General features: G+C 71.9%; 93 protein-coding genes, 3 pseudogenes and 2 riboswitches (2 of these 98 only partly in view). Of the genes and pseudogenes, 55 read left to right on the forward strand and 41 right to left on the reverse strand.

The window, feature by feature from the left end:
• From MILUP08_RS15065 to pdxY, 8 genes are all read left to right on the forward strand, one after another.
• Window positions 1-501 carry the final stretch of a dipeptide ABC transporter ATP-binding protein gene (locus MILUP08_RS15065; RefSeq protein WP_007459084.1) on the forward strand. The gene continues 1,161 nt to the left of window position 1, outside the view, so the window shows 501 of its 1,662 coding nt (coding positions 1,162-1,662); its start codon lies beyond the left edge, outside the window; the stop codon is at window positions 499-501.
• Complete coding sequence (locus MILUP08_RS15070; protein ID WP_007459085.1) at window positions 498-1,706, forward strand: LLM class flavin-dependent oxidoreductase; 1,209 nt, start codon at window positions 498-500, stop codon at window positions 1,704-1,706. The genes MILUP08_RS15065 and MILUP08_RS15070 overlap by 4 nt, the downstream gene beginning before the upstream one ends.
• 14 nt (window positions 1,707-1,720) lie before the next feature.
• Window positions 1,721-3,070: an NtaA/DmoA family FMN-dependent monooxygenase gene (locus tag MILUP08_RS15075; protein ID WP_007459086.1), complete on the forward strand. Its 1,350-nt coding sequence runs from the start codon at window positions 1,721-1,723 to the stop codon at window positions 3,068-3,070.
• A 10-nt stretch (window positions 3,071-3,080) separates the two neighbouring features.
• The gene (locus MILUP08_RS15080) at window positions 3,081-4,148 is read left to right on the forward strand and encodes an LLM class flavin-dependent oxidoreductase (protein ID WP_007459087.1); all 1,068 of its coding nucleotides are present in this window, start codon (window positions 3,081-3,083) and stop codon (window positions 4,146-4,148) included.
• An 18-nt stretch (window positions 4,149-4,166) separates the two neighbouring features.
• Entirely contained in the window at window positions 4,167-5,294 is a 1,128-nt protein-coding gene (locus tag MILUP08_RS15085; protein ID WP_007459088.1) for an LLM class flavin-dependent oxidoreductase, read from the forward strand.
• 142 nt (window positions 5,295-5,436) lie between these two features.
• Window positions 5,437-5,601, forward strand: coding sequence for a hypothetical protein (locus MILUP08_RS35930; RefSeq protein ID WP_167626052.1), 165 nt, complete (start codon window positions 5,437-5,439; stop codon window positions 5,599-5,601).
• Window positions 5,602-5,717: 116 nt separating this feature from the next.
• Window positions 5,718-6,500 (forward strand): S1 family peptidase, encoded by a 783-nt coding sequence (locus tag MILUP08_RS15090; RefSeq protein ID WP_007459089.1) that lies wholly within the window; start codon window positions 5,718-5,720, stop codon window positions 6,498-6,500.
• A gap of 169 nt (window positions 6,501-6,669) precedes the next feature.
• Window positions 6,670-7,521 (forward strand): pyridoxal kinase PdxY, encoded by an 852-nt coding sequence (gene pdxY, locus MILUP08_RS15095; protein ID WP_007459092.1) that lies wholly within the window; start codon window positions 6,670-6,672, stop codon window positions 7,519-7,521.
• Here pdxY and MILUP08_RS15100 read toward each other — a convergent pair.
• Complete coding sequence (locus MILUP08_RS15100; RefSeq protein ID WP_007459094.1) at window positions 7,499-8,455, reverse strand: acetamidase/formamidase family protein; 957 nt, start codon at window positions 8,453-8,455, stop codon at window positions 7,499-7,501. The genes pdxY and MILUP08_RS15100 overlap by 23 nt on opposite strands.
• Window positions 8,456-8,574: 119 nt before the next feature.
• On the reverse strand, window positions 8,575-9,648 hold the full coding sequence (locus MILUP08_RS15105; protein WP_007459096.1) for a hypothetical protein: 1,074 nt from the start codon (window positions 9,646-9,648) through the stop codon (window positions 8,575-8,577).
• Between the two features lie 378 nt (window positions 9,649-10,026).
• Here MILUP08_RS15105 and MILUP08_RS15110 point away from each other — a divergent pair, with 378 nt between their 5' ends.
• Window positions 10,027-10,773, forward strand: coding sequence for a cellulose binding domain-containing protein (locus MILUP08_RS15110; protein ID WP_007459098.1), 747 nt, complete (start codon window positions 10,027-10,029; stop codon window positions 10,771-10,773).
• 28 nt (window positions 10,774-10,801) lie between these two features.
• Here the strand turns inward: MILUP08_RS15110 and MILUP08_RS15115 are convergent, their stop codons facing one another.
• The 8 genes from MILUP08_RS15115 to MILUP08_RS15150 all read right to left on the reverse strand — a co-directional run bounded on the left by MILUP08_RS15115 (window position 10,802) and on the right by MILUP08_RS15150 (window position 19,637).
• Window positions 10,802-11,599, reverse strand: coding sequence for an SAM-dependent methyltransferase (locus MILUP08_RS15115; protein WP_007459100.1), 798 nt, complete (start codon window positions 11,597-11,599; stop codon window positions 10,802-10,804).
• Between the two features lie 113 nt (window positions 11,600-11,712).
• A complete protein-coding gene (locus tag MILUP08_RS15120) occupies window positions 11,713-12,093 on the reverse strand; it encodes a YccF domain-containing protein (RefSeq protein ID WP_007459102.1) in 381 nt (126 codons plus the stop codon).
• Between the two features lie 41 nt (window positions 12,094-12,134).
• Window positions 12,135-12,869 (reverse strand): cellulose binding domain-containing protein, encoded by a 735-nt coding sequence (locus MILUP08_RS15125; RefSeq protein WP_007459103.1) that lies wholly within the window; start codon window positions 12,867-12,869, stop codon window positions 12,135-12,137.
• A 69-nt stretch (window positions 12,870-12,938) separates the two neighbouring features.
• Window positions 12,939-13,319 (reverse strand): DUF742 domain-containing protein, encoded by a 381-nt coding sequence (locus MILUP08_RS15130; protein ID WP_007459105.1) that lies wholly within the window; start codon window positions 13,317-13,319, stop codon window positions 12,939-12,941.
• Window positions 13,297-13,746, reverse strand: coding sequence for a roadblock/LC7 domain-containing protein (locus tag MILUP08_RS15135; protein ID WP_007459107.1), 450 nt, complete (start codon window positions 13,744-13,746; stop codon window positions 13,297-13,299). The genes MILUP08_RS15130 and MILUP08_RS15135 overlap by 23 nt, the downstream gene beginning before the upstream one ends.
• Window positions 13,743-15,758 carry a sensor histidine kinase gene (locus tag MILUP08_RS15140; RefSeq protein WP_007459110.1) on the reverse strand — a complete coding sequence of 672 codons (2,016 nt, stop codon included), beginning with the start codon at window positions 15,756-15,758 and terminating at the stop codon, window positions 13,743-13,745. Before MILUP08_RS15140 ends, MILUP08_RS15135 begins: the two co-directional genes overlap by 4 nt.
• A gap of 34 nt (window positions 15,759-15,792) precedes the next feature.
• Window positions 15,793-18,366, reverse strand: a complete 2,574-nt coding sequence (locus MILUP08_RS15145) for a helix-turn-helix transcriptional regulator (protein ID WP_051065726.1) — start codon at window positions 18,364-18,366, stop codon at window positions 15,793-15,795.
• Window positions 18,367-18,371: 5 nt separating this feature from the next.
• Window positions 18,372-19,637, reverse strand: coding sequence for an Hsp70 family protein (locus tag MILUP08_RS15150; protein ID WP_007459114.1), 1,266 nt, complete (start codon window positions 19,635-19,637; stop codon window positions 18,372-18,374).
• A 298-nt stretch (window positions 19,638-19,935) separates the two neighbouring features.
• On the opposite strand from MILUP08_RS15150, the gene MILUP08_RS36345 reads away from it, so the two are divergent.
• From MILUP08_RS36345 to MILUP08_RS15170, 4 genes are all read left to right on the forward strand, one after another.
• On the forward strand, window positions 19,936-20,826 hold the full coding sequence (locus MILUP08_RS36345; protein WP_007459117.1) for an IniB N-terminal domain-containing protein: 891 nt from the start codon (window positions 19,936-19,938) through the stop codon (window positions 20,824-20,826).
• 115 nt (window positions 20,827-20,941) lie between these two features.
• Window positions 20,942-22,804 (forward strand): dynamin family protein, encoded by a 1,863-nt coding sequence (locus tag MILUP08_RS15160; RefSeq protein WP_007459120.1) that lies wholly within the window; start codon window positions 20,942-20,944, stop codon window positions 22,802-22,804.
• Window positions 22,801-24,261 carry a P-loop NTPase family protein gene (locus tag MILUP08_RS15165; RefSeq protein WP_007459122.1) on the forward strand — a complete coding sequence of 487 codons (1,461 nt, stop codon included), beginning with the start codon at window positions 22,801-22,803 and terminating at the stop codon, window positions 24,259-24,261. Before MILUP08_RS15160 ends, MILUP08_RS15165 begins: the two co-directional genes overlap by 4 nt.
• A 280-nt stretch (window positions 24,262-24,541) precedes the next feature.
• Window positions 24,542-30,139 (forward strand): GH92 family glycosyl hydrolase, encoded by a 5,598-nt coding sequence (locus MILUP08_RS15170; protein WP_237747078.1) that lies wholly within the window; start codon window positions 24,542-24,544, stop codon window positions 30,137-30,139.
• 216 nt (window positions 30,140-30,355) lie between these two features.
• Here MILUP08_RS15170 and MILUP08_RS15175 read toward each other — a convergent pair whose 3' ends face one another.
• The 3 genes from MILUP08_RS15175 to MILUP08_RS15185 are packed head-to-tail and all read right to left on the reverse strand — an operon-like array spanning window position 30,356 to window position 31,922.
• A complete protein-coding gene (locus MILUP08_RS15175; protein WP_007459125.1) occupies window positions 30,356-30,967 on the reverse strand; it encodes a histidine phosphatase family protein in 612 nt (203 codons plus the stop codon).
• Window positions 30,964-31,728, reverse strand: coding sequence for a CbtA family protein (locus tag MILUP08_RS15180; protein WP_007459127.1), 765 nt, complete (start codon window positions 31,726-31,728; stop codon window positions 30,964-30,966). The genes MILUP08_RS15175 and MILUP08_RS15180 overlap by 4 nt, the downstream gene beginning before the upstream one ends.
• Window positions 31,719-31,922 carry a CbtB domain-containing protein gene (locus tag MILUP08_RS15185; protein ID WP_039906051.1) on the reverse strand — a complete coding sequence of 68 codons (204 nt, stop codon included), beginning with the start codon at window positions 31,920-31,922 and terminating at the stop codon, window positions 31,719-31,721. The genes MILUP08_RS15180 and MILUP08_RS15185 overlap by 10 nt, the downstream gene beginning before the upstream one ends.
• Before the next feature lie 35 nt (window positions 31,923-31,957).
• Window positions 31,958-32,098: riboswitch (cobalamin riboswitch) on the reverse strand.
• Window positions 32,099-32,251: 153 nt separating this feature from the next.
• A riboswitch (cobalamin riboswitch) is annotated at window positions 32,252-32,470 on the forward strand.
• Window positions 32,471-32,606: 136 nt separating this feature from the next.
• Here MILUP08_RS15185 and MILUP08_RS15190 point away from each other — a divergent pair.
• Complete coding sequence (locus MILUP08_RS15190; RefSeq protein WP_007459132.1) at window positions 32,607-35,000, forward strand: ribonucleoside-diphosphate reductase subunit alpha; 2,394 nt, start codon at window positions 32,607-32,609, stop codon at window positions 34,998-35,000.
• A gap of 38 nt (window positions 35,001-35,038) precedes the next feature.
• Complete coding sequence (locus tag MILUP08_RS15195; protein WP_051065957.1) at window positions 35,039-36,034, forward strand: ribonucleotide-diphosphate reductase subunit beta; 996 nt, start codon at window positions 35,039-35,041, stop codon at window positions 36,032-36,034.
• Between the two features lie 150 nt (window positions 36,035-36,184).
• On the opposite strand, the gene MILUP08_RS15200 is transcribed toward MILUP08_RS15195, so the two are convergent.
• Window positions 36,185-38,002 (reverse strand): family 43 glycosylhydrolase, encoded by a 1,818-nt coding sequence (locus MILUP08_RS15200; protein WP_007459135.1) that lies wholly within the window; start codon window positions 38,000-38,002, stop codon window positions 36,185-36,187.
• 431 nt (window positions 38,003-38,433) lie between these two features.
• The gene (locus tag MILUP08_RS15205; RefSeq protein WP_237747080.1) at window positions 38,434-39,204 is read right to left on the reverse strand and encodes a FadR/GntR family transcriptional regulator; all 771 of its coding nucleotides are present in this window, start codon (window positions 39,202-39,204) and stop codon (window positions 38,434-38,436) included.
• 150 nt (window positions 39,205-39,354) lie between these two features.
• Here MILUP08_RS15205 and MILUP08_RS15210 point away from each other — a divergent pair, with 150 nt between their 5' ends.
• From MILUP08_RS15210 to MILUP08_RS15250, 9 genes are all read left to right on the forward strand, one after another.
• The gene (locus MILUP08_RS15210; RefSeq protein ID WP_007459143.1) at window positions 39,355-40,623 is read left to right on the forward strand and encodes an ABC transporter substrate-binding protein; all 1,269 of its coding nucleotides are present in this window, start codon (window positions 39,355-39,357) and stop codon (window positions 40,621-40,623) included.
• Window positions 40,624-40,759: 136 nt separating this feature from the next.
• The gene (locus MILUP08_RS15215) at window positions 40,760-41,608 is read left to right on the forward strand and encodes a carbohydrate ABC transporter permease (RefSeq protein ID WP_039906056.1); all 849 of its coding nucleotides are present in this window, start codon (window positions 40,760-40,762) and stop codon (window positions 41,606-41,608) included.
• Complete coding sequence (locus tag MILUP08_RS15220) at window positions 41,608-42,435, forward strand: carbohydrate ABC transporter permease (protein WP_007459147.1); 828 nt, start codon at window positions 41,608-41,610, stop codon at window positions 42,433-42,435. The genes MILUP08_RS15215 and MILUP08_RS15220 overlap by 1 nt, the downstream gene beginning before the upstream one ends.
• A gap of 1 nt (window position 42,436) precedes the next feature.
• Complete coding sequence (locus MILUP08_RS15225) at window positions 42,437-43,672, forward strand: mandelate racemase/muconate lactonizing enzyme family protein (RefSeq protein WP_007459149.1); 1,236 nt, start codon at window positions 42,437-42,439, stop codon at window positions 43,670-43,672.
• Between the two features lie 38 nt (window positions 43,673-43,710).
• Window positions 43,711-46,656: an NEW3 domain-containing protein gene (locus MILUP08_RS15230; protein WP_007459153.1), complete on the forward strand. Its 2,946-nt coding sequence runs from the start codon at window positions 43,711-43,713 to the stop codon at window positions 46,654-46,656.
• Between the two features lie 88 nt (window positions 46,657-46,744).
• Entirely contained in the window at window positions 46,745-47,773 is a 1,029-nt protein-coding gene (locus MILUP08_RS15235; RefSeq protein WP_007459155.1) for a zinc-dependent alcohol dehydrogenase, read from the forward strand.
• A complete protein-coding gene (locus MILUP08_RS15240) occupies window positions 47,770-48,531 on the forward strand; it encodes an SDR family oxidoreductase (RefSeq protein WP_007459157.1) in 762 nt (253 codons plus the stop codon). The genes MILUP08_RS15235 and MILUP08_RS15240 overlap by 4 nt, the downstream gene beginning before the upstream one ends.
• Window positions 48,528-49,406, forward strand: coding sequence for an amidohydrolase family protein (locus MILUP08_RS15245; protein WP_007459159.1), 879 nt, complete (start codon window positions 48,528-48,530; stop codon window positions 49,404-49,406). Before MILUP08_RS15240 ends, MILUP08_RS15245 begins: the two co-directional genes overlap by 4 nt.
• Window positions 49,403-50,377: an aldo/keto reductase gene (locus MILUP08_RS15250; RefSeq protein WP_007459161.1), complete on the forward strand. Its 975-nt coding sequence runs from the start codon at window positions 49,403-49,405 to the stop codon at window positions 50,375-50,377. Before MILUP08_RS15245 ends, MILUP08_RS15250 begins: the two co-directional genes overlap by 4 nt.
• A gap of 86 nt (window positions 50,378-50,463) precedes the next feature.
• Here MILUP08_RS15250 and MILUP08_RS15255 read toward each other — a convergent pair whose 3' ends face one another.
• Window positions 50,464-54,015 carry a ThuA domain-containing protein gene (locus MILUP08_RS15255; protein ID WP_007459163.1) on the reverse strand — a complete coding sequence of 1,184 codons (3,552 nt, stop codon included), beginning with the start codon at window positions 54,013-54,015 and terminating at the stop codon, window positions 50,464-50,466.
• A gap of 523 nt (window positions 54,016-54,538) precedes the next feature.
• Here MILUP08_RS15255 and MILUP08_RS15260 point away from each other — a divergent pair.
• From MILUP08_RS15260 to MILUP08_RS15295, 8 genes and pseudogenes are all read left to right on the forward strand, one after another.
• Window positions 54,539-56,050: a sugar ABC transporter ATP-binding protein gene (locus tag MILUP08_RS15260; protein WP_007459166.1), complete on the forward strand. Its 1,512-nt coding sequence runs from the start codon at window positions 54,539-54,541 to the stop codon at window positions 56,048-56,050.
• A 114-nt stretch (window positions 56,051-56,164) separates the two neighbouring features.
• Window positions 56,165-57,139 carry an ABC transporter permease gene (locus tag MILUP08_RS15265; RefSeq protein WP_007459168.1) on the forward strand — a complete coding sequence of 325 codons (975 nt, stop codon included), beginning with the start codon at window positions 56,165-56,167 and terminating at the stop codon, window positions 57,137-57,139.
• A gap of 2 nt (window positions 57,140-57,141) precedes the next feature.
• Window positions 57,142-58,119 carry an ABC transporter permease gene (locus tag MILUP08_RS15270; protein WP_007459170.1) on the forward strand — a complete coding sequence of 326 codons (978 nt, stop codon included), beginning with the start codon at window positions 57,142-57,144 and terminating at the stop codon, window positions 58,117-58,119.
• A 10-nt stretch (window positions 58,120-58,129) separates the two neighbouring features.
• A complete protein-coding gene (locus tag MILUP08_RS15275; RefSeq protein ID WP_237747081.1) occupies window positions 58,130-59,314 on the forward strand; it encodes a substrate-binding domain-containing protein in 1,185 nt (394 codons plus the stop codon).
• Window positions 59,315-59,321: 7 nt separating this feature from the next.
• Entirely contained in the window at window positions 59,322-60,173 is an 852-nt protein-coding gene (locus MILUP08_RS15280; protein ID WP_007459174.1) for a sugar phosphate isomerase/epimerase family protein, read from the forward strand.
• A gap of 105 nt (window positions 60,174-60,278) precedes the next feature.
• The gene (locus MILUP08_RS15285) at window positions 60,279-62,678 is read left to right on the forward strand and encodes an RICIN domain-containing protein (RefSeq protein WP_007459176.1); all 2,400 of its coding nucleotides are present in this window, start codon (window positions 60,279-60,281) and stop codon (window positions 62,676-62,678) included.
• 167 nt (window positions 62,679-62,845) lie between these two features.
• Window positions 62,846-64,216 (forward strand): annotated as a pseudogene (locus tag MILUP08_RS37310) (RICIN domain-containing protein); the annotation flags it as partial.
• A gap of 295 nt (window positions 64,217-64,511) precedes the next feature.
• Window positions 64,512-66,176: a glycoside hydrolase family 27 protein gene (locus tag MILUP08_RS15295; RefSeq protein WP_039906057.1), complete on the forward strand. Its 1,665-nt coding sequence runs from the start codon at window positions 64,512-64,514 to the stop codon at window positions 66,174-66,176.
• Window positions 66,177-66,290: 114 nt separating this feature from the next.
• Here the strand turns inward: MILUP08_RS15295 and MILUP08_RS15300 are convergent.
• Both MILUP08_RS15300 and MILUP08_RS15305 read right to left on the reverse strand, forming a co-directional pair.
• A pseudogene (locus MILUP08_RS15300) lies at window positions 66,291-67,253 on the reverse strand (family 43 glycosylhydrolase); the annotation flags it as partial.
• 57 nt (window positions 67,254-67,310) lie between these two features.
• Window positions 67,311-68,336: a LacI family DNA-binding transcriptional regulator gene (locus MILUP08_RS15305; protein ID WP_007459185.1), complete on the reverse strand. Its 1,026-nt coding sequence runs from the start codon at window positions 68,334-68,336 to the stop codon at window positions 67,311-67,313.
• Window positions 68,337-68,708: 372 nt separating this feature from the next.
• Here MILUP08_RS15305 and MILUP08_RS15310 point away from each other — a divergent pair, with 372 nt between their 5' ends.
• The 6 genes from MILUP08_RS15310 (at window position 68,709) to MILUP08_RS33825 (ending at window position 74,592) form a co-directional block, all read left to right on the forward strand.
• Entirely contained in the window at window positions 68,709-70,064 is a 1,356-nt protein-coding gene (locus MILUP08_RS15310; protein ID WP_007459187.1) for an ABC transporter substrate-binding protein, read from the forward strand.
• On the forward strand, window positions 70,061-71,011 hold the full coding sequence (locus MILUP08_RS15315) for a carbohydrate ABC transporter permease (RefSeq protein WP_007459189.1): 951 nt from the start codon (window positions 70,061-70,063) through the stop codon (window positions 71,009-71,011). Before MILUP08_RS15310 ends, MILUP08_RS15315 begins: the two co-directional genes overlap by 4 nt.
• On the forward strand, window positions 71,008-71,832 hold the full coding sequence (locus tag MILUP08_RS15320; protein WP_007459191.1) for a carbohydrate ABC transporter permease: 825 nt from the start codon (window positions 71,008-71,010) through the stop codon (window positions 71,830-71,832). Before MILUP08_RS15315 ends, MILUP08_RS15320 begins: the two co-directional genes overlap by 4 nt.
• A 3-nt stretch (window positions 71,833-71,835) precedes the next feature.
• A complete protein-coding gene (locus MILUP08_RS15325; RefSeq protein ID WP_007459192.1) occupies window positions 71,836-72,990 on the forward strand; it encodes a serine hydrolase domain-containing protein in 1,155 nt (384 codons plus the stop codon).
• A 151-nt stretch (window positions 72,991-73,141) separates the two neighbouring features.
• The gene (locus tag MILUP08_RS15330) at window positions 73,142-73,855 is read left to right on the forward strand and encodes a GAF and ANTAR domain-containing protein (protein WP_007459195.1); all 714 of its coding nucleotides are present in this window, start codon (window positions 73,142-73,144) and stop codon (window positions 73,853-73,855) included.
• A 29-nt stretch (window positions 73,856-73,884) separates the two neighbouring features.
• On the forward strand, window positions 73,885-74,592 hold the full coding sequence (locus MILUP08_RS33825; protein ID WP_007459197.1) for a GAF and ANTAR domain-containing protein: 708 nt from the start codon (window positions 73,885-73,887) through the stop codon (window positions 74,590-74,592).
• Window positions 74,593-74,759: 167 nt separating this feature from the next.
• On the opposite strand, the gene MILUP08_RS15340 is transcribed toward MILUP08_RS33825, so the two are convergent.
• Window positions 74,760-76,187, reverse strand: coding sequence for a glycoside hydrolase family 10 protein (locus MILUP08_RS15340; RefSeq protein WP_007459199.1), 1,428 nt, complete (start codon window positions 76,185-76,187; stop codon window positions 74,760-74,762).
• Window positions 76,188-76,935: 748 nt separating this feature from the next.
• Here MILUP08_RS15340 and MILUP08_RS15345 point away from each other — a divergent pair.
• Genes MILUP08_RS15345 through MILUP08_RS15355 form a run of 3 tightly spaced genes read left to right on the forward strand, consistent with a single transcriptional unit; the run spans window position 76,936 to window position 79,845 of the window.
• Window positions 76,936-77,943, forward strand: a complete 1,008-nt coding sequence (locus MILUP08_RS15345) for an ABC transporter permease (protein ID WP_007459201.1) — start codon at window positions 76,936-76,938, stop codon at window positions 77,941-77,943.
• A gap of 40 nt (window positions 77,944-77,983) precedes the next feature.
• Window positions 77,984-79,036, forward strand: a complete 1,053-nt coding sequence (locus tag MILUP08_RS15350; RefSeq protein ID WP_007459203.1) for an ABC transporter substrate-binding protein — start codon at window positions 77,984-77,986, stop codon at window positions 79,034-79,036.
• Entirely contained in the window at window positions 79,036-79,845 is an 810-nt protein-coding gene (locus tag MILUP08_RS15355) for an ATP-binding cassette domain-containing protein (RefSeq protein ID WP_007459205.1), read from the forward strand. The genes MILUP08_RS15350 and MILUP08_RS15355 overlap by 1 nt, the downstream gene beginning before the upstream one ends.
• Window positions 79,846-79,922: 77 nt before the next feature.
• Here the strand turns inward: MILUP08_RS15355 and MILUP08_RS15360 are convergent, their stop codons facing one another.
• The 5 genes from MILUP08_RS15360 to MILUP08_RS15380 form a co-directional block, all read right to left on the reverse strand.
• The gene (locus MILUP08_RS15360; RefSeq protein WP_007459207.1) at window positions 79,923-80,645 is read right to left on the reverse strand and encodes a FadR/GntR family transcriptional regulator; all 723 of its coding nucleotides are present in this window, start codon (window positions 80,643-80,645) and stop codon (window positions 79,923-79,925) included.
• Window positions 80,646-80,653: 8 nt separating this feature from the next.
• A complete protein-coding gene (locus MILUP08_RS15365; protein WP_007459210.1) occupies window positions 80,654-82,048 on the reverse strand; it encodes an enolase C-terminal domain-like protein in 1,395 nt (464 codons plus the stop codon).
• 479 nt (window positions 82,049-82,527) lie between these two features.
• Window positions 82,528-82,935, reverse strand: coding sequence for an arsenate reductase ArsC (locus tag MILUP08_RS15370; protein ID WP_007459214.1), 408 nt, complete (start codon window positions 82,933-82,935; stop codon window positions 82,528-82,530).
• Complete coding sequence (arsB, locus tag MILUP08_RS15375; protein WP_007459216.1) at window positions 82,932-84,032, reverse strand: ACR3 family arsenite efflux transporter; 1,101 nt, start codon at window positions 84,030-84,032, stop codon at window positions 82,932-82,934. The genes MILUP08_RS15370 and arsB overlap by 4 nt, the downstream gene beginning before the upstream one ends.
• A complete protein-coding gene (locus tag MILUP08_RS15380) occupies window positions 84,029-84,412 on the reverse strand; it encodes an ArsR/SmtB family transcription factor (protein WP_007459218.1) in 384 nt (127 codons plus the stop codon). Before MILUP08_RS15380 ends, arsB begins: the two co-directional genes overlap by 4 nt.
• A 98-nt stretch (window positions 84,413-84,510) precedes the next feature.
• Here MILUP08_RS15380 and MILUP08_RS15385 point away from each other — a divergent pair, with 98 nt between their 5' ends.
• Both MILUP08_RS15385 and MILUP08_RS15390 read left to right on the forward strand, forming a co-directional pair.
• Window positions 84,511-85,008, forward strand: coding sequence for a GNAT family N-acetyltransferase (locus MILUP08_RS15385; RefSeq protein ID WP_007459220.1), 498 nt, complete (start codon window positions 84,511-84,513; stop codon window positions 85,006-85,008).
• 14 nt (window positions 85,009-85,022) lie between these two features.
• Window positions 85,023-86,417, forward strand: a complete 1,395-nt coding sequence (locus MILUP08_RS15390; RefSeq protein ID WP_007459222.1) for an FAD-dependent oxidoreductase — start codon at window positions 85,023-85,025, stop codon at window positions 86,415-86,417.
• 44 nt (window positions 86,418-86,461) lie between these two features.
• Here MILUP08_RS15390 and MILUP08_RS15395 read toward each other — a convergent pair whose 3' ends face one another.
• The 5 genes from MILUP08_RS15395 to MILUP08_RS15415 all read right to left on the reverse strand — a co-directional run bounded on the left by MILUP08_RS15395 (window position 86,462) and on the right by MILUP08_RS15415 (window position 91,098).
• Entirely contained in the window at window positions 86,462-86,815 is a 354-nt protein-coding gene (locus MILUP08_RS15395) for a TraR/DksA family transcriptional regulator (RefSeq protein WP_007459224.1), read from the reverse strand.
• A gap of 39 nt (window positions 86,816-86,854) precedes the next feature.
• Window positions 86,855-88,060, reverse strand: a complete 1,206-nt coding sequence (locus MILUP08_RS15400) for a hypothetical protein (protein WP_007459227.1) — start codon at window positions 88,058-88,060, stop codon at window positions 86,855-86,857.
• Window positions 88,057-88,902, reverse strand: coding sequence for a phosphate/phosphite/phosphonate ABC transporter substrate-binding protein (locus MILUP08_RS15405; protein ID WP_007459229.1), 846 nt, complete (start codon window positions 88,900-88,902; stop codon window positions 88,057-88,059). Before MILUP08_RS15405 ends, MILUP08_RS15400 begins: the two co-directional genes overlap by 4 nt.
• On the reverse strand, window positions 88,902-90,071 hold the full coding sequence (locus MILUP08_RS15410) for an acyl-CoA dehydrogenase family protein (RefSeq protein ID WP_007459231.1): 1,170 nt from the start codon (window positions 90,069-90,071) through the stop codon (window positions 88,902-88,904). Before MILUP08_RS15410 ends, MILUP08_RS15405 begins: the two co-directional genes overlap by 1 nt.
• A gap of 79 nt (window positions 90,072-90,150) precedes the next feature.
• Complete coding sequence (locus tag MILUP08_RS15415; RefSeq protein ID WP_007459233.1) at window positions 90,151-91,098, reverse strand: ion transporter; 948 nt, start codon at window positions 91,096-91,098, stop codon at window positions 90,151-90,153.
• Window positions 91,099-91,261: 163 nt separating this feature from the next.
• Here MILUP08_RS15415 and MILUP08_RS15420 point away from each other — a divergent pair, with 163 nt between their 5' ends.
• Window positions 91,262-91,957: a TetR/AcrR family transcriptional regulator gene (locus MILUP08_RS15420; protein WP_007459234.1), complete on the forward strand. Its 696-nt coding sequence runs from the start codon at window positions 91,262-91,264 to the stop codon at window positions 91,955-91,957.
• 96 nt (window positions 91,958-92,053) lie between these two features.
• On the opposite strand, the gene MILUP08_RS15425 is transcribed toward MILUP08_RS15420, so the two are convergent.
• Entirely contained in the window at window positions 92,054-92,911 is an 858-nt protein-coding gene (locus tag MILUP08_RS15425; RefSeq protein WP_007459235.1) for an SDR family oxidoreductase, read from the reverse strand.
• Between the two features lie 96 nt (window positions 92,912-93,007).
• Here MILUP08_RS15425 and MILUP08_RS15430 point away from each other — a divergent pair, with 96 nt between their 5' ends.
• Complete coding sequence (locus MILUP08_RS15430) at window positions 93,008-93,394, forward strand: winged helix-turn-helix transcriptional regulator (RefSeq protein WP_039908094.1); 387 nt, start codon at window positions 93,008-93,010, stop codon at window positions 93,392-93,394.
• Between the two features lie 41 nt (window positions 93,395-93,435).
• Window positions 93,436-94,286, forward strand: a pseudogene (locus MILUP08_RS34605) (IS5 family transposase).
• Window positions 94,287-94,386: 100 nt separating this feature from the next.
• Here the strand turns inward: MILUP08_RS34605 and MILUP08_RS15445 are convergent.
• A complete protein-coding gene (locus tag MILUP08_RS15445; RefSeq protein WP_007459237.1) occupies window positions 94,387-95,349 on the reverse strand; it encodes a helix-turn-helix transcriptional regulator in 963 nt (320 codons plus the stop codon).
• Window positions 95,350-95,835: 486 nt separating this feature from the next.
• Between MILUP08_RS15445 and MILUP08_RS36690 the strand changes: the two genes are divergently transcribed.
• The 3 genes from MILUP08_RS36690 to MILUP08_RS15460 all read left to right on the forward strand — a co-directional run bounded on the left by MILUP08_RS36690 (window position 95,836) and on the right by MILUP08_RS15460 (window position 100,243).
• Window positions 95,836-96,498 carry a hypothetical protein gene (locus MILUP08_RS36690; protein ID WP_007459238.1) on the forward strand — a complete coding sequence of 221 codons (663 nt, stop codon included), beginning with the start codon at window positions 95,836-95,838 and terminating at the stop codon, window positions 96,496-96,498.
• An 84-nt stretch (window positions 96,499-96,582) separates the two neighbouring features.
• Entirely contained in the window at window positions 96,583-98,541 is a 1,959-nt protein-coding gene (locus MILUP08_RS15455; RefSeq protein ID WP_007459239.1) for a Xaa-Pro dipeptidyl-peptidase, read from the forward strand.
• Between the two features lie 193 nt (window positions 98,542-98,734).
• On the forward strand, window positions 98,735-100,243 hold the full coding sequence (locus MILUP08_RS15460) for a CehA/McbA family metallohydrolase domain-containing protein (protein WP_007459240.1): 1,509 nt from the start codon (window positions 98,735-98,737) through the stop codon (window positions 100,241-100,243).
• Between the two features lie 114 nt (window positions 100,244-100,357).
• Here MILUP08_RS15460 and MILUP08_RS15465 read toward each other — a convergent pair whose 3' ends face one another.
• A complete protein-coding gene (locus MILUP08_RS15465; RefSeq protein ID WP_039906060.1) occupies window positions 100,358-100,951 on the reverse strand; it encodes a MarR family winged helix-turn-helix transcriptional regulator in 594 nt (197 codons plus the stop codon).
• Between the two features lie 111 nt (window positions 100,952-101,062).
• Here MILUP08_RS15465 and MILUP08_RS15470 point away from each other — a divergent pair, with 111 nt between their 5' ends.
• Genes MILUP08_RS15470 through MILUP08_RS15480 form a run of 3 tightly spaced genes read left to right on the forward strand, consistent with a single transcriptional unit; the run spans window position 101,063 to window position 104,545 of the window.
• Entirely contained in the window at window positions 101,063-102,655 is a 1,593-nt protein-coding gene (locus MILUP08_RS15470) for an LLM class flavin-dependent oxidoreductase (RefSeq protein WP_007459242.1), read from the forward strand.
• A gap of 40 nt (window positions 102,656-102,695) precedes the next feature.
• Window positions 102,696-103,292 carry an ArsR/SmtB family transcription factor gene (locus MILUP08_RS15475; protein WP_007459244.1) on the forward strand — a complete coding sequence of 199 codons (597 nt, stop codon included), beginning with the start codon at window positions 102,696-102,698 and terminating at the stop codon, window positions 103,290-103,292.
• Window positions 103,289-104,545 carry an MFS transporter gene (locus tag MILUP08_RS15480; RefSeq protein WP_007459246.1) on the forward strand — a complete coding sequence of 419 codons (1,257 nt, stop codon included), beginning with the start codon at window positions 103,289-103,291 and terminating at the stop codon, window positions 104,543-104,545. The genes MILUP08_RS15475 and MILUP08_RS15480 overlap by 4 nt, the downstream gene beginning before the upstream one ends.
• A 51-nt stretch (window positions 104,546-104,596) precedes the next feature.
• Here the strand turns inward: MILUP08_RS15480 and MILUP08_RS15485 are convergent, their stop codons facing one another.
• The 3 genes from MILUP08_RS15485 to MILUP08_RS15495 all read right to left on the reverse strand — a co-directional run bounded on the left by MILUP08_RS15485 (window position 104,597) and on the right by MILUP08_RS15495 (window position 106,236).
• Window positions 104,597-105,292: an alpha/beta fold hydrolase gene (locus MILUP08_RS15485; protein ID WP_007459248.1), complete on the reverse strand. Its 696-nt coding sequence runs from the start codon at window positions 105,290-105,292 to the stop codon at window positions 104,597-104,599.
• A 38-nt stretch (window positions 105,293-105,330) separates the two neighbouring features.
• Window positions 105,331-105,711 (reverse strand): VOC family protein, encoded by a 381-nt coding sequence (locus MILUP08_RS15490; RefSeq protein WP_007459250.1) that lies wholly within the window; start codon window positions 105,709-105,711, stop codon window positions 105,331-105,333.
• Between the two features lie 114 nt (window positions 105,712-105,825).
• On the reverse strand, window positions 105,826-106,236 hold the full coding sequence (locus tag MILUP08_RS15495) for an MmcQ/YjbR family DNA-binding protein (protein WP_007459252.1): 411 nt from the start codon (window positions 106,234-106,236) through the stop codon (window positions 105,826-105,828).
• Window positions 106,237-106,382: 146 nt separating this feature from the next.
• Between MILUP08_RS15495 and MILUP08_RS15500 the strand changes: the two genes are divergently transcribed.
• Window positions 106,383-108,185 (forward strand): acyl-CoA dehydrogenase, encoded by a 1,803-nt coding sequence (locus MILUP08_RS15500; RefSeq protein ID WP_007459254.1) that lies wholly within the window; start codon window positions 106,383-106,385, stop codon window positions 108,183-108,185.
• Window positions 108,186-108,197: 12 nt separating this feature from the next.
• On the opposite strand, the gene MILUP08_RS35935 is transcribed toward MILUP08_RS15500, so the two are convergent.
• Both MILUP08_RS35935 and MILUP08_RS15510 read right to left on the reverse strand, forming a co-directional pair.
• Complete coding sequence (locus tag MILUP08_RS35935; RefSeq protein ID WP_007459256.1) at window positions 108,198-108,374, reverse strand: hypothetical protein; 177 nt, start codon at window positions 108,372-108,374, stop codon at window positions 108,198-108,200.
• Between the two features lie 154 nt (window positions 108,375-108,528).
• A complete protein-coding gene (locus tag MILUP08_RS15510; RefSeq protein ID WP_007459258.1) occupies window positions 108,529-109,239 on the reverse strand; it encodes a polyamine aminopropyltransferase in 711 nt (236 codons plus the stop codon).
• 128 nt (window positions 109,240-109,367) lie between these two features.
• Here MILUP08_RS15510 and eccB point away from each other — a divergent pair, with 128 nt between their 5' ends.
• Window positions 109,368-110,741, forward strand: coding sequence for a type VII secretion protein EccB (eccB, locus tag MILUP08_RS15515; protein WP_007459260.1), 1,374 nt, complete (start codon window positions 109,368-109,370; stop codon window positions 110,739-110,741).
• A 108-nt stretch (window positions 110,742-110,849) separates the two neighbouring features.
• On the opposite strand, the gene MILUP08_RS15520 is transcribed toward eccB, so the two are convergent.
• The 4 genes from MILUP08_RS15520 to MILUP08_RS15535 form a co-directional block, all read right to left on the reverse strand.
• On the reverse strand, window positions 110,850-111,455 hold the full coding sequence (locus tag MILUP08_RS15520) for a class I SAM-dependent methyltransferase (protein WP_007459262.1): 606 nt from the start codon (window positions 111,453-111,455) through the stop codon (window positions 110,850-110,852).
• A 171-nt stretch (window positions 111,456-111,626) separates the two neighbouring features.
• A complete protein-coding gene (locus MILUP08_RS15525) occupies window positions 111,627-112,493 on the reverse strand; it encodes a carbohydrate ABC transporter permease (RefSeq protein WP_007459264.1) in 867 nt (288 codons plus the stop codon).
• A complete protein-coding gene (locus tag MILUP08_RS15530; protein WP_007459267.1) occupies window positions 112,493-113,449 on the reverse strand; it encodes a carbohydrate ABC transporter permease in 957 nt (318 codons plus the stop codon). The genes MILUP08_RS15525 and MILUP08_RS15530 overlap by 1 nt, the downstream gene beginning before the upstream one ends.
• Window positions 113,446-114,840 carry an ABC transporter substrate-binding protein gene (locus MILUP08_RS15535; protein ID WP_007459269.1) on the reverse strand — a complete coding sequence of 465 codons (1,395 nt, stop codon included), beginning with the start codon at window positions 114,838-114,840 and terminating at the stop codon, window positions 113,446-113,448. Before MILUP08_RS15535 ends, MILUP08_RS15530 begins: the two co-directional genes overlap by 4 nt.
• Before the next feature lie 116 nt (window positions 114,841-114,956).
• On the opposite strand from MILUP08_RS15535, the gene MILUP08_RS15540 reads away from it, so the two are divergent.
• Window positions 114,957-115,343: the beginning of a zinc-dependent alcohol dehydrogenase gene (locus MILUP08_RS15540; protein ID WP_007459271.1), read on the forward strand. The gene runs 651 nt beyond the window's last position; 387 of the gene's 1,038 nt are visible here — the first part of the coding sequence; the start codon lies at window positions 114,957-114,959; its stop codon lies beyond the right edge, outside the window.

Raw genomic sequence — 115,343 nt, forward strand, 5'->3', positions numbered from 1 at the left:
TTCGACCCGCGCTACCGCGTGGCCCAGGTCGTCGGGGAGAACCTCGACCCCGACGTCGGTCGCGGCGATCGCCGCGACCAGGTCGTCGACCTGCTGCGTCGCGTCGGCCTCGGACCGGACCTGCTCGACCGGCACCCCCGGCGGCTCTCCGGCGGACAGCGGCAGAGGGTCGCCATCGCCCGCGCGATCGCCCCCCGACCCAGCCTGATCGTCTGCGACGAACCGGTCTCCGCGCTCGACGTCTCCGTCCAGGCCCAGGTCCTCGACCTGCTGGCCGATCTCCGTGCCACCGACGGGACGGCTCTGCTCTTCATCTCCCACGACCTGGGCGTGGTGCACCACCTCAGCGACCGCGTGCTGGTCATGCACGACGGCGCGGTGGTCGAGCAGGGACCGGTCGGCGATGTCTTCACCTACCCCCGACACGACCACACCCGGTCCCTGCTCGACGCGTTGCCCACGCTCGTCACGGCCGGCCGACCGCAGGAGGTACGCCCATGACCGAGAAGACCCTGCACCTGGCCGTGGCACTGGACGGCCTGGGCTGGCACCCGGCCGCCTGGCGGCTCTCGCGCGCCGGAGCATCCGCGCCGCTGACCGCCCGCTACTGGGCGGCGCTCGCCGGTGAGGCCGAGAAGGCCACCCTGGACCTGCTCACCATCGAGGACAGCCTCGACCTCCAGTCGTCGCGGCCCGACGGCCCGGACGGCCGCGCCGACGAGCTGCGGGGGCGTCTCGACGCGGTGCAGATCGCGGCGCAAATCGCTCCGCTGACGCGGCACATCGGGCTGGTCCCGACCACCAGCACCACCCACACCGAACCGTTCCACCTGTCCACGGCCGTGGCCACGCTGGACCACATCAGCGGTGGGCGGGCCGGTTGGCGACCCCGGGTCTCGGCCCGGCGAGCCGAAGCCGGGCACTTCGGTCGCCGCGAGATCCCCGTGCTGGACCCGGCCCGGCTCGACGAACCGGAGACGCTGCGGCTCGTCGGCGACCTCTTCGCCGAGGCCGGCGACGCGGTGGAGGTGGTCCGCCGGCTCTGGGACAGCTGGCAGGACGACGCCGAGATCCGGGACGTGGCGACCGGCCGCTTCGTGGACCGGGACCGGCTGCACTACGTCGACTTCACCGGGCGGTGGTTCTCCGTCAAAGGCCCCTCCATCGTGCCCCGGTCACCGCAGGGCCAGCCGGTGGTCGCCGTGCTGGCCCACTCGTCGGTGCCGTACGCCTTCGCCGCCCGGCACGCCGACGTCGTCTTCGTCACCCCGACCGACCCCGGACACGCCGCGGCCATCGTCGGGGAGATCCGGGCGGTCGAGGAGACCGTCGGCCGCGGCGGGCCGCCGCTGCGCGTCCTCGCCGACCTGGTCGTGCTGCTCGACGAGACGCCGACGCTGGCCCGCCGGCGCAGGGCCCGTCTCGACGACCTGCACGGCGCGCGGTTCACGTCGGACGCGTCCCTCTTCTCCGGTACCCCGGGGCAGTTGGTCGACCTGCTGGTCGAGTGGCACCGGGCCGGAGTGGACGGTTTCCGGCTGCGGCCGGCCGTCCTCCCCGACGATCTGACCGCGATCACCCGGGCGCTGGTGCCGGCGCTGCGCGAACGCGGCCTCTTCCGCGCCGGCTACCCGGGCGGGACGCTGCGGGGCCTGCTCGGCCTGACCCGACCGGCCAGCCGCTACGCCGTCGCCGCGACCGCCTGAGTCTGGAGACCGTCATGCCCAAGCAGATCATCCTGGCCGCGCACTTTCCCGGCGTGAACAACACCACCGTCTGGAGGGATCCGGACTCCGGCAGTCAGATCGACTTCTCCTCCTTCGTCCACCTGGCGCGCACCGCGGAGCGTGGCAGGTTCGACTTCTTCTTCCTCGCCGAAGGGCTGCGGCTGCGCGAGCAGCGGGGCCGCATCCACGACCTGGACGTGGTCGGCCGCCCGGACACGTTGACAGTGCTCGCCGCCCTCGCCGCGGTCACCACCCACCTGGGCCTGGCCGGCACGCTCAACACCACCTTCCGTGAGCCGTACGAGCTGGCCCGCCAGTTGGCCAGCCTCGACCACCTCTCCGGTGGGCGGGCCGCCTGGAACGTCGTCACCACCTCCGACGCGTTCACCGGGGAGAACTTCCGCCGGGGCGGCTACCTCGACCGTTCGCTGCGCTACGAGCGGGCAGCCGAGTTCGTGCGTACCGCCCGGACGCTGTGGGAGTCGTGGCCGGCGGAGGCGATCGTGGGGGACCGGGACGGCGGCCGGTACGTCGCGGACGCCGACCCGGGCGCCTTCGCCCACCACGGCGACCAGTTCGACATCGCCGGGCACTTCACCGTCCCGCGCAGCCCGCAGGTGCACCCGGTGATCCTGCAGGCCGGGGACTCGCCCGACGGGCGCGAGTTCGCGGCGTCCAGCGCCGACGCGATCTTCTCCCGGCACGGCACCCTGGAGGCCGGCCAGGAGTTCTACCGGGACGTGAAGTCCCGGCTGGCCCGGTACGGCCGTCACCCCGACGAGTTGAAGATCATCCCCGGGGTCACATTCGTCCTCGGCGACACCGACGCCGAGGCACAGGAACGCGCCCACCACATCCGCCGCCAGCAGGTCAGTCCGCAGACCGCGATCCTGCTGGTGGAGCAGTTGTGGAACCGGGACCTGTCCGGGTACGACCCCGACGGCCCGCTGCCCGCCGAGGACCCGGACGTCACCGCCGACACGATCAGCAGGGGCCGCGCCGGCATGTACCCCGACCCGGTCGCCACCGCCCGGCAGTGGCGGACCCTGGCCGAGGAGAAGGGCCTCGGGCTCCGCGACCTGGTCATCGAGGTCACCGGCCGGCAGTCGTTCGTGGGCACCGCGCGGCAGGTCGCCGAGCGGATGAACCACTTCGTGCAGTCCGACGCCGCCGACGGGTTCATCCTGGTGCCGCACCTGACCCCGGGTGGTCTGGACGAGTTCGTCGACCGGGTCGTCCCGCTGCTGCAGGAGCGCGGCGTGTTCCGCGCCGAGTACACCGGCACCACCCTGCGCGACCACCTCGGCCTCGGCCCCGCCCGCCTCCGACCCCGCCGAAAGTGATGGTCGCCGCATGAAGTTCCTGCTGATAACCCTCATCACCCACCTGCCCGACCCGGTCACCGGTCGCCGTCGCAGCACCACCGAACGGTTCCGGGAGGTGGTCGACACCGCCGTTCTCGCCGAGGAACTCGGCTTCGACGGGTACGGCGTCGGCGAGCGGCACGAACGCCCCTTCATCTCCTCCTCGCCGCCGGTGGTGCTGAGCCACATCGCGGCCCGCACCACCACGATCCGGCTGTTCACGGCGGTCACCACGCTCAGCCTGCTCGACCCGGTCCGCGCCTACGAGGACTACGCCACCCTCGACCACCTCTCCGACGGCCGGCTCGAACTGATCATCGGCAAGGGCAACGGCGCCGCGCAGGCCCAGCTCTTCCACGTCACCGCAGACGACCAGTGGGACCGCAACCGGGAGGGGTACGAGCTGTTCCGTCGGCTCTGGCGGGAGGAGAAGGTGACCTGGTCCGGGACGTACCGGCCGTCGCTGACCGAGGCCGAGACCTGGCCCCGCCCGCTGCAACGGCCCATCCGGGTCTGGCACGGCAGTGCCACCAGCAGAGAGTCGGTCGACCTCGCCGCCCGCCACGGCGACCCGCTCTTCTCCGCCAACGTCACCAACCCCATCGAGCCCTACGCCGACCTCATCCGCCACTACCGGGAGCGGTGGGTCCACCACGGACACGACCCGGCCGACGCCCTCGTCGGCGCCGGTACGGCCGGGTTCTACGTGGCGCGCACGTCGCAGGAGGCGGTCGAGAGGTACCGGCCGATCTTCGACGCCCGGCTCGCCGCGTTCCGCCGGCTCGGCGTCCCGCCGGTCTTCCACACCCTGTCCGACGCGATCGAGCGCAGCTCGATGCTCGTGGGGAGTCCGCAGCAGATCATCGACAAGGTGCTGCGCTACCACGCGCAGTTCGGCCACGAGGTCATCCACCTCCAGGCCGACCACGACGGGCTGACCGACAAGCAGCACCGGGAGAGCCTGGAGCTGTTCCAGGCCGAGGTGGCGCCGGTGCTGCGCCGGGAGATCCCGAGCCGCCCCTTCCGCGCGCCGGTGACCGCCGTCGCGACGGCCTGACCAGAAACGGGGACCACCATGTCAGCGACCCCTCTGTCCGTTCTCGATCTCTCCCCGGTTCCCGCCGGCGGCACCGTCACCGACGCGCTGCGCAACACCGTCGACCTGGCCGCCCGGGCCGAGCAGTTCGGCTACCACCGCTACTGGCTGGCCGAGCACCACCTCGCCGCAGGCGTGGCCAGCTCGGCGCCGGCCGTGCTCATCGGACAGGTGGCCTCGGCCACCAGCGTGCTCCGCGTCGGCTCCGGCGCGGTCCAGGTCGGCCACCGCACCGCCCTGTCGGTGGTCGAGGAGTTCGGCACCCTCGCCGCCCTGTATCCGGGGAGGATCGACCTCGGCCTGGGCCGGTCCGGACAGCGGCGGGTGGAAGCCGCCCGAGAGGTCGCCGCGTCCGCCCCGCCGCCGCCGGCCGAGGCCCGGGTGGTCGACGGACTGCTGATCCCGCCGCCGTTCTCCTACGCCAGCGTGCTCGCCTCCCCGCGCTTCGCTCTGAGCAGCGCGCTGCTGCACCAGCCGGGCGCGCAACCGCCGGCCTTCGCCGACCAGTTGGCCGACGTCCTGGCCCTGCTGCGCGGCGACTACACCGACGCCGACGGCCTGGACGCGCACGCCGTTCCGGGGGAGGGCACCGACCTGCGGGTGTGGCTGCTGGGCAGCAGCGGCGGGGAGAGCGCCCAACTCGCCGGCGCGCTGGGCCTGCCGTTCGCCGCCAACTACCACGTCAGCCCCTCCTCGGTGCTCGACGCGGTCGCCGCCTACCGGGCCGCGTTCCGGCCCTCGGCCGTGTTGGCGCAGCCGTACGTGGTGGTCTCCGCCGACGTGGTGGTCGCCGAGACCGACGAGGCCGCGCGCCGTCTCGCCGCGCCGTACGGGCCGTGGGTGCGCAGCATCCGCAGTGGCGAGGGCGCCATCCCGTTCCCCAGCCCGGAACAGGCCGCCGCGTTGCCCTGGACCGACGCCGACCGCCGGCTCGTCGCCGACCGGGTCGACACGCAGTTCGTCGGATCGCCCGGCACGGTCACCGAGCGGCTGCGGACCCTGCGGGACGTCACGGCCGCCGACGAGCTGCTGATCACCACGATCACGCACGCGCACGCCGACCGGGTCAGCTCCTACGAGCTGCTCGCCAAGGAGTGGCGGGACTGACCGCGCTTCTCGCCGGCCACGGCTGCCGGTTCCCCTTGTCGTCGGGCGCTGCCATAATGACTGTGGCGCCCGTCGATACGGCCGGGCCCGGGGGAAGCCCTCCGCAGAGCGCGGACGGTGGGGTCGTAACCCGGAGGCCGCGATGGACCTTGTCCCCGACACCAGCGCCCTTTCCAGCGTTGTCGATCTGCTCGGCGCCGCGCTGCAACTGGCCGCCGCGGTGGTCAGCCTTCTTGCCGTCGGCGTCGCCCGCGGCCGTCGTGCGGATCGGCGTGGCCGGCGCGACGACGACGCCTCGGCCCCATAACGCGGGGATACGACCCAGCGGGGATGACCCGCAACATCCACGCTCCTCAATATGCTGACCGCTATCTCGAATCGAGGTGCGCTCACGAGGCGTACCGTCCGGATGCGGAGGAATGCATGGTTCGCTGGCGTACCCTCACCGGCCTGGTGGCCGCCGCGCTGGCCGCGGCCAGCCTCACCCTCGCGGCGCCCGCCGCGGCCGACAGCCCCGTCACTCCGAACGTCGTCGGCGGCACCCGCGCCGCGCAGGGTGAGTTCCCGTTCATGGTGCGGCTCTCGATGGGCTGCGGCGGGGCCCTCTACAGCTCCCGCCTGGTGCTCACCGCGGCGCACTGCGTGGGCTCGACCGGCACCAACACCAGCATCACCGCGACCCTCGGGACGGTCGACCTCCAGTCGTCCAGCCGGATCACCGTCCGGTCCAACTACGTCTACCGCGCTCCCGGCTACAACGGCGCCGGCAAGGACTGGGCGCTGATCCGCCTGGCCACCCCCGTCACCGGGTTGAGCACGTTGAAGATCGCCACCACCACCGCGTACGACAGCGGCACCTTCACCATCGCCGGCTGGGGAGCCGCGCGCGAGGGTGGCGGCCAGCAGCGGTACCTGCTCAAGGCCACCGTGCCGTTCGTCAGCGACTCCACCTGCAACTCCAACTACGGCGGCGACCTCATCCCCGCCGAGGAGATCTGCGCCGGCTACGCCAGCGGCGGCACGGACACCTGCCAGGGCGACTCGGGTGGCCCCATGTTCCGCCGCGACGCCACCAACGCCTGGATCCAGGTCGGCATCGTCAGCTGGGGCAACGGCTGCGCCCGACCCAACTACCCGGGCGTCTACACCCAGGTGAGCTACTTCGCCTCGTCGATCGCCTCGGCCGCGGCCAGCCTCGGCGGCTGACGACCCTCCTGACGTACGACCTCTCGGGCGGCCCGGACCACGACGGTCCGGGCCGCCCGCGCGTGCGCCGGCCCCGGTTCGGCCCTGCTCGGCGGTCGCCGGAGTGGGCCAGCCGACAGATTCGGCGGGCCGCGCGTTCGGTGTCGTCGGAGGCCGCCATGATGGGTCGGTGCAGATCCTGTCCATCCAGTCGTCGGTCGCCTACGGCCACGTCGGCAACTCGGCAGCCGTCTTTCCCCTCCAGCGGCTAGGGCACGAGGTCTGGCCCGTGCTGACGGTCCACTTCTCCAACCACACCGGGTACGGCGCGTGGCGCGGGCCGCTGCTGCCGGCCGCCGACGTGGCCGAGGTGATCGCCGGCATCGCCGACCGGGGAGTCCTCGGTGACGCCGACGCGGTGCTGTCGGGCTACCAGGGTGATCCGGCGATGGGCGCCGTGATCCTGGACGCCGTGGCCCAGGTCAAGGCCGCCAACCCGGCCGCCGTGTACTGCTGCGACCCGGTGATGGGCGACCTCGGTCGGGGCATGTTCGTCCGGCCCGGCATCCCGGAGTACCTGCGCGACACAGTCGTGCCGCGCGCCGACATCATCACGCCGAACCACTTCGAGCTGGACTTCCTCGCCGGCCGCACGACGTCCTCGCTGGCGGAGGTGCTCGACGCCGTCGACGTCGTACGCGCCACCGGGCCGAGGCACGTCCTGGTCACCAGCGTGCTGCACGGCGACGTGCCGGCGGGCTCGCTGGATGTGGTGGCGGTCTCCGACGAGGGCGCCTGGGCGGTGACCACCCCGCTGCTGCCGATCAACCCGAACGGCGGGGGCGACGTCACCGCGGCGCTGTACCTGGCGCACCTGTGGACCTCCGGCTCACCGGCGACCGCGTTGGAGCGCACCATCTCCTCCGTCTTCGCCGTCCTCGAGGCGACTCTCGCGGCGGGCACCCGGGAGATCCAGCTGATCGCGGCGCAGGACGCGATCGCCGAGCCGCCCGCGAGGTTCACCGCCCGTCGGCTGCGCTGACAGCGGCTCCGCGCAGCGCGTCGTCGCGCAGCACCGCGTGGGCGCCGACCGTCTGGTTGACGATCTGGGTCACCCGCACGTCGACGACGACGCTTGCCAGCGCCACCGCGTCCGGTCGGCTGAGACCGTGCAGCCGTTGCAGCAGGGTCAGCATCTCCTCGAGAGCCATGAACGTCGCGTCGTCGAGGGACGCGCCCACGCCAAGCGTCAGCCAGGCGTCGGCGGTGCGGGCCACCGGGCCGGTGACGGGGAAGTCGTCGCGGACGTCGAAGGACAGCGTCACCTCGTCCATCGGGCACTCGATCGCCGTACCGCCGACCTCGCCGTCGCCCTGCGCGGCGTGCCCGTCCCCGACCGAGAACAGCGCCCCGTCGACCGGGATGGGCAGCAGCAGGGTGCTGCCGACGGTCAGCTCCTTGCAGTCCAGGTTGCCGCCGCAGGGGCGGGGCGGGATGGTCGAGTGCTTGCCCGGCTCGGCGGGCGGCATGCCGAGCACCCCCATGAACGGGCGCAGCGCCACCGTGTGGCCGTGCTGATTCCGGCCGGTCAGCGCCACCGGGTCCAGCTCCCAGGCGTGCACCACGCCGTCGGTCTCGACGCCGTAGCGCTTGTTGAACCCGCTCGGCCACCCACCGGCCACAGTCGTTCCCCAGGTGGCCGGGACGATCGCGTCGATGCGTACCGCCAGGGTCTGGCCGGCGCGCGCACCGCGGACCGCGACCGGCCCGGTCAGCGCATGCCCGTGGTCGGGCTGGTACTGCGGTGCCCGGGGCCGGTCCCGGTTCGGTCCGCCGGGGTACGGGCCGGCCGACCACCAGCAGTCCAGCGTGCGGTAGGTGACGGTGTCCCCGGGGTCGATGGTGAGCGCCGGCGCAAGGTCGGGGGAGAAGTGACCGTGCAGGGTCTCGTCGCTCGGTGCGAGGGTGTGTCGCATCTGCGCAGGCTACGTGCCGACGTGGCGTGGCGCGACCCGCGCGCCCGCGCCCGACGACGGCACGCGAGCCGGTGCGCGGCCGGCCCCGACCCGGCCCGGCCGCGCACCTCGGCCGTCGGTCAGTCGACTGTCGGCGCTGCCGTCCTGGCCGCCTCGGCCAGCGCCGCCGCGGCGCCGGCGTACGGGTTGTAGCTGTAGCCGCGCGCCAGCCCGGCCGGGACCGTGAAGTACTCGGCGGACACCTTCGCCGGGTCGCTGGCCAGCTCACCGCGGGCGGGTACGTCGTTGCCGTCGTCCCAGCCCCACGGGGCGTTCGCGGAGTTCGCCGAGCAGCTCCACGTGCCGGAGCCGCAGTCGCCGGAGGTGTCGCCGGCGAACGTGCCCAGGCCGGCGAACAGGTTCGCGTTGGCCCGCTGCGCCCACAGGCCCCCGGCGGCGAAGATGTCGACGAGCTGGTACCGCACGTCGCGGTCGTCGCCGCTGCTCGGCGTCTCGGCGACCGTGGACGGGTAGTAGACCAGACCGTCGCCGTTGATGGCGTACTGCGGATACGCCTTCAGGCCGTGCCCCTGCGCCTCCTGCGCGGTCACCGGATGCGCGAACGAGTCGTGCGGCGAGGTCTGGAACTGCAGGGTGCCGTCGACGCTCTCCCGGCCGCTGGTCCAGGTGCTGCCGGCCGGCGTGTACGAGTAGAAGTCGCTGTGCGCGACGGTGACCGCCCCGCGCAGGACGCCGTACGGGGAGCCGTCGCGCTCGATCGCGAAGAGGACGCCCTCGCCGTCGTTCTCGTGTTCGGTCTCGAAGAACGGGTGGTCGGTCCAGTCGCGCGGGTGGAAGAACAGGTACGTGATGTACCAGTGCGTGCTCGTCTCCACGACGGAGTAGTACGCGTGCGCCGCGAGCGAGGTGCCGGACGCGCCGGCACGGTCCCAGTTGTCGCGCCCGTTCAGGTTGCCGTCGAAGTCCACGGCGGTGAGGTAGTCGGACTGGCCGCCCAGGGCGTGCGCGCCGGTGGCGTCGACGTCCTGGTAGTGGACGGGCGCCCAGCGCAGGGCCAGGTCGGCCCGGCTGACGGCGGCGGTGGCGGGCGCCGGCGCCGCGAGCGGAGCGACGGCAAGCGCCGCCACGGCGGCCGTCGCGGTCAGTGCCCTCGCCACCCGGGTTCGCCGGTTCGTGGTGAATCTGTCGCGCATGGTGTGCTCTCCCGCGTCGAATTGACAGGCCGCGATGGATGATCGTCGGTGCAGGGGCCCGGCACGTGTCCCTGCGGCGACGAGCGGGCAGCCGCTTTTCGACGGGTTCGCGTCCGACGGCCCGGTGCCGCCGTCCCCACCGACTGACGAGCTTGTATTGACGCTTGTCGAATGCGATGCTGTGGTCGGTCGCGCTCGGGAGCCGGCGCGCCATCCTCTCCGGATGCGGGGACGCGCGAGGTGGCCACGCCACCCGCGCCGGGCAGTCCTCGTCAGCGGCCGCATGCCGATCGCCGTCGGGCGGCCGCCGCACTCCGGCCCCGTACGGTCGGTCGCCCATCCTCGACCGCGACGGCGACGGTTTCCCCGGAGGTACCGATGCTCCGCATCTTCCTGGCTGCCACCACCATGGCGCTGGCCGGCTGGGCCGGCACGACAGGCGTCGCCGAGGCCGCGCCGGCACCGGCGCCGGCGGTCACGCCCACACCCACCCTGTCGCCGACCCCGACCCCGACCTGCCCGCCGGCCCTACCGATCGCCGGCTCGGTGACCGCGGTGACCACCACGAGCGTGACGCTGTCGTACTCGATCTTCTTCCGCCCGCCCTGCGGCTACGACCCGCCGATGACCGTCAGCCTCTTCGCCAGCCGGGAGGACGCCCAACAGTGGCAGGCGCCGGTGGCTCAGGTCGTCACCGGGCCCGAGCGCAACGGGACCGTCACCATCGACCAGTTGACGCCGGACACCGAGTACTGGTTCCGGTTCAGCGACGCCGAGGGTCGGCGGGACCCGTACTGGATCGCCGCGGTCCGGACCGCTGCGCTGACGGCGTGTCAGGCGACGGCCACCATCGACTCCCGCTGGGGCACCGGCTTCGTCGCCACGGTGACGGTGCGCAGCACCGGGACCCAGTCGCTGGACCGGTGGAGCGTCTCCTGGCGGTGGGCCGGCGACGAGCGCATCCAGACGGTCTGGCGCGGCGTCGCCGAGACGGCCGGCGCCGACGTCACGGTCCGCAACGCCTCCTACAACGGGACCCTCGCCCCGGGCGGCGCGACGACGTTCGGCCTGCTCGTGACCACCAGCGCGGTGCCCGACGCGCTGACGCTGGCCTGCAACCGCTGACGGGTCACCCGGCCGTGGCCCGCGCCCGTCAGGGTTTGCGGGCCACGGCGCCGTAGGCGTCGATCCCCACCGCGTCGGCGTCGTCCGGGCGCCACAGCGGGATCGGCACGAGGCCGGGCTCCACCATCGTCAGCCCGGTGAAGCAACCGGCGAGATCCTCCGGGCTGCGCAGGATGTACGGCACACCACCGTTCTCGGCCAACCGCTGCGCGCCGGAGACCACCGCCGGGCTGGTGTTGGTGCCGTCCCAGAGCACCAGGTGGCTGCCGGACGCGGTCGCGGCCATCGTCCGCCCCACGATCGAGCGCACCACCTCCAGGTCCGGCTCGTACCCCAGCACGCCCATGAACATCACCGCGATCGGCTTGTCGAAGTCCAGCGTCCGCGCCGCCTCGGCGAGGATCCTCTCCGGGTCGTGGTAGTCGGCCGGCACGTACGTGGTGACGCCCTGCGTGGTCGTGCTGGCCAGCAACGCGCGGGCGTGCACGAGGACCATCGGGTCGTTGTCGACGTAGACGATCCGCGCGTCGGGCGTGATGCCCTGGGCGACCGCGTGGGTGTTCTGCATGGTGGGCAGGCCGGTGCCGATGTCCAGGAACTGCCGGATGCCCGCCTCGGCGGCCAGGTGTCGTACGGCCCGCACCAGAAAGCCCCGGGACTGCTGCGCCATCACCACGATCTCCGGATAGGCCTCGGCCACCGCGTCACCGGCCGCCCGATCGGACTGGAAGTTGTCCTTACCGCCCATCCAGTAGTTCCAGATTCGCGCCGCGTGCGGCACGTCGGGCTGCAGCGTCGCGGTGAGTTCGGGGTCCGGACCGGCCATGCCAGGCTCCTGTCGAGGGGTTCGAGGGCGTGGGTAGCACCCCGGATTGTCCACTATCGACGGCACCGGTCCGGACCGGGTCGCCCACGGCGCACGGGCGACCCGGCGACGCGTCACGGCGCGTCCACGACCTCCCGGCCCAGCGGCCAGAACGCGGCCGGGACGAGCTTGAAGTTGGCGATGCCGAAGGGGATCCCGATGATCGTGACGCAGAGCGCGACGCCCGCGAGGATGTGGGACAGGGCGAGCCACCAGCCCGCCAGCACCACCCACAACACGTTCGCCAACCCGGAACCGACACCCGCGCCCGGCTTGGGCACCAGGGTGCGACCGAAGGGCCACAACGAGTAGACGGCGAGGCGCAGCGAGGCGACGCCGAACGGGATGGTGATGACCAGGACGAAGCAGACCAGGGCGGCGAAGCCGTAGCCGATCGCCAGCACGAGGCCACCACCGAAGACGAGCCACAGGACGTTCAGGACGAAGCGAATCACTCCTTCAGCATGCGCGACGCGCGCCACCGGGAGGCCCGCGCTCAGTCCGGCAGCCCGCCGCAGGCGACCCCGTCGATCGTGCACGCCGTGGGTGTTGCGCCGACCGCCGCGCCGTTGACCCGGAACGTCACACGGACCGAGGCGCTGCCCGGCACCTGCCCGACGCTCCCGTCCGGCACGAACGTCCACACCGCGCCGTCCTGCGTGACCCGCGCGCCCTGGACCGCGCTGATGCGCAGCGACTCGCGCGGCAGCGTGACGGCAAGCGTCCACTGCGCCACCGGAACCTGCCCCGGATTGGTGACCGTCACGGCGGCGCCGTAGCTGAGCAGGGCCTTCTCCTCGACGGCGAAGTCGGCGCCGAGCGCGGCAGGGGTCGGCGACGCCGACGAGGGGGTCGCGGCCGGCGCGCTGGTCGGCGGCGGGACGGGCGGCGGGGCCGCGCTCACCGACGGCGGCGCGGACGTGGTCGGGCTGCTCGCCGCCGGCTTCGCCTGTCCCCGGGGCGTACCGGCCTCGGGGGTGCCCAACTGGTCCACCGACGGAGGTGGGTCGAGGGTCACCGGCGCCAACTGCTCCGGCGTGCGCACCACACCGACGATGGAGACCACCGTCGCCACCACCACCCCGAGCGCCGCGAGCACGGCGATCCAGGTGGCCCGCGACACGTCGGCCCGGCCGGTGACCACCCGCCGTACGGCTGCGGCGGCGGCCACGATCCGGTCCAGCAGAATGATCGCCACAGTACGCCGTGGCTGCGGCGGTGTTGCCGGCACTGCCTCTCCCCTTCACTTCATCCCCGGACGCCCACCCGCGACCGCCCGGCCGCTGTGGCACCCGACCCGTCACAGGGCGCGCAGCCCGACAAGTATCGACTCGAGCAGCTCCTGCGACGGCAGCTCCGACAGCGTCGGTGGTTCGTGCGTCTCGACCAGACCCGCCCCGAGCAGGTCACCGAGGAGGACCCGGACGGTGCCCAGGGGCAGATCCAGCTCGGCGCTGACCTCGGCCACCGACACTGGATGGTGACACAGCTCGACGATCCGCGCCTGTTCGGGGAAGAGCGCCGTGGGCGGTGCGGCCGGCCGCCGCGCGACGACGAGCGAGATGAGGTCGAAGCGGCCCCGCTCCGACGCGGTACGCCCACCGGTCATCGTGTACGGACGGGCCACCGGGCCGGCGTCGTCGTCGTACCACGCCTCGTCAGCTGAGCCGGCGCTGTGCACCAGAGTCCCCGCTCCTCGCCGCGGAGGCGGGGCCCAGGGTGATCGGCAGGTGCCGTTCGGCCTGCCCCACGAAGAGCGCGACCTCGTACGCCATGTCACCCACCTCGATCTCGTCACCGGCGATCCGGACGGTGAGGATCGTCCCGTTCGGGATGGTCGCGACGAACAGGAACGCCCGCGACATCTGCACCACGATCTGCCGGAGGCCGCCCGCGTCGCAGGTCCGGGTGGCGGCCAGCCCCAACGCCAGCAGGCCGGCGACGATGCCGGAGATCTGGTCGGCCAGCTTCGCCTCCACCCGGCGGGATCCGCCGAGCGGGAGCCCGTCCGGTGAGAGCACCACGGCGAACTCCGCTCCGCTCACCCGGTCGACCAGGCGGTCCAGCGCACCGGTCAGGCTGTCCGCGGTGACCACTGCATGCGTCATCGATGTCTCCTCGTTGCTCTCGTGACCGGCAGTTCGACGGTGTCGGTGCTGCCGGGTTCGGGGCCGGCGGCCCGGGACTGGCGGACCCGCATCGGCAGCTCGCCGGTGCCACCGGCGTCGCCCGCCCGGCCCGCGCCCGGCGCGTCGGGCCCACCGCGACCCGGCCGGTACGCGGGCCCGGGGACCGCCCCGGCCGGGCCGCCGGTCACGGTGACCAGCTCGGCGGGCAGGTCCACGATCGCGGTCGTCCCGCCGCGCCGACTCGGCCGCACCGTGACCCGGGCACCACAGCGGGCGGCCAGCAGGGCGACTGTGTGCAACCCCGTGGCGTCGGCGGGCGGCTGGGCAGGCGGGTTCGCGAGCAGGTGGTTGACCTCGATCAGCGCTGTCGCGTCGAGGCCGGGACCGTCGTCGACCACCACGATCGCGCAGCCGTGCGGCCGGTGCTCACCGACGACCCGGACGGTGGTGTCCGTGGACGAGTGGGCAAGGGCGTTCTCGATCAGCTCGGCCAGCAGGTGCACGACGTCCGTGACGGCGGGCCCGGCGAGCGACCACGGCCAGTGCGGCGCGACCAGGACGCGGTGGTATTCCGGCACCTCGGCGACCGCGCCGCGCGTGACGTCGAGCAGGGGGACCGGACGCCGCCAGCGGCGGGCCGGGGTCGCGCCGGCCAGGGTGATGACCTTCTCCACGTTGCGGCGGATCCGGGTGGTGAGGTGGTCGAGCTGGAACAGCTCGTCGGCCTCCTCGGCGCTGCGCTCCCGCCGCTGCATCGCGTCCAGCAGGTCGAGCTGGTCGCGGAGCAGGACCTGGTTGCGCCGGGTGACCCGCAGGAAGAGCTCCCCGGCGCGACTGTCCTCGACCGGCCCGCCGCCGGTCTGGCCGCTGAGGGCCTGGCCGCTCCCGGTCTGGCCGGCGGGCGGCTGGTTGTCGGTGGGTGGGGCCGGCGGCACGAGCGCGGGTGGCTCGGGCCGACGCTCGTCGGTGCCCGAGCGGGCCCGCTCGTCGGTCAGGCGGCGCACGGCGGCGGCCCAGCCGAGCAGCACCGCCAGCACGGCGATCAGCCCGAGCCCCACCACCGCGCCGGTCCGCCCGACGATCACCGCGGCGCCCGGCGTGGCCCGCTCGACGCTCCCGCGGGCGGTGGTCGTCACCAGCTCGTGCAGCGCGCCGAGCGCGGCGTCCGCCGCCGTCCGCCAGTCCGCCGCGCTGATCCCGCGCAGGGCGTCGGCTCGGTCCGCCCGCAGCAGGGTGTCCTCCACGGCGAGCAGGCCCGCGAACCCCGGGCTCGCCGCGAGCCGTTGGTGCGCGCCCCGGCCGCCGGCCGGCAGGCCGGCCGCCGCCTCGGCGCGGGCGTACCGCTGGGTGGTCACCAGCTCGACCAGCCGGCGCCGCTCCCCGTCGCTGATCCGGCCGCTCACGACGGCGGCGGTGACCAGGGTGTCCTCCCGGGCGAGCAGCTCGCGGGCGCGGGCCAGCGCGATCACCGCACGGGTCTCGACAGCCAACCTGCTCTCGTACGCGCCCCACTCCGGTCCGTACACGTCGAAGGCCGCGTCGACGAGCTGGTCGTACCCGTCGGTGGCCCCGGCGCGGTCGAGGTACGCGGAGTCCACCTGGGACCGGACGGCGCCCAGCCCGTTCAACCGCCGGACGAGCGTCTCGGCCCGGTCGCGGACCGCACCGGCGCTGAGCAGGCGCAGATCGCGACCGGCCGGGAACGCCCGGACGTCCGTCGCCGCCCGGTCGGTCACCTCCCGCGCCCCGGCCAGCGCGGTCCGCGCCCGCGCCGACCCGGCCAGCGACTCGGCGGTCACCCGGCGCTCCGTCTGCAGGCTGCGGATCAGCCGGTCGATGGGCTGGCCCAGGGTGTCGGCAAGGGTCCGCACCCGCAGCAGGTCGACCGCGTCCTGACCGGTCAGGTAGGCCGCGTACGACCAGAGCGTGAGCAGCACCACCGCCGCGGCGACGAGCCGGACCCGCAGTCGCCGTTCGTGGGTGCGCGTCACGTCGCCCTCCGCCGCGACCCGTGGTGCGACCGGCTCATCGCGCCGACCGCTGCGGCCAGGGCTGCCCGGCGGCGTCGCTGGCCCGGTCGGCGACGACGGTGCGCAGCAGCGCCAGCAGCTCCGCCCGGTTGGCGCAGTTCAACCGGTTGCGCATGCGGGCCACGTGGTGCTCCACGGTCTTCGCCGAGATGAAGAGCCGATCGCCGATCTCCCGGTAGGTAAGTCCGGCCAGCACCAGCTCGGCCACCTCGTACTCCCGGTCGCTGAGGCCCTGCTGGGTGGGGGCGGCGATGGCGTCGGTCGCCTGGGTGGTGCTCTCGCCGGCGGTCGGTCGCGGCCCACCGGCGGCGGTGGCCGGCCGGCCCTGGAGCACCCGGGCGCACTCCAGCAGGGTGGTCATCGCCCGCCGGTCCGAGGTGCGGATCGCGGCCTGCCCGGCGAGGCGCGCGCCGTCCCAACACAGTCCGGTGTCGTGCAGGCCACGGGCGGCGGCCTCCACCCGCACCGGATCGACAACGCCCCGCAGCACCTCGACCCAGCTCTCGGCGGCCGCGGCGACCACTGCGGCGTAACGGCTGTGGCCCGCGGCGGCCAGCAGGGCGGCGACGTGGTCGTCGGCGGCCGCCGGCTCGCCGCTCAGGATGGCCGCGTGCAACCCGCTCCAGTGCAACGGGACGCTCCACAGCGTCGGGGCGCCGAGACGGTCGAGCAGCGCCCGGCCCTCCCGCAGGTACGGCGCCAACCGGGCCGCGTCGCCCAGCCGCGCGCCCGCGATGGCGAGTTCGCCGAGCGGCAGCAGCGTGAACAGGTCGACGGGATGGCGGACCACCGCCTCCAGGGCCTGGCCCCACCCCCGCTTGAGCGCGGCCAGGTCGCTGGTGCGCCGGCCGATGCCCATCCGCAGCGCGGCGGCGAAGAGCAGGTCACGGGACTCCAGCGGCCGCTCGTCGGCGGTCACCGTGGCGAGGCGTTCGGCCGCCGCGGCCGTCTGGCCCCGGACCATCAGGATCCAGGCCTGCAACAGTCGGTGGCGGCGTGCCATCAGTGGACCGCCGACGCCGGCGTCCTGCGCCCGGTGCAGGACCCGCTCGGCGATGTCCAGCTCGCCGGAGTGCACGGCGGTCAGGGCGGCCAGCGCGGCCGGACTGTCCGGCAGGAGCGCCGCCCGACCGTCCGGCTCCAGCAGGGCGGCGGCCTGCACGAGCGCGGAGAGCGCCGCGCTCGGCGTGCCGGTGACGCTCTCGCGTACGCCCTCGGCCATCAGCCGGGCGGCGCTGGCGTGCAGTGTGGGCGGTTCGCCTGCCGGCTCGTCCACCGGCGCACCGGCGGCCGTCAGGTCGCCGGTGGCGAGTCCGCCGACGGTGGCGAACGCCAGCGAGGAGGCGCTGCCCGACCACCGGTACAGCTCGACGCTGCGCCCGGTGTGGCCGCGGTGGGCCAGTGCGGTAGCGGCCACCACTGCCGCGTCGGCGCGGTCCGTCGGGTCGCTCGCGGCCAGCAGCCGGTCCGCCAGGCGCAGCGCGTCGTCGAGGTTGCCGGCGAGTGCGGCGGCGAGCGCCTGCCGGGCGCTCGTGGGGTGCCCGGCCGCGGTGGCGGCGGCGAACAGGTCGGCCGCGAAGGCCGGCTCGTCGGCCAGCGCCTCCTGCGCCGCCGCGACAAGCGTCGGTGCCGGACAGTCGCCCAGCACACCGACCGCGAGCAGCGAGCGCGCCAGTGGCAGCACCGGGCCGCCCCGGGCGAGCTGCAACTCGGTGAGGCGACGCCACACCGCGCTGCGTTCGGTGGCCGGGCCGAGCGTGGTGACGGCCCGCCGGACGATCGGCGTGAGCCGGCCGTCGGCGCCGATCAGCCCGGCGGCCCGGGTCGTGGCGATCAGCTCGTCGACCGCCTCCGGTTCCTGGTCGAGAAGCGGGCCGAGCATCGTCACCGGCAGCGGTACGCCGGCCGCGACCGCGAGCAGCAGCCGTCGTACGGCGGTGGGCTGGATCTCCAGCTCCGGCGCGAACTCCGAGACGACGGACCGGGGCGGTTCGGTCGGGACGCCGGTCAGGCCCGGGGCCGCGCGTAGGCCACGGGCCAGCCGCTCGACGTCGCGGGGGACGCCACCGGTCTGCGTGTGCACGAAGTCGACCAGGTCGCCTCGGTGGGCCAGCTCCGGCACGGCGGCGAGGTGGGTCGCGGTCTGCTCCCGTCCGAACGGGCCGAGCAGCACGGCCTGCCCCTCGCGGCGCAGCGCGTCGGCCAGCTCGGCGAGGGCCGCCGACCGGGGCCAGGGCCGGTGGGCGACGACCAGCCGGTGCCGACGGGTGGCGACCAGGCTCAGCAGCACGCCGATCCGCTCGTCGTCGAGCAGGTGCGCGTCGTCGACAAGCAGCAGTTCGGCCGCGTCGACGGGCTCGCCCGGCTCCGGGACGCCCGTACGCACGGTGCCCCCGGCCCGCTGCTGGATGTGCGTCAGCTCGGCGAGCAGCGCCGTCTTGCCGTGGCCGGCGGGGCCGACCAGGCCGACGGTGAGCGGGCCGGTCGGATCGTCGACGACCCGGTCCAGCAGGGCCTTGGATGCGCTGCCGAGCACCAGACGGGAGTCGACGACGTGTTTCATGATCATTGTGGTCATCCTTCGCGTCCCCGGCTGAGCGTCAGTGCCAGGCGGGACGCCTTCGGCAGGTCGAGGGGCAGGATCCGGACCGGAGGGCGCGGTGGCGGAGCACCCGGATCGGTGGTCCGGTCCCGGGGTCGGCGCGCCGCCGGGATGCTGGCCCGGCCGGCGCCGCTGACCGGCGCCGGGTCGCGTACCGGCGCCGGGGGCCGGGGGCGGGGCGACACCACCTGGCAGGCCGCGCTCGCCGCCCCGGTGGCGGCGGTCAGCTGCGCGTCCGGCTGCACCTCGACCGGGACCGGAAGCGCGGCGGTGATCAGCTCGGTGACCAGTGGGATGCGGGCCGAACCGCCGGCGAGCAGCACGCCGTCGAGCTGCGTCGGCGCGAGGCCGGCACCGTGCACGGTGCGCAGCAGGAGGTCGACAGTGGCCTGCACGGTCGGGCGGACCATGGCCTCGAACTGCGCGCGGGTCACCGGTATCCGCGCCGGGCCGGTCGGCAGGCTCAACACCACGTCGGCGGCCAGCTCGACGGTCAGTGCCCGCTTGACCCGGTCGCACTCGGCCGGCAGCCCGCGCAGGGCGGCGTGGTGCTCCCGACGGCCGGTGGCGGCCAGCTCCCGGGACAGCACGGTGCGTACGTGGCCGGCCAGCAGTTCGTCGAAGTCGGCGCCCCCGATCGGGTCGAGGCCCTGGGGGGTGCCGAAGCTCTCGTAGGTGCCGCGCGGAGTGCGCCGCACCAGGGCCGCCTCGAAACTGGCGCCGCCCAGCGCGTAGACGGCGGCGGTGGTGCCCGCGAACCCGCCGGCCGCATGACTCTCGGCGACCGTGACAGTGCGGGGCAGCAGCGTGACGGAACGCAGCCCGAGGTCGACGAGAGCCCGGTGCAGCAGTTCCCGCCGGTACGGCCGCCAGCTCGCCGGGTGGCTGAGCACGACCGCCTCGGCGGGGCCGCCCTCCGCGGCGTGCACCTGCTCCACCACCCACGCGGCCAGCTCGGCCGTGAGCGTCTGCGGCGCGCACGGCTCGCCGCCGAGCAGCAGGGGCACGTCGTCGCCGATGCGGCGGACGAAGTCCCTGGTGGTGCGGCTGCCGTCGTCGGTGGCGGGCCCGCCGATGTGCAGGGTGCCGTCCTCGGCCAGGTGCAGCACCGACGGTACGAGGGGCGAGCCGGCGTTCAGCGGGACAGCCTCCGGACGCGTCCAGGTGCGACCGTCGCGCCGTGCGACGGCGGCGGCGGTGTTGGTGCTTCCGATGTCGATCCCCAGGACGTACGGCATCCGTCTCTTCTCTTTTCGCGAGTTGGCCGGCTGGTGGCGATGGCGTCGGCGCTGCCCGGCGACCCGCCCCCGGCGACACCCGCGGGCTCCTACGTTCGTACCAGAGATCGCTCCCTGGTCGGGACCCTAATCTGGCCGGGACGGTTTCCCCCAGTCCCCCTAACGGTGGAGCCGATCAAGGCCCTAACGCAGCGCGATCGGATGCGGGCCGAGCCCCGATGTCCGGGACCGGCCCCCCGCAATAGCGTCACTGTCGACGAACGACGGTCGCCGATGCCAATCCGAGGAGAACCGGCACATGGACTCGCAACAGACCCTCCACGACTTCGTGCTCGACCTGCTGACCAACCCGGACGCGCGGTCGGCCTTCGACCTCGACCCGGAGGGCGCGCTGCACGCCGCGGGCCTCAGCGACATCACCGCCGCCGACGTGCAGGACGTGGTGCCGCTCGTGGTCGACTACGCGCCGGGGCAGGGCCTCACGCCGCTGGTCCCGGCCGTCGGGCAGCTCGGGTTCGACCCCCTGGTGACCGACACCACCGATGTGGTCGGCCAGCTGCAGAGCGTGGCGCAGCAGATCAGCGTCACCAGCTCGCCCGCCGGGGTGGACGTCAAGGCCGGTGTGCTCGGCGCCATCGCCGTCGACCCGACGACGGTCGCCGCCGGCGTGACCGTGCTTCCGGGTGTCGGCCTGGGCGTCGGCCCGAGCGGCCTCGACACCGACCTGACCGGCGTGGCAGACGTGGCGCACACCCTCGACGCGGACGTGGTGCAGCCGGTCGACGGCATCGCCGACCCGGTGCTCGGTGACGTGACCGGCACGGTCGGCGACACGACCGGCCTGCTCGGCGCCACCGACCCGGGTCTGCTCGACGGCGACCTGACCGGCGGTGTCCTCTCCGACGCGCACGGTCAGGTCGACGGCATCGTCGGCTCCCTCGGCGTCCACGACACCCTGGGTGGACTGGGCCTCACCGACGGTGCCGTCGGCGGTGTGGTGCCGCCGGTCGACGTCCCGTCCGTGGTGGGCGGCGTCACGCACCACGTGGACAGTCTCCTCCCCGGTGTCACCGGCACGGTCGGTGACGTGACCGGAGGGGTCACCGACGGTGTGACCGGCGACGTGCACGACGGGGGGCCCGCCTCGTCGGACCACGGGCTGCTGGGCCTCACCGGCGGTCTGCTCTGACGGGGATTCCCGTCGGGAGCGGGGGGCCGGGTCGCCTCGGGCGGCCCGGCCCTTCCCGGGTTCCTTTCCGGCCCCTCTTGATAATTGAGCCGAAATCCGCACACTTGGTGCGGTGATGGCGGGGATCTGGTTGGACGTACTGGACGAGATCGCCCGGACGTGCACCACACACGGTCGCGGCGACCTGCTCCAGACGGTCCGACAGAAGCGTGCCCAACTGCTGGACCCGAAGCTGCGCGTCCTGGTGGTCGGCGAGCCGAACCAGGGCAAGAGCCAGCTCATCAACGCGATCATCAACGCGCCGGCCTGCCCGGTCGGTGACGGTCGTACCACGGTCCTGCCGACCGTGGTGCAGCACGCGGAGGCCGCCGCCGCGGCCGTGGTCCAGGCGCCGCCGGCGTCGGGACGGCCCATGGGCACCGCCGGCACCCCGGCCGCGACGCTCGTCGAGCGGACCCCCCTGGCGCTCGACCAGGTCGCGGCCGGGGTGTCCGGCGCGGTCGGGCGGCAGCCGGGCGGCGGTCCGGCGTACGTCGAGGTCGGCCTGCCCCGCGCGATGCTCGCCGCCGGACTGGTGCTTGTGGACACTCCCGGCACCGACCAGGTCGCGGCGCTCGGCGGGGCCGCGGAGGTCGCCGCCTCGACCCGCGCGGACGCCGTGCTGCTGGTCTCCGACTCGACGAGGGAACTCTCGGTCGCCGAGCTGGACATGCTGCTGCACGTCACGCGCTCGCAGCCGAACGTGGTGGTGGTGCAGAGCAAGACCGATCTCGTGGCGGACTGGCGTGCGGTGGCCGAGCGCAACCGGCAGCACCTCGCCGACGCGGGCGTCGCGGCGCCGCTGATCCCGGTGTCGGCGACCCTGCGGCTGCGCGCGGCGGCGACCGACGATCGCGGCCTCAACGCCGAGTCCGGCTTTCCGGCGCTCATCGCCCGCCTGCAGCGGGACCTGACCGGCAAGGCCGACCACCTGGCGCGGGCGTCGGTGCAGGCGGTGGCCCGTACGGTGGTGGAGCAACTGGCCGCGCCGCTGCGCGCCGAGCTGGCGACGCAGGACGCCGAGGAGCAGTCCGGGCCGATCTCCCGGCTGCACGCGGCCCAGCGGGAGGTCGACGAGCTGCGCCGCTGCTCCACCCGTTGGCAGAACACCCTCGCCGACGAGATGGCCGACCTGCTGTCCGACATCGAGTACGACCTGCGCGACCGCACCCGTCAGATCCTGCGTGCCGTGGACGAGGCGTTCGACACGGCCGACCCTCTCGTCGCGTGGGACACCTTCGCCGAGTGGCTGGAGCGCAGTCTCGTCGAGGCCGCGGAGGCCAACCACGAGTGGCTGATCCAGCGCTGCGACTGGGTCGCCCGTCGGGTGGCCGCCAATTTCGACAGGTACGGCTACGACGTGCTGCCGCCCTGGTCGATGACGATGCCGGCGGATCTCGGCGACCGGCTGCCGGATCTGGAACGACCGCGGATCGACCGGTTCACCACGGGGCAGAAGCTGTTCACCGGCATGAAGGGCTCGTACGGCGGCATGCTGATGTTCGGCCTCGCGACGACCCTGGCCGGAATGCCGATGATCAACCCGGTCTCGGTCGGCATCGGCGCGCTCTTCGGCGGCAAGAGCATCCGCGACGAGGGTAAGCAGTTGCTGCGCCGCCGGCAGGCGACAGTCAAGACGGCCATCCAGCGGCATGTGGACGAGTTCTTCGTCCGGATGGTCCGGGACTGCCGCGACGCCGCCCGTCAGGTGCAGCGGATGCTGCGCGACCACTTCACGGGGCTGACCGAGGAGTTGCAGGAGGCCATCGTGCAGTCGTTCCGCAGCGCGAAGCAGGAGGCGGACACCGATGTCGCCCTGCGCGAGCAGCGGCAGCGGGAGATCCGGCTGAAGATGACCCGCCTGGCCGCGCTCTACGAGCAGTCCCAGCAGTTGACCGGCGCCCGGTCCACACCTGTGCTGTTGGAGCCCCGGGCATGACGGTCGGGGTGCGGTTGGACGAGGCGGCGTGGGGGTTGCTGCACCAGGCCATGGACCTCTACCAGCACGACGGGCGGGCCGTCGGGCGGTTGCGGCGCCAGGTGGCGCGGTTGGAGCAGCCGCTGCGGATCGCGGTGGCCGGCCCCTGGCGTGCCGGCAAGTCGACGGTGCTGAACGCGTTGATGGGGGAGGAGGTTGCGCCGGTCGAGGGCGCCGACGGCGTCTTCACCTGGTACGAGGACGGCACGTCGCCGCGCGCCACCGCCTACCCGGTCGGCCAACCGCCGCAGGAGCTGACGGTGGTCAAGTCGGCGACCGGGATGCGGGTGGATCTGGGCTGGCGGGTCGGGGAGGTGCGCGACATCGTGGTGCGGTGGCCGACGCGGGCGCTGCGGCAGGTGACGCTCATCGACACCCCGGCGCTCGCGGCGGTCGACGAGCAGGGCCACGCGCCGGTGCTGGATCGCGTCCTGCGGGACTCGGACGCGGTGCTGTTCCTGACCCGCGACGGTCGCGACAGTGACCTTCGGGTGTTGGAGTCCGCTCGGGACAGTGTCGTCGGGCAGGCCGCCCCGGTGAACGTGATCATGGTGTTGTCCCGGGCGGACGAGGTGGGCGGCGGCCGGATCGACGGGCTGCTCACCGCCCGCCAGTTGGCCCGCCGGCAGCACCGCGATCCCCGGGTGGGCGCGCTGGCCGTGAACGTGGTGGCGTGCAGCGGGGCGATCGGCCTCGCGGGCCGGATGCTGAGCGAATCCGACTTCGCCGCGCTCGCGACGCTGGCCGGGGCGTCCCGCGTCGAGTTGGAGGCCCACCTGCTCTCCGCCGACCGCTTCGTCCGTGGCGAGCTTCCGGTGCACCTGGACGCGGAGGTGCGCGCCGGTCTGCTGGACCGGTTCGGGCTCTTCGGGATCCGGCTCGCGACGACCCTGGTACGCGGCGGGTTCGACACCCGGGTGACGCTGTCGGCCGAGCTGATCCGGCGCAGTGGGCTCACCGAGCTGCGGGAGTCGATGACCCGTTGTTTCGTCGATCGTCGCGACACGCTCAAGGCGCGCTCGGCGCTGGCCGCCGTGGAGGCCCTGGTGCGGGCCGAGCCGGTGCGGGGCGCCGACGGGCTGGTCGGCGCGATCGAGCAGATCCTGGCGGGCGCGCACGAGTTCCGGGAGTTGCGCCTGCTGGTGGCGCTGCGCAATGCCCGCCTCGGTTTCGACGCCGAGCTGGCGGCCGAGGCGCGGCGCCTGGTCGGCGGTGACGGGGTGGGTCTGGCCGCGCGGCTCGGCGTCGAGCACGAGGCGACGGTGCAGCGGCTGTGGGAGGTCGCCGCCGACGCCCAGTGGCGGTGGCGGGACCGGGCCGAGGACCCTCTGCTCCCGCTGGCCCAGCGCCGGGGCGCGGAGGTGGTCGTCCGCAGTTGTGAGGGGATGCTGGCCGAGCTGGCGGCGGGCGGTCGCTGAGCGCCGCCCCCCCGGGGCGTCCATCCGGGACCCCGGCCGGCGTGTTTCGGTGCGGTCAACCCATTGACAGGGCCGTGGTCGCCGGGAAGCATCTGCCCAACATCCACCGGTTCTGCCCTCGCTTGTCACGCACGTCCGATGACAACGATGTCAGGGCCGGCCCGTCCGTCCACGATCGACCGCCGCAGCCACCCGTCCCCACCCCCAGACGTACGACGTACTCGACCGGATCGAGTCGAAAGGCCCCGCCCCCATGCCGTATCTCCCCCGTGCGCGCACCGTGTCCCTCCGGTTGGCCGCCGCGACCACCGCCGCCCTGCTACCGCTGGGCCTGGTCGTCGCCGCGCCAGTGGCCAACGCCGCGCCCAGCGCCGCCCCACCGGGCTCCTTCCGCTCCTCGTTCGAGTCGGCCGACCCGCAACCCGCCACGAGCACTGTCGAGGTCGACGGGTCGGGCCGGCCCGTGCAGGGCAACCTGAGCGGATCGAGCAGCGCGAACCTCCCCGGCAGCCTGCTCGGCCAGGTCGACGCCGTGACCGCGAGCGCCCAGAACGCGCCGAACGAGATCGCGGCGAACCTCGCCGACGGGAACCCGTCGACCAAGTGGCTGGCGTTCGAGGCGGCCGGCTGGGTGACGTACCGGCTGGCGAAGCCGGCGGTCGTGACGCGGTACGCGCTGACCGCCGCCGACGACGAACCGACCCGCGACCCCCGCGACTTCACCCTCCAGGGGTCCACCGACGGCAGCACCTGGATTGACCTGGACCGGCAGACGCAGCAGCGCTTCGCCAAGCGGTTCGCCACGAACACCTACCGCGCCGCCAACACGACGGCGTACGGCTGGTACCGCCTGCTGATCGCCGCGAACTCCGGCGACTCCCTCACCCAGCTCGCCGGCTGGGACATCAGCGACGGCTCGGACGTCCGCCCACCCGCCACGCCCATGGTCAGCGGTGTCGGCCCCGGGCCGGTCGGCGGCTACACGACGAAGCCGAGTGTCGGCTTCACCGGGCTGGCCGCGCTGCGCTACTCCGGTGGCGCCGAGGCCGACGGCCGCTCGTACGCGACGAACAGGCTGTTCGACGTCGACATCCCGGTCGGGCCGGACACCCGCCTGTCCTACCGGATCTTCCCCGAGTTCACCGGCCAGGACGCGCGGTACCCGTCCACGTACGCCGCCGTCGACCTGCACTTCACCGACGGCAGCTACCTGAGTGGACGCCCGCCGGTCGACCAGCACGGCTACCCGCTGACGCCGGCCGGCCAGGGCGCGTCGAAGGTGCTCTACGCCGACCAGTGGAACGCGGTACGGGCCGACCTCGGCGCCGTCGCGCGGGGCAAGACGATCGACCGCATCCTGCTCGCCTACGACGGCCCGCGAGCCACCTCGGAGACCCGGTTCCAGGGCTGGCTCGACGACGTGGAGGTGACCGGCTCGCCGGCGGCGATCGACGGCTCCCGGCTGACCAACTACGTCGACACGCGGCGCGGAACCAACTCGACGGGCGGGTTCTCGCGCGGCAACAACCTGCCGATCACCGCGGTGCCGAACGGTTTCAACTTCTTCACCCCGGTGACCGACGCGACCACCGACTCCTGGGAGTACGAGTACCACCGCGCCAACAACGCGGCCAACCTGCCCCTGTTGCAGGGCCTCGCGATCTCCCACGAGCCCAGCCCGTGGATGGGCGACCGCAACCAGATGTCGGTGATGCCGGTGGCCGGCGACGGTCCCCTCACCGGGCCGCCCGCCGGCCGGGCGCTGGCGTTCCGCCACGACGACGAGGTCGCACAGCCGGACCTCTACCGGGTCACGACGCAGAACGGCCTGGTCGCGGAGATGTCACCCACCGACCACGCCGGGATCATGCGGTTCACCTTCGGCCCCGGCCCGGCGACCGGAAGCCTCGTCTTCACCAAGGGCACCTTCACCATCGCCGCCGACGGCACGTTCACCGGTTGGGTCGACAACGGAAGCGGCCTGTCCGCCGGGCGCAGCCGCATGTTCGTCTCCGGCGCCTTCGACCGGGCGCCCACGGCGTCCACCGCGACGTCGGCGACCTTCGACGTCTCCGCCGAGCGTCAGGTGACGATGCGCATCGCGACGTCGTTCCTCTCCGTCGACCAGGCCCGCCGCAACCTCGACCTGGAGGTGACCGGCCGCAGCTTCGACGCCATCCGCGCGGCCGCCACCGCGGCGTGGAAGGACCGGCTCGGCCGGGTCGAGCTGCGCGGCGCGACCGAGACGCAGCTGGTCACCATGTACTCGAACCTGTACCGGCTGAACCTCTACCCGAACTCGCAGTCGGAGAACACCGGCACCGCCGCCGCACCCCACTGGCAGTACGCGAGCCCGGTGTCCGCGCCGACCGGCACGTCGACCGCCACCCGGACCGGCGCGAAGATCGTCGACGGCCAGATCTACGTCAACAACGGCTTCTGGGACACCTACCGCACCGTGTGGCCCGCCTACGCGCTGCTCTACCCGGACGTCGCCGCCCGGATCTCCGACGGCTTCGTCCAGCACTACCGTGACGGCGGCTGGATCGCCCGCTGGTCGTCGCCCGGCTACGCCGACCTGATGACCGGCACCAGCGCGAACGTGGCGCTCGCTCAGGCGTACCTCACCGGGGTCGAGCTGCCCGACCCGCTCGCGGCGTACGACGCGGCGGTCAAGGACGCGACAGTCGCGTCCGGCCGCGGCGCGGTCGGCCGCAAGGGCATCGAGACCTCGCTGTTCCTCGGATACACGCCCACCTCCACCGGGGAGTCGGTGTCGTGGGCGCTGGAGGGCTACATCAACGACTACGGCATCGGCAACATGGCCGCCGCCCTGGCGAAGGACCCGGCCACGCCGAAGTCGCAGCGTGACCGGCTGAAGGAGGAGTCGCGGTACTTCCTGGAGCGGGCCCGCAACTACGTCCACCTCTTCGATGACAAGACGAAGCTGTTCCAGGGTCGCGACGCCACCGGCGCGTTCCTCGCCGGTGACCCGCTGGACTGGGGCGGCGTCTACACCGAGACCAACGGGTGGAACTTCGCGTTCACCGCGCAGCAGGACCCGCAGGGCCTGATCAACCTGTACGGCGGGCAGAAGGCCCTGCGCGACAAGCTCGACACCTTCTTCGCCACGCCGGAGAACGCCGACCGCCCCGGCGGCTACGGGGGCGTCATCCACGAGATGCTCGAGGCACGCGCGGTGCGCCTGGGTCAGCTCGGCATGAGCAACCAGCCGTCGCACCACATCCCGTACCTGTACGACGTCGCCGGCGCTCCGGCGAAGACGCAGGCGATCGTGCGCGAGATCATGCAGCGCCTCTACGTCGGCAGCGAGATCGGCCAGGGCTACCTGGGCGACGAGGACAACGGGGAGATGTCTGCCTGGTACGTCCTCAGCTCGCTGGGCATCTACCCGTTGCAGGCGGGCTCGACCCACTGGGCCATCGGCTCACCGCAGTTCACCAGGATGACCGTCCACCGCACGACAGGCGACATCGTGGTCAACGCCGCGAACAACAGCACCCGCAACGTGTACGTGCAGAGCGTGCGGGTCAACGGCAAGAAGCAGAACGGGGTGTCCGTCGACGTGTCCGCGCTCGCCCGGGGTGCCACGATCGACTTCCAGATGGGGCCCAACCCGTCGTCCTGGGGCACCGGCCGGAACGACGTGCCGCCGTCGCTGACGAAGGGCGACGCGGCGCCCGAGCCGTTGCAGGACGTCACTGGGCCCGGCCTGGGCACCGCCACCGCCAGTGGCGGTCAGGACGCGGCGACGCTGTTCGACGACTCGTCGACCACGCAGCTCACCGCGTCGTCGGGCACACCGCAGATCAGCTGGGCATCCCGCGGCGGCCGGCAGAAGCCGACGTACTACACGATCACCTCCGGCGCGGCCGCCGGTGACGCGGCGGACTGGCGGCTGCAGGGCTCCACCGACGGCCTCACCTGGAGCACCCTGGACTCCCGTACGGGAGAGGTGTTCCGCTGGCGCAACCAGACCCGACCGTTCCGGATCGACAAGCCGGGGCGGTACTCCCAGTTCCGCCTCGTCGTCACCAGGACCGTCGGCGCCGCGCAGCCGACAGTCGCCGAGATCGAGCTGCTCGCCGGCGGGGACCTCGACCTGGGCGGCGGCGACATCACGGTGACCGCCACGGACGGCGCGACCGCGCGGTCCGGCGCACCCGCGACCGTGGCACTGGCCACGGTCACCGGCGGCGCCGCCGACGACTACCGGGCGACGATCGACTGGGGTGACGGCTCACCGGCCACCGAGGGCACCCTGACGCTGAGCTCGCGCGCCGTCTACCGCGTCAGCGGCGCGCACACCTACGCCACGCCCGGCTACCAGCAGGCGAGCGTCACGGTGACCGACGGCGCCGGCCAGGGCTCGGTGACTGTCGGCGTGGACGTCGCGTACGCGCCGGACTCCGGCCTCGCGGCGGCGTTCGACACCGTGTGTGTCGGCGACGAGGGCACCCTCGCCGCGGACTGCGACGCGAAGTCGTGGGCGTACTCGCGGGCCGCCCTCGCGGCGGCCGGCGTGACCCAGGGGCAGCGGCACCAGGTGCCGGGCACGGCGTTGAGCTTCGCCCTGCCGCAGACCCCGGCGGGGCAGCCGGACAACGCCACCGGCAACGGCGCGACGATCGCTCTGCGCCTGCCGTCCGACGCCCGGAGCATCTCGTTCGTCGGCGCCGGCACGCAGGGCAACCAGAGCACCACCGCCACGGCGACGTTCAGCGACGGCGGCACCGCCAGCATCCCGATCCAGTTGAGTGACTGGACGCTGGGCGGCAACGCCAACGGCACCCCGTCGTACGGCAACATCGTGGTCGCGAAGTCGGCCTACCGGCTCAGTGGCACGAGCCGCGACGGCGCCCAGCCGTTCCTGTTCGCCACCGCGCCGTACCAGATCCCGGAGGGCAGGACGCTGGTCTCGGTGACCCTGCCGACGCAGACCGGGGATCCCCGTTCGGCGGGCCGCATCCACGTGTTCGCCGTCGCCGACGACGGCACGCCGGCCGCCGCGCTGGTGACCGCCGCCCCCGCCGATCAGAGCGTCGACGCCGGGCAGGTCCTCGCGGCCAGTCTCGGGTCGGTGACCGGAGGGGTTCCGGGCGCGAGCGGCTACCGGGCACGTGTCCAGTGGGGCGACGGCACGGTTCCGGCCGACGTCACCATCGGCGCGGCCGGCGCGCTGAGCGGCCGGCACACCTACGCCCGGGCGGACACCTACACGGTGCACGTCACCGCGTGGGACACGCTGTCGAGCAGCACCGCCACGTTCACCGTGACCGTCCGGAATGCCGGGCGGCAACCGGCGCTCGCGGTGTCCGGCGCCCAGTCGGTCACCGCCGGTGACGCGGTCACGGTCGAGGGCAGCGGGTTCACCGCAGGGGAGCGGGTGACGGTGGTCCTGGCCGCCGACACGACGCGCAGCGTGACGGTCCCGGCGTCCGCGACGGGCACGGTCCGCGCCACCGTCGCGACGGCGGCCGACATGGCGCCGAGCCGGTACGCCGTCCGCGCCACCGGCGCCTCCTCCGGTACGTCGGCGACGGCCACCGTCCAGGTGACCGCGCGGTCGGCGGCCCCGGCCTACCAACCGCGCGTGTCGTTGCCCACGACGTCCGGACCGCGCGGCACGTCGATCACCGTTGACGGCTCCGGGTTCGCCCCGAACGAGGCGATCACGGTCAGCCTCGGCGACGGCCGTCGGGTCGGCACGGTGCGCGCCAACGGTGACGGCGTCGTCGCCGGCGCGACAGTCAGCGTTCCGGATTCGGCGCAGCCGGGCGCGACCCGGGTGACATTGTCCGGTGCCACGTCGGCGACGGCGGTGTCCGCGCCGTTCACCGTCACCGGCGCGAGGTGAGCCGGAGGTGACACCGTCGGGCGGGCCGTGCTCCACGGCCCGCCCGACGCCGTCGCGACGGGCCGTCTCGAGCCACGGCGGCCTGTCCGGCCTCGGGGTCCGCCCGTGGTCCGTCCGCCGGGGCCGTGCGTCCGCCAGGGCCGTGCGTCCGTCGGGGCCGTCAGTAGAGCTGCCCCACACCTGGGGCAGCTCTACAGCGGCCGCTCCTGACCCTCGTCACCCGTTCGGCGGTGTCGCCGCCGCGGATTCCGGTGGCGCGCTCAGCCGGAGCTGCCACCGTGGGCCGTGGTCGGTGAGCCGGACGATCGCCAACGGCTCGACGTCCAACTGCCGGTATGCAGCCAGCGGCAGGCCCAGGGCGTGCACGACCGCCACCCGGATCACGAGCGGGTGGGTGACGGCGGTGACCCGGCGGCCGAGGCCGCGCTGTCCGTCGAGCCACCTGCCGACGCGTTCGCGCAGGGCCGCGACGGATTCGCCCCCGTGCGGCGCGGCGTCCGGGGTGGACAACCACTCGCGGAGGGCGTCGGGTCGCGCGGCGGCGACCTCCTCCAGCGACCGCCCGGTCCAGTCGCCGTAGTCGCAGTCGGCAAGCGCCGTCTCGACGGCGGGCGCGAGGCCGAGGGCGTACGCGGTCTGGACGGCCGCCGGCGCGGGGCTGGACAGGCAGGCGTCGGTGTCGCCCGACGACGCCCGCCGGCCCAGCCCGGACAGGGCGAGGGCGGCGTGTCGGCCACCCTCGTCCAGTCCGTCGTCCCCGCCGAAGCGGGCCCGCCGCAGGGCGGCGGTGTGACCGTGGGCGACCAGCCGCAGGCTGGTGGCGCTCACCCGGCCAGTCGTGCGTCGGTGGCCGCGCGCTGCCGGTGCATCAGGGCTGCGAAGAGCAGGCCGATCCCGGTCCACAGCACCACCTGGGTGCCGAGGGAGGCGAGTCGGAAGCTCCACAGCAGCGTGGCGGGGAAGTCGCCCGGGACCTCCTGGAACGACGGGAGCACCACGTAGGCCACACCGGTGACCAGCAGGAAACCGCCGACCGCCGCGGCGGCGCGCAGCCACACCGGCGCCTGTGCGCCGACCGACCGGTAGCCCAACGAACCGGACCAGACCGCCACCAGCCCGAGCACCACCAGCAGCAGGTAGGTGACGGTGCGCTGGTTGATGGTGGCCGGGTCGCCCACGGCCGGGGGGTTCGGCGGGTACTTGAGGAACGGCACGATCACCGCGCCGAGCAGCGCGCCGCCGGCCAGCAGCAGCCCGGACCGCCCGTCGTCGACCGTCCGCCGGCGCCGGTTCAGCAGGACCCACGCCGTGGCCAGCAGGCCACCCATCGCGGCGCCGAAGAGGGCGGTGGCCAGGAACAGGCCGCCGCGCTGGCCGTTCCTGCTGACCAGGGCGTCCTCGTCGTGCTGGTGCCCACCGGTGGCGGGTTCGGTGTGTGCCGCCGCCTCCTCGATGGCGATGGCCGCCTCGACGTGGGGTTCGCCGACGACGTAGGCGAACGTTCCGGCGAGCAGACCGGCCACCAGGCCGGCGAGCAGCCCGCGCAGGAGAACCGTGACGAACGTGGGCGCGGTGCCGGTCAGTGGCACGGGACACCGAGCAGGTGCCGGCCGTCGTGCATCAGCTCGTGCAGGTACGTCCCGCTGCGCGAGACCGCACCCTGGTCGAAGGCGACGAGATAGGCCAGCAGGGTGAGCACGGCGACGGTGGCCAGGACCGTCCACAGGAGACGGGTCGGGGCAGCGGGGTGCACCAGCGGCTGGCTGGACGTGGAACTGGACATGAGTGCACGAACCTCCTCGGGGATGACGCGTCCCCATCGCAAGGCTGCGGACGACCGAGCGTCCTGGCTCGCGGCCCCCAGGATCGGAGACCGCTCACAGTGGCGCGACCGCGCCGGATTCTCACCGGCTTCCCTCGCGTCGCCGCAGATAGTGGGTCGACCGTAACGGTGCCGGTTCTCCTCGGTCAAGCCGGCGGCGAGGTCCGAACGCGACGACGCCCGACGCCGCTCGCCCGTGGCGCCGATCGGATCGACGACTGCCATCACGGGTGGCCGCGACACGCCCGGACCCGACATGTGGGGTGTGACAAACCCAGTCGCCCCTATATATGGTGTCGACCGCAGCTGGTTCGGCCACTCGACCCAGGGTGGCCGAGGCAAGAGGGAAGCCGGTGGAAATCCGGGACTGCCCCGCAGCGGTGAGTGGGAACGACAGCCGTCATCAGCACTGGGCCGCCATCTGGCCTGGGAAGCGACGGCCAGTAGGTGACCGGGCGATCCCGGTCGGGCCCGCGAGTCCGAAGACCTGCCAGCGCGCCGCGTACCCGCATCCGGGTGGGCGGTGGTCCGAGGCCGCGAGGGACGGCCGACGCCTTGCGGATCCACGCCCCGTCAGCGTGGCGTCCGCCGGTGTCGGCCTCCCCGCGCCGAGGGCCATCAGGTCCTCAAGCTCGCGAGGAGTGAGTGGTGACAGTTACCGAGGTGACCCCGGCCGGCGGCGACACGGCCCTGCGGCGTACGCCGACGCAGGTCCGCAAACGCGACGGCGCCAGCGAGCCGGTGGACGTGCGCAAGCTCGCCGCCACGGTCGAGCGCTGGGCCGACGACCTGCCCGACGTCGACCCGCTGCGGGTGGCGACCCGCACGATCAGCGGTCTGTACGACGGCGCGACGACTGCCGAGCTGGACCGGCTGACCATCCAGACCGCGGCCGAGCTGATCGGTACGGAGCCGCAGTACTCGCGCCTCGCCGCCCGGCTGCTGGCCAGCCACGTCGAGCGGGAGGTACGCCGGCAGGGCGTCACCTCGTTCAGCGCGGCGATCCGGGCCGGCCACGCGCAGGGGCTGATCGGAGACGAGACCGCCGCGTTCGTCGCCGCGCACGGTCGCGCGCTCGACGACGCCGTCGACGCCGACGGCGACCGCCGCTTCGAGTACTTCGGCCTGCGCACGGTCTACGACCGGTACCTGCTGCGTCACCCCACCACCCGCCTCGTGCTGGAGACCCCGCAGTACTGGCTGCTGCGGGTGGCCTGCGGCCTGTCCCGTACGCCGGACGAGGCGGTGGACTTCTACCGGCTCATGTCCAGCCTGGCCTACCTGCCCAGCTCACCGACGCTGTTCAACGCCGGCACCCGGCACACCCAGATGTCCTCGTGCTACCTCGTCGACTCGCCGCGCGACGAGCTGGACTCGATCTACCAGCGCTACGCCCAGGTCGCCAACCTGTCCAAGTTCGCCGGCGGCATCGGCATCGCGTACTCCCGGGTCCGGTCCCGTGGCGCGCTGATCCGCGGCACGAACGGGCAGTCCAACGGGATCGTGCCGTGGCTGCGCACCCTGGACGCGAGCGTCGCCGCGGTCAACCAGGGCGGCCGGCGCAAGGGAGCGGCCTGCGTCTACCTGGAGCCGTGGCATCCGGACATCGAGGAGTTCCTGCAACTGCGGGACAACACCGGCGAGGACGCCCGTCGTACGCACAACCTGAACCTGGCCAACTGGATCCCGGACGAGTTCATGCGCCGGGTCGAGGCCGACGAGGTGTGGTCGCTGTTCGACCCGGACGAGGTGCCCGAGCTGCCCGACCTGTGGGGGGAGCGGTTCGACGCCGCGTACCGGGCGGCCGAGGCGCAGGGCCGCTACGTGCGGCAACTGCCGGCGCGGGAGCTGTACGGCAAGATGATGCGCACCCTGGCCCAGACCGGCAACGGCTGGATGACGTTCAAGGACGCGGCCAACCGGCTGTGCAACCAGACGGCCGAGCCGGGCAACGTGGTGCACCTGTCCAACCTGTGCACCGAGATCGTCGAGGTGTCGAGCGACGCCGAGACAGCGGTGTGCAACCTCGGCTCGGTGAACGTCGCCGCCCACCTCACCGACGACGGCATCGACTGGCCGCGACTGCGCGCCACGGTCCGGACCGCTGTGACGTTCCTCGACCGGGTCATCGACATCAACTACTACCCGACACCGCAGGCGGCGGCGAGCAACCCCCGCTGGCGGCCGGTCGGTCTCGGGCTGATGGGCCTGCAGGACGTGTTCTTCGCGCTGCGGCTGCCGTTCGACTCGCCTGCCGCACGGGAGCTGTCCACCCGGATCAGCGAGGAGCTGTACCTGACCGCGCTGGAGACCTCCGCCGACCTGGCGCGCGACTTCGGCGCGCATCCGGCGTACGCGCAGACCCGGGCCGCCCGGGGCCAGCTCCAGCCCGACCTGTGGGGTGTCGACGGTACGCAGACCGCACGCTGGGCCGCGCTGCGCCAGCGGGTCGGGGCGTACGGGCTGCGCAATTCCCTGCTGGTGGCGGTCGCGCCGACCGCGACGATCGCCTCGATCGCCGGCTGCTACGAGTGCGTCGAGCCGCAGGTGTCCAACCTGTTCAAGCGCGAGACCCTGTCCGGGGAGTTCCTCCAGGTCAACACGGCCCTGGTCCGCGAGCTGAAGGCCCGTGGCCTGTGGACCGAGCAGATCCGTTCGGCGATCCGCCGCGCGGAGGGGTCGGTGCAGGACGTCACGGAGCTGCCGGCCGACGTGCGGGAGCTGTTCCGCACGGCGTGGGAGCTGCCGCAGCGGGCGCTCATCGACCTGGCCGCCGCCCGCGCGCCGTTCATCGACCAGTCCCAGTCGCTGAACCTGTTCCTGGCCTCGCCCACCATCGGCAAGCTCTCCTCGATGTACCTGTACGCCTGGAAGACCGGGCTGAAGACCACCTACTACCTGCGCTCGCGCCCGGCCACGCGCATCCAGCAGGCCACCGTCAGCGCCGTCACACCGGTCGCCGTCGGACCCGTCGCCGTCGACGCCGAGGCGCTGGCCTGCTCGCTGGAGAACCCCGAGTCGTGCGAGGCGTGCCAGTGACCGCTCCCGACACCACCACCGACACGAGGACCACGCACATGCTGCTCGACCCCGGGATGGACCTCACGCTCCGCCCGATGCGCTACCCGCACTTCTTCGACCGGTTCCGCGCCGCGATCCGCAACACCTGGACGGTCGAGGAGGTCGACCTGCACGCCGACCTCGCCGACCTGGACAAGCTGTCGCCGGCCGAGCGGCACCTGGTGAGCCGCCTGGTGGCGTTCTTCGCCACCGGCGACACGATCGTCGCCAACAACCTGGTGCTCAACCTCTACCAGCACGTCAACAGCCCCGAGGGTCGCCTCTACCTGTCCCGGCAGCTGTTCGAGGAGGCGGTGCACGTCCAGTTCTACCTCAACCTGCTCGACACGTACGTGCCCGACGAGACCGAGCGGTTCGCGGCCTTCGCCGCCATCGAGAACATCCCCTCGATCCGCCGCAAGGCCGAGTTCTGCTTCCGCTGGATCGACTCGCTGGGGGAGTTGCGGGAGCTGCGGACCTCCGACGACAGGCGCGCGTTCCTGCTCAACCTCATCTGCTTCGCCGCCTGCATCGAGGGATTGTTCTTCTACGGCGCGTTCGCGTACGTGTACTTCCTGCGCTCCCGCGGCCTGCTGCACGGCCTGGCGTCCGGCACCAACTGGGTCTTCCGCGACGAGTCCATGCACATGGCGTTCGCGTTCGACGTGGTGGACACGGTGCGCGCCGAGGAGCCCGACCTGTTCGACGACGATCTCGCCGACCAGGTCCGTCAGATGCTCACCGAGGCCGTCGAGTGCGAGGTCCAGTTCGCCGAGGACCTGGTGGGTCAGGGCGTGCCCGGTCTCACCCTCGCGGACATGCGGGAGTATCTCCAGCACGTCGCCGACCGCCGCCTCGTTCAGCTCGGGATCGCCCCGCACTACGGGTCGGCCAACCCGTTCGCCTTCATGGAGTTGCAGGACGTGCAGGAGCTGTCCAACTTCTTCGAGCGGCGGGTGTCGGCGTACCAGGTGGGGGTGACCGGGACGGTGGCCTTCGACGACGACTTCTAGGAGGACCCCCCACCCCACCCCCCTCCCACCCCGTCGACCAGGAAGTTGTTGCTCCCCTATCGGCGTGTCAGGGGCACCAACTTCATGATCAACGTCGGCGGCGGGCGAGGTGGGGGTGGGGCGGGGGTGTTCTTGGGGGTGGGGTGACTGTCAGGCGGGGGAGCAGGTAGGGGTGATGGTCGGCGGACTGCTGGTGGCGCTCGTGCTCAGGTAGCCCGCGGTGGTCGACGTTCCCGGCGCGAGCTGCCCGTTGTAGGCGGCGTTCGTGACTGTCACCTGGCTGCCCGTCTGGGTGAGGGCGCCGTTCCAGACCTGCGACACCGTCTGGCCGCTGGGGAGGGTGAAGGTGACCCGCCACCCGCCCAGCGCCGAGGCTCCGGAGTTGGTGACCGTCAGCCGCCCCTCGAATCCGCCCTGCCACGTGTTGACCACGGTGTTGGTCACGGCGCAGGACTGCCCGGCCGGGACCGTCGGCGTCGGGGTGGGAGTGGACGTCGGGGTGGGGGTCGGAGTGGGCGTCGGCGTCGGGGTGGGAGTCGACGTCGGGGTGGGGGTCGGGGTGGGCGTCGTGGTGCCGCCGGCCTGGAACTGCCACCAGTTGAGGTTGAACAGGTTGCCGGTGCCGCCGGTGAAGCGCAGGTACAGGTCCTGGGTCCCGGTCGCGCCGCTGACCGGGCAGGAGACGGTCTGCCAGGTCTGCCACCCGCCGGTGCCCGGCACCGCGCAGCTGCCCACCCGGGTGCCGGTGGGGCTACCGAGGCGCAGTTCGACAGTGCCACCGGACGTGGCCGAGGCGACCCGGGCGGAGAAGGACGTCGCGCCCGTACCGAAGCCCACGCCCTTGACCTTGATGTAGTCCCCGTTCTCGATAAACCCGACGTTCATCCCGCCCTCGCTTGCCGGCTCGGTCTCGATGCCGGAGCCCCAGGCGATGGTCTCGGCCTCCTGCCGCCCGTACGGGTTGAGCGTGCCGATCTGGGGCGCGCCCGTCGTGGTCATGGTGATCGTCGGGATGGTGCCGTTGGTGTTGTAGGTGAACTTCTCCACGGCCACCGAGCGGGTGTAACCGCTGCCGCCGGGCAACGCTCCGTTGTGGTAGAAGAAGTACGAGCCGCCGTTGAAGTCGATGACCCCAGGGTGGTTGGTGAAGCTGGCCCCCTGGCGGGGCATGATCGTCCCGCGGTAGGTCCAGGGTCCGGTCGGGCCGGTCGCGGTCGAGTAACCGATGAACTCGGAGCAGCACTCCGCCGCGAACACGTTGTAGTAGAGGCCGTTGCGCTTGTAGACCCACGGGCCCTCTTCGTAGAGGGTCGGCCGGCTCGCGTTCCCCGTCCGGGTGCCGAACCCGGCGGTGGTGAGCGGAATCTTGGTGGCGCTGCCGCTGTAGGAGATCATGTCCGCGTTCAGCCGGACGTACCAGAGGTTCGGGTTGCCCCAGTACAGGTACGCCTGGCCGTCGTCGTCGATGAAGACGGTGGGATCGATCTCGCCGTTGCCCACCAGCGGACGGCCGATGGCGTCCCGGAACGGTCCGGTGGGGCTGTCGGCGACCGCGACGCCGATGGCCATCGAGTTGGTCGCCCGGGCGGTCACCGGCACGTACCAGTAGAACTTGCCGTTGCGGGCGATGACCTGGCCGGCCCAGGCGTTGGCGCTCGCCCAGCTGAAGGTGTTGAGGCTCAGGGGTGAGCCGTGGTCGGTCCAGTTGACCATGTCGGCCGACGACCACACGCGCCAGTCCTTCATGGTGAAGTACGTGGAGCCGTCCTCGTCGTGCCCGGTGTAGAGGTAGACCCGTCCGTCGTGCACCAGGGGCGCCGGGTCGGCGGTGTAGATGTGCTGGACGATGGGGTTGTCCGCGTGGGCGGCCGTGGCCGGCGCCAGCGTCGAGATGAGCAGCATGCTCACGAGCCAGGCGACGCCGCGTCGGAGCCGGTTCTTCGTCCGTGGTGGCGGTGTGCGGTGCATCGGTACCTCCAGGATGGGTCACGACGGGCGGGCACGGTTCGCCGGTCTCGCCGGCGGGGTGCCGCGTGTCGTCGCCTGTCGCTTCGGGACCTCGGTGGTGGCCGTGTCGCGGGAACGGCAGGAGGGATCGGGTGTCCACCACGGCTCCCGCACGCGGCGGCCCGCCGTTTGTCAACGGCGGTGGTCAACGTCCCTGAGGGAGGCCCGGACACCCACCAGCGGGCGTTGGTCATGCGCGACTCCATCGACCTCGGCGGATCGAGTGGAGCGGTGAAGCGTGCCCTTCGCCTCTGCGGCCTGAGGGTAGTCTGTTATCGCTAACATTCTCAAGCGATGGACGAACCTGGATTTCCACGCCGCCGTCACGGACCGGTCCCGTCCGCGGCGCGCGCGGCGCGTGACCAGGTCGTCAGCGCCGCGGCGCCGGGTCGTCAGCGCTGCAGCCGCGTCGGGCTGCCCGGCCCGCTGCGCCGGACGAGCCACGCCTCGGTGATGTGCGTGAACATCGCCTGTGCCGCGCCGTCGGGGTCGTGGGCGGCGATGCGCTCGAAGATGCGCCGGTGCCCCTGGTTCGACGCCACGCACAGGGCCCGCTCGGTCTTGCCCATGTACCGCGCCGTGTTGACGACCTGGCTCTCCAGGGACCGGACGACGCCCCGGGCGATGCGGTTCCCGGACGCCTGCATCACCGTGTCGTGGAAGGCCCGGTCGTGTTCGTGGTAGGTGACGTGGTCGTCCACCAGCTCGTCCATCCGGTCCACCTGGGCACGCAGCCGGTCGATGGTCTCCTGGTCGGCGAGTCGGGCGGCCACGTTGGCCATGTCGGACTCCAGCACCCGCCGGGTGACCACCAGGTCGTCGAGGATCGCCAGGGTGTCGTCCACGGCGATGGTGGCCGCGAGGACGAGCTCGTCGAGCATGTCCCACGCCGAGGGCGAGGTGACAAGCGTGCCGCTGCCCTGGCGGACCTGCACGAGCCCCTTCTCCTGCAGGATCTTCACCGCTTCCCGGATGACCGTCCGGCTCACCGAGAAGGTCTCGCAGAGCACCGGCTCGGGGGGTAGCGGTGTGCCCGAGGGGTGCACTCCCTGCACGATCCGGGTCACCAGCTCGGCCGTGATCGCCTGAGCCAGGTTGGTCGGGCGACGGGCCCAGGTCGGTGCCGCCGTGCCGTTGACGGTCGACTGGTTCGATGTCGTCACGTTCACCTCCGCGTAGCCGCGGGAGCGGGCCCACGAGTCCGCCCCAGTGTAAGGGCAACCGTTGACGTCAGACGTCATACGAGTTACGTTCTCGTCAATCTTGCATCGACGGCCGTTCCTCGGCCACTCCCCATATGAAGGTGAGCAACGATGAAGCAACGAGCAGTGTGGGCCGCGGTCCTCGTTGCCGGGCTGGCCCTGACCGGCTGTGGAAGCGCGACAGGTTCGGGTTCATCGTCCGGAGGCTCGGACAAGAAGCTGGTCGTCTGGGACTGGAAGTCCGGCGAGGCCAGCTCCGCGCAGTACGTGGAGAAGGCCAAGGCCGACTTCGCCAAGAAGCATAAGGACGTCGAGGTCGAATTTGTGGCCCAGCCGTTCGATCAGTACTACACGTTGCTGGGCGCGGCCATCCAGTCGGGCAAGGGTCCGGACGTCATCCTGTTCAACGGTGGTGGCCAGATCCGCGACCGGGTGGACTCGCTCCAGCCGCTCGACGAGTACGTGGGCGAGGACCGGCAGCGGCTGGCCGGCTGGGAGGCGTTCGCCAAGGGCGGCAAGACCTACGCCGCTCCGGTGACCCTGCAGGGCCACCCGATCTACTACAACAAGGCGCTCTACGAGCGGGCCGGCCTCGACCCGGCGAAGCCGGCCACGACGTGGCAGGAGTTCCTCGCCAACTGCGCGACCATCACCCAGAAGACCGGCGCCAAGTGCTTCGCCCAGGGCAACAAGGAGGGCATCGGCATCCAGTTCTTCCTGTCGGCCATGGCCTCGGGCGTCCTCACCCCGCAGGAGTACGACAACTGGATCGCCGGCAAGCGCGACTGGAATTCGCCGAACGTGAAGAAGATCTTCGAGCTGTGGAAGGAGACCGGCACCGCGAAGCTGAACAACGACGGCGCCAACTCCACCGCGATGTTCAACGACGCCTTCGCCGTCTTCCAGTCCGCTAAGGCCGCCCACATCATCGGTCTGATGTCCGACATCGGGCACTGGAAGGACTTCAACGAGTTCATCACGCCGGAGAAGCTCGGCGTGATGATGGCCCCGACGGTGACCAGTGGCGCCACCCCGAGCCTGCCGTACGACGGTGGTATCGGTTACGCGGTCGCCAAGTGGACCAAGGACCCGAAGGTGGCCGCCGACCTGGTGCGCTCGCTGACCTCCACCGACGCCCTGAAGGCGTTCTACGCCAACGCCGGCGCGATCACCGCCGACACGACAATCGACGTGTCGCAGTCCGGGCCGGCCGTCACCACGATCGTCGGCGCGCTCAAGACCGGCAAGCCGGCGCCGCACGTGGCGCTCTCCTCGAAGGCGCTCGACCTGATGGGCCGGCTCTCGCAGCAGCTGCTCAGCGGTTCGATAAGTGTCGACGACGTCGTGAAGCAGATGGCCGCCGCGGACACGGCGGGCTGATCACGTGTCGATCGGTAAGTCGCTCCCGTCGGTCCGCTCGGCCTCGGCCGAGCGGACCGGCGGGGTCCCGCCCGTACCACAGCCGTCTGCCGGCCGTGCCGTTCACAAGCGTGTCGCAAGCGGCCGTCGCGCCGAGATGCTCGCGCCCTTCGTGCTGGTCGCCCCGGCCGTCCTGATCCTCGTGCTGTTGCGGCTGTACCCGCTGCTGCTCGGCGTCAACTTCTCCTTCACCGGCGACGGCGACCGCGACGGGGCGATGGTCGGCTTCGACAACTACGTCGACCTGTTGCGGGACCCGCTGTTCCAGGGCGCCCTGCGCAACGTGGGGCTGCTGGTGCTGCTCCTGCCGGTGGCGGTGGCCATCCCGGGTCTGCTCGCCACCTTCATCTACCTGCGCGTCCCCGGGCACCGGTTCTACCGCAGCGTCTACTTCTTCCCGGCCGTGCTGTCCCCGGTCATCGTCGGAGCGATCTTCAACCTGCTGCTCTCGTTCGACGGCCCGGTCAACAGCATCCTCGGCGCGTTCGGCATCGGCCCGGTGGACTGGCTCGGTGACCCGGACGTCGCCATGTTCGCGGTCGTCGGCGTGCACGTGTGGGCGACCTTCGGAATGGCCCTTGTCGTGTTCCTCGCGGGCTTCGCGACCCTGGACTCCGCGCTGCTGGACGCCGCGCGGGTGGACGGCGCGTCCCTGACCCAGGTCATCTGGCACGTGATCATCCCCAGCCTCACCCGCACCATCCAGTTCGTCTTCGTGACCACGATGATCGGGATGCTGACGTCCATGTTCGGCCTGCTCTACGTCATGACCAGTGGCGGCCCCGAGGGCTCGACGTACCTGCCGGAGTACTACATCTGGATCCAGCAGGGGCAGATGAACCGGCCCGCGCTCGCTTCGGCCGCGTCCACCGTCCTCTTCGTCATCATGCTCGTCGTCGGGCTGTTGCAACTCAAGCTGCTCCGCCGAGCGGGGAGGGAAGACTGATGTCCCGCGTCCGACTGGGCAGATGGCTGCTCGTGATCCCGATGGGGCTCCTCGCGTTCGCGACGATCTACCCGCTGCTGTTCACCGCGAACGTCGCCATGAAGACCCGCCGGGAGTACATTCTCGACCGTTTCTCACTTACGGACTCGCTGCGCTTCGAGAACATCACCACGGCGTGGACAAGCGTCGGCATGGGCCGCTACGCCGTCAACTCGGTGGTCGTGGTGGCCTGCTCGGTGTTCCTGCTGCTGCTGTTCGGGTCGATGGCCGGCTTCGCGCTGAGCCAACTGCGCTTCCGGGGCTCCAACGCGCTGTTCATCGGCTGCCTCGCGGCGCTCTTCATCCCCTTCCAGGTGATCATGGTGCCGCTGGCCCGGGTCATGGCGGACAGCGGCCTCGTCGACACGTACCCGGGGCTGATCCTCGCGTACGTCGCGCAGTTCCTGCCCTTCACGGTCTTCCTGATGACCAGCTACTACAAGACCATCCCGGCGGAGATCGTCGACGCGGCACGGATCGACGGCAACACCGTGTACGGCGTCTACCGGCGGATCATGCTGCCGCTGGGTGCTCCGGCGCTGCTCTCGGTGGGCATCCTCAACACCCTGTTCTGCTGGAACGACGTGCTCATCTCGTTGCTGCTGATGCCGTCGGCCGACCACCGCACCCTCATGGTCGGGGTGACCTCGTTGCGGGGGCAGTACTCCGAGGACATTCCCACCTTCGCCTCCGGGGTGCTCATCGCCGCGATCCCCGTCCTGGCGGTCTACCTGTTCCTTCAGCGACAGATCGCCGACGGCGTCGCCGCTGGTTCCACGAAAGGCTGACATGCGCATCACCGGGTATCGAACCCTCACCACGGTCCAGGAGTGGGGCCGGCCCGTCGGGGACGCCAACGGCGTGTTCCCCGACGGCGTCACGACGGTGCCGATCACCATCGTCGAGACCGACGGGGGGATCAGCGGCGTCGGCCTGGGACCGCACGTGGAGATCGAGAAGATCTTCCCGGCCATCGAGGGGGAAGATCCCCGCGCGGTGAGCACCCTGTACGACCGGATGCTCCGGCACACCTTCAAGGCCGGTCACGGCGGCCCGGTGTTCGGGACGATCGGCGCGCTGGACACGGCCCTGTGGGACATCAAGGCGCAGCTCGCGGGTGAGCCGCTCTGGCGGCTGCTCGGCGGGCGGGACCGACGCGTCCCCGCCTACGCGTCCGGCCTCGACATCGGTCTGACCGACGACGAGCTCGTCGCCGAGTACGAGGTCTACGCCGGGTACGGCCTGCGTGCCGCGAAGCTCAAGGGCGGCCTCGACATTGAACGGGACCGGCACCGGCTCGGCCTCGTGCGGGACGTGCTGACCGAGGCGGGTCACGGCCGGCGGCCCGGTCTGATGCTCGACGTCAACGAGGCGTGGTCGCGCAAGCAGGCCGTCCGGCACGTGGCCGAGCTGGAACGCACCCTCGATCTGATCTGGATCGAGGAGCCGGTCCGCCGCTGGGACGCCGAGGGTCTGGCCGCCGTCGGCCGGGGCGTTCGCGCCTCGGTCGCCACCGGCGAGAACCTCACCGGGCTGGAGCAGTACCGCCCGCTGATCGGGGCGGGCGCGGTCGACATCGTCCAGATGGCCGCCGTCTGGGGCGTCACCCACTTCCTGCGGGTGGCGGCCCTGGCACATGCCCACGACCTGCCGGTCAGCCCCATCGGCAACATCCCCGTCGGGCTGCTGCACGCCGCCACCTCGGTGCCGAACCACCTGGTCAGCGAACTACAGGATCTGCGGCCGCCGGCGGGCATCGGCCTCGACCTGCACGTCGAGGACGGCGCGTTCATCCTCGGCGACGCGCCGGGCCTGGGCATCCGGATCGACGAGGTGGCGATCGCGGCAGCCGGACACCGAGCCGGCAGCCCGGCCTCCCAGAGCCCGAACGTCCGACCGGAGCGTGCGGGCAAACGCCTGCTGGCGGTGGCCGAGCACATGCCCACCGCCGGGCCGGTCCGGGTCGAGGCCCTTCTCGCCGACGCCGTCGCCGGGCAGAACGACGTGGCGCCCCTGCGGCACTGAACCTCGAACCACCGCATCCCCCACCGAAAGGAATCCGAGTGTCTCCCTCGCTCGTACCCTCCAGACGGACCTCCGCGGCGGTCGCCGCCGTGCTCGTGGCCGGTGCCCTCGCCGGTCCGCTCGCCACACCGGCCGGCGCCGCCCGACCGAGCCAGACGATCGTCGTGGCCCCCACCGGGGCGAAGAACGCCACCGACAAGGGCCCCGCCAGCGCCGGTCGTCCGCTGGCCACCCTGGCCGAGGCGCAGCGGCGTGCCCGCACGGCGGCCGCGAGGGGCGACCGGGACGTCACCGTCCACCTGCTCGACGGCACCTACCGACTGACCGCGCCGCTGCGCTTCGACGCCGCCGACTCCGGCCGCGACGGGCACGTGGTGACCTGGCGGGCGGCCCGCGGCGCGAAGCCCGTCCTCAGCGGTGCCCGGCCGGTCACCGGGTGGCAGCTCGACGACGCCGGGACCGGCGTCTACCGGGCCCAGGTCGGCATCGGGTTCGACAGCCGGCAGCTCTACGTCGACGGCGTGCTGGCCCAGCGGGCCCGACTGCCGCTGGCGCGGACCGACATCACGCTGAACGCGACCGGCTTCACGGTGCACAACCCGCGGTTGTCCTACCTGGACACGCTGCCCGACCAGCAGCGGATCGACTTCCAGGCGATGCTGTCGTTCACCAACAGGTTCGCACCGGTGCAGAGCATCTCCGGCAGCACTGTGGTCATGCAGCAACCGGCCTGGGACAACAACACCTACGGGTACGACACCGTCCAGTCCCCGCTGCGCACGCCGACGTTCTCCCTGCTGAACTCCAAGCGTTTCCTCGACGAGCCCGGCGAGTGGTACCTGGACAACACGGCCGGCACGCTCTACTACAAGCCGCTCCCGGGCCAGGACCTGGCGCGGTCGCGTGTCGAGCTGCCCCGGCTGGAGTCCCTGGTCCAGGTCGGCGGCAGCTACGACGCCCCGGCCCGTAACCTGCGGTTCGAGGGCCTGACGTTCACCGGCACCACGTGGCTGCACCCGAGCACGTCCGACGGGTACGCCAACCAGCAGACCGGCGTCTTCATCTCCGGCGTCCAACCGGACCGGCCGGCCGACGCGTTCACCTCCTGCGACTTCGGCTGTCGGGGCTTCGAGGGATCGCGGAACAACTGGGCGCAGACGGCCGCGGCGGTGCAGGTGTCGGCGGCCGAGGGCATCCACTTCGCCGGCAACACCTTCGTGAACCTGGGCTCGGTGGGCATCGGCATCGGCAACGACGCCAACGCCACCGCGAGCGGTGTGGGGCTGGGCGCGCACGACGTCTCGGTCGTGGGCAGCACGTTCACCGCGAGCGCGGGCGGTGGGATCGTGGTCGGTGGCGTCCGCCCCGACGCCCACCACCCCAGCGACCCCCGCGCGACCAACCGGGACATCCTGATCGGCAACAACCGGGTCTACTCCACCTCGCGGGAGTACCTGGACCAGGACGCGATCTTCGCCAGCTACGTCACCCGGCTGACGATCGAGCACAACTACGTCTCCGACATGCCGTACACCGGCATCGGGCTCGGCTACGGCTGGGGCGCCAACGACCCCGGCGGCAGCCCAGAGTACCTCAACCGTGGGCTCTACGACTTCCAGCCGATCTACGACACCCCGACCACCCTCGGCGACGTACGGGTCGTCGGCAACATCGTGCGCAACGTCGTGCAGACCATGTTCGACGCCGGCTGCATCTATACCCTGTCGGCGATGCCCCGCAGCACCATCGACGAGAACCTGTGCGAGAACAGCGGGCAGTTGGGCCTGTACTTCGACGAGGGTTCCCGCTACCTCAGCGCGTCCCGCAACGTCTTCGTCAACACGGCCGGGCAGTGGGCGCACGCCAACAACCAGAACGGCAACCGCACCGGTGACCTCACGCTGATCGGCAACTGGGCGACGAACGGGGCCATCACCGGTCTCGTCAACGGCAGCCGTGGCAACGTCGTGCGGGACAACGTCACCATTCCCGCCGGCAACATCCCGATCGAGGCCAGCCGGGTGATCTACCAGGCCGGTCCGACCGGACCGTACCGCGGTGCCGCCGACGAGCGACGCCCCCCGGTCGGCGCCGTCCTCACCGCCGACCCGGCCAGCGTGAGCGCCGGCGGCACGACGACTGTCACCCTGACCGTCGAGAACCTCGGTGACCGGCCCGCGACCGGCGTACGGCCGACGATCGTCGTACCCGAGGGATGGCGGGCCGTGCCGACCGGCAGGCCGGCACGGACGGCGCTGCCCGGCGGCGCCTCGACCACCGCGTCCTGGCGCGTCACCGCGCCCGCGTCGTTCCCGGCGCCGGTCAGCCGGGCCGCGGTCACCGCGACGGTGGGCTTCCGGGCCGAGGGCACGTCGTACGCGCCGAGCCGGTCGCTGACGTTGACCGCGCTCAACCCGCTGACCTCGCTCAAGGGGCACGGCTCGGTGCCGAGCCAGTTCGCCGAGGCCGACTCGGGGTACGCCATCCTGACCTCCGGGGCCGACATCTGGCAGGACTCCGGTGGGTCGTTCGACGAGTACGGCGCGATCTACGCCGACGACGCCGCCGGCGCGACCACGACGGTGACGGCGCGGGTCACCGCGCTGGACAACACCAACTCCTGGGCCAAGGCGGGCGTCGCCCTGCGCAACGACCTGACCGGGTCGGGCTCGTCGCCGGGGTACGCCGTCCTGGTGGTCACGCCCGGCAACGGTGTGGCCTTCCAGTGGGACGCCGACGGCAACGGCTACCTGGACTCGTTCAGCGGGGCCGGAGGGGTCCGGGCGCCCGCCTGGGTGCGCCTCGTGCGTTCCGGCGACACGGTCAGTGGGTACTACTCCACGAACGGCACGGACTGGACCAGGGTCGGCCAGGCGGTGACCCTGCCGGGCATCGCCGCGACACAGGACGCCGGCCTGATCGCCACGTCGCACGCCTCCGGCGTGACCGGCCAGTTCAGCTTCAGCGACTTCCAGGTGAGCTGACGATCTTCGGTCGTGGGCGCGTCGTCACGGCGACGTGCCCACGACCGCGTTCCTGCACAGGTAATCAACGACGTTGAGCGGAGCAACAGTGAAGGCAGTTGTCTACCGGGGTGCGCGTGATCTCGGGATCGAGGACCGCGCCCCCGAACCGCCGGGCCCCGGCCAGGTGCGGATCGCGGTGGCGTACACCGGGATCTGCGGCACGGACCTGCACATCTTTCACGGCGACATGGACGCCCGGGTGGGCGCGTCGGCGGTGATCGGGCACGAGATGTCCGGCCGGGTCGCCGCGCTTGGCGACGGCGTCAGCGGCTTGACCGTCGGGCAGCCCGTCACCGTGATGCCGACCCGCGCCTGCGGCAAGTGCCCGGCGTGCCGCCGTGGCAACTCGCACATCTGCCACGCCATGAACTTTCTCGGCATCGACTCGCCAGGCGCGATGCAGTCGTCGTGGACGGTGCCGGCCGACCTGGTGCTTCCGCTCCCCGACGACCTGCCGTTGGACCACGCGGCGCTCGTCGAGCCGGTCGCGGTCGCGGTGCACGACGTCGGACGGGCGAAGGTGACGTCCGGCGAGCACGTGGTCGTCGTCGGTGGCGGCCCGGTGGGCGTCCTCATCGCGGCCGTCGCCCGGGCGCGTGGGGCGGAGGTCCTGCTCGTCGAGCCGGACGGCTTCCGGCGCGGGGTCGCGTCGGGGATCGGGATCGAGGTCGTGGACCCGGGTCCGACCGATGTGGTGGCGCTCGTCAACGAGCGGACCGGGGGCGCTGGCGCGGACGTCGCGTTCGAGGTGTCCGGCTCGGCCGCCGGGGTCGGCACGGCCGTGGACGTGCTGACCACCCGGGGTCGGCTGGTGATGGTGGCGATCCACCCGCAGCCGCGTCCGGTGAACCTGCACCGGTTCTTCTGGCGCGAGTTGGAGCTGCTGGGCGCGCGGTTGTACCAGCGCGAGGACGTGGTGGAGGCGATCCGGCTGGTCGCGGCGGGCGTCATCCCCGCCCAGGAGCTGATCTCCCGGGTGCTCCCCGTGGCCGGCGTCACGGACGCGTTCACGGCTCTGGAAGGTGGCGGCGGCGTCATGAAGGTGCTGCTCGACTGGCAGGAGGAGGCCCGATGAGCGCCCTGTTCGACCTGACGGGACGTACGGCGTTGGTGACCGGCGCCCGGCGCGGGATCGGCCTGGCGATGGCGGAGGCCCTGGCGGCGGCCGGCGCGGACATCATCGGGGTGTCGGCGCAGTTGGAGCCCGAGGGCAGTGAGGTGCAGCGGCGGGTCGAGGCGGCCGGTCGCCGCTTCACCGGCATCCGCACGGACCTGGGTGACCGGGCCGCGGTGTACCGGTTGGCCGAGGAGGCCGCGGCGGTGGCACCGGTGGACATCCTCGTGAACAACGGTGGCACGATCGCCCGGGCGCCGGCCGCGGAGCACCCGGACGAGATGTGGGACCGGGTGTTGCAGGTGAACCTGTCCAGCCAGTTCGTGTTGAGCCGGGAGATCGGTCGAGGGATGCTCGACCGCGGCCACGGCAAGATCATCTTCACCGCCTCGCTGCTCAGCTTCCAGGGCGGCATCAACGTCGCGAGCTACACCGCGGCGAAGTCCGGCCTCGCCGGGCTCACCAAGGCCCTGTCCAACGAGTGGGCGGGCCGCGGGGTGAACGTCAACGCGATCGCGCCCGGGTACATCGCCACCGACAACACCCAGGCGCTCCGCGACGACCCCGAGCGCAACGACGCGATCCTGGGCCGGATCCCGGCCGGCCGGTGGGGACGCGCCGACGACCTGGCCGGCGCCACCGTGTTCCTGGCCGCCGCGGCCTCGGACTACGTGCACGGCACCGTCCTGCCCGTCGACGGCGGGTGGTTGGGCCGATGACGCAGACCACGCCTCCCGGACGCCCCGGCATCGTCGACGCGCACCACCACCTCTGGGTCCGTGCGCGACACCCGCAACCCTGGATCGACCCGGACACGATGGCCGCGATCGACAACGACTTCACCCCGGCGGACCTCGCCCCGGCGGCACGGGCCGCAGGCGTCACCGAGACCGTCGTCGTGCAGTCCATCGCCTCCGTGGCGGAGACGGAGCACCTGCTGGGCATCGCGGCCGACGACCCGCTCATCAGCGGGGTCGTCGGCTGGGTCAACCTCACCGCCGACGACATCGACGAGCGCCTCGACCGGCTCCGCGCGGCGCGCGGCGGGGAGCGGTTGGTCAGCATCCGGCACCTCGTCCAGTCCGAACCCGACCCGGCGTACCTCGACCGACGCGACGTCCGGCGGGGCATCGCGGCGGTCGGCGCGGCCGGCCTCGCCTACGACCTGCTGGTCCGCGACCACCAGCTGCCGGCGGCCACCCGGCTCGTCCGCGACCTGCCCGAGGTGTCGTTCGTCCTGGACCACCTCGGCAAACCGGCGCTCGGAACGGGGGGCCTCGGCGAATGGCCGGCCCGCCTGCGGTCGCTCGCCGCCGAACCGAACGTCACCGCGAAGCTCTCCGGTCTGGTGACCGAGGTGGACGGCTCGTCCTGGACGGCCGACGACCTGCGGCCCGCCGTCGACCACGCGCTCGACGCGTTCGGCCCGGACCGGCTCATGTTCGGCTCGGACTGGCCGGTGTGCCTGCTCGCCAGCTCCTACACCCGGTGGGTCGCCGTGCTCGCCGACCTGCTGGAACCACTCGGTGACCAGGAGCAGGCGGCGATCTGGCGGGACACCGCCCACCGTGCGTACCGGCTGGAGGCGTCATGACGAGCCGGGCGCTGCCCCACCGGCCGGCGGTCCGTCTCACCGCGCTGGGCTTCGGCGCCGCGCAGGGCGGCAGCCTGTACCGGGCGACGTCGGGCGAGGAGTTCGCCGGCGCCGTCGACGCCGCCTGGGCCGCCGGCATCCGGTACTTCGACACCGCGCCGCACTACGGGCTCGGCCTGTCCGAGCGGCGGCTGGGCGCCGCGCTGCGGTCCCGGCCGCGCGACGAGTACGTGGTGTCGACGAAGGTCGGGCGGCTGCTCGTACCCTCGCCGGAGACCGCGGGGGAGCGCGACTCGGAGGGCTTCGACGTGCCGGCCGACCACCGGCGGGTCTGGGACTTCAGCCGCGACGGCGTACGCCGGTCGTTGGAGGCCAGCCTGGAACGCACCGGCCTGGACCGCGTGGACGTGGTGTACCTGCACGACCCGGACGACCACTGGGAGCAGGCGGCGACCGAGGCGGTGCCCGCGCTGGTGGAGCTGCGTGACCAGGGCGTCATCGGCGCGATCGGCGCCGGCATGAACCAGTCGGCGATGCTGGCCCGGTTCGTCGAGGAGACCGACATCGACGTGGTCATGTGCGCCGGCCGGTACACCCTTCTCGAACAGGGCGCGCTTGACGACCTGCTGCCCGCCGCGCAGGCCCGTGGGGTCGGCGTGGTGATCGCCGGGGTCTACAACTCGGGGCTGCTGGCCCGCGACGAGCCGCCGGCGGACGCGGTCTACAACTATCAGCAGGCGCCGCCGGAGGTGATCGAGCGGGCCCGGCGGATCGCGGCGGTCTGCCAGGCGCACGGCGTCACGTTGCCGCAGGCGGCGTTGGCGTTCGTCCGCCGGCATCCGGCAGTGGTCTCGACGGTGGTCGGCCTGCGCGACGCCGCCCAGGTGACCGAGACCCTGCGCCGGTGGGACGCGGACGTGCCGGAGCAGCTCTGGGCGGCGCTGCGCGACGCCGGGCTGCTCGACGGGTGACGACACGCCTGTGAAACGCGGTGCGCCGGCCACCCGATCCTCTTCGATCGGGTGGCCGGCGCCTTTTCGGAGCTACGGCCTGATCGCTAGACCGCGGTGAACCGCCACTGCTGGTTGGTGGCGCTGTGGCAGCCCCACTGCAACAGCCGGGCCCCGTCGGCAGTCGAGGCGCCGTTGACATCCACGCAGAGCCCGCTGAGCGCGCTCTTGACCGTGTAGACCCCTGTGGTGCCGGTCGCCGTCACGGTGAACTTCTGCTGGTTGGAGTTGGTGCAGGTGCTGTGTTGCAGGTAGGCGCCCTGTGCGGTGGAGCCGCCGACGACGTCGAGGCACTTGCCGCTGTGCACCGCCTTGAGGTAGACGGCGCCGTTGCCGGCGTCCACCGCCTGCCACTTCTGGTTGTTGCCACCGGTGGCCGCCCACTGCACGACCTGGGCGCCGTCGGCGGTGGAGTTGCCGCTGACGTCCATCAACTTGCCGCTGTGCTGCGCCGCGACGGTCCAGGTCCGGCCGGCGATCCCGCCGCCGCCGGTGCTGGGGACCCCCACGCCGTTGCCACCGAAGGTGAACGCGTCGAGGTCGAACCAGTTGGCCGTGGAGCCCTTGAACACCATGTAGAGCGTGTGCGTCCCGGACAGGGCCGCCACGGACACCGGGGACGTGGACTGGTAGTTGTCCCAGCCGCCGGTGCTGGGCACCGCCGTGGTGGCCAGCAGGGTGCCGGTCGGCGAGTCGGCCCGCAGCTCGATGGAACCTCCACCGCTCGGGGACGACAGCCGGTAGCTGACGTTACTGATGCCCGACAGGCTCATCGGGTTGAACGCCACCCAGTCGTTGTTGGCGATTTCACCGACGCGCTTGCCGCTCTCCGCCGCGGTCTGGTCGATGATCCGGACGCCGGACTGGCTGCTGAAGTACTCGGCCTGCTTGTGCTTCGGCTGCAGGATCGCCGTCGCGTAGCCGGTCAGTGGCGCCGCCCCGCCCGTGCCACCGTCGTCGGTGTAGCGGGCGTTGAGCACGTAGTACAGGTTCGCGCCTTCGGGGTGCCCGCCGAGCAGGTCGGTGGAGATGGTGCCCGAGCAGCCCGGGTACTCAGTGGTCTCGTGCGCGTGGTCGTCGTGGCCGAGCGCCGGGTTGACGAACACCTTCGAGCAGTCGATGGCCGCGCCGCCGGGGTCGGAGACGCTTACCGTGTACGAGACCTTGTCGCCGAAGTTCAGCATGCCGCCGTTGGGCGGCACCGTGATGGTGACGACCGGGGCGGTGTTGCCGACGGTGATCTGCACGTTGGCGAAGCCGGTCCTGCCGGTGTTGTCGGTGACCTTCAGCTGCGCCGTGTAGTTGCCGTTGGTGGTGTAGGTGTGCGCCGGGTTGGCCGCCGTGGACGTGCCGCCGTCACCGAAGGTCCACTGGTAGCTCAGGGTGTTGCCGGCGTCCGGGTCCGCCGTGCCGGCGCTGCTGAACTGGACGGTCAGCGGGGCGCTGCCGCTGGTGGGCGTGCCGACGGCCTTCGCGATCGGTGAGCGTCCACCCTGGATGTAGTCGATGCGGTAGAGCCCGGAGTCGTTGTTGCCACCGCCGAAGTTGGAGCCCCACTCCAGCAGGTAGAGCGAGCCGTCCGGGCCGAACTCCATGTCCATCGGCTTGTTGAAGTTGCCGCCGGGCAGGAACGAGTTGGTCCGGGTGACAGCCGTCGACGAGTCGAAGTGCGTCTCCTTGATGTAGTTGCGCGACCACTCGTAGAAGAAGTGCACGCCGTCGTAGTAGGCCGGGAACTTCGTCGCCGACGGGTTCGCCGCGTTGTAGCGGTAGACCGGCCCACCCATCGGCGCCGACCCGCCGGAGCCCAGCTCCGGGAAGGTCGTCGACGCGGGGTAGCCGTACCAGATGTTGGGCGAGACGATCGGCTTGAGGTTGACCAGGCCGGTGTTGTTGGGCGAGTTGTTGACCGGGGCGTTGCAGTTGAACTTCGCCCCGACGACGCCGGTGTCCGGGTTGAACGGCGCGTACGGCTGGTTGTTGCCGTGGCAGAACGGCCAGCCGTAGTTGCCGGGGGTCTTGATCACGTTGAGCTCGACGAGCCCCTCGGGACCCCGGTTGGTCGTCGGCGGGTTGCGGTCGGGGCCGTAGTCGGCCAGGTAGACCCAGCCGGTGGCCGGGTCGATCGAGAAGCGGAACGGGTTGCGGAAGCCCATGGCGTAGACCTCGGGTCGGGTCTGCGCCGTGCCCTGGGGGTAGAGGTTGCCCGTCGGGATGGTGTAGCCACCGCTGGCCGACGGCGTGATGCGCAGCAGCTTGCCGCGCAGGTCGTTGGTGTTGCCGGCGGAGCGGGCGGCGTCCAGGTTGGCCTTGCCCGACCGCCAGTCCAGCGGCGCGTAGCCCTGCCAGTTGGGGTCGAGGTTGGGCGGGGTGTCGTCGCCGGTGCCGATGTAGAGGTTGCCGTCCGGGCCGAACTCGATGTAGCCACCGGTGTGGCCGGGCTCGGCGAAGGTCCGGTCCCGGTACGCCGGGATGTCGATGATCCGGGCCTCGGTGGCCAGGTTCAGGGTGTCACCGGTGAGCGTGAAGCGGGAGACCCGGTTGACGTCGGTCGTGCTGCTCGCCGGCGAGTGGTAGACGTACACGTATCCGTTGCTGGCGAAAGCCGGGTCTATCGCGACGCCGGTGAGGCCGTCCTCACCGCCGGTGTAGACGCTCAGCGTGGCGGCGGTGACGGTGCTGTTCGTGCTCGGCTTGAAGATCTTCACCTGTCCGCCGCGCTGGACGTAGAGCACGCGGCCGTCCGGCAGCACGGCCAGCGCCATCGGGTCGGCGGTGTTGTCGTCCAGGGTGCGCTTCTCGAAGTTGCTCCAGACGGTGCCGCCACAGTCACCGGGCTGGTTGCCGGCGGCCCACTTGACGCCTCCGAGGACGTGGTTGCGGAAGTTCGTCTCGCTGTAGGACTCGATCGCGTGGCCCATCGCGGTGGCCCACACCCGGCCGCCGCCGGCGTTGCGGCACCACGAGATCGGGTGGTCCGGGCCCATCGCCCGGGCGCCCGGGTTGTACGTGCGCTCGTCGGCGGTCACCAGGACGTGCACGTTGCCGCGCGGGTTGGCGTCGAAGTTGTACCACTCCTCGCTGCGGTTCCAGCGGTCCGGCAGACCGGTCGTCGACGGGTGCTGCTTGTCGGCGACGATGGCGGTGCCGGGCAGCACGCCGGGGGAGTGCTCGGGCATGTGGGCGCCGCCGTTGAGGGTCTGGTCCCACCAGGGGTACTCACCCTCGATGCCCATGTCCAGGGCGTTGTGGATGCCGACGATTCCCTTGCCGCTGGCCAGGTAACCCTCCACGGCCTGGCGCTGGGCTGCCGAGGTCCAGACCATGCCGGAGGTCTGGAACATGATGATGACGTCGAAGGTGGCGAGGTTGGCGGGCGTGAAGACGCTCGAGTCCTCGGTCGCCACCAGCTCGAAGTTGTTCGCGGCAGCCTGCTGCTGGAACATGGAGATACCGGCGGGGATCGAGTCGTGCCGGTAGCCGGCGGTCTTGGTGAACAACAGGGCGCGGAAGGCCGGGGCGGCCGACGCCGGCGGGGCCAGGCCGAGGGCCACTAACAGGCCGACGATCATTCCTATGATGATGGTGGGGCGACGCATGCCGTCTCCTAGGTGTGGGCGGGCAACTCCGTTTGCGAGCACGGGTCCGGCACGCGCCAGGTTGTGCCTGGGCGCGCGTGGGCCACGAATGTGCTGATCGCGGTCGTCGTGCCGTCCGCCGAAACGGCAGTCAGCCCCGCAGGACGTCACACAGCGTGACGTGGGCTGTGTGCTCGTCCAAGGTCTGCGAGGTCAGGATGGGCTATCCACTGATGACTGTCAATGTAACGTCGAGCGTCTGATGTTACCCCCGGGTAGGAGTGGTCGAGTCTGACCTGCCTGAGCCGACAGTCGAGCCGATCGAGTGCCGGGCCTGGCAGTCGCCGCAGATCGAGGATTGCGGAGCCGCATCCAAACATCTATCTTCATACGTGTGATGTTTCCTCGATGTCAAGGAAATGTTTGCACCATAAAAACGCAAGTTCTGCAGAGAGCTACAAAAGTACGTCGCTCAGCGCGTCGAACGGCCTACGGACCGGCGTACGGATCTCGTCGATGACTACTATGTGTGAGGGCTATCGGGATGGCAGATCCACCACCGGCACCGTTGCTGGCCCTGCGGGGCATCGGCAAGTCCTTTCTCGGTGTGCGCGTCCTCGACGGGGTCGACCTCGACGTGGCGGCGGGCGAGGTCCACGCGGTCGTCGGTGAGAACGGCGCCGGGAAGTCGACGCTCATGAAGATCGTCTCGGGTGGGTACGCCCCGGACGAGGGCACCGTCGAGTTCGCCGGTCGACCGCGTGCCTTCCACGGCCCCCGCGACGCGCAGCGGGCCGGGGTCGGCATCATCCACCAGGAGTTCAACCTGCTGCCCGAGCGCACCGTCGCGGAGAACGTCTATCTCGGCCACGAGCCGGTCCGGCGCGGGCTGGTCGACCGCCGCGAGATGCTCGACCGCACCCGGCGCCTGCTGGCCTCGATCGGGGAGACCGCGCTGCCGGCCGACTCCCGGGTGGGGCGGCTCGGCGTCGCCCAGCAACAGGTCGTCGAGATCGCCAAGGCGCTCGCCCTGGACGCGCGGCTGCTCATCATGGACGAGCCGACCGCAGCGCTGGCGGACCAGGAGGTCGAGCTGCTCTACGGTCTGGTACGCCGGCTCCAGGAACGCGGCATCGGCCTGCTCTACGTGTCGCACCGGCTCACCGAGGTCTTCGACCTGTCCAGCCGGATCACGGTCCTCAAGGACGGTCGCCGGGTGACCACAGTGAACACCGCGCAGACCACCGCCGACGAGCTGGTGCGGCACATGGTCGGCCGCGAGCTGTCCAGCTACTACCCGCAGCGGGCCGGCCCCGACGACCGCGGGCCGGTGCGCCTCACCGTCCGCGGCGGGGGCAACCGCAAGCTGCGCGGGGTGGACCTCGAGTTGCGCGCCGGCGAGGTGCTCGGCATCGGCGGCCTGCAGGGTTCCGGACGATCGGCGCTGGCCCGTGCGCTCTTCGGGGTGGCCCCGTTCACGACAGGGGACGTGGAGCTCGACGGCGAACCGGTGCGGCTGCGCTCGCCGCGCGCCGCGATGCGGGCGGGCATCGCGTACGTCACCGAGGACCGCAAGGGTGAGGGCATCGTGGCCCGACAGTCGGTGCTGGACAACGCGCTGCTCGCCAGCCGGGCCGTGTTCGCGGCGCGGTCCGGTCGCGCCGCCCGCACCGCACGGGTGCGTGAACTGCTCGACGCCGTGGAGGTCCGCGCCGCCGGCGACGACCAGGAGATCCGCTTCCTCTCCGGCGGCAACCAGCAGAAGGTCGTCCTGGCCCGGTGGCTCGCGCTGACACCACGGATCCTGCTCTTCGACGAGCCGACCCGGGGCATCGACGTGGGCGCGAAGTCGGCCATCCACGATCTCGTCCGGCGCCTGGCGACCGACGGCGCGGCCGTTCTGATGATCTCGTCGGAGTTGCCGGAACTGCTCGGCATGAGCGACCGCATCGTCGTCCTGCGCGACGGCCGGATCGCGGGCGAGCTGCCCGCCGGCGCGACCGAGGAAGAGGTCGTCGCCCTCGCGGTCGGCGCCGTCCGGGAGGCCGCCGCGTGAGCGCGAGGAGTGAGCCGGGTCTGCGAGCCCGGCAGTCGCGAATGGAGACGGCCCGATGAGCGCGAGGAGTGAGCCGGGTCTGCGAGCCCCGCAGTCGCGAATGGAGACGGCACCGTGACCGCCCTGTCGCTTCGTCCGGCCCGGCACGCCGTACCGGGTGTGTTCGTGGCCCTGGCCCTCACCCTGGTGATCGGTTGGCTGGTCGTACTGCTCGACGGCGGGCAGCTCTTCAACCAGTCGACGACTGTGAGTCTGCTGCACGTCGCCGCGGGCCTCGGGCTCGTCGCCGTCGGGCAGACCCTTGTCATCCTCGGTGGTTCGCTCGACCTCTCCGTGGCGTTCGTGATCAGCCTGAGCACCCTCGTGGCGGCCGAGGCGATGAACGGCAGCGACGGCGCGATGCTCCCGGCGATCGGGCTCGCGCTCGCGATCAGCGCCGCCGTCGGGCTGCTCAACGGGTTGCTCGTCACCAAGGCGCGGATCAACGCGTTCATCGCGACCCTCGGCGTCGGGTTGCTGCTCAAGGGCTACCTCGACAACGGCTACGACGGCCCGGCCGGCGAGAGCGCCCCGGCTCTCGTGCGGACTCTCGGATACCAACGGGTCGGTCCGGTCCCGCTGTCCTTCGTGCTGCTGCTCGCCGTGACCGCGGCGGCCTGGTTCGCGCTGTCGCGGACCCGCTTCGGCCACCACCTGGTGGCCGTCGGCGGCGACCCGGAGGTCGCCCGGCTCTCCGGCGTCCGCAACGACCGGGTCCTCATCACCGCCCACGTGCTGTGTTCCCTCTGCGCCGGTCTGGCCGGCGTCTACCTGGCCAGCCGACTCGGCTCCGGCGCCCCACGGGTGGGCACCGAGGGGCTCTACGACCTGGAGTCGATCGCCGCGGTGGTCCTCGGCGGCACCGCCCTCGCGGGCGGGCGTGGGGGAGTCCTCGGCACGGTCGGCGGCGTGCTGCTGCTCGCCAGCATCGACGCGGTCTTCAACCAGCTCGAGGTGGACGCGTTCTTCAAGCAGGTGATCCGCGGCGTGATCATCATCGCCGCGGTCGCCGTCTACGCCCGACGGGCCATGCGAAAGGCGGGGTCCTGACCATGCGGGTCGCCGAACGTCGTCCGCTGCCGCTGCGGATCCGTACCGACGGGATCGCGCCGATCGTCGCGCTCCTGACGGTCCTGCTGATCCTGATCGCGTTCGTCCAGCCCGACTTCCTCGCGCCGTCGTCGCTGATGTCGTTCCTCGGGCGGTCGGCACCGATCATCCTGCTCGCCGCCGGTCAGTACTTCGTGATCGTCTGTGGAGAGTTCGACCTCTCCGTCGGCTCGCTGGTCACCGCGCAGGTCGTCGTCGCCGCCCGGCTCATCGACAGCGACCCCTCGCGCACCTGGCCGGTGGTCGTGCTGCTGCTCGCCGGCGGCGCGCTCGTCGGGTTGGTAAACGGCCTGGTGACCACCGTGCTGCGGGTGCCGTCCTTCATCACCACTCTCGGCATGTTCCTGATCCTCGTCGGCGCCGTGTACCTGTGGTCCGACGGCGCCCCCAAGGGCGGGCTCTCCGAGGAGTTCCGCCGCTTCGGCCGACGCGCCATCGAGGATGTGCCGCTGCTGGGCCGGATCCCGTACGCGCTGCTCGTCCTGGTGGTCGTCGCCGCCATCGCCGTCGTGCTGACGCGCTCCGACTTCGGTCGCACACTTGTCGCCGTCGGCGACAATCCGCGCACCGCCGAGCTGAGCGGTGTACGGGTCGTGCGTACCAAGACGATCGCGTTCATGCTCAGCGGTCTCGCGGCGGCGGTCGCGGCGATCCTCCTGGGCGGGTACAGCGGCGTGTCGTTCCAGGCCGGCGTCGGCCTGGAGTTCGGGGCGATCACCGCGGTCGTGCTCGGTGGGGTCGCCCTCGGCGGCGGCCGCGGCTCGGTCGTCGGGGCGATGCTCGGCGCCCTGACCCTCGAGACGCTCTTCGCGTTGATGAACTTCGCCGGCGTCTCCGGCGCTCTCAGATCCACCGTCCAGGGCGTGATCATCCTGCTCGCCGTGGCGGTCTCTTCCCTGCGTTCCTCCTCCTCCCGATAAAGGTGATTCGATGAGACGATCCATGACCGCACTGGCCGCGGTGAGTGTCCTGGTGCTCGCGGGATGTGCCACCGACGAGCCGACCGCGTCCCCCTCCGGCACCGCCTCCGCGGCGGCCGGATCGGGGACCGGCGAGCAGTCCAAGTTCTTCGTGCAGGCCGACTACGACAACGAGCTGGCGCTGCTCGACGCCACACCGACGGGCCCGGCCGACAAGCCGTGGGAGCAGGTGCTCAACCCGAAGATGGTGGACACCGCGAAGTACAAGAAGCCCGGCAAGCACAAGATCTGCTTCTCCAACGCGGCACTGAACAACCCCTGGCGGCAGGTCGGGTTCAAGACCATGCAGGCCGAGGTCGAGGCGCAGAAGAGCCGGATCAGCGAGTTCGTGCACGTCGACGCCGAGGGCAAGGACCAGAAGCAGATCGCCGACATCAACGATCTGCTCGGCAAGAAGTGCGACGCCCTCATCGTCTCGCCGAACACCACCGCCACGCTCACCCCGGCGGTCGAGGCGGCCTGTCAGGCGGGCCTTCCGGTGGTCGTCTTCGACCGGGGGGTCAACACCACCTGTCCGGTGACCTTCATCAACCCGGTGGGCGGCTACGGCTTCGGCCACGTGGGCGCGGAGTTCGTCAGCCAGAAGATGAAGCCCGGCGGCAAGGTGCTGGCCCTGCGCATCCTGCCCGGCGTCGACGTGCTGGAGACCCGCTGGTCGGCCGCGAAGATCGCCCTGGACAAGGCGAAGGTCAACGTCGTCGGGGTCGAGTTCACCGACGGCGACCCGGCCAAGACCAAGAAGATCGTGAACGACTACATCCAGCGGTACGGCACGATCGACGGGGTCTGGATGGACGCCGGAGCGGTCGCCGTGGCGGCGGTCGAGGCGTTCCAGGACGCCGGCAAACCCGTACCGCCGATCAACGGTGAGGACCAGCTCGACTTCCTGAAGCTGTGGAAGGACAAGAAGCTCACCGCCATCGCGCCGACGTATCCGACGTACCAGTGGCGGACGCCGATCATCGCCGCGCTGAACATCCTCGACGGCACCCAGGTGTCCAACCCGTGGAAGCTGCCGCAGCCGACGATCACCCAGGACAACCTGGACCAGTACCTCGACGCCAGCATGCCGCCGCTGCACTACGCGATGTGCGGCTGCACCGACCTGCCGGGCTACCCCCAGCGCTGGAAGTAGGTTCGCGGTGTACGCCATCGGCGTCAACCCCTGGGTGTGGGCCTCGCCAGTCGACGACGAGGCCCTCGCCGAGCTGATCCCGCGGATCGCCTCGTTCGGGTTCGACGCGGTCGAACTGCCGATCGAGCAGCCCGGCGACTGGGACCCGGTGCGCACCCGGGACCTGCTGGCCGCGCACGGCCTCGTCGCGGCCGGCGTCTGCGCGGTCACTCCGCCCGGGCGGGACCTGGTGGACGCCGCCCCGGCCGTCGTCGAGTCGACAGTCGCGTACCTCATGGGGTGTGTGGCGAGCGCGGCGGCCGTGGGCGCGCCGTGTGTCGGTGGGCCGGTGTACGCCGCGGTCGGTCGCACCTGGCGGATGTCGCTGGCGGAGCGCGCGGCGTGCTACGCCGACTTTCGGCGGGCCCTGACGCCGGTGGCCGAGCGGGCCGGCGAGTGCGGCGTGAGCATCGGTGTCGAGGCGTTGAACCGCTACGAGACGAGCGTTGTCAACACCATCGAGCAGACGGTCGACCTGATCGACGGCCTGCCACCGAACGTCGGCATCATGATCGACACCTATCACATGAACATCGAGGAGGCCGACCCCTACGCCGCGCTCGCGCTGGCCGGCCCGCACATCAAGCACGTCCAGGTCAGCGGCACCGACCGTGGCGCCCCGGGCAGGGATCATTTCGACTGGCCCCGCTTCTTCACCGTCCTGCGGGGCACCGGTTACCAGGGTGCGGTCTGCATCGAGTCGTTCACTGCCGACAACGCGACAATCGCCACCGCGGCGTCGATCTGGCGTCCCCTGGCCCCCTCGCAGGACCGCCTCGCCGTCGACGGCCTGCACCACCTGCGGAAGGTCGTCGCATGACCCGGCGACGGCCGGCCCGTGGTGTTAGCGCTAACGCCCACCCCCCGAACCCGCCTCGCTGAGGCGTATCCCCCACCACCCCCGTCACCCCCAGGAGACCGTCCCATGTCCGTCCCAACAGCCATCGCCGTGGCGCGCCGGCTTCTCGCCGGCGCCGCCGCGGTGGCGGTGACCGCTCTGGTCGCCGTGACCGCCTCGGCGTCCCCGGCCCTGGCGGCCACCACCACTCTCTACGCGTCCCCCACCGGCACCGGCACCACCTGCACGTCCGCCCAACCGTGTTCGTTGACGGCCGCGCAGACCGCCGTGCGGTCGCTCAACAGCACGATGTCCGGCGACATCGTCGTGGAGCTGGCCGACGGCGTCTACCGGCTCGCGGCGCCGTTCCGGCTGACCGCCGCCGACTCCGGTAACAACGGCTACCAGGTGATCTGGCGGGCCGCGGCCTCGGCCCGCCCGACGATCAGCGGCGCCCGGGCGGTCACCGGGTGGTCCCTCGTCGACTCCGGCAAGAACATCTGGCGGGCCAGTGTCCCGGCCGGGCTCGACAGCCGCCAGCTCTACGTCAACGGCGCCATCGCCACCCGGGCGCGCACGGCCGTGAACCGGTCCGACTTCACGTTCACCACGTCCGGCATGCGGTTCAGCAACAGCGCGCTGAGCTACCTCAACAACGTCGGGAACCAGAACCGGGTCGAGGTGGAGAGCGTCGGCTCGTTCACCGACCGGTACTCGCCGGTGCAGAGCATCAGCGGCAACTTCCTGACCATGCAGCAGCCGGCCTGGAACAACAACACCTTCGGCTTCGACACCCTGTCCCGCCCGCACCGGGCCGGACCGTTCTACCTGGAGAACGCGTACGAGTTCCTCGACTCGCCGGGGGAGTGGTACCTCAACCCCGGCAGCGGTCAGCTCAACTACATCCCCCTCTCCGGGCAGAACATGAGCTCCGTCAGCGTGGAGCTGCCGCAGCTCCAGTCCCTGGTCAACGTCGGCGGCACCTACGACGCGCCGGCGCACCACATCTCGTTCAGCGGGATCACCTTCACCGGCACCAGCTGGCTCGGTCCGAGCAGCAGCAACGGTTTCGCCGACCAGCAGACCGGCGCGCACATCGTCGGCACCTGGGCACGTCCGTCCGACGCGTTGACCTCCTGCCAGGAGGGCTGCCCGCTGTTCGAGGCCACCCGCCCGAGCTGGGCCCAGATGCCGGCGGCCGTGCAGGTCTCCGCCGCCAACACCATCGCCTTCAGTGACTCGCAGTTCGTCAACCTGGGGCAGACGGCCATCGGTATCGGCAACGACGCCAACGCCCACGCCAGCGGCGTCGGCCTCGGTGTCGACAACATCACGGTCACCCGCTCCGAGATCGCCCGCAACTCGGCCGGCGGCGTCGTGGTCGGCGGCGTGCGCGCCGACGCCCACCACCCCAGCGACCAGCGGATGGTCAACCGGAACGTCACGATCAGCAACAACCGGGTGCACGATCTCGGTCTGGAGTACCGCGGCGTGGTCTCGATCCTGACCACCTACGTGAACACCTCGCTGGTCTCGCACAACGAGGTCTACAACATGCCGTACACCGGCATGTCGGTCGGCTACGGCTGGGGCGCCAACGACGCGGGCGGCAGCCAGCACTACGCGAACCGGGGTCTGTACAACTACCAGCCCCGCTACTCGACGGCGACCACCGCGGCCAACAACCAGGTCGTCGGCAACTACGTGCACGACGTCATGCAGCAGATGACCGACGGCGGGTGCATCTACACGCTGTCGGCGAACCCCGGCGGGTCCATCACCCAGAACTACTGCCTGCGGACCAACGGCTGGTTCGGGCTCTACTTCGACGAGGGCTCGCGCTACTACACCGCCCGCAACAACGTGTTCTCGTCCACCGGCACCTGGGCCACCGCCAACTACTTCTACGCCGAGAACATGGGCAACTTCACGGTCACCAACAACTGGTCGACCAACGGCAGCACGAACGTGACCAACGGCGACCGCGGCAACGTGGTCAACAGCAACACCACTGTCTCGAACGGCGCCTGGCCGTCGGGCGCGCAGACGGTCATCAACTCCGCCGGCGTGCAGAGCGGCGGCAGCACCAACCCGCAGAACGTGCAGCTCGTCGGCGTCCAGTCGGGTCGTTGCGCCGAGATCGGCAACTCCAGCACCACCAACGGCACGCAGGCCCAGATCTGGGACTGCATCAGTAACGCCACCAACCAGCGGTGGACCCATACCGCGAGCCGCCAGCTCATGGTCTACGGCACGAAGTGCCTGGACGCCTCCGGCCAGGGCACCGTCAACGGCACGAAGGTCGTGATCTGGGACTGCAACGGCGGCACCAACCAGCAGTGGAACGTCAACGCCAACGGCACGATCACCGGCGTGCAGTCGGGTCTCTGCCTGGACGCCAACGGCGCCGCGACGGCGAACGGCACGAAGTTGATCCTCTGGGCCTGCAGCGGCGGCACCAACCAGCAGTGGCAGTTGCGCAGCTGACATCTGGTTCGCCCCGGCCGGCCGCACCCCGGCCGGGGCGACCCGGCAGCAGGCCCCCACTGGCCGGGGCCCACCAATTGCTGCCGGTCATCGACCAGCGGCTGTGTTAACGCTAACCGAACAGGTCACCCCCCGTCCCCACGGGTGTCCAGCAAGGGAGTGAATTCATGGAATCCAACGGCGCGGTTCATTCCGTCGCCCCGCCGCAGCGTCGCTGGCGGTCGGGACTGGCCGCCGTGGCGGCGACGGTGCTCGCCGCCGGCACCCTCGTCGCGGTGAACGCGACGCCCGCGGCCGCGGCGACTGTGGACACCAACGCCTGGTACGTCCTGGTCAACCGCAACAGCGGCAAGGCGCTCGACGTGTACGGCCAGTCCACCAGCGACGGCGCGCGGATCACCCAGTGGACGCGCAACAACGGCACCAACCAGCAGTGGCAGTTCGTGGATTCCGGCGGCGGCTTCTACCGGTTGAAGTCGCGACTCTCCGGCAAGGTCCTCGACGTCACCGGCGCGTCGACCACCGACGGGGCGGCGATCGTGCAGTGGACCGACAACAACGCCTCCAACCAGCAGTTCCGGCTGGCCGACTCCGACGCCGGAAACGTGCGGCTGATCGGCCGGCAGAGCGGCAAGGCCGTGGAGGTCCAGGGCGCCTCGACCGCCGACGGCGCCAACGTCGTCCAGTACGCCGACACGGGCGGCGCCAACCAGCAGTGGCAGCTGGCCAAGGTGTCCGGTGACACCGGCACCGGTGGAGGGTGCGGCAAGAGCCCCACGCTGGCCAGCGGCACCCACACGATCCAGAGCAACGGCAAGAGCCGCAGCTTCATCCTGCGGGTTCCCGCCAACTACAACAACAGCACCCGCTACCGGTTGATCTTCGCCTTCCACTGGCGGGGCGGTACCGCGGCCGAGGTCAACTCGGGTGGCACGAGTGGGACTCCGTGGTCGTACTACGGGCAGCAGGAGCAGTCGAACAACACCGCGATCCTCGTCGCGCCGCAGGGTCTCGGCAACGGCTGGGCCAACTCCGGCGGCGAGGACATCACCTTCGTCGACGACATGATCCGGTTGATCGAGGGCAGCCTCTGCGTCAACACGACGCAGCGTTTCGCGCTCGGCTTCAGCTACGGCGGGGGCATGAGCTACGCGCTGGCGTGTGCGCGGGCGAACGTGTTCCGGGCGGTGGCGGTCTTCAGCGGCGCCCAGCTCAGCGGGTGCAGCGGCGGCACGCAGCCCATCGCGTACTTCGGTCTGCACGGCATCACCGACTCGGTGCTCAACATCTCCTCGGGTCGGTCGTTGCGGGACACGTTCGTCCGCAACAACGGCTGCACCGCGCAGAGTCCGCGGGAGCCGGCCTCGGGCAGTCGCACCCACATCACCACCGCCTACTCCGGGTGCCGGGCCGGATATCCGGTGCAGTGGGCGGCGTTCGACAACGGCCACATGCCGGGGCCGGTGGACGGCACGTACGCCGAGAGCGGCATCACGACCTGGACCAAGGGCGAGGTGTGGCGGTTCTTTTCGCAGTTCTAGCGATCCCGCTCGGCGACCGCGACCTCGTCGCGCCGACGCCTGAGCGTCGACGCGCGGTGGCCGGTTGACGGCTCGCCGGCAGGGGCGGCGTCCGGTCACGCGACCGGGGCCGCCCCTGTTGTCGTTGGGGACCAGCACCTCGATACATGGAAGTAGTTGAATTCAACGTAACGGCTCCGTAATATGACCGGCGTCCGCTGTTAACGCTAACAGTGGCCCCGTAGACATCATGACGCCCGCCTCATCCGGGCCGCTGTCCCTGGTGGACGGCATCACGAAGGGATGCTCCCGCATGAAGCGAAACGTCCGAGCCCGGTACTGGGGGCGGGCGGCGGCGGCCGGGCTGCTCGTGGCCGCCGCCCTCGTGGGCCTGCGCGCCCCCGCGGCCCAGGCGCTGGAGAACGGCACCGCCCGGACACCCCCGATGGGGTGGAACAGCTGGAACTCGTTCGGTTGCAACATCAACGAGGGGCTGATCCGGCAGACGGCGGATGCGATGGTCAGCAACGGCATGCGCGATCTGGGCTACCAGTACGTCGTGGTCGACGACTGCTGGTTCAACCCGAACCGCGACAGCTCCGGCAACCTCCAGGGGGATCCGACCCGGTTTCCCAGCGGGATGAAGGCGCTCGGCGACTACCTGCACGCGCGAGGGTTGAAGTTCGGCCTCTACCAGGTGCCCGTCGACAAGACCTGCGCCCAGTACTTCAACAGCTACCCGGGCGCGACGGGCAGCCAGGGCCACGAGGCACAGGACGCGCGGCAGTTCGCCGCCTGGGGCGTCGACTACCTCAAGTACGACTGGTGCTCCCCGAACGGCAGCATCAACGACCAGGTCACCACGTTCGCCAAGATGCGTGACGCGCTGGCCGCGACCGGCCGGCCGATCCTCTACAGCATCAACCCCAACAGCATCCACGCCAAGACCGGTCCGCAGCGCAACTGGGGCGACGTGGCGAACATCTGGCGGACCACCGAGGACATCACCAACGCGTGGGACACCGGGCAGACCAACGGTTACCCGATGGGCATCCAGAACATCATCAACGTCACCGTCCCCCTGGCGTCGTACGCGCGACCGGGTTCGTTCACCGACCCGGACATGATGGAGGTCGGCCGGGGCGGCATGAACGACACGGAGATGCGCAGCCACTTCGCCATGTGGGCCGTCATGGCGTCGCCGCTGATCGCCGGCAACGACGTGCGCAACATGAACGCCGCGACGCAGACCATCCTCAAGAACGCCAACCTGATCGCCATCAACCAGGACTCCCTCGGGTTGCAGGGCAGCCAGGTCTCGTTCGACGGCACCCGTCGGGTGCTCGCCAAGCGGCTGGCCAACGGTGACGTCGCCGTCGCCCTGCTCAACCAGGGCGCCTCGACCACGACGATCTCGACCACCGCCGCCGCGGTGGGCAAGTCGGGCAGCTCGTTCACCCTGGTGGACGCCTGGAGCAACGCCGCCACCACCAGCACGGGCAGCATCTCGGCAAGCGTTCCGGCGCACGGCACTGTGGTGTACCGGGTCAGCGGCGGCGGCACCAGCACCCCGCCTCCCACCACGCCTCCGCCCGCGACCACGTCCTTCGCGCTGGCCAGCGTCGCCTCGGGTCGGTGCCTGGACGTCCCGGCGAGCAACACCACCAACGGCACCCAGCCGGTGATCTGGGACTGCAACGGGGCCGCCAACCAGCGCTGGACCGCCAACGGGCAGACCCTCCAGTCGCTCGGCAAGTGCCTGGACGCGCCCACCAACGCCACGGCCGGCACCAAGGTCCAGATCTGGGACTGCAACGGCGGGGCCAACCAGCGGTGGACCGTCAACTCGAACGGGACGATCAGCGGGGCCCAGTCCGGCCTGTGCCTCGACGTCAACAACAACGGGACCGCCAACGGCACCACGGTGCTGCTCTGGTCCTGCACCGGAGCCACCAACCAGCGCTGGACGCAGCGCTAGCGGCAGTGGTGACAGGTCCGGGCCGGGGCGACGTCGTCCCGGCCCGGACCTGTGTCGTCGGGTGGGATCGATGCCCGCCGCGCCGACGACCGAGTGCGCAGAACCGTCCGCGCGTCAGGTCGCGTCGATCGCCGCCGTCGCGTCGAGGGTCAGCCCGGTCGACGCGTGGTAGCGCACCGGGATGGGATCGGTGAGTTCGCCGACGAACGTCCCGTCGACGTGGTCGAGGAAGCCGATGAGAGACCAGTCGCCCGCCGGTCCGGGGAGCAGCCGGGGCGCGTACAGGTGCGGGTGCGTGACCGGCCGGGCGGCCGCGACGTCCCACGGGCCGCGGACGCTCTGCCCGGTCGCCACCCAGATCCGGTGGTCGTCGCGCCGGGCGCTGACCGTCGCGTCGGTGGAGAACAGCAGCAGGGGTTGCCCGTCGACGACCGCGACCTGGGGCACCTCCAGGTGACCGAACCCCGCAGGCGTCGACAGCGGCGGCCGGACGGTCCAGGTGAGCAGGTCGGGGGAGGTGGCGTGACCGACGACGCCCCGCGTGTCCGCCGCACCCGTGTCGGCGCGTGCCGTGATCAGCATGTGCCAGCCGTCGCCGTCCGGGTCGGGGAAGACCCAGGGATCGCGCCACGCCTGCTCGTACCACAGGTCGGTGTCGAGCAGCTCGTACCACGTCGGGTCGGCCTGCGCGACCGGCTCGGAACCGTGTCGGTGCCAGGTCGTCAGGTCGTCGGAGACGGCGAGACCGATCCGTTGGACGAGCCCGTCCTCGGCGCGGGAGACCCCGGTGTAGTACAGGTACCACCGACCGTCCGGGCCGCGCACGGTGCACCCGGTCCAGGTCGCGAGGTCGTCCCAGGCCGGCGCGTCGGCGGGGACGACGGCGTCGGCGACCAGCTGCCACGTGCGCAGGTCCGTCGAGACGGCGTGGCCGATCGAGGCGCGGCGGTGGCGGCGGTGCGGGTCGTGCAGGGCGCGGGAGGCGCGCAGGAAGAACACGTGCCAGAGGCCGTTGTCGTCCCGCGCGTACCAGCTGTCCCACACCCAGTGGTCGGCTAGACGAAGCATGGCCGGAAACGTAGCACTAAACCGGTTTAGCGGACGAGGGGCGCAAGCCCGGGGCCGTGGCCCAGGTCAGCCGGCGGGGGGCGCGAGGGACCGGCGTCGGCGCAGCGGCATCGCGACGAGTGACGGCTCGGCGGGGCCGCCGTCGAGGAGCAGCTCGACAGCGCGCCGCCCCATCTGCTCGTGGGGCAGCGCCGTGGTGGCCAGGCTGGGGCGCAGCCAGGCGGCGATCGGGTCGTCGTCGAACGAGATCACCGAGATGTCGTCCGGGACGCTCAGGCCCGCCTCGCCGAGCGCCTGGTACGCGCCGAAGGCCAGCCGGTCGTTCATGCAGATGACCGCGCTGGGGCGCGACGGCCTGCTCAGGAGCCCGCGCATGGCCGCGTAGCCGTGCTCGGGCAGCCACTCGGTGCAGAAGCACTCGGCGAGGAGGCTGACGCCCGCCTCGTCCAGCGCCTGCTGGATGCCGCCCAGGCGGGCCCGGGCGGCGAGGGAGACCTCCGGATCGTCCTCCTTGAGCCGGTTGCGGCCGATCAGCGCGATGGCGTCGCGGTGGCCGTGCTCCAACAGGGCGGCGGCCACGGAGCGACCGGCCCGGTCGTCGTCGGGAAGGACGCAGGGCAGGCCGTCGGCGCTGGTGGCGTTGAGCAGCACCACCGGGCCGCCGAGGATGGCCGGGGGCACCGTCAGCCGCCGGGTGGCCATGGCGGCGTAGATGACTCCGTCGACCTGTCGGTCGAGCATGGCCTCGATGGCGTACTGCTCGAACGTCGCGTCGCCCTGCGTCTCGGTGATGAGCAGCACGTGGTCCCGCTCCCGGGCCGCGTCGAGCGCGCCCCGGATGAGACCGCCGGCGAAGCGGGTGGTGGCGACGATGTCGGAGACGAACGCGATGGTCGCGGTCTTGCGGGTACGCAGGCTGCGCGCCGCGAGGTTGGGCCGGTAGCCCAGCTCCTCGGCCGCGGCGAACACGCGCTGGTGTGCCTCGGCCGAGAGCCGCGTGCCCTCCCTGCCGTTGAGCACCATCGACGCGGCGGTCTTGGACAGCCCGGCTCGCCGCGCGACGTCGGCAAGGGTTGCTCTGTTGCGGCCCATCAGTCCTCCGAATCAGGCGCGGTGCCACGGCTCCGCTCCCGCCCATCATGATGCGTCGGTGCCCGGAGCCTGGCCCCGGTCGGGTCGGGCGTGGCGTGACGTCGATGTTTCCGGACCGTTGCCAAGGTTGTCCTTGACAGCCTCCCGTGTCACGCGCATGCTCTGCTAAATCAGTTTAGCGGCCACTTTTGGCGCGTCCGGAGCCGTCGTCGGTCGCCGTGTCGAGGGTCAGAGGTGGCCGGAACGAGTGCTGCGGCGGGATGACCTGTCACGACGTTCCGGTCGTGGCTGTGCACCCGGTCGCGGTGGTCCCGGTGGAGCCGTCGCGCGGCCAAGGGTCGCGGGCGCGCGGAGGAATCTAGGAGTCATGAAATGGCAGAATTGCTGACGAAACTCCCGCGACGCAGAGCGGTGATCCTCGCGCCACTGCTGGCGATCGGGCTCGCCGCGACGGCGTGCAGCGCGCCGGGAGCCGACCGGTCGTCGACCGCCGGGCCCGACGCCGCCGTCAAGACCGACCTGGGCACCGCGCCGATCAAGCTGGAGATGTACGCGGAGACCGGCTTCCCACTGGCCAAGGCGCTCGCCGACGAGTTCTCCAAGCAGTACCCGAACGTCACGTTCGCCATCCGTGAGGACCAGTTCACGGTGATCGTGGAGAACGCGCCGCGCGTGATGGCCTCGGACAACGCGCCGGACATCATCCGGCTCCCCACGATGGTCGACCTGGTCAAGGACGACCTGCTCAAGAACCTCGACCCGTACGTCACGGCGTACGGCTGGGACAAGTTCCCGGCCTCGCAGCTCGTGCAGTTGCGCGTCGGCGAGAACACCAGGGGCACCGGCTCGCTCTACGGCATGGGGCTCGGCTACAGCGTCACAGGCGTCTTCTACAACAAGAAGCTGGCCAGCCAGGTCGGCATGACCCAGCCGCCGGCCACCGTCGCCGAGTTCGAGCAGCTGCTGGCGAAGGCCAAGACCGGCGGGGTCCAGCCGATCATGCAGTTCAACAAGAACACCGCCGGCATCAACTTCCCGCACCAGGCGCTGCAGAACCAGTTCGGCGACCCGGCCCAGGTCGCCGACTGGATCTTCCAGAAGCCGGGGGCGACGTTCGACACCCCGGCCGCGTTGAAGGCCACCCAGAGCATCCAGAAGTGGGCCCAGGCCGGCTACTTCCCGAAGGACGCCAACGCCCTGGACTACGCGGGCATGGTGGGGCAGTTCCAGAAGGGCAACGGCCTGTTCATGTTCAACGGCGACTGGGAGTCGGCAAACCTCGACAAGGCGATGCCCGGCAACGTGGGCTTCTTCCTGTTCCCGGCCGAGACCGCCGGCGGCAGGCACGTCGCGATGTCCGCCCCCAACACGTTCGGCGTCTCCGCGAAGGCCAAGAACCCGGACGCCGCCGCGTACTTCCTGAACTGGGTCCACACCGACGCCAAGGCCCGGGAGATCGCCGTGACGGTCGGCGGTTCCAGCCCGGGCGGTCCGAGCGACCTCCCGGTGCCGGCCGCCGCCCCGAACACCGTGCTGGCCGAGACCCTCAAGGCGGCGCAGCAGCTCGGCGCCGAGAACGGCGCGGTGGACTTCACCGCGAACGCGACCGGCGGCATCTTCGCCGCTGCGATCACGCCGGAGATGCAGAAGCTGGTCGCCGGCCAGCAGACGCCCGAGGGGTACGTGAAGGCGGTCCAGGCCGAGTACGCGAAGGAACTGTCCCGATGACGTCTGCCCTCGGCAGCGCACCGACCGGGCAGGACCACCGTGCCCGTCCGATCCCCACGCGGGCCCACCGACGCCGGTGGGCCCGCGCGGCCGGGACCGGCTGGTTGTACGTCCTGCCCGCCCTGGTGATGTACGCGGTCTTCGTCCTGCGCCCCCTTGCGCTCACGGTCCAGTACTCGCTCTACGACTGGAACGGGATCGGCGTCGCCCGCTGGGCGGGGCTGGACAACTACGTCACCGTGTTCACCGACAGCGACCTGCTGAAGATCATCTCCAACGCGATCATCCTGATCGTCTTCTTCAGCCTCGTCCCGGTCGCGCTCGGACTGCTGGTGGCGAGCCTGGTCCGCCGGATCACCACCGGCGCGTTCGGGACCGTGGTCCGGACGATCCTGTTCCTACCGCAGGTCATCCCGCTCGTCGCGGCAGGCATCGCGTGGAGCTGGCTGCTCTCGACAAACGGGCTGGTCAACCAGGTGTTGCGCGCGCTCGGGCTGGGTGGCGTCGCCCGCGCGTGGCTCGGCGACTTCGACACCGCGCTGCCCGCCGTCGGCGTGATCGGCGCCTGGGTCCTGCTCGGGCTCTGCACGATCCTGCTGGTGACCGGCATGAGCAAGATCGATCCGGCGCTCTACGAGGCCGCCCGCCTGGACGGCGCGGGGCCGGTCCGTGAGTTCCTCGCGGTGACCCTGCCCAGCCTGCGCCAGGAGATCGGGGTCTGCCTCACCGTCACGATCATCGCCGCCCTGGCGAGCTTCGACATCGTCTACATCTCCACAAGCGGAGGCCCGGGTCTGCAGACCACAGTTCCCGGTCTGGAGATCTACCGCCTCGCCTTCTCGCAGCGTCAGGTCGGACTGGCCTCGGCCCTCGCCGTCGTGCTCATGCTGCTGGTGCTGGCGTTCGTGCTGCCGATCCAGCGACTGACCCGGGGGGAGAAGCCGTGAACCTGAGCCGACGTGAGCAGGTGACCGGGCGGGTCTTCCTGATCGCCCTGATCCTCGTCACCCTGCTGCCGTTCGTGAGCATGCTCTCGGCCGCCCTGCAACCGCGTGGCACCGTGCCCGACGGGCTGGCCTGGCCGTCCGACCCGCAGTGGGGAAACTTCGCCGACGCGTTCACCGCCGCCAACATGGGCGCGCTGCTGCGCTCCAGCCTGCTCATCGTGGCCGGCGTCGTACCGGTGTCGGTGCTCATCGCCACCATGGCCGGCTTCGGGCTCGGCCAGCTCCGGGTGCCCGGCGGCCGGCTCGTCTTCGGCCTGCTGCTGCTCGGCCTCACCCTGCCGTTCGAGGCCGTGGTCACCCCGCTCTACTACCAGATGCAGGACTTCGGGCTGCTCAACACCCGGTGGGCCATCATCCTGCCGTTGATCGGCCTCTACATGCCGTTCGCGGTGTTCTGGATGCGTGCCCACTTCACCAACGTGCCGGTCGAGCTGTCCGAGGCCGCCCGGGTGGACGGCAGCAGCACCTGGCAGTTGTTCTGGCGGGTCCAGGTGCCGCTGGCCCGCCCGGCCATCGCGTCGCTGACGATCCTGATGTTCCTGTGGACGTGGAACCAGTTCCTGCTCGCGATCGTCCTCGTCGACGACGCCAGCAAACGCACGATGGCCGGGGCGCTCGGGGCGTTCCAGGGCCAGTGGGGCACCGACGTGGTGCTGCTGTGCGCTGGTTCGCTGCTGATCCTCACCCCCACCCTCATCGTGTTCCTGATCTTCCAGCGACAGTTCATCAAGGCCCTGATCCAGGGCTCACTGAAGGGATAGGCAGTGGCCACGCAGCCGCAGATCCACGGCGACGTCGACGAGCGCTACGGGCGCGTCGCCGACACCTTCCGCGACAACTTCACCTTCCGGTCCGAGGTCGGCGCCGCGGTCGCCCTCTACGTGCGGGGCCGCAAGGTCGTCGACCTGTACGGCGGGCTTGCCGATTCCCGCACCGGGCGGCCGTGGACGGCGCACACGCCTGCCGTCGTCTTCTCCTGCACCAAGGGGATCCTGGCGATCTGCGCGTACCTCCTGGTGCAGCAGGGGCGGCTCGACCTCGACGCGCCCGTGACGCACTACTGGCCGGAGTTCGGCAAGCACGGCAAGGCGGACATCCCCGTACGCATGCTGCTCACGCACCAGGCCGGCCTGCCGGCCCTGGACCGGCCCCTGACCCTCGACGAGGTGCTCGCGTGGGATCCGGTCATCGCGGCGATCGAGGCGCAGACGCCGCTGTGGCAGCCGGGCACCGCCCACAGCTACCACTCGATGACCTACGGGTGGCTCGTCGGCGAGGTCATCCACCGCGTCACCGGCCAGCTGCCCGGCGCGTACTTCCACGACACCGTCGCGCGGCCACTGGGACTGCGCACCTGGCTCGGCCTCCCCGCCAGCGAGCGCGACACCGTCGCCTGGGATCTGGCGCCACTGTCGAACGCCGATCCGTTCGTCGAACCGGTCGCCGAGCGGGGCATCACCATGGGTGGCGCGTTCGCCTTTCCGGCCGACGCCGACGGGCTGGTCAGTTTCAACGACCCCGCCATCCAGGCCGCCGGCATCCCGGGCGCGGGCGCGGTGAGCACCGCCGACGGCCTGGCGCGGCTCTACGCGGCCTGCGTGTCCGACCTCCGGGGCGGGCCCCTGCTCACGCGCGCGTCGGTGGACGACGCGGTCGTCGTCCGCTCCCAGGGCCAGCAGCGGCACGGCCCGCCGGACACCGGCCAGCGCTGGGGCAGCGGCTTCCTGCTGCACTCGCCGCCGGCGCGGCCCCTGCTGGGAGAGCGCAGCTTCGGCCACGACGGCGCCGGAGGCAGCCTCGCCTTCGCCGACGCGGACCACGAGGTGGGGTTCGGCTACGTGGTCAACCAGATGTACGGGGCCGACGACGAGCGCGCCAACCGGCTCACCGCTGCCGTCCGCTCCTGCCTCGACGCCTGAACAGGCCGGATGCGGTGTGAGTCGGCGCCGCACGGGGTAGGGAGGACGTCGACGGCGGCCATGCGGCGAGACGCTGCCACGATCCGACGGAGTGACAAGCTGTGCGCGACTCCCACCTGCCGGCAGGCGCCGGCCGACACGGACGTCGGCGATGACCGAGCCGACAGCCGACCCCGCCCACGCGTTGGCCGAGTTGAGCCGGATCCGACTCGACGAGGTCAGCCTCGACGACATGCTGCTCCGGGTGGCCACGCTGGCCAGCCGGAGCGTGCCCGGCGCCCGGGAGGTCTCGGTCACCCTCGTCCGGGCTCAGCTCGGTTGGACCGCGGCGTTCACCGGAGACCTGGCCCGCGAGCTGGACGAGTGGCAGTACGAGCAGCATCGGGGCCCGTGCCTGGACGCCTCGGCCAGCGGCGACACCATCTCCGTGCCGGACATGACAGTCGAGCAGCGCTGGCCGCAATGGGCGCAGCGGGCGGGCGCCGTCGGCGTGGGCAGTTCGTTGTCGGTCGGGCTGCCGATCCAGGAGTCGGTGGTGGGGGCGCTCAACGTCTACGGCGGCCCGGCGAACGCCTTCGATCCGCCGGCGATCGCGGTCGCGGAGCACTTCGCCGCGTACGCGGCGGTGGCGCTGGCCAATGCCCACCTGTACGAAAGCGCCGCCACCCTGGCGGAGCAGATGCGGGAGGCGATGCGCAGTCGCGCGGTGATCGAGCAGGCCAAGGGGATCATCATGGGGGAGCGGCGGTGCACGCCGGACGAGGCGTTCGCGCTGCTGTCGAAGATCTCCCAGGACTCCAACCGCAAGGTGCGTGACGTCGCGGAGGCCCTCGTTGCCAGGGCGGTCCCGAGGGCTGGGGTGTGAGCGTGGGTTCAACCGATCAGGGAGATGGCGTGTTGTCGCCGACACAGGAGGGGCGGCCCGAGGCTCTGCGGGACGCACTGCTCGTCCTCGCCGGCCTGCCCGACGAATCTCCGGCACTGCCGGCCCACCTGCGCACGATCGTCGCGCTGAGCGCCGCGGTGGTGGCGCCCGTCGACTTCGCCTCGGTGACCGTGCTGGCTGCGGAGGGCCCGCGCACCGAGGCGTCCAGCGCCGACGCCGCCGACGAGATCGATCTGGCCCAGTACGCCGAGGACGCCGGGCCCTGCCTCGAGGCGGTGCGGTCGGCACGGACTGTCGGCGTGCCCGATGTGGCCGGCGTGGTGGTGTGGCCGGGCTTCCGGGACGTGGCCTGGCGGTACGGGGTCCGTGCCTCGCTGTCGATCCCGCTCTTCGCCGGCAGCGGCGCACCGGTCGCCGGGCTGAACCTCTACTCCCGTGACGTCACCGCCATGCGACAGCTGATCCAGCGGGTCGAATCCTGCTACGCCGGCGACTCCGCGGCGTCCGCCCGGCTGGACGCGGGCAGCGAGCAGCTTCTCGCGGGGCTCACGGAGGCGCTGCGCTGCCGCGACCTCGTCCAACGGGCGCTCGGTGTGCTGATGGACCGGGAGAACGTCGCCGCCGGGCCGGCCTACCGGCGGCTGGTCGACGCGACCACCGCCGGCACGTCGTTGACCGGCACGGCTTCGGCCATTCTCCGTCAACACCTGAGCTGACGGCCGAGGACTGGACCGGTCGGGATCGTGCCTCGCGGACGCTGTCGACACCGGCGCGGGCGACACGTCGAAGGTGATCGACGGCCGAAAGGGTCGGCACCCCCGGGGCGCGCGGTACGTCCGCGACGCCCCGGGGGTGCCGGGGTGGTGAGCTGAGAGGGGACGGGTCAGCTCGCGGTGCAGCTGGGGGTGCCGGACGGGCTGGCACCGGTGCCCTGGAAGCCGAACTCGGTGCTGGCTCCCGCGCCGACCTGGCCGTTGTAGTCGACGTTGCGGAAGTCCACCGCGCCCGACGAGCCGCTGGCCTGCGCGCTCCAGGTGTTGGTGATGGCGGCGCCCGAGGGCAGCGTGACCCGGACCGTCCAACCCCGCAGGGCCGTCGACCCGGCGGTGACCTTGACGGTGGCGACGAAGCCGCCGTTCCAGGAGTTCAGCGACACCGAGGCCGTGCACCCGTCACCGGTCGGCGGCGGGGTGGTGGGCGGCGGGGTCGTCGGCGGCGGGGTCGTCGGCGGCGGAGTGGTGGGCGGCGGGGTCGTCGGCGGCGCGGTGGTCGGAATGGGCGTTCCGGAGTTCAGCGCGTTGAGGACCGAGGTGTACGCCGCCTTCTTGTTGCCCGAGCGGTCGAACAGCAGTGGGTTGTCGTTACCGCGCCACGAGTCGCTGTCCCGCACACCCCACACCGTGATGCCGGTGCAGCGGGGGATGGCCATGCACGCCCGGGTGACCTGGGCGTACGCGTTGGCCTGGTTGGAGCCCTGGGTGATGTCCAGCTCGGTGATCTGCACGTCGACGCCGAGGTCGGCGAAGCGCTGGAGGTTGGCCTGGTAGTCACCGGGCACCGACGTGCCCAGGTGGGACTGGAAGCCGACGCAGTCGATCGGGACACCGCGGGACTTGAAGTCGCGCACCATGTTGTAGATGCCGGTGGACTTCGCGTTGATCCCGTCGGTGTTGTAGTCGTTGTAGCAGAGCTTCGCGCCCGGGTCGGCGGCGCGGGCGGCGCGGAACGCCGCCTCGATCCAGTCGTTGCCGGTGCGCTGCAGGTTCGAGTCGCGCCGGCCGCCGCTGCCACCGTCGGCGAACGCCTCGTTCACCACGTCCCAGGCGTAGATCTTGCCCCGGTAGTGGGTGGCGACCTGGGTGACGTGGTTGATCGCGGCGTTGCGCAGCGCGGTGCCGGACATTCCCTGCGCCCACCCCGGCTGCTGCTGGTACCACAGCAGCGTGTGACCGCGGACCAGCATGCCGTGCGACTGGGCGTGGGCGACGATCTGGTCCCCGCCGGAGTAGGTGAACCGGCCCTGCTGCGGCTCGGTGGCGTCCCACTTCATCTCGTTCTCGGGAGTGAGCTGGTTGAACTCCCGGTTCACGATGCTGGCGAACTGGCTGTCCGACAGCTTGAAGGCGGGTACCGCGGCGCCGAAGTAACGGCCCTTCTCGGCCGCGGATGCGCCAAGGGTGGTGCCGGCGTTGGCGGCGGAGGTCATCGCCACCGTCGCGGCGACGGCCGCGAGGGCGGCCGCGACCGGCACCAGCACCCGACGACCCCGGAACCGGGATCGTGGTGCGTCTTCGTCGGGGATCTTGTCCATGGGGTTCTGCCTTTCGAGATGGTGGCGGCCGGAGTCGGGGGATCGGCCGGTCCAACCGGTGGTGGGGCTGCCCGTCGGAAACCGGCTCGGGGTGGGTGTGGAGGGACCCCGGGTGGCCGATGGGTTGCCAACGGCGATGGCCTGAGGGCGGACGTCACGAAGCGAGCGACCGCGTGCGCGGACGCGGAAACACGGCGTACGCCGGACAGGTGTGGCTCGGACTGGTCACCGACCGTCGACCGGGTCGCGGGACCCGATGCCCTTCGAGGTGTCGGTTACTCCGAACGGGAGGGACGTGCCCTCGACTCCTTGGCGGAACATAGCATGTTATCGATAACATGCTCAAGGTGAGTGGCGACCGGCCACCGAGGGCCGCCGGCGATGACACCCACGAGGTGGTTGTCGGGCGTTGCCGCTGACAGTGGCCGGCACGGCGGGCGGGCCGGTTGGCCCCGGGCGCGGGGCGCACGCCACGGCCGGTCGCAGGTGACGAAGTTTGGTCCGACGTATGCCGCCCGAAACGGGCCATAACGATGCCACAACATGGCTGTAAGACCTTGGCAACATGAGTGTGACCATGGCAAGGTAACGCCTGATCGCAGGAAACATCCGATCTATCGCGCGAGGCGCTGCGGGTGTGGGCCCGTGAGTGACTTCCTGGGGAGGTCCGGTTGCTGAGTAGTGCGTTGTTCGCCGGTGCAGACGCCTGTGGAGCCGGGGACACAGTGGAGGAAGGTCGGGTCCGACGATGAGTGCTGTCGAGGCAACGGCGGACGCCCGGGGTGGCGCGCTCAACGACTGGTTGCGGGAGCGCATCTCCCACGCGCTCTCCGAGTTCACCGCGGCCACCGCGCTCGTCGTCCTGTTCGTCGCGTTGAGTTTCGCCAGTCCCTACTTCCTGACGGCGGACAACCTGTTCAACATCGGCGCGCAGACCGCGGTGATCGCCATCATCGCCGCCGCGCAGACGATGGTCATCATCACGCGGGGCATCGACCTGTCGGTCGGTTCGGTCGCCGCGCTCGCCGGTGTGGCGGGAGCGATGGTCGTCCGTGACCTGGGTTTCCCGCTCCTGGCGGCGACGGCGGTCGCGATCGGTGTCGGCGCCCTGGCCGGGCTGCTCAACGGCCTGCTGGTGACCGTCGCCCGGATTCCCCCGTTCATCGCGACGCTTGGCACGATGTCGGTCGGCCGGGGCCTGGTCTTCATCATGACCGGGGCGGTCGGTGTCTACGGTCTGCCCCGGTCGTTCCAACTGCTCGGCAACGGCGAGATCATCGGCATCCCGTTCGCCGTGGTGATCACCGTGCTGGTCGCCGTCGGGGTCGCGTTCCTGCTCTCGCAGACCCGCTTCGGTCAGTACACCTACGCGATGGGGTCCAATCTGGAAGCCGCGCGCCGCTCGGGCATCGCGGTGGGCCGGAACCTGACCTACGTGTACGTCCTGGCGGGTGTGCTGGTCGGTCTGGGCGGCATGATCGCCGCCTCCCGGGTCAACTCCGGCCAGCCGAACTACGGCATCTCGTTGGAACTCGACGTCATCGCCGCAGCGGTCATCGGCGGCGCGAGCCTGTTCGGGGGGCAGGGCCGGATCGTCGGAACCATCATCGGCGCCTTCCTCATCGCCCTGGTCCGCAACGGCGCCGTCCTGCTCGACATCAGCATCCACTACCAGCAGGTGATCGTCGGCCTGATCATCTGGGCCGCCGTCTACTTCGACCAGTACCGCCGTCGGCGGCTGGAGTCACGGGGCTGACATGCCGTTCCCGGAGTTCGACAGAGGAAGGACGCACACCATGTCACACACCACCACCAGCCGACGGCCACGAGGGCGCCTCCTGCGCGCACAGGTCATCATCGCCGCCGCCGCGGCGACAGCTCTGCTCAGCGCGTGCGGCGGCGTCGAGGTCCGCGACGGAGGTGACGGCGCGTCCAAGGACGCGAGCGGTCCGCTGAAGCTCGCCGTCGTGCCGAAGGCTGTCGGGGCCGACTACTGGAACACGGTGAAGGCGGGCGCCGAGTGCGCCGCGCAGCGGGCCGGCGACGTCACGGTCCAGTGGGACGGGGTGACGACCGAGACCGACGTCGAGGGTCAGGTCAACCTCATCCAGAACTTCGTCACCAAGAAGGTCGACGGCATCGTCTACGCGGCGACCGACTCCAGCGCGCTGGCGCCCGCGACCGACCAGGCGCTCGCCGCGAAGATCCCGGTCGCGATGATCGACTCTGGCACCAGCCCGCAGCCGTCGGGCGTTCCCCTCTTCGCCACCGACAACCGTGCGTCGGCCACCGAGGCGGCGAAGTTGCTCGCCACCGAGCTGGGCCCCGGCAACCACCAGGTCGCCCTGGTCGAGTTCCAGCCCGGCTCGCAGACCAACACCGAGCGGGTCGACGGCTTCAAGGCCGGCCTCGCGCAGTTCCCCAACCTGAAGCTGGTCGGCCAGCAACCCAGCCGCAGCGACGTCAACGAGGCGCGGCGGGTCACCGAGAACATCCTCACCGCGAACCCGAACCTCGCCGGCATCTTCGCGGCGAACGAGCCGAGCGTGCTCGGCGCCGCGCAGGCCATCCAGGCGGCGGGCAAGTCCGGCAAGGTGGTCATCATCGGGTGGGACGCCGCCCCGGACGAGGTCGCCGGGCTACGCAGCGGCCAGATCTCGGCGCTTGTCGTGCAGAACCCGTTCAAGATGGGCTACTTCGGCGTCGACAAGATGGTCAAGCACCTGCGGGACAAGGCGCCGTTGGCGTCGGCGGACACCGGCGTCACGTTCGTCACCAAGAAGAACATCGACTCGGCGGAGATCAAGGCGGTGCTCGAGCCCAGCTGCGCCAACCCCCCGGTGCAGTGATGGCCACCGCCGCAACGGCCACCGCCGAGAACGACAAGCCGGCCGCCGGCGACCCGCCGGTCCTCGAAGCCCGTGGCATCGTCAAGCGGTTCGGCCACGTCGAGGCGCTGCGCGGCGCCGACTTCACCGTCGGAAAGGGTGAGGTCGTCGCGCTCATCGGTGACAACGGCGCCGGAAAGAGCACGCTGATCAAGACGCTGTCGGGTGTGCACGCGCCCGACGAGGGTGAGATCCGGGTGGGTGGTCGTCCCGTCCACTTCGCGACGCCTGTGGACGCCCGGCGCGCGGGGGTGGAGACCGTCTACCAGGATCTCGCGGTCGCCGACGACCTCAGCGTCGCCGCCAACCTCTACCTCGGGCGGGAGATCCTGCGCTCCGGGCCGCTCGGCCGGCTGGGGCTGCTCGACAAGCGCGCCATGCGGCAGGGGGCCGCCGCCGCCCTCGCCGAGCTGGGCGTACGGATCCCCCGGGTCACCACGCCGATCGCGATGCTGTCCGGTGGTCAGCGACAGTGCGTGGCGGTGGCACGGGCGATCATCTGGGCGACGAACGTGGTCATCCTCGACGAACCGACCGCTGCGTTGGGCGTCGTGCAGACCGGGCGGGTGCTCGACGTCGTGCGCCGGGCCCGGGACGCGGGCATGTCGGTGGTGCTGGTCAGCCACAACATGCCGCAGGTGCTCGAGATCGCCGACCGGGTGGAGGTGCTGCGCCTGGGCCGGCGGGCCGCCCGGCTGCGTGCCGACGAGGTCACCACCGACGACCTGGTCGCGGCGATGACCGGGAGCAGCGGCGCGGAGCGGGACTAGGTGTTGGCGGTCGCCCGCCCGTGACCGCGCGCGGTGGACCGGTATCGGGTCCGCCGGCGCGCGGGACGGGCGGGCGATCACTGCGGCTGTGCGTCGACGCCCGTCTCACCCTCGTCGGGGACCCCCTGTAGCGATTCCTCCACACCGATCAGGTGGTTGGCCATCCGGGTGCGGGCCCGCTCCGGGTCGCGCGCCCGGAGAGCCTTCAGGATCGCCACGTGCTCGTCGTGGGTACGCCGGTCCGCGCCCTCCTCGTGCAGGCTTCGCCAGAGCCGCCCGCGGAGGGTCCGCCCGGCGAACGCCTCGATCAGGCCGATCAGCACCGGGTTGTCGGCGTGTGCGGCGATGATCCGGTGGAACGCGATGTCGATTTCCATGATCCGCTCATGGTCCTGCGGAGACCGACCGGCGATCCGGGCCGCCTCGTCGAGCAGCTCCCCGGCCTGGGCGAGGGCCTCGTCGGTGATCCGGGTCGCCGCCAACCGGGCGGCCTCGCACTCGAGCAGGCGGCGGACGGTGTGGATGTGCCGCCCGTCGCCCTGGCCCTGGAAGTCGACGACGAAGCCCATCGGGGCCAGCAGCTGCGGCGCGTCGAGGTTGGTGACGTACGTGCCGTCGCCCTGGCGGATGTTGACGATGCCGAGGATCGACAGCGCCGACATCCCCTCGCGCAGCGATCCCCGCGAGACGCCGAGGGACTCGGCGAGGTCCTTCTCGATGGGCAGCCGATCCCCGGGCTTGAACGTCCCTTCGAGGATCATCCGTTTGATGCCGTTCACCACTTCGTCGGTGCGGGACATGACACCTCCTAGCGGCCGGCGGGGGTGGCCGTCCCACCCGCGATGACGTACGGCTCCGGAGATGACACCGTAGCCGGCTCCGCCGCGGCCCAGTAGAGGCCATCGGGGAACCGGTACTGCGCGATCGACGCGGGGTGCATCCGGGTGGAGTAGCCGGGCGTGCTGGGCAGCACGTAACCGGTGCCCCAGCCGGTGTCCCGGACGACACACGGATCGGTGAAGTGCTCGTGCAGGTGGTCGACGAACTCGGTCACACGGCCGGTGAGATCGCCCGAGATCGCGACGTAGTCGAGCACCGACACGTGCTGGACCATCTCGCAGAGCCCGACACCGCCGGCGTGCGGGCACACCGGGACGTCGAACTTCGCGGCGAGCAGCAGCACGGCGACGATCTCGTTGATGCTGGCCAGCCGGCCGGTGTCCAACTGGCAGAAGTCGATGGCCTCGGCCTGGAACAACTGCTTGAACATCACCCGGTTGTGGCAGTGCTCGCCGGTGGCGACGCCCACGGGAGCGACGGCACGGCGTACGGCGGCGTGGCCGAGGATGTCGTCCGGGCTGGTCGGTTCCTCGATCCACAGTGGCGAGAACTGGGCGAGGGCCTTGACCCACTCGATGGCCTGGTCGACGTCCCACACCTGGTTGGCGTCGATCATCAGGTTGCGGTGCGGGCCGAGGATCTCCCGGGCGATCCGACACCGCCGGATGTCGTCGTCGAGGTCGGCGCCGACCTTGAGCTTGACGTAGCCGTAGCCGGAGTCGACGGCCTCCTGGCACAGTCGGCGCAGCTTGTCGTCGCCGTAGCCGAGCCAACCCGCCGAGGTGGTGTACGCCGGGTAGCCGGTGCGCGCCAACTCGGCCAGGCGGTCGGCCTTCGTGCTCTGCTTGGCGCGCAGGATGGCCAGCGCCTCGTCCCGGGTCAGCGCGTCGGACAGGTAGCGCAGGTCGGCGATGTCGACGAGTTGCTCGGGGGACATGTCGGTGAGCAGCCGCCACAGCGGCTTGTCCGCGAGTCGGGCCGCCAGGTCCCAGGCCGCGTTCAGCACGGCGGCCAGCGACAGGTGGATGACGCCCTTCTCCGGACCGAGCCAGCGCAGCTGGGAGTCGGAGGTGAGCAGGCGGTAGACGGCACCCATGTCGGCGGCCATCGTCGTCACGTCCAGGCCCACCAGGCGGTGGGCCTGGTGCGCCGCCGCCGCGACGACGATGTCGTTGCCCCGGCCGATGGTGAAGGTGAGGCCGTGCCCCGCCAGCGGGGCGCCGGCGCTGTCGACGCCGTCGGTGTGCAGGACGACGTAGGCCGCGGAGTAGTCGCCGTCCTTGTTCATGGCGTCGGACCCGTCAGCGGTCAGCGAGGTGGGGAAGCGGACGTCCTCGACGGTGACGCCAGTGATCTGCGGCATGCGCTCCTCGCCCGACTAGGCTAAAGATCTGATGATCATTTGGAGTATACGGAGGCCCGATCGGGTGCGTCAACGACATCGATCGACCGGTGCCAATATAGATCCTATGATTGGCGCACTCCGGCGGAGTGCGGTGACCGCATCCGTTCCCCGCCCGCCGGGGTGTCCGCCGGGCCCGTCGGACGAACCCGCGCGGAGAGGCCGCGACGGGGGTCGGGTGGCACCGCCGCTGCTTGCCGACCCTCTCGCAGGGCGGCCGACCTGCTCCGCCGCGCTGCGGACCGGGTCGGCCGGCAGCGCCCCGGCCGGCACCGCGAACGTCGATGAGGCCCGATGAAGATTGGATGTTCACCGCGACGGCCGACGGCGGCCGCGAAAGGCGTTACCGATGCGGTTGAGTTGATACATCGCATCTTTGTGGACGCCGGGTGCCGTCGGTGAGTCTCGGTCAGCGGGGGCGTATGTCGGTCTCGTCCGGATCAGGCGAGGGCGGCCAGGTCGGCGAGGAGCTGCTGCACCCGCGTCCGAATGTCGTCGCGGATTCCGCGGACGGCCTCGACGCCCTTGCCGGCCGGGTCGTCGAGCTTCCAGTCCTCGTAGCGCTTGCCGGGGAAGACCGGGCAGGCGTCGCCGCAGCCCATGGTCACGATGACGTCGGAGGACTCCGCGGTGGCGTACTCCAGGAGCTTCGGGGTCTGGTCGGTGATGTCGATGCCGACCTCGCGCATGGCGGCGACGGCGGCGGGGTTGATCGTCTCGGCCGGGGCGGAGCCGGCCGAGCGGACCTCGACGGTGTCGCCGGCGAGGTGGCGCAGCCAGCCGGCGGCCATCTGGGAGCGGCCGGCGTTGTGGACGCAGACGAACAGGACGCTTGGTTTGTGGCTCATCGTGACGCCTCTCGGTCGAGGGGTGGGGTGAAGAAGCGGCGGCGCGCCCAGAGTGAGACGTGGACGAGGCCAACCAGCACGGGCACCTCGATCAACGGCCCGACGACCCCGGCGAGCGCCTGGCCGGAAGCCACGCCGAAGGTGCCGATCGCGACGGCGATGGCGAGTTCGAAGTTGTTGCCGGCGGCGGTGAACGCGAGGGTGGTCGTGCGCGCGTAGCCGAGGCCGAGGGCGCGGCCGAGGGCGTAGGAGCCGGCCCACATCAGCGCGAAGTACACAAGCAGCGGCAGGGCGATGCGGGCGACGTCGAACGGCCGGCCGGTGATGGCGTCGCCCTGCAGGGCGAACAGGATCACGATGGTGAACAGCAGCCCGTACAGGGCCACCGGGCCGACGCGGGGCAGGAGGCGGGACTCGTACCACTCACGACCCCTGGCGCGCTCGCCGAGGCGGCGGGTGAGGTAACCGGCAAGCAGTGGGATGCCGAGGAAGACGAGCACGTTGCGGGCGATCTCCCACGCCGAGACGCGCAGCTCGGCGCCCGGCAACCCGAGCCACCCGGGCAGCACCGCCAGGTAGAACCAGCCGAGCAGGCCGAAGGCGAGGACCTGGAAGACGGAGTTGAGCGCGACCAGGACCGCCGCGGCCTCGCGGTCGCCGCACGCGAGGTCGTTCCAGATGACGACCATGGCGATGCAGCGGGCGAGGCCGACGATGATCAACCCGGTGCGGTACGCGGGCTGGTCGGCCAGGAACACCCAGGCCAGGGCGAACATCACGGCCGGGCCGACAAGCCAGTTGAGGACCAGCGACGAGATCAGCAGGCGGCGGTCGCCGGTCACGGTGTCGAGCCGGTCGTAGCGGACCTTCGCCAGCACCGGATACATCATGACCAGCAGGCCGATCGCGATCGGCAGCGAGATCCCACCGACCGCCACCGCGTCCAGCGCGTCGTCCAGCCCGGGGATCAGGCGGCCGAGAAGCAGCCCGACCACCATGGCCAGCCCGATCCAGACGGGCAGGAACCGGTCGAGTCGGGAGAGGCGACCGACGACGGCGCTCCCGGCCGGGTCGGTCCGGCGGGTGAGCGTGCTCACGAGCACTCCGACCGGGCGGCGGGAGTGGCGTCGGTGCCGGTCGGCACGACGGTGAGCAGCGCGGCGAGCTGGTGCAGGACCGTCGGCCGGGCGCGGTAGTAGACCCAGGTTCCGCGGCGGTCGGCATCGACGAGCCCGGCCTCGCGCAGCGTCCTCAGGTGGTGCGAGATGGTCGGGCCGGTCAGGTCGAACGCGGGGGTGAGGTCGCAGACGCAGATCTCGCCGCCCTCGGCGGAGGCGATCATCGACATGAGCTGCAGGCGGACCGGGTCGCCGAGGGCCTTGAGCGCGGGGGCGAGCGCGGCGGCGGTCTCGGCCGGCACGCGCCGCTCGGACAGGGGCGGGCAGCACAGCGCGTCCACGACCGCTTGTTTCGACATTCCTCTAGGTTGACAGGTATCTAATCAGCGTGCAACTGTCTGATTCGACAGACGTCGAGACAGTGTCTCCTGGGCCGAGACCGGAACGGAGCCCGCAGATGACCGACCTGACCACACGCCCGATGACCGCCACCGACGCCGACCGCGTCCTGACGATCTACCAGGCGGGCCTCGACGGCGGCGATGCCAGCTTCGAGATCACCGCGCCGACCTGGAAGGCGTTCGACGCCACCCGGTTGCCCGCGCACCGCTTCGTGGTCGTGGACGGCGGCGGCACCATCCTCGGCTGGGTCGCGGTCACCCCGACATCGAGCCGCCCGGTCTACGCCGGGGTGGTCGAGCACTCCGTCTACGTCGACCCGGCGGCCCAGGGGCGCGGGGTCGGCCGGGTGCTGCTCGACGCGCTGATCACCTCGACCGAGGCGGCCGGCATCTGGACCATCCAGTCCGGGATCTTCCCGGAGAACACCGGCAGCCTGGCCCTGCACCGGAGGGTCGGGTTCCGTGTCATAGGCGTCCGGGAGCGGATCGGCCGCCACCACGACCGCTGGCGCGACGTCGTCCTGCTCGAACGCCGCAGCCCCACCATCACCTGACAAGGAGTCACCCGATGAACGCCCCGCACAGCCTTCCCGTCGTTGTCGTCGGCGCCGGCCCGACCGGCCTGGCCGCCGCCGCCCACCTGCACGAACGCGGCCTGCCCTTCGTCGTCCTGGAAGCCGGCGACACCCCGGGCGCCGCCGTCGCCAAGTGGGGGCACGTGCGGGTCTTCTCGCCCTGGCGCTACAACATCGACCCGGCCGCCCGCCGGATGCTCGACGACGCCGGCTGGGTCGCCCCCGATCCGGAGGCTCTGCCGACCGGGGCGGAGCTGGTCCGCGCGTACCTTCGGCCGCTCGCGGAGCTGCCCCCGCTCACGCCGCACGTCCGCTACGGCGCCCGGGTCCAGGCGATCAGCCGCCTCGGCCTCGACCGGCTGCGCACCGCCGGCCGCGACACCACGCCGTTCCTGGTCCGCCTCGCCGACGGCGACGAGCTGCTGGCCCGCGCCGTGATCGACGCCTCCGGCACCTGGGGCACCCCGAACGTCCTCGGCGCGTCCGGCCTGCCCGCCCGGGGCGAGACCGACGTCGCCGCGTACCTCGAACACGCCCTGCCCGACGTGCTCGGCGCCGACCGGGACCGCTTCGCCGGGCGCCACACGCTCGTCGTGGGCGCCGGTCACTCGGCGGCGAACACGCTGCTGTCCCTGGCGGAACTGGCCGCCGCCGAGCCCGGCACCGAGGTGACCTGGGCGATCCGCACCGCCTCGCCCGCGCGGACGTACGGCGGTGGGGACGCCGACGCCCTGCCGGCGCGCGGCGCTCTCGGCGCGCGGCTGCGGGCGCACGTCGACGCGGGCCGGGTCCGGCTGCTCACCGGCTTCTGGGTGCACGCCCTCACGCCTGTCGACGGGCGCGTCCGGGTGGTCGTCCGGCACGCCGACGGCGGCGAGGAGTCGGTGCTCGTGGACCGCGTCGTCGCGGCCACCGGCTTCCGCCCGGACCACTCGATCACCGCCGAGCTGCGGTTGGACCTGGACCCGGTGCTGGGCGCGACCCGCGCGCTCGCCCCGCTCATCGACCCGAATGAGCACTCCTGTGGCACCGTGCCTCCGCACGGCGTCGACGAGCTCAGCCACCCGGAGGTGGGCTACTACGCCGTCGGGATGAAGTCCTACGGTCGGGCGCCGACGTTCCTCATGGCCACCGGCTACGAGCAGGTCCGCTCGGTCGTCGCCGCCCTCGCCGGAGACTGGGCCGCCGCCCGCGACGTCCGGCTCGACCTGCCCGAGACCGGCGTGTGCAGCAGCAACGCCGCCGACCCGGTGAGCGGCGACAGTTGCTGCGGCCCGACGCCGGTCGCCGAGCCGGCCGGCCGTGGGCTGGCCACCGGCGTCTCCGGCGGGCTACTCAGCCTCGTCGCCGTCGACACCGCGTCCGCCGGCGGCTGCTGCGCCAGCTGACCACCCGTGCCGAAGGCGTCCGCCGGCACCCGGGGCCGCCGTCGTCACCGTCGGCCGGCGCAGGCGACACAGGTACGCGCCGACGGGCGGGCGGCGAGCCGCTCGGCGGGAATCGGGCGCAGGCAGCGCTCGCAGACGCCGTAGGTGCCGGCGTCGACGCGGCTCAGGGCCACGTCCAGCTCGGTCAGGCGTCGGCGTGCCGCATCCAGGACGGCGCTGAGTTGCGCCCGCTCGAACGCGACAGTGCTGCCCTCGGGGTCGTGTTCGTCGTCGGCGTTGGAGGACCGGGACGCTTCGAAGAGGCTCCGCAGATCGTCCTCCAGCGCGGCGGCCTGAGCCGCGGTCTCGTCGCGTCGGCGCAGAAGGTCCGCACGGATCGCGCGGGAATCGGTGTCCATGGCGGTTCCACCGTACGCGGCGCGCGGACCCGCACACGTCTACATGAAGTTGCGGGTGTGCAGGGCGGAGAGCGCGGCCGCCTCGTCCGGTCGGAAACCCAGCCGGACGAGGCGGCGCTGGCGGCCCTGGTCCATCGCCTGTTGCAGCGCGCGCACGTGCGCGAAGCCGGCGGCCACGTCATCGGGGTTCCACCCGCCCGCCGCGAGCACCACCAACGCGTCGAAGACGTCCGCGTTGAGGCCCGCGGTGTCGGCCAACGCGTCGTGACGGCGGTGGATCGCGGCACGTAGTCGGTCCCGCAGCAGCGGGTCGACGGTCGCCTGGTGCTCCAGGTGGGCCATGCCGAACACCACGTGCCGACGCTCGTCCTGCATCGCCAACCAGCAGATCCGCCGGGTCACCGGATCGGGCGCGTGCCGCACCAGGAACCCGAGCAGGTCGACGAAGCTGCCCTCGCCCAGCACGGAGAGCAGGAACGACGCCAGGGCGAAATCGGACTCGGCGACGAGCGTGAACAGCGACTGCCGGCCACCCGCCGAGGAGGTGCCCAACTCCGCGCCGCGCAGCAGCGCCCGCCGGCTGAAGACCTCCATGTGCCGGGCCTCGTCGGCCACCTGCACCGCGAGGAGCTGCACCACCTCCCGGAAGTGCGGGTGGATGCGGCCGATGAACCGGGCCGGTACGACGAGAGCCGCCTGCTCGTTCTCGACCAGGTAGGTCATGACCTGCACCACCGCGGCCTCGACGTCCGCCGGCAGCGCGAACGTGTCGTCCCACGGCACCGCCGTCTGCGGGTCCCACTGCCGCGCGGCGGCCTGCGCGTACAGGGTGGGGGCGATGTCGGCCCACACCAGGTCGCGGTCGTCCAGGTCGAACCGGGCCTCGGGCCCGCCGGCCTCCAGCAGCGCGCCACGGGCGCCGAGCCCCCACCGCGGCGGTGGGCGACTGTGCAGTGCCGCGGGCAGGGGCGGCCCGGCCCGCTCCGCGCCGAACCAGCGGTCGTCGTCGGCGGTGCCCCGGACGACGACCGCCACCAGGCGACTCCGGTGCGCGGGATCGGGCCACTCGACCCGGTGACCCCGGCTTCGGCACCATGCCGGCAGGTGCACGCCCAGCGCCGCGTCGGTGCCGGAGACCGCCACCCGGCCGCCGGGCGGCAACCCGGCCAGGGCGCGCTGCACCAGCAGGTGCGCGCCACGGTCGAAGCCGAGGCCGCCGAGATCGATCTCGACGTCGGCGGTCACGGTCGGTAGTCCGGGGCGGTCACCCGCCCGTCGGGGGCGTAGAACCCGCTCGCGTCGACCGCCTCGGCGAGGGCGGCGTACCCCGTCGTGCGGCCGTCCTGCCAGGCCGTCAGGCCCTCCAGGTCGAGCAGCGGTCGCACCTGCGGGTCGGCGTACGACATGCCGCGCAGCAGGTCGCCGAAGAGCCGGACCCCGTCGGACGCCGGCTCGCGCACAGTCATGTTGCAGTGGTCGTACCGCCCGGTCTGCGCGACGATCCGGGTGCCCTCGGGCGGCAGCGTGCCCTCCTGGACGAACAACAGGTGGTTCGCGTCGATCATGCAGGCGGCGTCGACCTCCCCGGCGGCCAGGGCGCGGGCGGCGTCACGTTCGCCGCCGATGTGGTCACCGTGCAGGCCGACACCGACGTCGAACCGGCGCACGTCGACCTGGACGCCGGCCGCGGCGAGGTGGCCGAGCGGAATGAGCGTCGCCTGTGGACTGTCCACCGCGCCGGTGCCCACCAGCCTGCCGGCGAGGTCCTCGACCCGGTGTACCGGCGAGTCGGCGCGCACCACCACGACGGAGGTGAGGTCCCGGTCGGTGTCGCGCATCGTGAGCGCGTGCACGGCGCCGCCGCCGGCCGTGGCCAACCGGTCGGCGCGCAGCCAGGCGAGCGGGGAGTTCCAGGCCGCGTCGATGCGGCCGGCGACCAGGTCGTCGACCTGCCGCTCGTAGTGCGAGTAGAGGACGAAGTCGAAATCCAGGCCGCGCCCGCGCAGCCAGGCCCGGAAGCCCTCCCAGATGGTGACGACCTTCGGGTCGTACGCGACAGCGCCCATCAGGACCGACGGCGCCGGCATCAGCGGTTGCCCTCGTCGAGCAGCGGCAGGCCGGTGGCGACGCGGCCCACGAAGTCGTGCAGGGCGTCCGTGGTCGGTGCCATCACCCGGGCGGCTCGGGAGTCGCGGAATCGGCGTTCCAGGCCCAACTCCTTGCGGAAGGCGCTGCCACCGCAGAGCCGCATCGCGCCGTCGGTGACGTCCGCGACCGTCTCGCCGGCCAGGGCCTTGACCTGGAGCACGCGCAGCGTCGCGTCGTCCCGGCCGGTCTCCAGCGCGGTGAGGGTGTCGCCGAGGAAGGCGCGCAGGGCGTGGGTGCGGATCGTCAACTGGGCGAAGTCGCGTCGGGCGACGGGCGCGTCACGAAGCGCCGCGCCGGTGTGCGTGAGCGTGGTGCCGGTGAGGTGTCGACCCGCCTCGGCGACCGCGCTGTCGGCGAGGCCGAGACAGAACGCCGCGTTGAGCACCAGGAACCAGGGGAGTACGGCGCCGAGCGCGATGTCGAGGCCGGCGCCGTCGGTGCCCAGCATCGCGTCGGCGGGGAGCACCACGCCGTCGGCCGTCATCGGCCGGGAACCGTTGCCGCGCAGGCCGAGCCCGTCGAAGTCACCGGCGACGCGGAGCCCGGCGCTGTCGGCGGGAACGAGCCACAGCGTCATCGGCCCGGCCCCCGGTGTCAGCGGAAGACTCGACCAGACGTAGCTGTCGGCCTCGTCCGCCGAGGTGACCCAGCTCTTGCGGGCGTCGAGTCGCACCGCGTCGTCACCGGACGTCGTCGCGGAGCCGGTGGGCGACCAGAAGTGACTGCGGGAGCCGAACTCGGAGAAGGCAAGCGTGGTCAGGTGACGGCCGGCGGCGATGGCCGTGCGGACCTCGCGTGGGCCGTGCGCCTCGACGACCGCTGTCGCCGCGTAGTGCATGAGAACCACCATCGCCGTGGACCCGCACTCGGCGGCCAGCCGTTCGATGACGTCGGCGACGACGCGCACGCCCTGGGCGCCCCCACCGACCTCGGTCGCGCTGGCCAGGCCGAGCAGTCCGGCGGCGGCGAGGGCGTCGACGCCCTCGCGGGGAAACGCGCCGTCGCGGTCGACGGTCCCCGCCCGCGGGCGGATCACGTCCTCGATCACGGGCGTGAGTCTGGTCAGGACCTCGGTGCGGGACTGGACACTGTCGACACTTGCCGTCATGCGCGGTGCCCCTTCAGTCGGACCGGCGGGACCGCCATCGAGACTAGCCGATCAAATCCTCATGATCGAGAGTGTGGTTTCACCGGCGGGGGCGGGTGTCCCCGTGGTGCGGCCGGCCGTGCGGGTCCTCCCGGTCGATCCGCAGCTCCCGCTCCAACTCGGCGATGACCGCCCGCAGGTCGTCCAGCCGCTGGGTGAGCGCGATGCGGTCCACCTCGTCGGGCGCACCGTCGCCGTCGGAGTCGTAGTCGGGGGCCAACCGCTCGGTCATCTCCAGGCGGCGGGCCTCCTCCATCGAGTTGACGATGACCGCGATGAGGATGTTGAGCAGGAGGTTGACGGTGATCACCACGTAGCTGACGTAGTAGAGCAGCGTCCACGGCGAGATGGCCAGGCCCTGCTCGATGAGGTCCGGCAGTGTCTCCAGCGAGAGCAGCACGAACAACGTCAGCAGCGACCGGCCGATGTCGCCGTACTCGTCCGGGTACCGGTCGCCGAAGATCAGCCAGCCGGCCATTCCGTAGACGTACAGCGTCACCACGGCCAGGGCCAGGAACCCCGTGACGCCGGGCAGGCTGCGCCACAGCGCGGAGACGATGGTCCGCAGGCCCGGCGAGAAGCGCACCAGCCGGACCATCCGGGCGACCCGCACCACGCGCAGCAGCGCCGAGTCGCCGTGCAGGCCCGGAACGAAGATGGCCGCGATCACGACGAAGTCGAAGACGTTCCAGCCGTGCCGGAAGAAGTCCTGTGGACGTCGACCGTAGGCCGCCAGCCGGATGCCGATCTCGACGACGAAGACGGCGCGGAAGAGCGCCTCCAGCCCGTGCAGCGCCCGGGTCGCGGGGACCAGACCGTCGTACGTCTCCAGACCGAGGACGATCCCGTTGGCGAGGATGACGACGACGATGCCGATCTCGAACGGGCGGGACCGGGCGAGGCGTGCGCAGGCGTCGGCCAGCGCGGGCCGGCCGGGTCCGGGTGTGGACGGTGCACGGCGCTGCGCGGGCGCGGGTGGTCCGCTCATCCGGCGGCCGACCGGTTGGCGCGCGCCGAGGCCGTCGCGGGGGCCCACCTCCGGTCGTCGTGGTGGCGGCGCGGAGGCATGCCACCACCCTAGCCAAGATCAAGGATGCGGGGACGGCCGTGCACCCGAACAGCGAACAGTGTTTGCTGTTTAGAGTGGATCGGTGAGCGACACACCCGGGAGACCCGGCGACCGCGACGCCAGCAGGCAGCCGATCTGGGCCAGACCCGAACGGGGCGCCCGTGGCCCCGCTCCGACGCACAGCCGGGACGCCATCGTCACGGCCGCCGTCGCCCTGGCCGATGCCGAGGGACTCGCCGCGGTGTCGATGCGCGCCGTCGCCGCCGCGCTCGGCACCGGCGCCGGATCGCTCTACCGGTACCTGTCGTCCCGCGACGACCTGCTGGACCTGATGACCGACCGGGTGGTGGCGGAGCTGCGGCCGTACCCGCCGGCGGGCGACGACTGGCTCGACGAGATGCTGCTGGTGGCCCGCCAGCAGTTGGCGCTCCACCGCGCCCACCCGTGGCTGATCGAGGTGATCCAACGGCCGTCCGGCGTCGGCCCCGAGAGCCTGGCCTGGTTCGACAACTGCATCCGGATCCTGCAACCCGTGCGCTGTGCCGTCACCGCCAAGTTCGAGGCGATCGCCATGCTGACCGGCGTGGTGAGCCTGTTCGCCCGCACCGAGGCCGCCGCCGGGTCGGCGAGCTTCGCGGGCGCCGATCTCGCCGCGTACCCGCACCTGGTCGCGGCGTTCCGCCAGCCCTCGCCGCCGGCGCCCCGGACGGACCTCTTCGAGCGGACGCTGCGCAGTCTGTTGACCGGCCTGCTCGCCGCGTCGCCCGAGGTGGGCTGACCCGGGGCGTACCCCGAGGTGGTCCCGACCGGTCGACGTCGCGCCGGGCGGGCGACGCGGACGTACCCCCGTCACCCGCCCGACGGGTCGCGGCGGTCAGGCCCGCGCGGCCCGGATGGCGTCGCGCAGCGGCGTGCCGGGCCGGCCGATCAACCGGCTGAGGTCGTCGCTGTCGGTGGCCAGCTCGCCGATGGCGATCGAGTGGTCGAGCGCGGCGACGAACCCCGCGGTGCCGGCGTCGAGCCCGACGTTCTCCAGCGCCGAGGCCAGCTCGGCGGCCGACAGATCGCGGTGGACGATAGTCGTGCCGGTCACCTCGGTGACGGCGTCGGCCAGCTCGTCGAAGGTGAACGCGGTGCCGCCCAACTCGTAGACGGTGTTGCCGTCCTCGTCCCGGGTCAGCGCCGCCGCGGCGGCGGTCGCGTAGTCGATCCGTGCGGCGGCGGAGACCTTGCTGCCGCCGGTGGCGCCGAGGATGGTGCCGCTCTGCAGGTATTGCGGCAGTTGGTCGGTGTAGTTCTCGGTGTACCAGCCGTTGCGCAGCACCGTGTGGGGCAGGCCCGACGCGGCCAGGATCTCCTCGGTGGCCTTGTGCTCCGGGGCGAGCGGGTTGGTGGTCGTGTCCGCCTTCAGGATGCTTGTGTAGACGAGGCGCTCGACCCCGGCGAGCGCGGCGGCCTCGATGACGGCGGTGTGCTGGGCGGTCCGCTGCCCGGGAGTGTCGCCGGAGATGAGCAGCAGGCGGCGGACGAGGGCCACGGCGCCCGGCAGCGTCGACGGGTCGTCGTAGTCGGCCCGGCGGATCTCGACCCCGCGTGCGGCCAGGTCGGCGGCCTTCTCCGGACTGCGGACGATGGCGGCGATCTCGGTGGCGGGCACGCCGGTGTCGAGCAGTTGCTCGATCACCAGGCGGCCCAGCCGGCCGGTGGCACCGGTGACGGCGTACGTGGGCATGGGGACCTCCGAGCATCGATGACGAAAGGTAAGCACTTACTAATCTACAGCACTAGTGGTCGGGTAAGCCTCGGGTAGGCTGGTGCGGTGAGCGACATGCCGGTCCAGGACCCGGAGGGGCCTACCCAGGACCTCGTCAGCGATGTCTTCGCGCGCGGCTGCACCTCCCGCGCGGCCTTCGAGGACGTCACCTCGAAGTGGGCCTCGCTCGTCCTGCTCGCGCTCGGTGAGGGCCGCTACCGGTTCAACGCGCTGCGACGGCGCGTCGACGGGGTCAGCGAGCGGATGCTCTCCCAGACCCTGCAGACCCTCGAACGCGACGGCATGCTCACCCGCGAGGTGCTCACGGCGATCCCGCCCCGCGTCGAATACTCCCTGACGCCCCTCGGCGCCCGGGTCGCCGAGCAGTTGCGCGGCCTCGCGGACCTGCTGGAAGCCTCGGTGCCCGAGCTGCAGACCGCCCGCGCACGCGAGCGGGACTAGGCAGTGTCTTCAAAGGATCTTGGTATCGGATGATGTAGCGCGTGGGTCGTCGCTACGAGTTGTCTGACGTCGAGTGGGAAGCCCTGTCCAGGTATCTGCCGTCGGCGGTGACGGGTGGTCGGCCGCGGGTCGATGACCGGCGGGTGCTCAACGGGATCGTGTGGAAGGTCCGGGCCGGGGCAGCGTGGCGGGACGTGCCCACCCGTTACGGGTCCTGGCAGTCGATCTACACCCGTTTCCGCAGGTGGGCCCTGGACGGGACGTTCGAGCGGATGCTGGCCGGAGTGCAGGCCGACGCGGACGCGGCCGGTGACATCGACTGGCTGGTGTCGGTCGACTCGACCATCGTGCGAGCCCACCAGCACGCTGCAGGCGCTAAAGGGGGCGCCGAGAAACGGACGAACCACAAGATCACGCCCTCGGCCGATCTCGAGGTGGACTGACCACCAAGATTCACCTCGCCTGCGACGGCCTGGGTCGGCCCCTGGCCTTCGTGCTCTCCGGCGGCAACGTCAACGACTGCACCCGCTTCACCCAGGTCCTCACCCGCATCCGTGTCGAGCGTTCAGGCCCCGGCCGGCCCCGCGTCCGCCCGGAGCACGTCATCGCCGACAAGGGCTACAGCTCCAAGGCCATCCGCGCCGGCCTACGCCGACGAGGCATCCCACACACGATCCCCGAACGCGCTGATCAGCAGGCCAACCGCCGCCGGCGAGGCAGCCGCGGCGGCCGGCCACCAGCGTTCGACAAGCAGCTCTACAAGCGGCGCAACGTCGTCGAACGGTGCTTCAACCGGCTCAAGCAATGCCGCAGCTTGGCCACCCGATACGACAAGACAGCAACGTCATACCGGGCCACCGTCACCATCGCCGCGCTACTCCAATGGTTATGAACCTTTGAAGACACGGCCTAGGGCCGCGCCCGGGCCTCGGGGCCGGCCTGCGGCGGACCCGGACACACACCCTCGATCGGCGGTCGCGCCCGGCCAGCGGTCAGGCGTTGAGCGTCTCGCGCGGCGGCACCCCGTAGCTGGCGTGGTACCGGGCGGTGAATCTGCTGTGGCTGGCGAACCCCCATCGACTGGCGATCGCCGAGACGGTCTCCTGTCGAGGGTCGGCGCGCACCAGGTCGTGGTGGGCCCGATCGAGCCGGATCCGCCGCAGGTACGCCATCGGGGTGGTGCCGAGGTGGCGGCGGAAGGCGAGTTGCACCGCGCGCTGGGAGACCGCGGCGGCGCCGGCGATGTCGGCGGCGCTGATGTCCCGGTCCGCGTTCTCCTCCATGAAGGCGACGGCGCGGCGCAGGGTGGCAGTGCTGGCGTCGCGGCGGTCCTCGACGGTCTCGTCGGTGAACGCCGTGTTCGGAAAGATCGCGAGCGCCGCCGCGGCGAGCATCCGCGCGGCGTTGCCGATCACCAACGGCTGGGCGCTGGCGTTCGGGATGCTCGCCACGACGTCGCTGACGTAACTGGTGGTCCGCTGCCACTGCCGGGCGAGCAGTGGATTGACGCCGCCGAGGTCGGTGAACCGGATCTGGCCGGGCCTGCGAGCCGTGGCAGCTGTCGCCACCTGCGTCAGCACCCCGACGTCCAGGACGCAGAGTTCCACCTCGCCGGGTTCCCACCGCAGGTGGAACGGCTCACCGGGACGGGTGACGAGAAAGGCGTCGCCGGGGCCGAAGAGGTGGGTCGACCCCTCGCTGGCGCGGCTGATCCCGGCGGTGCGGGTGCGGCAGACGACCAGTCCGTCCATCTGGCCCACCTGGATGTCGAGATGGGCGGTCTGCCGGGTCGTGGCGAGGGCGAACGGCCCGGTGTCGACGCGCTGGTGGACGAGGTGGTATCCGGCCTCGCCGGCGCGGATCCGCAGGTCCGGGGTGTACGTGCTGGCCAGGAAGCGGTGGATGGCTGCCGGGTCGCGGCTGTCGAACCCTCGGGTCTGCACTGGTGACGTCATCCGCTGTCTCCGTCCGGGAGGAAACCGCCGGATGGGGAGACCAGGGCCGGCAGTGTGGTCGGGACGTGTCCGGGCGCACGCGCCGCTGATCGCGGCACGTTGCTGACCGGTGGTACGGCGGTGGTGGCGGCCTCCTCGGGGCCGCCCGCGATCGGGCGGCCGGAGAAGGATCCAGTGGACCTCGGGTGTTGGCGCAGGGACGGGTGGCAACCGGTCGAGCGGTGTCGAGGTGGGCGGAACTCTAAGCATTCCCAACAAAGCGCATATCCATTGATGGGAATTCCACCATACGGTAGTCGGCGGTGTGCTGTCGGCGATACGCCAAGATGGCGAGCCGACTTCGCTTTTTGGCTATCGCGCGCCGCGATTCTGCGCTTGCTGTCCTAGTCGTCCCGGCGGCCGCAACGAAATCTTGTTCATGATCCCCGGGCGTCGTCGGCGTCCGGACCGCTGCCGGAGATCCGGCCAGCAGGCGGAGGTGAGGCGTTGGACAGTACCGATCCGGAGCGCGTCGTTCGGCTGGCGGTGGCCGAGGCGCTGGCGCGGGTGGCGGACGAGGACAGCCTGGGACTGGGCGAGGGTGACGCGCTGGTGAGCCTCGGCGCCGCCCTGCGGACGGTGTTGCGCCGTGCGCTCGACGACCGGGTGCCGCTGACCACGCCCGAGTTCGTCGACCTGTGCCGCGACCTGCGGCTCAACCGTGACTCCTTCGACCTGTTGGGGCACTACCTGCTCACGGCGTTGCTGGCTCACCACGTGGGGCCGGACGCCCTGGTCCGCGTCGGGGCGCTCCTCGGCACCGTCCGGCGCTACCTGCCGGCCCCCAGGCCACCCGCGCTGCGCAACAGTGGCCCGGAGCCCCGCCGACGCGACGTGCGCGCGGACAACAGTGTCGTGGGCCGGTACCGGCGCACGAAGCTGCCCGAGCACCTGCCCAGTCCGCCGAGCTGGACCTGCACCGGATGCGGCCGCGAATGGCCCTGCGCGACCAAGCAGAGCCAACTGCTCGCCGAGTTCGGCGGGGCGCGCGCCGCCCTCGCCGTCTATCTCGGCTCGTGCCTCGTCGCCGCCGCCCAGGACCTGCCGACGCTGCCCCTGCCGCGAGCACGACTCCGCTTCCTGGGCTGGCTGCCACGCGCCCGGATCTGACGACGACGCGCCGCCCTGGACACTAGGCAGACGCACATCGATGCGATGGAATGTCCTCCACGCGTCGTACCCGGGAGGACACCGATGTCGACCGCCCGACCCCGCGCACGGATCGCCACCGTCCTGGCCAGCCTGCTGGTCGCGGCGCTCGCCGCCGCCCCGGCCGTCGCCTCGCCGACGGCCGCCCCGGCCGCCCGACACCGCCCGGCTCCGCCGCACGTCGTCGGCACCGGGACGGTCCCCGCCTACTCCTACGCCGACGCGATCCGGGAGAGCGTCTGGGTCGAGACCCGCGCCGACAGCGACGGCGACGGCGTGCGCGACCGGGTGGCGGTGGACGTCGTCCGACCCCGGGAGGCGGCCGCCGCCGGGGTCCGCGTGCCGGTCATCATGGAAGCCTCGCCCTACTACCTCTGCTGCGGTCGGGGCAACGAGGGTGAGCTCAAGACGTACGACGCGGCGGGCGTCATCGCCAAGGTGCCGCTCTTCTACGACAACTACTTCGTCCCGCGCGGATACGCCTTCGTCGCCGTCGACCTCGCCGGCACCGCCCGCTCGACAGGCTGCGAGGACGTCGGCGGGCCGGTCGAGGTGGGCAGTGCCACGGCGGTGGTGGACTGGCTCAACGGCCGGGCCCGCGCCTTCACTGGCGACGGTCGACAGGTGGACGCCGGCTGGAGCACCGGTCGGGTCGGCATGATCGGCAAGTCGTGGGACGGCTCGGTCGCCAACGGGGTCGCCGCCACCGGCGTGCCGGGCCTGGCCACCATCGTGCCGATCTCGGCGATCTCCAGCTGGTACGACTACATGCGCTACCGGGGGATGGTGACCGCCGCCGACTATCCCGGCTACCTGCACGAGGCAGTCAACGGCCGCCCGGAGGAGGTCTGCGCGCAGGTGCTGGCCCGGCTGCGCGCGGACAGCGCGGAGGAGACCGGGAACTACAACGGGTTCTGGGCGCAGCGCGACTACCGGCCCGCGGCCGACCGGGTCCGGGCCAGCGTCTTCGCGGCACACGGCCTCAACGACCTGAACGTCACCACCAACCAGTTCGCCGACTGGTGGCAGGAGCTGGCCGAGCGGGGTGTGCCCCGCAAGCTGTGGCTGTCCCAGTCCGGCCACCAGGACCCGTTCGACGTGCGACGCGCCGAGTGGGTGGCCGCCCTGCACCGCTGGTTCGACTACTGGTTGCAGGGGCTGCCCAACGGGGTGTTGGACGAGCCACGGGTCGACCTGCAGACCGCGCCGCACACGTGGACGACGCAGCGCGACTGGCCCGCCCCCGGCACCCGGGACGTCCGCGTGCCCCTCGGCGTCGGTGACGGCGTGACCGGCACCCTGGGTGGGCGCGGCGCGCGGCCCGGCCAGGAGCAGGCGTACGTCGACGAGTCGTTGACCGAGGAGGAGGTGACCGCCGAGCCCAACACCGCGACCGCCGGCCGGTTGGTCTTCCTCTCCGGCGCGCTGCGCACTCCACTGCGGATCTCCGGCAGCCCGTCGGTGCGGCTACGGATCCGGGTGGACCGGCCGACCACCGAACTGAGCGTCCGGCTGGTCGACTACGGCACCGCCGAGCGAGTCAGCTTCGGGGGAGTGCGGACGCTGGACACCGAGTCCTGCTGGGGAGCGTCCACCGACGTCGACGACGCCTGTTACCGCGACACCGAGGAGATCACCGAGGTCTCCGACCACGCGGTGCTGACCCGGGGCTGGCTGGACGCCGCGCACCACCGCACACTGCGGTTCACCACGCCGCTGCGGCCGGACCGGTCGTACGGGGTGACCGTGGCGTTGAGCGCGTACGACGCGGTGGTGCCGGCCGGGCACGTCCTCGGCCTGGTGCTCGGCCAGAGCGACCCGGAGTTCACCGAGACCGACGACCAGGACGCGACAGTCCGGGTCGACCTCGGCCGCAGCGAGCTGATCCTTCCGGTCACCGGAAGGGCCGAGCTGCCCCCCGTCGACGTCGCGCCGTCGGTACCCGCCGCGCCGGGCCAGCCGTCGTCGGCCAGGTCGGCCCGCGACCCGCGACAGCGGCCCTGACCCTTCGCCGGCGGTCGGTCCGACGGCACGCCCCGCTGTCGCGGCGTGACCCACCGCCGCGTCTCGCCGCGCCTTCAACGGGCTCTGCCAGGGTGTTCATCGTGCGCCCGCCCGTCGTACGACAGGCGTTCACCCACCTCTTCGAGGCTTCTTGATCGAAAGAGCATTCGCTTGATCGAGGAGAGGCTCTCACGTGAGAGACAAGCAAGCCGAAGAGGTCGAGCACGCGCAGCTGTCGCGGCGCAAGCTGGTCAAGTACGCCGGCGTCGGCGCGACGCTGGCCGCGGCCAGCCCGCTCGTGGGCGCCGGCGCGGCGTGGGCCGACGAGGAGCGCCGACCCGGCGACGACACGAGCGACCGGGGCAACGCCAGGAACCGGTCCTGGCGCGCCGGGGACCACCACGTGCACTCCGAGTACAGCGGCGAGTTCGACACCACGAAGAGCCCGATCGTGTTCCACAAGGGCGCGGACGCGGTCTACCCGATCGTCACCAACGCGATCATGGCCAAGAACTTCGGTCTGACCTGGGCGATGTGCACCGACCACGGTGGACCGACGCACTCGAAGGTGAACATCGAGCAGGCGTACCCCGACCTGCTGCGCTCGCGCAAGCTGGTCCCCGAGGTGCTCCAGTTCTGGGGCATGGAGTTCGACGCGCCCTCGCTGGACCACCACACGCTGATGATCCCGCGTCACGACGACGAGGCGAAGCAGCTCTTCGAGCTGGAGAGCCGGTTCGCCAAGTACGACGCGTTCCCCACCGACCCGGCCCGCGACACCGAGGCCAGGATGGTGGAGTTCCTCAAGGTCGCCCGGGGCATGCCGCACAAGCCGCTGGTCATCGCCCACCACGCCTCCCGCTCGGCCACCGGCCTCGGCGTCTACGGCCAGGACACGCCGCGGGAGTTCCGCAACGGCAACAACGCCGCACCGGACGTCTACATCGGCTTCGAGGGCGCGCCCGGCCACCAGGCCGGACCGCTCAACGGCGGCAAGCGCGGCGGGTACGGCAACCACCCCACCTACGGTGGCTTCGACCAGATGACCGCGCGGGTCGGTGGGCTCTGGGACTCGCTGCTCGGCGAGGGCCGGCGCTGGTGGATCACCGCGACGTCGGACTCGCACGTGCACTGGTCGCGCGGTGGCTCGGACTTCTGGCCCGGCGAGTACAGCAAGACCTACGTGCACGCCCGCCAGGACTACGGCGACATCATGGACGGCCTGCGCAACGGCCGGATCTGGGTGACCACCGGTGACCTGATCCGCAGCCTCGACGTGACCGCCACGTCCCAGGGGCGGACGGCCGAGGTCGGCCAGACCATCACGGTCAGCCGCCGCAGCCGCACCGATGTCGAGATCGAGATCAGGTTCCGCCCGCTGGACGGTGTCAACGGCAACGGGGTCCGTCCCGAGGTCCGTCGGGTGGACCTGATCGTCGGCCAGATCACCGGACCGAGCGCCAACCTGGACGCCGACACCAACCCCACCACGACTGTGGCGGCCCGGTTCGGTCCGCGGGACTGGCGTCGCCAGGGCGCCGACTACGTCATCAGGCACACCCTGCGCAACGTCGAGGCCGACACCTACGCGCGGGTGCGCGGCACTAGCACCGACGAGGCCGAGCCGCTCGCCGACGGGCTGGAGAGCCCGTGGGACGACCTGTGGTTCTACTCGAACCCGGTGTTCGTGCACGTGCGCTGACCCGTCGCCGCAGCGACACGGCGGGCCCGCCGGCACCCCTCGACGCACCACGGTCGGGGAGGGGCCGGCGGGCCCGCGCCGTTGCGTCCGGCCTCTCGCCGGTCGAGCGTCAGCTCAGTCGTCGCTGCCGCGGCGCGGTCGGGCGGCGCGGGGCCGAGCGCGCTCGGACGGCGCGCCCGGCTGACCCGGCGCCGGCGCGGCGGGCTCCGGCCGCACCTCGGCCACCGCCTGGCAGAGATCGCGCAGGGGGTCGATCGCCTGGGTCGAGCAGGCGACCCGTTGCAGCAGGGCCCGCAGGGTCGCCGACTCGGTAGGCGTGAGCGCCCCCAGCAGGTGCGCCTCGACCTGCCGCAGCGCCGCGCGCCGCTGCTCCCAGGCCACCCGCCCGGCGTCGGTGACGTCCACCAGCCGGCTGCGCCGGTCGGCCGGATCCGCTCGCCGGGCCACGAACCCGGGACGTTCGAGGTCGTCGATCAGGTACGTGAGCACCGTCCGGTCGATGCCCAGCTCCTCGGCGATCGCGCCCTGGTTGCGGGCCGGCCCGGTGGCCGCGGCGGTGAGCACCTGGTAGCCGCGCGGGCCGCCGGGGAAATCGGCCAGGGTGTGCTCGGCCGCCCGGACGTAACCCCGGAAGACGATTCCCAGCATCCAGCCCAGGTCGTCGTCGAGGGGATCGGGCCGGTCCGGCCGGTCACTGGCACCCGTCATGCCCCGACAATAGCGCAGCACGACCGACCTTGTTGGCAACAGATGTTCTGTCTGACATAAGGTTGAGGTCACGGCGCATCGTCCGACGCGTCACGATGGGAGGCTCGCACCATGAGCGACTACGGCCACGACCTGGTCTTCGGATCGTTCACCACGCCCGGCAGCGACGATCCGGACCGCACGGTCGGCCTCGCGGTCCTGGCCGAGCAGGTCGGGCTGGACCTGGTCACCTTCCAGGACCACCCGTACCAGCCGCGGTTTCTGGACACCTGGACGCTGCTGAGCTTCGTCGCGGCGCGGACGGACCGGGTGCACCTGTCGGCGAACGTCACCAACCTGCCGCTGCGCCCGCCCGCCGTGCTCGCCCGCAGCGTCGCCAGCCTCGACCTGCTCAGCGGTGGCCGGGTCGCGCTGGGTCTCGGCGCGGGAGCGTTCTGGGACGCCATCGAGGCGATGGGCGGCCGGCGGCTGACCCCCGGGCAGGGCGTGCGGGCGCTGGAGGAGGCCGTCGACGTCATCCGGCAGATGTGGGACGCCCAGGCGCGCGGTGGCGTACGGGTCGACGGCGAGTTCCATCGGGTGGTCGGCGCCAAGCGCGGTCCCGCGCCCGCCCACGCGGTGCCGATCTGGCTCGGGGCGTACAAGCCGCGCATGCTCGCGCTCACCGGTCGCCGGGCCGACGGCTGGCTGCCGTCACTGGACTACCTCCAGCCCGGTGACCTGGCCCGGGGCAACAAGATCATCGATGACGCGGCGCAGGAGGCCGGCCGCTCGCCCGGCGACGTCCGCCGGCTGCTCAACATCTCCGGCACCTTCTCGCCGGCAGGGGGCGGCCGGTTGCACGGGCCCGCCGAGCAGTGGGTGCGGGAGCTGGTCGAGTTGGCACTGAGCGACGGCGTCGGCACGTTCATCCTCGCCAGTGACGACCCCGACGACCTGCGACGGTTCGCCGGCGAGGTGGCCCCTGCCGTGCGCGAACTGGTCGCGGCCGAACGCGACAGTGGCGCCCCGTCGGCGCGTACTCCTGGCGAGCCCGTGGTGGCCGCGGCGCCGGCGGCGGTCGTCGCGCCCCCCGCGCGGCCGGCCCGCGCGAGGGTGACCGGCGGGGCCTTCGCCGTGGTGCCGACGCCGGACGACGGCCGGCGGCTCAGCGACCGGCAGGTCTGGGACGAGTCCGCCCGTCCCACCGGGCCCGCGCCCGACCCGACGCGCACCTACACGGCACACGAGCAGGCCAACGGTCACCACCTCGTGCAGGTGCACGACGGCCTGCGCGGCGAGCTGGCCCAGATCCACGACCTGATCGAGCAGGTCGCGGCGGGCGAGATCGACGCCGGCACGGCCCGATCGCACATCAACACGATGACCATGCGGCAGAACCGGTGGACGCTCGGCGCCTACTGCGAGTCCTACTGCCGCATCGTCACCACCCACCACACCATCGAGGACCAGGCACTCTTCCCGCGGCTGCGGCAGGCCGACCCGCGGCTGCGGCCGGTCGTCGACCGGCTGGAGCAGGAACACCACGTCATCCACGAGGTGTTGGAGGGCGTCGACAAGGCGCTTGTCGCGTACGTCGGAGCGCCGGACGGCCTGGCCGAGCTGCGCGCCGCGGTGAACCTGCTGACCGACGCCCTGCTGTCGCACCTCAGCTACGAGGAGCGTGAGCTGGTCGAGCCGCTGGCCCGCCTGGGGGTGAGCTGACCGGCTTGCCCCGACGAACCTGAGAGACTACTTTCGAAACATGTCTCTCACTAATCCGTACGGGGATTTCGAGATCACCGAACCGCAGGCGCTGCGGGCGCTGGCGCATCCCGTCCGGTTGGCCATCCTCGACCGGCTCCAGCGGCACGGCCCGGCCACGGCCACCGGGCTGTCGTCGCACGTCGGCGCCACGCCCTCGGTGGTCAGCTGGCACCTGCGCCACCTGGCGACGTTCGGCCTGGTCACCGACGCCGACGGCGCCACCAGCAAGCGGGAGCGGTGGTGGCAGGCGGCCGCCCGGGGGTTCCGCTTCTCGCTGCCCGACGACGCCGAGGGGCAGGCCGCGGGACGGCAGCTCCGCGGCGAGATGTTCGCCCGGACCGCGGAGACGCCACAGCAGTGGCTGCTGCACGACGAGCCCCGCCTGGACGCCGAGTGGCGCGGGCTCGCCGGGGTGGCCGACACCAGCTTCGTCGCGACGCCCGACGAGCTGCGGCACCTGGAAGAGGCGATCGAGGAGCTGATCGCCCCGTACGTGCGTCGCAAGGACGACGACACGAAGCCGGCCGGCGCGCAGATCGTCCGGATGCTGCGCTACCTGCTGCCCGAGCCGGCCGACGACACGTCCGCGTCATGACCGCCGTCGACGCCCCGCCCGCACCGGCGCTGCACGGCGACCGGCGGTTCCGCACCTTCTGGATCGGTCAGACGATCTCGGCGTTCGGCGACCGGATCAGCGAGCTGGCCCTGCCGCTGATCGCCGTCTCCCTGCTCGCCGCGACGCCAGTGCAGGTGAGCGTCCTCACCGCGCTGATCTGGCTGCCCAACCTGCTGGGCCTGTTCCTCGGCGCCTGGGTGGACCAGCGCACCCACAAGCGTCGACTCCTGATCCTCGCCGACCTGGCCCGCGCGGCCGTGCTGCTCAGCCTGCCCGTGGCCTACCTGTTCGGGGCGATCACCCTCACCCAGCTCTACCTGGTGGCACTGCTCAGCGGTGCCGGGGCCGTCCTGTTCACCCTGGGACAGCAGGCGTTCTTCGTCGCCCTGGTGCCACGATCGGCGTACGTGGACGCGAACAGCAAACTCAGCCTGAGCCGGTCCCTCTCGTTCATCGCCGGTCCGGCCGTGGGCGGTGGACTCGTCCAGGCGCTCAGCGCGCCGGTGGCGATCCTCGTCGACGCGGTGTCCTTCCTCGCCTCCGCGCTGCTGCTGCGTCGCATCCCGGTCACCGAAGCACCTCCGCCTCCCCGGCGGACGTCCACTCTCGGCCTGGTCCGCGACGGCCTGGGGCTGGTGCTGCGCCACCCGGTGCTGCGCGCCGCGCTCGGCTGCACCACCACAGTCAACTTCTTCACCTTCATCGCCGCCGCGCTGCTGGTGCTCTACGCCAACCGTGAACTCCATCTCTCGCCCGGCGCCATCGGCGTCGCGTTCGGCGTCGGCGCGCTCGGCGGACTGGCCGGCGCGGCCCTGGCGCCCCGCCTGTCGCGGGCCATCGGACTGGGCCGGACCGCGATGATCGGCGTGGTGGTCTTTCCCGCGCCGCTGGCGTTGACGGCGTTGATCGCCGGCCCGACCTGGGCGAAGGTGGCCATGCTGGCGGCCATCGAGATGGTGTCCAGCCTCGGTGTGATGCTGATGGACGTCAACCTCAACGCCCTGCTCATGGCCGTGACGCCCGACGACGCGCGCGGTCGTCGAGCCGGCGCGTACAGCGCCGTCAACTACGGCATCCGGCCACTCGGCGCGCTTGTCGGCGGCGCGCTGGGCACCACCCTCGGGCTGCGGCCGGCCCTGGTCGTCGCCGGGGTGGGCGGCGTGCTCGCCGTGCTGTGGCTGCTCGCGTCCCCGGTACGCCACATCACGACCCTCGACGACCCCGCGACCTGACCTGCCGGCCGGCTCGCCCGGACCGTGGACGCCCGGGCGAGCGTCGGCCGGTCAGCCGATCTCGTCGGCCAGCAGCCGGGCCAACTCGGCCGGCTGGGAGAACATCGGCCAGTGGCCGGTGGCCATCCTGACCAGCCGCCAGTGCTCGCTCGTCAGCAGCGCGGCCACTGTGTCGTTGGGCTCCGGCCCGTCGAGCAGGCACTTGACGTACGTCGTCGGCAGCTCGCCCAGCGGACGCGCCAGCACGGCCGGCTCGGTAAGCGTGGCCCCCGGGTGCGGCGTCGCGCCCTTGACCAGCCGGGCGGTCTGCTCGTCGGTGAGCCCCTGGCCGTCGAATTCGGCCGCGTCGGGCGGCGGCCAGTCGCCGCCGTTGTCGGCGAGCACCGACTCGAACGCCGCCCGACCCTGCCACCAACCGGACGCGAACGACAGGCCGTCGACCGGCACCTCCGCATCGACGTACACCACCCGGGCCAACCGGTCGCCGAGCCGCGTGGCGGCCTGACCCACGGGGATGCCCGAGTAGCTGTGCCCGACCAGCACCACGTCGCGCAGGTCGCGCCGCTCGATCTCGCCGACGATCTCCTGCACGTGGGTCTGCTGCCCGGCGGGCACACCCTGTCGCTCGGCGAGACCGGAGAGGGTCAGGGGAACGGTCTGGTGCCCAACGGCCCGCAGCCCCGGCACCACCTCGTCCCACGCCCACGACCCCAGCCACGCACCCGCCACCAGCACCACATCAGCCATGGCCGAACCCTAGTGCCGACCTCCGACAGGCTCGCTCGTCAGGGCCAGGTGCGGGCCTGGGCGTCGAACACCTCGGGCGGACTCTCCACCGGCAGCACGCAGAGCAGGTGCCCGCCGGGCGCCCGCAGGATCCGACACTCCAACCACTGCGACACCTCGGTGGCGCCCAGACCGACCAGCCGAGCGGTCTCGGCCGCCACGTCGTCGGTCTCGATGTCGAGGTGGTAGCGCGGCGCGTCGTCGACGGCCTGGATCGCGGTGACCAGGCCCGGCAACGCCTCGTGCAGGCCGACGAACTGCGGCTCGGCCGGATGGGACCGGGTGCCCACGCCGAGCGCCGCCGACCAGAACTCCGCCGCCCGCGCGGCCTCCGCCTCGGGCGCGTCGATCAGCAACGCGTACACACGGCTTCGATGCATGCGAGGCAGGATATCGAGGACGCCCGTCCGCCGCCCGTCGTGCCGCGGCGCGTAGGTGGCGGTGCGCGGTATCCCCAGCCGGCCACGCCGGAACGCCGGCCTCGCCGGGTGCGCTCAGGCGGGCCTGTCGACCAGGGCGGCGAGCCGCTTGGGCGCCTGCACGCAGTAACTCTCGGTGAGCAGCTCGCCGACCTCGGCCCAGTCGGTGGCCTCGTCCAGGATCATGCCCAGCACGTTCGGGCTCCAGTCCGGCTTGTAGAAGGGGTGCCCGCCGCTGAGGAGGCCGGCGATCTCGTCGAGCGGCGACCGGAAGACCAGCAGGCAGGCCGGCCGGGCGAGCGCTGCGGCGCGCGCGAGCACCGCCTGCCGCTCGGGATCGACGGTGAGCACGTGGGCGAAGGTGCGCCGGCGGATCCGCCAACGGATGCCCACCCAGGCCGGCTCCTCGTAGGTCTCTGGCAGCCCGCGGCAGATCGGGCGCAGCCGGTCGAGAACCTCGGGGTCGACGTCTCCGGGTGCGGTCACGGGCAGGGACGCTAGCCGACGCGTACGACAATGACGTCCGCCGACGGGCGGCGGTGGTGTGCTCCCGATCCATCGGTCAGGATGGTCGAGGCGACGCCGGTCCGCCGCCCCCGAACCGACACACCCCAGCCCCGCCGAGGAGTTCCGTGCCGTCCACCCTGCTCTCCCGCCGTGACCTCGACTTCCTGCTGCACGACTGGCTGCGGGTGTCGCAGCTCGTCGAGCGTCCCCGCTACGCCGAGCACTCCCGGGAGACCTTCGACGACGCCCTGGACCTCGCCGAGCGGGTCGCCACCGAGCAGTTCGCCCCGCACAACCGGGCCGCCGACCTCGCCGAACCGACGTTCGACGGGCAGCGGGTGCAGTTGATCCCGCAGGTACGCGCGGCGTTGGAGAGCTTCGCCGAGACGGGACTGCTCACCGCCGGGCTGGACGAATCGGTCGGCGGTCTGCAACTGCCGCAGGCCGTCGCCGCCGCCTGCTTCGCCTGGTTCCAGGCGGCCAACGTGGCCACCTCGGCGTACCCGATGCTGACCCTGGGCAACGCGAAGCTGTTGCTGGCGCACGGCAGCGCCGAGCAGGTCGACACGTACGTGCGACCCATGCTGGAGGGTCGGTTCTTCGGCACCATGTGCCTGTCCGAGCCGCAGGCCGGCAGCTCACTGGCCGACATCACCACGCGGGCCGAGCCGCAGCCGGACGGCACGTACCGCCTGTTCGGCACCAAGATGTGGATCTCCGGCGGTGACCACGAGCTGGCCGAGAACATCGTCCACCTGGTGTTGGCGCGGATTCCCGGCGGGCCGCCCGGCGTGAAGGGCATCTCCCTGTTCGTCGTGCCCAAGGTGCTCGTCGGGCCGGACGGGTCGCTCGGGGACCGCAACGACGTGGTGCTCGTCGGGCTCAACCACAAGATGGGCTTCCGCGGGACCACCAACACCCTGCTCAGCTTCGGCGACGGCGGGCACGAGCCCGGCGGCCGGCCCGGCGCGGTGGGCCACCTCGTCGGTGCGCCGCACCAGGGGCTCGCCCAGATGTTCCACATGATGAACGGTGCCCGGATCGGTGTGGGCGCCGGCGCCATGGCGCTGGGCTACACCGGCTATCTCAAGAGCCTGGCGTACGCCCGCGAGCGGCCGCAGGGCCGGCCGGTCGACGCGAAGGACCCGGCCGCGCCGCAGGTGCCGATCATCGACCATCCGGACGTACGACGGATGCTGCTCGCGCAGAAGAGCTACGTGGAGGGTGCCCTGGCCCTGGTGCTCTACTGCGCCCGGCTGCTCGACGAGGAGCAGACCGCGCCGGAGCAGACCGACCGGGAGCGGGCGCACCTGCTGCTGGACGTGCTCACCCCGATCACCAAGAGCTGGCCGTCGCAGTGGTGTCTGGCCGCCAACGACCTGGCGATCCAGGTGCTCGGCGGTGCCGGCTACACCCGGGACCACGACGTCGAGCAGCACTACCGGGACAACCGGCTCAACCCGATCCACGAGGGCACCCACGGCATTCAGGCGCTGGACCTGCTGGGGCGCAAGATGACCATGCGCGACGGCGCGGGCCTGCTCCTGCTCACCGAGACGATGGGGGACACCGTCGCCCGGGGCCGTAAGGCCGGCGGGGAGGCCGCCGAGCTGGCCGACCGGCTGGCCGACGCGGTGGACCGGATCACCACTGTCACCCGCCGCCTCTGGGCCGGCGGTGACCCGGCGCTCGCCCTGGCCAACGCAAGCGTCTACCTGGAGGCGGTCGGGCACGTGGTGATCGCGTGGATGTGGTTGGAGCAGGTGCTGGCGCTGCCGCCGCAGGAGGGCGGCGATGCCTTCCACGCGGGCAAGCGGCAGGCCGCCCGCTACTTCTTCAGCGTCGAGCTGCCCCGCACGGGTCCGCAGTTCGACCTGCTGGACAGCCTCGACCGGACCACGCTCGACATGCGCGCGGACTGGTTCTGAGGGGGCGGGTCGTCACCGTCGGCGGGTCTGGTGGTGCATGGCCTGCCGTCCCTTGACCACACCCAGGATGATCACGATCACCAGCGCGATCAGACCGATGATGATCAGCCAGCGGACCGCCTCGAGGATCAGCCCGAGCAGAATCAGCACGCCGGCGACCACGCCGACGACCCAGAGCATGGCGCGCATCTCGACCTCCACAGGACGGGCCGCGTGCGGATACGCGAACCCTCGCCTCCCCTTCCCGATCCCGCCGACCCCAAACGGGCACTGCGGCCTCCGCGATCCTGCGCTTGTTGTCCGCGCGAACCGGGACCCGACGCGAAGCGCAGGATCTGCGGGATCAGCGGCGGGCCACGTAGACGGTGTTGGCGGACCGGCCGCCGGTCAGGGGGTTGGCGAAGGGCACGACGTGCGCCCGGACGGTCGCGAACACCTCGGTGAGCGCCGCCGTGAACCCGTCGTCCGGCGGGTCGTCCGACCAGAGCGCGAAGACGCCCTCCGGGCGCAGCAGCGCGGCGAGCCGGCGCAGCCCGTCCGGCGCGTAGAAGGGAGCGTGGCTGGGGTGCAGGACGTTGCGCGGCGAGTGGTCGACGTCGAGCAGGACGGCGTCGAACCGCCGCCCGGGCGACTCGGCGTCGAAGCCGTCGCCGGCCACCGCGGCGAAGAAGTCGGCCCGCGCGAACCGGGTCCGCGGGTCCTCGGCGAGCCCGGCCGCGAACGGCAGCAGCCCGCGCCGGTGCCAGTCGATGACGTCCTCGATGGCCTCCACGACGAGAAGTGACCGCACCCGCGGGTCGGCCAGCGCGGTGCACGCGGTGTAGCCCAGTCCGAGGCCGCCGACCACGACGTCGAGGACGTCACCGGTCAGTTCGGCCAGGCCCAGCCGCGCCAGCTCGATCTCCGCGACGGGGAAGAGGCTGGACATCAGGTACTCGTCGTCGAGCTTGACCTCGTACACCTCGACCTGGAGGGCCGGATCGCGGCGCCGCCGCAGGCTGATCGCGCCGATCGGGGTCTCCCGCCAGGCCAGCTCCTCGAAACGCGCGCCCACGGATGCCCTCTCGCCGCCGGATTCGTCCCCGGATGGTACCGCTCGGGGCCGGGACCGCCACGCAGGGTCCACGGGACATCGACGCAGCGCATATCCTGTGGCCCGGTCGAACCAGCGGAAGGGACCTCATGCCGTCGCGGCAGGATCAGCTGCACTCCTACCAGTTCAGCGTCCAGCGGGCGGTCGCCGCTCTGGTGATGCGCGAGACCGACCCGGCTCAGTCGCCGTTTCGGCGGCTGGCGGGCGCGGGCCTGGCCAGCGTCCTCGTCGCGGTGATCGGGCTCGGTGGCTTCGCGCTCTACGGCCTGTTCGCCGGCGGCGGCACGGGATGGCGCGACCCGGGCGCGGTGATCGTGGAGAAGGAGTCCGGTGCCCGCTTCGTCTACCGCGAACAGAAGCTGCACCCGGTGCTCAACTACGCGTCGGCGTTGCTGATCGTCGGCGCGGACCGGTCGAAGACCGTGCTGGTGTCCCGGCGGTCGATCGACGGCGTGCCGCGCGGCCTGCCGCTGGGCATCGCCGACGCGCCGGACTCGCTGCCCGCACCGGGCCGGTTGGCGACGGCGGCCTGGACGGTCTGCTCGACGGCCGGCGGCGAGGAGCCCCGCTCCGCGCTGCTCATCGGCACCGAGCCCGACGGCGGTCAGCCGCTGGGCGACGACGCCCTGCTGCTGCGCCACCCGGACGGCAGCCTGCACCTCGTGTGGCACCAGCACCGGTACCTGGTCCGCGATCCCAACCGGGTGCTGGCCGCGCTGGCCACCACCCGGGCCCGGTCGGTGCCGGTCGCGCCCGCCCTGCTCAACGCGCTCCCCGCCGGCGTCGACCTGGCCCCGCCGGCGCTGCCCGGCGAGGGCCGGCCCTCCACCCGGGTGTCCGGCGCCACGATCGGTCAGGTCTACGTGGTGCGCAACTCCGGCGGCGGTCGGCAGTACGCGGTGGCGCTCGACGGCGGGCTGGCCGGGATCACCGAGTTGCAGGCCGGGCTGTTGCTGGCCCGCACCGGGCAGGGGGAGTCCGAACCGATGACGCTGGGTCGGTTCGCCGCGCTGCCCACGATGTCCGACCTCGCCCCGAGCGGCCCGACCGCGCCGCCGCCCGTACCGCCCCGGCTCGCCGGTTCCGACGACGCGGCGATCTGCGCCCGGGTCGGGGACGACGGCGGCACGGGCGAGGTGCTGCGGGGCGTACGACTGCCGGACCTGGCGGCCGTCCCACGGACCGCGCCGACCGGCGGCGCGGCGCTTGCCGACCACGTGGTGGTGCAGCCGGGCGGCGGTGCGGTGGTCGAGGCCGCCGCGGCGCCCGGGGCGTCCGGAGGCGCGGTGTCCGTGATCACCGACCTGGGCCGGCGGTACGTGCTGGCCGACCGGGAGGTGTTGGCGATGCTCGGCTACCGCGACGTGCGGCCGGTGCGGCTTCCCGCCGGCCTGGTCAGCCTCGTGCCGGCCGGCGCCACCCTGGACCCGGCCGCCGCCCGGGCCGTCGCCGCCCCGTCCTGACGCCGGCTGGTCTGCCGGTCGGCCGTGCGCCCGGCCGCCTGTCAATCGGGTGTCGTCTGCCGGCGGCGCGCCGCGCGGGCGGCGGGCGGGCATCCCGCCGGTCGGGCGTCAGTCGGTCGGGCGGCGCAGGAGGCTGACCGCGAACGGCGCGTCGTCGCGCCACGGCCGCAGGTCCCAGGTGGCGAAGCGGTGCTCCAGGCGCAGCCCGGCGGCGACCGCGTCGGCGTCGAACGCGGTCAGCGGGTAGCCGCGCTCGGTGCCGAAGCCCACGGCCAGCACGCCGTCGGGGCGCAGGTGCCCGGCGAGTCGGCGCAGCACCTCCGGCTCGGTGCCGGCGGCGACGAAGGCGAGCACGTTGCCGGCGAGCACTGCCGCGTCGAACGGCTCCGGCTCGCCGAGCGTCGGCAGGTCCAGTTCGGCCAGATCGGCGACCAGCCAGCGCGGGCCGGGATAATCGGCGCGGGCGGCCTCCACAAGCGCGGGGTCGGCGTCGACCCCGACCACCGTGTGCCCTCGCTGGGCCAGCGCGGCACCCACCCGGCCGGTGCCGCTGCCGGCGTCGAGGATCCGCGAGCCGGGCGCGACGAGCGTGTCGACCAGCCGGGCCTCGCCGGCCAGGTCCGCTCCCTCGGCGGCGAGCTTGCGGAACCGGTCGATGTACCACTGCGAGTGCTCCGGACCGGTGTCGGTCGCCCAGCGGGTCGGGTTGGCCATACGGCCACCGTAACCGGGCCGGTCGGGGCGCGACGGACCGGTGCGGCAGGCGCACCGATCGGTGGCAGCTCAGCAGGGCGGTGCTCGGCGTGTCGACTCGCTCAGCTACCGACGATCAAGGGACGGGGGGCTGAGCGGCGTGACGCCGCCCAGCGCCCCCTACTCCTTTATTCAGCCCTTCTCCGCGCCGCTGGTCAGGCCCTCGGTGAGCAGCCGCTCGCTGGCGAAGAAGAGGATCACGATGGGCAGGGTGAGGACGACCGACCCGGCCATCAGCACCGTCTTGGGCACCTCCACGCCGTCGGCGAGCAGCGACAATCCCAGGGACACCGTCCACCGGTCCGGCTTGTCGACCAGGAACAGCAGGGCGAAGAGGAACTCGTTCCAGGCGATCATGAAGTCGTAGAGCGCGACCGCCATGATCGACGGCGCGGCGAGGGGCAGGCTGACCCGGCGGATGATGCCGAGGCGGCCGGCCCCGTCGATGGCCGCCGACTCCTCCAGACTGACCGGAATGGTCTCGAAGTAGTTCTTCAGCATGTAGACCGACACCGGCAGTGTCTGCGAGATGTAGACCAGCACCAGGCCGAACAGCGAGCCGCGCAGCCCGGCGAGACTGAAGACCACGAACAGCGGGATCGCGATGACGATCGACGGGAACAGGTAGACGGCCAGGAACAGGAAGTCGACCTGCCGCCGCCCGAAGAACCGCAGCCGGGCCACCGCGTACGCGCCGGGGATCGCGACGAGCAGCGTGAGCACAGTCGCCGCGACCGCGACGAGGCCACTGTTGCGGATGAAGGTGAGAAACCCCTGGCCGCCGTCGTCGGTGGCCCTGAGCACCTCGGCGTACGTGGCCACGGTCAACTCGCCGAAGCCGACGACAAGCGAGCCCGGGTCGAGCAGCAGCCGCTCGATGGGGCGCACCGAGAGCACGAGCATGTAGTAGAAGGGAAAGATGGTGACGACCAGGAACGCGGCGATCACCAGGCGGCGCAGCCAGCGGAGGCTCACCGTCTCGACCAGGTCCCGGTCCATCAGTCGACCCTCCGTCCGAAGAAGCGCAGGTAGATCAGCACGAACACGATGAGCACCACGGCCAGCACGACCGCCTGCGCGGCCGCCGCGCCGATGTCGGTACGGGCGGTGAGGAACTCGTACACCCGGACGCTCACCACCTCGGTGCCGGCGGCCCCGCCGGTGAGCAGGTAGACGTCGTCGAACTTGTTGAACGTCATGATGAAGCGCAGCACCCCCAGCAGGGCGATCACCGGGAGCAGTTGCGGCAGCAGGATGTGCCGGAACCGCTGGGTGGGCGTGGCGCCGTCGACGCGGGCGGCCTCCTCCAGCTCGCCGGGGACCGCCTGGAGCCGGGCCAGCAGGAACAGGAACGCGAACGGGAAGTAGCGCCACGCCTCGAACACGATGACGGTGGCCAGCGCTGTCGACTCCTGGGTGAGGAACGGCACCGGCGCGTCCCAGCCCAGCAGGCTCTGACCCCAGTGGTTGACGATGCCGAGCTGCGGGTCGAGCATCACCTGCCAGACGAAGGTGACCGCGACCACCGGCGCCACGTACGGCAGCAGCATGGAGGCCCGCACCAACGTGCGACCCCAGAACGGCCGGCGTACCACCAGGGCGGCGACCAGACCGAGCGCGATCGACCCGACGGTGCCGCCGATGCTGTAGAGCAGGGTGACCCACAGCGTGTCGGCGAAGCCGGGGGTGTGCAGCACCCGGTCGATGTTGTCCATGGTGAACTCGCCGAACAGCCCGGTCTTGCGCAGGGTGGCGAGCCGGACCCGCTGGAAGGCGAGCACCACGGTCCACACGATCGGGATGCCGATGACCGCGATGGTGACGAGCAGGGTCGGCGCGACCAGGGCGAGCCCGGCGCGGGACTCGCGGCGGCGCAGGGTCAGTGGTCGGCGGCGGGGCGACGCCGGCCGCTCCTCGGTGGGGGAGCGGCCGGTGTCGGGGGCGGTGGTGGTCAATTGACGCCCGCCTTGATCGCCTCGACGTCCTTCTTGGCCCGGCCGGCGGCGGCCGCCGCGTCGGACTTGCCGGACACGAGGTCGCCCAGCACCTTGGGCACCGGCAGCTCGCCGAGCATGGCGCCGACGAGCTTGCCCTGCCCCTGGCTGAGGCCCCACCGCTGGAACGTGTCCGGGCTGCTGCGCAGGGTGGCCAGGACCTCGTCGCCGTACACGTCGGCGAGCGGCTTCTTGGCGTCCACGCCGGCCTGGCTGGTGTTCCAGGCGGTGAGGAACGCCTCCGGCTCGGCCGGGGTGCCCTTGCGCACCGGGAACCGGCCCTCGGGGGACATGCCGAACCAGCGCGGGTAGCCGTCGCCGAGCATGTACTCCACGAAGGACTTCGCCGGGTCGGCCGCCGCGCCGTCCAGCACCGCCCACGAGCTGATCTCGCCGTACTGCGCGGGTTCGGTGCCGTTGGGGCCCTTGATCGCGGTGACGAACCCGCTGTTCTTGGCCAGGAACGTCGGGTCGGCCTGGCACTGCGGGCAGGTCGGCTTGGCGTCGTTACGCAGCCCGGCCAGCTCGTCGAGGATGAACGGTGACCAGACCACCATCGCCGCCTTGCCCGCGAAGTAGGTGGCCCGTGTGGTGTCCACGTCCTGCGCGCCCTTCACCGAGCTGGTGCGGATCAGGTCGCCGTAGAAGCGGAACGCCTCGACGCACTGCGGTGAGTCGAGTGTCACCGCGCCGGAGTCGTCGGTGAGCTGGCAGCCGTTGGCCAGAGCCAGGTGCTCGAAGGTCTGCTGGGTGAACACGTCGCTGGGGGAGGTGGCCGCGGTGATGCCGGCGACGCCGCCGGTGTTCAGCTTCGCCGCGGCGGTGGTGATCCGTTCGTACGTGTCGGGGGCCGGCAGACCGGCGGCGGCGAACAGGTCCTTGCGGTAGACGAGCAGCTGGCCCCACCCGTCGCTGGGCACGGAGAGCTGTTTGCCGTCGTCGGAGGTCAGCTCCAACGCTCGGGGTGAGAACGTCTGCCGGCCCAGCTTGTCGACGACCTCCGCGTTCGCCGAGGCGTGCAGCAGCTCGTTGCCGGCGAGCGTACGGATGCCGGCCAGGGAGACCGAGCCGACCACGTCGGGCAGGTCACCGGCGGCGGCGTTGGCGGCGATCAGGGACGGGAACTGGTCCTCGTTGACGGTCACGAGGTCTACCTGGATCCCGGTCTTCGCGGTGAAGTCCGCGATGATCGCCTTGGTGGCGGTGACCCGGTCGGCGACGTCTTCCAGGCTCCAAACGGTGATCTTTTTGCTGTTGCTGTCGGATCCGTCATCTCCGCAGGCCAGCAGGGTGGATGCGGTCAGTGCCATGATCAGGGTGGTGGCGAGTATCCGCCTCGGAGGTGCTGACATCGGTGGCACTCCTCTCGAAGGGTACATGCCGGATTCAACACCTTCGATAGATCAATAACAAGACATATTGCGATTTTGTGTCTATCCTGGAGCCCAGTGCTACCGGGATGTGACGCATGGGCAACTGGGTGGTCTCTCTCGCCGGGCCTCGACGGATCAGCCTCGAGCCCTGCCCGCCGGATCCGCTCGGCCCGGGCCAGGTCCGGGTCCGCACCCGCTACTCGGGCATCTCCGCCGGCACGGAGCTGACCCTCTACCGGGGCAGCAATCCCCGACTCCGCAAGGACTGGGACGACGCCGCCCGAATGTTCGTCCCCCGCCAGACCCCGGTGCCCTACCCGCTGATCGGCTTCGGCTACGAGGAGGTCGGCGAGGTCGTCGAGGTGGCGCCCGAGGTCGTCGACAGGCACCCGGGGCAACTCGTGTGGGGCATCTGGGGGCACCGGGCCGAGGCCGTCCTCGCCGCCGGGGCGGTCTGGCCGCTCCCCGCCGACCTGGACCCG

This window comes from Micromonospora lupini str. Lupac 08 (assembly GCF_000297395.2).
In the GTDB taxonomy this organism is placed as follows: Bacteria; Actinomycetota; Actinomycetes; order Mycobacteriales; family Micromonosporaceae; genus Micromonospora; species Micromonospora lupini.

Bases quoted from the DNA above. Each gene is read 5' to 3' on its own strand.
- MILUP08_RS15340 (WP_007459199.1), bottom strand. From the start codon at position 76,187: ATGGACAAGATCCCCGACGAAGACGCACCACGATCCCGGTTCCGGGGT.
- MILUP08_RS15225 (WP_007459149.1), top strand. From the start codon at position 42,437: ATGCGCATCACCGGGTATCGAACCCTCACCACGGTCCAGGAGTGGGGC.
- MILUP08_RS15455 (WP_007459239.1), top strand. From the start codon at position 96,583: ATGTCGACCGCCCGACCCCGCGCACGGATCGCCACCGTCCTGGCCAGC.
- eccB (WP_007459260.1), top strand. From the start codon at position 109,368: ATGCCGTCGCGGCAGGATCAGCTGCACTCCTACCAGTTCAGCGTCCAG.
- MILUP08_RS15255 (WP_007459163.1), bottom strand. From the start codon at position 54,015: ATGCGTCGCCCCACCATCATCATAGGAATGATCGTCGGCCTGTTAGTG.
- MILUP08_RS15410 (WP_007459231.1), bottom strand. From the start codon at position 90,071: ATGACGGCAAGTGTCGACAGTGTCCAGTCCCGCACCGAGGTCCTGACC.
- MILUP08_RS15315 (WP_007459189.1), top strand. From the start codon at position 70,061: ATGACGTCTGCCCTCGGCAGCGCACCGACCGGGCAGGACCACCGTGCC.
- MILUP08_RS15145 (WP_051065726.1), bottom strand. From the start codon at position 18,366: ATGATCATGAAACACGTCGTCGACTCCCGTCTGGTGCTCGGCAGCGCA.
- MILUP08_RS15425 (WP_007459235.1), bottom strand. From the start codon at position 92,911: ATGCCCACGTACGCCGTCACCGGTGCCACCGGCCGGCTGGGCCGCCTG.
- MILUP08_RS15305 (WP_007459185.1), bottom strand. From the start codon at position 68,336: ATGGGCCGCAACAGAGCAACCCTTGCCGACGTCGCGCGGCGAGCCGGG.
- MILUP08_RS15165 (WP_007459122.1), top strand. From the start codon at position 22,801: ATGACGGTCGGGGTGCGGTTGGACGAGGCGGCGTGGGGGTTGCTGCAC.
- MILUP08_RS35935 (WP_007459256.1), bottom strand. From the start codon at position 108,374: ATGCGCGCCATGCTCTGGGTCGTCGGCGTGGTCGCCGGCGTGCTGATT.
- MILUP08_RS15220 (WP_007459147.1), top strand. From the start codon at position 41,608: ATGTCCCGCGTCCGACTGGGCAGATGGCTGCTCGTGATCCCGATGGGG.
- MILUP08_RS15380 (WP_007459218.1), bottom strand. From the start codon at position 84,412: ATGTCGAAACAAGCGGTCGTGGACGCGCTGTGCTGCCCGCCCCTGTCC.
- MILUP08_RS15150 (WP_007459114.1), bottom strand. From the start codon at position 19,637: ATGCCGTACGTCCTGGGGATCGACATCGGAAGCACCAACACCGCCGCC.
- MILUP08_RS15470 (WP_007459242.1), top strand. From the start codon at position 101,063: ATGAGCGACTACGGCCACGACCTGGTCTTCGGATCGTTCACCACGCCC.
- MILUP08_RS15360 (WP_007459207.1), bottom strand. From the start codon at position 80,645: ATGTCCCGCACCGACGAAGTGGTGAACGGCATCAAACGGATGATCCTC.
- MILUP08_RS15345 (WP_007459201.1), top strand. From the start codon at position 76,936: ATGAGTGCTGTCGAGGCAACGGCGGACGCCCGGGGTGGCGCGCTCAAC.
- MILUP08_RS15330 (WP_007459195.1), top strand. From the start codon at position 73,142: ATGACCGAGCCGACAGCCGACCCCGCCCACGCGTTGGCCGAGTTGAGC.
- MILUP08_RS36345 (WP_007459117.1), top strand. From the start codon at position 19,936: ATGGACTCGCAACAGACCCTCCACGACTTCGTGCTCGACCTGCTGACC.
- MILUP08_RS15245 (WP_007459159.1), top strand. From the start codon at position 48,528: ATGACGCAGACCACGCCTCCCGGACGCCCCGGCATCGTCGACGCGCAC.
- MILUP08_RS15250 (WP_007459161.1), top strand. From the start codon at position 49,403: ATGACGAGCCGGGCGCTGCCCCACCGGCCGGCGGTCCGTCTCACCGCG.
- MILUP08_RS15275 (WP_237747081.1), top strand. From the start codon at position 58,130: ATGAGACGATCCATGACCGCACTGGCCGCGGTGAGTGTCCTGGTGCTC.
- MILUP08_RS15370 (WP_007459214.1), bottom strand. From the start codon at position 82,935: ATGAGCCACAAACCAAGCGTCCTGTTCGTCTGCGTCCACAACGCCGGC.
- MILUP08_RS15160 (WP_007459120.1), top strand. From the start codon at position 20,942: ATGGCGGGGATCTGGTTGGACGTACTGGACGAGATCGCCCGGACGTGC.
- MILUP08_RS15485 (WP_007459248.1), bottom strand. From the start codon at position 105,292: ATGGCTGATGTGGTGCTGGTGGCGGGTGCGTGGCTGGGGTCGTGGGCG.
- MILUP08_RS15075 (WP_007459086.1), top strand. From the start codon at position 1,721: ATGCCCAAGCAGATCATCCTGGCCGCGCACTTTCCCGGCGTGAACAAC.
- MILUP08_RS15270 (WP_007459170.1), top strand. From the start codon at position 57,142: ATGCGGGTCGCCGAACGTCGTCCGCTGCCGCTGCGGATCCGTACCGAC.
- MILUP08_RS15115 (WP_007459100.1), bottom strand. From the start codon at position 11,599: ATGGCCGGTCCGGACCCCGAACTCACCGCGACGCTGCAGCCCGACGTG.
- MILUP08_RS15480 (WP_007459246.1), top strand. From the start codon at position 103,289: ATGACCGCCGTCGACGCCCCGCCCGCACCGGCGCTGCACGGCGACCGG.
- MILUP08_RS15135 (WP_007459107.1), bottom strand. From the start codon at position 13,746: ATGACGCATGCAGTGGTCACCGCGGACAGCCTGACCGGTGCGCTGGAC.
- MILUP08_RS15350 (WP_007459203.1), top strand. From the start codon at position 77,984: ATGTCACACACCACCACCAGCCGACGGCCACGAGGGCGCCTCCTGCGC.
- MILUP08_RS15185 (WP_039906051.1), bottom strand. From the start codon at position 31,922: ATGTCCAGTTCCACGTCCAGCCAGCCGCTGGTGCACCCCGCTGCCCCG.
- MILUP08_RS15310 (WP_007459187.1), top strand. From the start codon at position 68,709: ATGGCAGAATTGCTGACGAAACTCCCGCGACGCAGAGCGGTGATCCTC.
- MILUP08_RS15415 (WP_007459233.1), bottom strand. From the start codon at position 91,098: ATGAGCGGACCACCCGCGCCCGCGCAGCGCCGTGCACCGTCCACACCC.
- MILUP08_RS15295 (WP_039906057.1), top strand. From the start codon at position 64,512: ATGAAGCGAAACGTCCGAGCCCGGTACTGGGGGCGGGCGGCGGCGGCC.
- MILUP08_RS15405 (WP_007459229.1), bottom strand. From the start codon at position 88,902: ATGCCGGCGCCGTCGGTCCTGATGGGCGCTGTCGCGTACGACCCGAAG.
- MILUP08_RS15200 (WP_007459135.1), bottom strand. From the start codon at position 38,002: ATGCACCGCACACCGCCACCACGGACGAAGAACCGGCTCCGACGCGGC.
- MILUP08_RS15395 (WP_007459224.1), bottom strand. From the start codon at position 86,815: ATGGACACCGATTCCCGCGCGATCCGTGCGGACCTTCTGCGCCGACGC.
- MILUP08_RS15260 (WP_007459166.1), top strand. From the start codon at position 54,539: ATGGCAGATCCACCACCGGCACCGTTGCTGGCCCTGCGGGGCATCGGC.
- MILUP08_RS15105 (WP_007459096.1), bottom strand. From the start codon at position 9,648: ATGCGCGACAGATTCACCACGAACCGGCGAACCCGGGTGGCGAGGGCA.
- MILUP08_RS15090 (WP_007459089.1), top strand. From the start codon at position 5,718: ATGGTTCGCTGGCGTACCCTCACCGGCCTGGTGGCCGCCGCGCTGGCC.
- MILUP08_RS15490 (WP_007459250.1), bottom strand. From the start codon at position 105,711: ATGCATCGAAGCCGTGTGTACGCGTTGCTGATCGACGCGCCCGAGGCG.
- MILUP08_RS15430 (WP_039908094.1), top strand. From the start codon at position 93,008: ATGCCGGTCCAGGACCCGGAGGGGCCTACCCAGGACCTCGTCAGCGAT.
- MILUP08_RS15240 (WP_007459157.1), top strand. From the start codon at position 47,770: ATGAGCGCCCTGTTCGACCTGACGGGACGTACGGCGTTGGTGACCGGC.
- MILUP08_RS15110 (WP_007459098.1), top strand. From the start codon at position 10,027: ATGCTCCGCATCTTCCTGGCTGCCACCACCATGGCGCTGGCCGGCTGG.
- MILUP08_RS15385 (WP_007459220.1), top strand. From the start codon at position 84,511: ATGACCGACCTGACCACACGCCCGATGACCGCCACCGACGCCGACCGC.
- MILUP08_RS15475 (WP_007459244.1), top strand. From the start codon at position 102,696: ATGTCTCTCACTAATCCGTACGGGGATTTCGAGATCACCGAACCGCAG.
- MILUP08_RS15445 (WP_007459237.1), bottom strand. From the start codon at position 95,349: ATGACGTCACCAGTGCAGACCCGAGGGTTCGACAGCCGCGACCCGGCA.
- MILUP08_RS15210 (WP_007459143.1), top strand. From the start codon at position 39,355: ATGAAGCAACGAGCAGTGTGGGCCGCGGTCCTCGTTGCCGGGCTGGCC.
- MILUP08_RS35930 (WP_167626052.1), top strand. From the start codon at position 5,437: ATGGACCTTGTCCCCGACACCAGCGCCCTTTCCAGCGTTGTCGATCTG.
- MILUP08_RS15390 (WP_007459222.1), top strand. From the start codon at position 85,023: ATGAACGCCCCGCACAGCCTTCCCGTCGTTGTCGTCGGCGCCGGCCCG.
- MILUP08_RS15285 (WP_007459176.1), top strand. From the start codon at position 60,279: ATGTCCGTCCCAACAGCCATCGCCGTGGCGCGCCGGCTTCTCGCCGGC.
- MILUP08_RS15100 (WP_007459094.1), bottom strand. From the start codon at position 8,455: ATGCGACACACCCTCGCACCGAGCGACGAGACCCTGCACGGTCACTTC.
- MILUP08_RS15535 (WP_007459269.1), bottom strand. From the start codon at position 114,840: ATGTCAGCACCTCCGAGGCGGATACTCGCCACCACCCTGATCATGGCA.
- MILUP08_RS15365 (WP_007459210.1), bottom strand. From the start codon at position 82,048: ATGCCGCAGATCACTGGCGTCACCGTCGAGGACGTCCGCTTCCCCACC.
- MILUP08_RS15195 (WP_051065957.1), top strand. From the start codon at position 35,039: ATGCTGCTCGACCCCGGGATGGACCTCACGCTCCGCCCGATGCGCTAC.
- MILUP08_RS15080 (WP_007459087.1), top strand. From the start codon at position 3,081: ATGAAGTTCCTGCTGATAACCCTCATCACCCACCTGCCCGACCCGGTC.
- MILUP08_RS15465 (WP_039906060.1), bottom strand. From the start codon at position 100,951: ATGACGGGTGCCAGTGACCGGCCGGACCGGCCCGATCCCCTCGACGAC.
- MILUP08_RS15070 (WP_007459085.1), top strand. From the start codon at position 498: ATGACCGAGAAGACCCTGCACCTGGCCGTGGCACTGGACGGCCTGGGC.
- MILUP08_RS15520 (WP_007459262.1), bottom strand. From the start codon at position 111,455: ATGGCCAACCCGACCCGCTGGGCGACCGACACCGGTCCGGAGCACTCG.
- MILUP08_RS15215 (WP_039906056.1), top strand. From the start codon at position 40,760: ATGCTCGCGCCCTTCGTGCTGGTCGCCCCGGCCGTCCTGATCCTCGTG.
- MILUP08_RS15085 (WP_007459088.1), top strand. From the start codon at position 4,167: ATGTCAGCGACCCCTCTGTCCGTTCTCGATCTCTCCCCGGTTCCCGCC.
- MILUP08_RS15355 (WP_007459205.1), top strand. From the start codon at position 79,036: ATGGCCACCGCCGCAACGGCCACCGCCGAGAACGACAAGCCGGCCGCC.
- MILUP08_RS15525 (WP_007459264.1), bottom strand. From the start codon at position 112,493: ATGGACCGGGACCTGGTCGAGACGGTGAGCCTCCGCTGGCTGCGCCGC.